At 68.5% G+C, this 114,664-nt stretch carries 96 protein-coding genes and 1 pseudogene (2 of these 97 only partly in view); 38 read left to right on the top strand and 59 right to left on the bottom strand.

Annotation, left to right across the window (positions count from 1 at the left end; translation table 11 throughout):
• Positions 1 to 35, top strand: partial view of a YggS family pyridoxal phosphate-dependent enzyme gene (locus ACFQWG_RS02005; RefSeq protein WP_380971637.1) — the final stretch only. Its footprint begins 679 nt before the window's first position; only the last 35 of its 714 coding nucleotides appear in the window; the start codon falls outside the window, past its left edge; its stop codon occupies positions 33 to 35.
• Positions 36 to 42: 7 nt separating this feature from the next.
• Here ACFQWG_RS02005 and ACFQWG_RS02000 read toward each other — a convergent pair whose 3' ends face one another.
• The 10 genes from ACFQWG_RS02000 to ACFQWG_RS01955 form a co-directional block, all read right to left on the bottom strand.
• Positions 43 to 1,092 carry a lipoate--protein ligase family protein gene (locus tag ACFQWG_RS02000; RefSeq protein ID WP_380971635.1) on the bottom strand — a complete coding sequence of 350 codons (1,050 nt, stop codon included), beginning with the start codon at positions 1,090 to 1,092 and terminating at the stop codon, positions 43 to 45.
• Positions 1,093 to 1,190: 98 nt separating this feature from the next.
• Complete coding sequence (locus ACFQWG_RS01995) at positions 1,191 to 2,198, bottom strand: LacI family DNA-binding transcriptional regulator (protein WP_380971633.1); 1,008 nt, start codon at positions 2,196 to 2,198, stop codon at positions 1,191 to 1,193.
• Positions 2,199 to 2,272: 74 nt separating this feature from the next.
• Positions 2,273 to 4,372, bottom strand: a complete 2,100-nt coding sequence (locus ACFQWG_RS01990; protein ID WP_380971631.1) for a glycoside hydrolase family 36 protein — start codon at positions 4,370 to 4,372, stop codon at positions 2,273 to 2,275.
• Between the two features lies 1 nt (position 4,373).
• A complete protein-coding gene (locus ACFQWG_RS01985; RefSeq protein WP_380971629.1) occupies positions 4,374 to 5,201 on the bottom strand; it encodes a carbohydrate ABC transporter permease in 828 nt (275 codons plus the stop codon).
• Positions 5,198 to 6,097 (bottom strand): carbohydrate ABC transporter permease, encoded by a 900-nt coding sequence (locus ACFQWG_RS01980; protein WP_380971627.1) that lies wholly within the window; start codon positions 6,095 to 6,097, stop codon positions 5,198 to 5,200. The genes ACFQWG_RS01985 and ACFQWG_RS01980 overlap by 4 nt, the downstream gene beginning before the upstream one ends.
• Positions 6,098 to 6,177: 80 nt before the next feature.
• The gene (locus ACFQWG_RS01975) at positions 6,178 to 7,092 is read right to left on the bottom strand and encodes an ABC transporter substrate-binding protein (RefSeq protein WP_380971625.1); all 915 of its coding nucleotides are present in this window, start codon (positions 7,090 to 7,092) and stop codon (positions 6,178 to 6,180) included.
• The gene (locus ACFQWG_RS01970) at positions 7,053 to 7,310 is read right to left on the bottom strand and encodes a hypothetical protein (protein ID WP_380971623.1); all 258 of its coding nucleotides are present in this window, start codon (positions 7,308 to 7,310) and stop codon (positions 7,053 to 7,055) included. The genes ACFQWG_RS01975 and ACFQWG_RS01970 overlap by 40 nt, the downstream gene beginning before the upstream one ends.
• Positions 7,311 to 7,560: 250 nt before the next feature.
• On the bottom strand, positions 7,561 to 9,810 hold the full coding sequence (locus ACFQWG_RS01965; protein ID WP_380971621.1) for an alpha-galactosidase: 2,250 nt from the start codon (positions 9,808 to 9,810) through the stop codon (positions 7,561 to 7,563).
• 514 nt (positions 9,811 to 10,324) lie between these two features.
• On the bottom strand, positions 10,325 to 12,004 hold the full coding sequence (gene cimA, locus ACFQWG_RS01960; protein ID WP_380971619.1) for a citramalate synthase: 1,680 nt from the start codon (positions 12,002 to 12,004) through the stop codon (positions 10,325 to 10,327).
• A 331-nt stretch (positions 12,005 to 12,335) separates the two neighbouring features.
• Complete coding sequence (locus tag ACFQWG_RS01955) at positions 12,336 to 13,373, bottom strand: LacI family DNA-binding transcriptional regulator (protein ID WP_380971617.1); 1,038 nt, start codon at positions 13,371 to 13,373, stop codon at positions 12,336 to 12,338.
• A 256-nt stretch (positions 13,374 to 13,629) separates the two neighbouring features.
• On the opposite strand from ACFQWG_RS01955, the gene ACFQWG_RS01950 reads away from it, so the two are divergent.
• The 3 genes from ACFQWG_RS01950 (at position 13,630) to ACFQWG_RS01940 (ending at position 17,088) form a co-directional block, all read left to right on the top strand.
• Positions 13,630 to 14,640 (top strand): Gfo/Idh/MocA family oxidoreductase, encoded by a 1,011-nt coding sequence (locus ACFQWG_RS01950; protein WP_380971615.1) that lies wholly within the window; start codon positions 13,630 to 13,632, stop codon positions 14,638 to 14,640.
• Positions 14,637 to 15,473 (top strand): TIM barrel protein, encoded by an 837-nt coding sequence (locus ACFQWG_RS01945; protein WP_380971613.1) that lies wholly within the window; start codon positions 14,637 to 14,639, stop codon positions 15,471 to 15,473. Before ACFQWG_RS01950 ends, ACFQWG_RS01945 begins: the two co-directional genes overlap by 4 nt.
• Before the next feature lie 130 nt (positions 15,474 to 15,603).
• Entirely contained in the window at positions 15,604 to 17,088 is a 1,485-nt protein-coding gene (locus tag ACFQWG_RS01940; protein WP_380971611.1) for a sugar porter family MFS transporter, read from the top strand.
• Between the two features lie 79 nt (positions 17,089 to 17,167).
• On the opposite strand, the gene ilvD is transcribed toward ACFQWG_RS01940, so the two are convergent.
• Entirely contained in the window at positions 17,168 to 19,045 is a 1,878-nt protein-coding gene (gene ilvD, locus ACFQWG_RS01935) for a dihydroxy-acid dehydratase (RefSeq protein WP_380971609.1), read from the bottom strand.
• 515 nt (positions 19,046 to 19,560) lie between these two features.
• On the opposite strand from ilvD, the gene ACFQWG_RS01930 reads away from it, so the two are divergent.
• From ACFQWG_RS01930 to ACFQWG_RS01895, 8 genes are all read left to right on the top strand, one after another.
• Positions 19,561 to 23,649, top strand: coding sequence for a glycoside hydrolase (locus tag ACFQWG_RS01930; RefSeq protein WP_380971607.1), 4,089 nt, complete (start codon positions 19,561 to 19,563; stop codon positions 23,647 to 23,649).
• A 188-nt stretch (positions 23,650 to 23,837) separates the two neighbouring features.
• On the top strand, positions 23,838 to 24,692 hold the full coding sequence (locus ACFQWG_RS01925) for a glycosyltransferase family 2 protein (protein WP_380971605.1): 855 nt from the start codon (positions 23,838 to 23,840) through the stop codon (positions 24,690 to 24,692).
• A 177-nt stretch (positions 24,693 to 24,869) separates the two neighbouring features.
• A complete protein-coding gene (locus tag ACFQWG_RS01920; protein ID WP_380971603.1) occupies positions 24,870 to 25,673 on the top strand; it encodes a class I fructose-bisphosphate aldolase in 804 nt (267 codons plus the stop codon).
• Positions 25,670 to 26,260 carry a glycerol-3-phosphate responsive antiterminator gene (locus ACFQWG_RS01915; protein ID WP_380971601.1) on the top strand — a complete coding sequence of 197 codons (591 nt, stop codon included), beginning with the start codon at positions 25,670 to 25,672 and terminating at the stop codon, positions 26,258 to 26,260. Before ACFQWG_RS01920 ends, ACFQWG_RS01915 begins: the two co-directional genes overlap by 4 nt.
• Positions 26,235 to 27,761, top strand: coding sequence for an FGGY-family carbohydrate kinase (locus ACFQWG_RS01910; protein ID WP_380971599.1), 1,527 nt, complete (start codon positions 26,235 to 26,237; stop codon positions 27,759 to 27,761). Before ACFQWG_RS01915 ends, ACFQWG_RS01910 begins: the two co-directional genes overlap by 26 nt.
• The gene (locus ACFQWG_RS01905) at positions 27,748 to 28,515 is read left to right on the top strand and encodes an SDR family NAD(P)-dependent oxidoreductase (RefSeq protein ID WP_380971597.1); all 768 of its coding nucleotides are present in this window, start codon (positions 27,748 to 27,750) and stop codon (positions 28,513 to 28,515) included. Before ACFQWG_RS01910 ends, ACFQWG_RS01905 begins: the two co-directional genes overlap by 14 nt.
• 5 nt (positions 28,516 to 28,520) lie before the next feature.
• Positions 28,521 to 29,522, top strand: a complete 1,002-nt coding sequence (locus tag ACFQWG_RS01900) for a 2-hydroxyacid dehydrogenase (protein ID WP_380976166.1) — start codon at positions 28,521 to 28,523, stop codon at positions 29,520 to 29,522.
• Between the two features lie 4 nt (positions 29,523 to 29,526).
• The gene (locus tag ACFQWG_RS01895; protein WP_380971595.1) at positions 29,527 to 30,777 is read left to right on the top strand and encodes a PTS transporter subunit IIC; all 1,251 of its coding nucleotides are present in this window, start codon (positions 29,527 to 29,529) and stop codon (positions 30,775 to 30,777) included.
• Positions 30,778 to 30,817: 40 nt separating this feature from the next.
• On the opposite strand, the gene ACFQWG_RS01890 is transcribed toward ACFQWG_RS01895, so the two are convergent.
• From ACFQWG_RS01890 to rfbD, 4 genes are all read right to left on the bottom strand, one after another.
• Entirely contained in the window at positions 30,818 to 32,728 is a 1,911-nt protein-coding gene (locus tag ACFQWG_RS01890) for an amino acid permease (RefSeq protein WP_380971594.1), read from the bottom strand.
• A gap of 49 nt (positions 32,729 to 32,777) precedes the next feature.
• Positions 32,778 to 33,959, bottom strand: a complete 1,182-nt coding sequence (locus ACFQWG_RS01885; RefSeq protein ID WP_380971592.1) for a cobalamin-independent methionine synthase II family protein — start codon at positions 33,957 to 33,959, stop codon at positions 32,778 to 32,780.
• Positions 33,960 to 34,113: 154 nt separating this feature from the next.
• A complete protein-coding gene (gene manA / locus ACFQWG_RS01880; RefSeq protein ID WP_380971590.1) occupies positions 34,114 to 35,358 on the bottom strand; it encodes a mannose-6-phosphate isomerase, class I in 1,245 nt (414 codons plus the stop codon).
• 9 nt (positions 35,359 to 35,367) lie between these two features.
• Positions 35,368 to 36,234, bottom strand: coding sequence for a dTDP-4-dehydrorhamnose reductase (gene rfbD / locus ACFQWG_RS01875; protein WP_380971589.1), 867 nt, complete (start codon positions 36,232 to 36,234; stop codon positions 35,368 to 35,370).
• Between the two features lie 148 nt (positions 36,235 to 36,382).
• Between rfbD and rfbC the strand changes: the two genes are divergently transcribed.
• The gene (rfbC, locus tag ACFQWG_RS01870) at positions 36,383 to 36,997 is read left to right on the top strand and encodes a dTDP-4-dehydrorhamnose 3,5-epimerase (RefSeq protein ID WP_291495297.1); all 615 of its coding nucleotides are present in this window, start codon (positions 36,383 to 36,385) and stop codon (positions 36,995 to 36,997) included.
• Between the two features lie 100 nt (positions 36,998 to 37,097).
• Here the strand turns inward: rfbC and ACFQWG_RS01865 are convergent, their stop codons facing one another.
• The 8 genes from ACFQWG_RS01865 to ACFQWG_RS01830 all read right to left on the bottom strand — a co-directional run bounded on the left by ACFQWG_RS01865 (position 37,098) and on the right by ACFQWG_RS01830 (position 45,270).
• The gene (locus ACFQWG_RS01865) at positions 37,098 to 37,757 is read right to left on the bottom strand and encodes an ABC transporter ATP-binding protein (protein WP_380971587.1); all 660 of its coding nucleotides are present in this window, start codon (positions 37,755 to 37,757) and stop codon (positions 37,098 to 37,100) included.
• Positions 37,758 to 37,771: 14 nt separating this feature from the next.
• Positions 37,772 to 39,370, bottom strand: a complete 1,599-nt coding sequence (locus ACFQWG_RS01860) for an ABC transporter permease (RefSeq protein WP_380971585.1) — start codon at positions 39,368 to 39,370, stop codon at positions 37,772 to 37,774.
• Between the two features lie 68 nt (positions 39,371 to 39,438).
• The gene (locus ACFQWG_RS01855; protein ID WP_380971583.1) at positions 39,439 to 40,389 is read right to left on the bottom strand and encodes an ROK family protein; all 951 of its coding nucleotides are present in this window, start codon (positions 40,387 to 40,389) and stop codon (positions 39,439 to 39,441) included.
• On the bottom strand, positions 40,386 to 41,087 hold the full coding sequence (locus tag ACFQWG_RS01850; protein WP_380971581.1) for an N-acetylmannosamine-6-phosphate 2-epimerase: 702 nt from the start codon (positions 41,085 to 41,087) through the stop codon (positions 40,386 to 40,388). Before ACFQWG_RS01850 ends, ACFQWG_RS01855 begins: the two co-directional genes overlap by 4 nt.
• On the bottom strand, positions 41,087 to 42,145 hold the full coding sequence (locus tag ACFQWG_RS01845) for a Gfo/Idh/MocA family protein (protein ID WP_380971579.1): 1,059 nt from the start codon (positions 42,143 to 42,145) through the stop codon (positions 41,087 to 41,089). Before ACFQWG_RS01845 ends, ACFQWG_RS01850 begins: the two co-directional genes overlap by 1 nt.
• A complete protein-coding gene (locus tag ACFQWG_RS01840; RefSeq protein WP_291495423.1) occupies positions 42,142 to 42,978 on the bottom strand; it encodes a carbohydrate ABC transporter permease in 837 nt (278 codons plus the stop codon). Before ACFQWG_RS01840 ends, ACFQWG_RS01845 begins: the two co-directional genes overlap by 4 nt.
• The gene (locus ACFQWG_RS01835; RefSeq protein WP_291495284.1) at positions 42,978 to 43,928 is read right to left on the bottom strand and encodes a carbohydrate ABC transporter permease; all 951 of its coding nucleotides are present in this window, start codon (positions 43,926 to 43,928) and stop codon (positions 42,978 to 42,980) included. Before ACFQWG_RS01835 ends, ACFQWG_RS01840 begins: the two co-directional genes overlap by 1 nt.
• A 4-nt stretch (positions 43,929 to 43,932) precedes the next feature.
• Positions 43,933 to 45,270 carry an ABC transporter substrate-binding protein gene (locus ACFQWG_RS01830; RefSeq protein ID WP_380971576.1) on the bottom strand — a complete coding sequence of 446 codons (1,338 nt, stop codon included), beginning with the start codon at positions 45,268 to 45,270 and terminating at the stop codon, positions 43,933 to 43,935.
• Between the two features lie 523 nt (positions 45,271 to 45,793).
• On the opposite strand from ACFQWG_RS01830, the gene ACFQWG_RS01825 reads away from it, so the two are divergent.
• The 6 genes from ACFQWG_RS01825 (at position 45,794) to ACFQWG_RS01800 (ending at position 50,680) form a co-directional block, all read left to right on the top strand.
• Positions 45,794 to 46,504, top strand: coding sequence for a GntR family transcriptional regulator (locus ACFQWG_RS01825; RefSeq protein ID WP_380971574.1), 711 nt, complete (start codon positions 45,794 to 45,796; stop codon positions 46,502 to 46,504).
• Between the two features lie 51 nt (positions 46,505 to 46,555).
• On the top strand, positions 46,556 to 47,500 hold the full coding sequence (locus tag ACFQWG_RS01820; protein ID WP_380971572.1) for a LysR family transcriptional regulator: 945 nt from the start codon (positions 46,556 to 46,558) through the stop codon (positions 47,498 to 47,500).
• A gap of 56 nt (positions 47,501 to 47,556) precedes the next feature.
• Positions 47,557 to 48,531: a DoxX family protein gene (locus ACFQWG_RS01815; protein ID WP_380971570.1), complete on the top strand. Its 975-nt coding sequence runs from the start codon at positions 47,557 to 47,559 to the stop codon at positions 48,529 to 48,531.
• 96 nt (positions 48,532 to 48,627) lie between these two features.
• On the top strand, positions 48,628 to 49,059 hold the full coding sequence (locus ACFQWG_RS01810) for a winged helix-turn-helix transcriptional regulator (protein ID WP_380971569.1): 432 nt from the start codon (positions 48,628 to 48,630) through the stop codon (positions 49,057 to 49,059).
• Positions 49,056 to 50,132 (top strand): LLM class flavin-dependent oxidoreductase, encoded by a 1,077-nt coding sequence (locus tag ACFQWG_RS01805; protein WP_380971567.1) that lies wholly within the window; start codon positions 49,056 to 49,058, stop codon positions 50,130 to 50,132. Before ACFQWG_RS01810 ends, ACFQWG_RS01805 begins: the two co-directional genes overlap by 4 nt.
• Positions 50,129 to 50,680, top strand: coding sequence for an NAD(P)H-dependent oxidoreductase (locus tag ACFQWG_RS01800; protein ID WP_380971565.1), 552 nt, complete (start codon positions 50,129 to 50,131; stop codon positions 50,678 to 50,680). Before ACFQWG_RS01805 ends, ACFQWG_RS01800 begins: the two co-directional genes overlap by 4 nt.
• A 17-nt stretch (positions 50,681 to 50,697) precedes the next feature.
• On the opposite strand, the pseudogene ACFQWG_RS01795 reads toward ACFQWG_RS01800, so the two are convergent.
• The 7 genes and pseudogenes from ACFQWG_RS01795 to ACFQWG_RS01765 all read right to left on the bottom strand — a co-directional run bounded on the left by ACFQWG_RS01795 (position 50,698) and on the right by ACFQWG_RS01765 (position 58,983).
• Positions 50,698 to 51,845: pseudogene (locus ACFQWG_RS01795) on the bottom strand (branched-chain amino acid aminotransferase).
• Between the two features lie 188 nt (positions 51,846 to 52,033).
• Complete coding sequence (locus ACFQWG_RS01790; RefSeq protein WP_380971563.1) at positions 52,034 to 52,453, bottom strand: hypothetical protein; 420 nt, start codon at positions 52,451 to 52,453, stop codon at positions 52,034 to 52,036.
• Positions 52,450 to 54,465 carry a urocanate hydratase gene (locus ACFQWG_RS01785; protein ID WP_380971561.1) on the bottom strand — a complete coding sequence of 672 codons (2,016 nt, stop codon included), beginning with the start codon at positions 54,463 to 54,465 and terminating at the stop codon, positions 52,450 to 52,452. Before ACFQWG_RS01785 ends, ACFQWG_RS01790 begins: the two co-directional genes overlap by 4 nt.
• Positions 54,466 to 54,477: 12 nt before the next feature.
• Entirely contained in the window at positions 54,478 to 55,692 is a 1,215-nt protein-coding gene (hutI, locus tag ACFQWG_RS01780) for an imidazolonepropionase (protein ID WP_380971559.1), read from the bottom strand.
• Positions 55,689 to 57,020 carry a formimidoylglutamate deiminase gene (locus ACFQWG_RS01775; protein WP_380971557.1) on the bottom strand — a complete coding sequence of 444 codons (1,332 nt, stop codon included), beginning with the start codon at positions 57,018 to 57,020 and terminating at the stop codon, positions 55,689 to 55,691. Before ACFQWG_RS01775 ends, hutI begins: the two co-directional genes overlap by 4 nt.
• Positions 57,017 to 58,294 carry an allantoate amidohydrolase gene (locus tag ACFQWG_RS01770; protein ID WP_380971555.1) on the bottom strand — a complete coding sequence of 426 codons (1,278 nt, stop codon included), beginning with the start codon at positions 58,292 to 58,294 and terminating at the stop codon, positions 57,017 to 57,019. Before ACFQWG_RS01770 ends, ACFQWG_RS01775 begins: the two co-directional genes overlap by 4 nt.
• Complete coding sequence (locus tag ACFQWG_RS01765; protein ID WP_380971553.1) at positions 58,294 to 58,983, bottom strand: IclR family transcriptional regulator; 690 nt, start codon at positions 58,981 to 58,983, stop codon at positions 58,294 to 58,296. Before ACFQWG_RS01765 ends, ACFQWG_RS01770 begins: the two co-directional genes overlap by 1 nt.
• A 469-nt stretch (positions 58,984 to 59,452) precedes the next feature.
• Between ACFQWG_RS01765 and ACFQWG_RS01760 the strand changes: the two genes are divergently transcribed.
• The 10 genes from ACFQWG_RS01760 (at position 59,453) to ACFQWG_RS01715 (ending at position 70,590) form a co-directional block, all read left to right on the top strand.
• Complete coding sequence (locus tag ACFQWG_RS01760) at positions 59,453 to 60,244, top strand: electron transfer flavoprotein subunit beta/FixA family protein (protein ID WP_380971551.1); 792 nt, start codon at positions 59,453 to 59,455, stop codon at positions 60,242 to 60,244.
• 9 nt (positions 60,245 to 60,253) lie between these two features.
• Positions 60,254 to 61,225, top strand: a complete 972-nt coding sequence (locus ACFQWG_RS01755) for an electron transfer flavoprotein subunit alpha/FixB family protein (RefSeq protein WP_380971550.1) — start codon at positions 60,254 to 60,256, stop codon at positions 61,223 to 61,225.
• An 80-nt stretch (positions 61,226 to 61,305) separates the two neighbouring features.
• Positions 61,306 to 62,211, top strand: coding sequence for an ABC transporter substrate-binding protein (locus ACFQWG_RS01750; protein WP_380971548.1), 906 nt, complete (start codon positions 61,306 to 61,308; stop codon positions 62,209 to 62,211).
• Positions 62,212 to 62,395: 184 nt separating this feature from the next.
• On the top strand, positions 62,396 to 63,259 hold the full coding sequence (locus ACFQWG_RS01745; protein WP_380971546.1) for an amino acid ABC transporter permease: 864 nt from the start codon (positions 62,396 to 62,398) through the stop codon (positions 63,257 to 63,259).
• A gap of 32 nt (positions 63,260 to 63,291) precedes the next feature.
• On the top strand, positions 63,292 to 64,047 hold the full coding sequence (locus ACFQWG_RS01740; protein ID WP_380976164.1) for an amino acid ABC transporter ATP-binding protein: 756 nt from the start codon (positions 63,292 to 63,294) through the stop codon (positions 64,045 to 64,047).
• A 103-nt stretch (positions 64,048 to 64,150) separates the two neighbouring features.
• The gene (locus tag ACFQWG_RS01735; protein WP_380971544.1) at positions 64,151 to 65,452 is read left to right on the top strand and encodes an NAD(P)/FAD-dependent oxidoreductase; all 1,302 of its coding nucleotides are present in this window, start codon (positions 64,151 to 64,153) and stop codon (positions 65,450 to 65,452) included.
• Positions 65,452 to 66,960 (top strand): aldehyde dehydrogenase family protein, encoded by a 1,509-nt coding sequence (locus ACFQWG_RS01730; protein WP_380971542.1) that lies wholly within the window; start codon positions 65,452 to 65,454, stop codon positions 66,958 to 66,960. The genes ACFQWG_RS01735 and ACFQWG_RS01730 overlap by 1 nt, the downstream gene beginning before the upstream one ends.
• Positions 66,947 to 67,573, top strand: a complete 627-nt coding sequence (locus tag ACFQWG_RS01725) for a UbiX family flavin prenyltransferase (RefSeq protein WP_380971540.1) — start codon at positions 66,947 to 66,949, stop codon at positions 67,571 to 67,573. The genes ACFQWG_RS01730 and ACFQWG_RS01725 overlap by 14 nt, the downstream gene beginning before the upstream one ends.
• A gap of 3 nt (positions 67,574 to 67,576) precedes the next feature.
• Positions 67,577 to 69,112 (top strand): histidine ammonia-lyase, encoded by a 1,536-nt coding sequence (hutH, locus tag ACFQWG_RS01720; RefSeq protein WP_380971538.1) that lies wholly within the window; start codon positions 67,577 to 67,579, stop codon positions 69,110 to 69,112.
• An 11-nt stretch (positions 69,113 to 69,123) separates the two neighbouring features.
• Complete coding sequence (locus ACFQWG_RS01715; protein ID WP_380971536.1) at positions 69,124 to 70,590, top strand: UbiD family decarboxylase; 1,467 nt, start codon at positions 69,124 to 69,126, stop codon at positions 70,588 to 70,590.
• 30 nt (positions 70,591 to 70,620) lie between these two features.
• Here ACFQWG_RS01715 and ACFQWG_RS01710 read toward each other — a convergent pair whose 3' ends face one another.
• From ACFQWG_RS01710 to ACFQWG_RS01665, 10 genes are all read right to left on the bottom strand, one after another.
• Positions 70,621 to 71,424, bottom strand: a complete 804-nt coding sequence (locus ACFQWG_RS01710; RefSeq protein WP_380971534.1) for a carbohydrate ABC transporter permease — start codon at positions 71,422 to 71,424, stop codon at positions 70,621 to 70,623.
• 46 nt (positions 71,425 to 71,470) lie between these two features.
• The gene (locus ACFQWG_RS01705) at positions 71,471 to 72,415 is read right to left on the bottom strand and encodes a carbohydrate ABC transporter permease (protein WP_380971532.1); all 945 of its coding nucleotides are present in this window, start codon (positions 72,413 to 72,415) and stop codon (positions 71,471 to 71,473) included.
• A gap of 63 nt (positions 72,416 to 72,478) precedes the next feature.
• Positions 72,479 to 73,723 (bottom strand): ABC transporter substrate-binding protein, encoded by a 1,245-nt coding sequence (locus tag ACFQWG_RS01700; RefSeq protein ID WP_380971530.1) that lies wholly within the window; start codon positions 73,721 to 73,723, stop codon positions 72,479 to 72,481.
• Between the two features lie 50 nt (positions 73,724 to 73,773).
• A complete protein-coding gene (locus ACFQWG_RS01695) occupies positions 73,774 to 75,300 on the bottom strand; it encodes an alpha-L-fucosidase (protein ID WP_380971528.1) in 1,527 nt (508 codons plus the stop codon).
• Positions 75,301 to 75,414: 114 nt separating this feature from the next.
• Positions 75,415 to 75,831 carry an RbsD/FucU family protein gene (locus tag ACFQWG_RS01690; protein ID WP_380971526.1) on the bottom strand — a complete coding sequence of 139 codons (417 nt, stop codon included), beginning with the start codon at positions 75,829 to 75,831 and terminating at the stop codon, positions 75,415 to 75,417.
• A gap of 49 nt (positions 75,832 to 75,880) precedes the next feature.
• Positions 75,881 to 76,837, bottom strand: coding sequence for a 1-phosphofructokinase family hexose kinase (locus tag ACFQWG_RS01685; RefSeq protein ID WP_380971524.1), 957 nt, complete (start codon positions 76,835 to 76,837; stop codon positions 75,881 to 75,883).
• Positions 76,838 to 76,839: 2 nt separating this feature from the next.
• Entirely contained in the window at positions 76,840 to 77,679 is an 840-nt protein-coding gene (locus ACFQWG_RS01680; RefSeq protein ID WP_380971522.1) for a class II fructose-bisphosphate aldolase, read from the bottom strand.
• 15 nt (positions 77,680 to 77,694) lie between these two features.
• Positions 77,695 to 78,747, bottom strand: coding sequence for an aldo/keto reductase (locus tag ACFQWG_RS01675; protein WP_380971520.1), 1,053 nt, complete (start codon positions 78,745 to 78,747; stop codon positions 77,695 to 77,697).
• Positions 78,740 to 79,834, bottom strand: coding sequence for a galactitol-1-phosphate 5-dehydrogenase (locus ACFQWG_RS01670; protein WP_380971519.1), 1,095 nt, complete (start codon positions 79,832 to 79,834; stop codon positions 78,740 to 78,742). Before ACFQWG_RS01670 ends, ACFQWG_RS01675 begins: the two co-directional genes overlap by 8 nt.
• Positions 79,831 to 81,342: a xylulokinase gene (locus tag ACFQWG_RS01665; RefSeq protein ID WP_380971517.1), complete on the bottom strand. Its 1,512-nt coding sequence runs from the start codon at positions 81,340 to 81,342 to the stop codon at positions 79,831 to 79,833. The genes ACFQWG_RS01670 and ACFQWG_RS01665 overlap by 4 nt, the downstream gene beginning before the upstream one ends.
• A gap of 688 nt (positions 81,343 to 82,030) precedes the next feature.
• Between ACFQWG_RS01665 and ACFQWG_RS01660 the strand changes: the two genes are divergently transcribed.
• Positions 82,031 to 83,065, top strand: a complete 1,035-nt coding sequence (locus tag ACFQWG_RS01660; RefSeq protein ID WP_380971515.1) for an ROK family protein — start codon at positions 82,031 to 82,033, stop codon at positions 83,063 to 83,065.
• A 131-nt stretch (positions 83,066 to 83,196) separates the two neighbouring features.
• On the opposite strand, the gene ACFQWG_RS01655 is transcribed toward ACFQWG_RS01660, so the two are convergent.
• From ACFQWG_RS01655 to ACFQWG_RS01615, 9 genes are all read right to left on the bottom strand, one after another.
• The gene (locus ACFQWG_RS01655) at positions 83,197 to 84,495 is read right to left on the bottom strand and encodes an MFS transporter (RefSeq protein WP_380971514.1); all 1,299 of its coding nucleotides are present in this window, start codon (positions 84,493 to 84,495) and stop codon (positions 83,197 to 83,199) included.
• 101 nt (positions 84,496 to 84,596) lie between these two features.
• A complete protein-coding gene (locus ACFQWG_RS01650; protein ID WP_380971512.1) occupies positions 84,597 to 86,741 on the bottom strand; it encodes an alpha-galactosidase in 2,145 nt (714 codons plus the stop codon).
• A 304-nt stretch (positions 86,742 to 87,045) separates the two neighbouring features.
• On the bottom strand, positions 87,046 to 88,074 hold the full coding sequence (locus ACFQWG_RS01645; RefSeq protein ID WP_380971510.1) for a LacI family DNA-binding transcriptional regulator: 1,029 nt from the start codon (positions 88,072 to 88,074) through the stop codon (positions 87,046 to 87,048).
• Between the two features lie 252 nt (positions 88,075 to 88,326).
• Positions 88,327 to 89,991, bottom strand: coding sequence for a DUF885 family protein (locus ACFQWG_RS01640; RefSeq protein ID WP_380971508.1), 1,665 nt, complete (start codon positions 89,989 to 89,991; stop codon positions 88,327 to 88,329).
• Positions 89,992 to 90,073: 82 nt separating this feature from the next.
• Entirely contained in the window at positions 90,074 to 91,006 is a 933-nt protein-coding gene (locus tag ACFQWG_RS01635; protein WP_380971506.1) for a hypothetical protein, read from the bottom strand.
• Entirely contained in the window at positions 91,003 to 91,635 is a 633-nt protein-coding gene (locus tag ACFQWG_RS01630) for a signal peptidase I (protein ID WP_380971505.1), read from the bottom strand. Before ACFQWG_RS01630 ends, ACFQWG_RS01635 begins: the two co-directional genes overlap by 4 nt.
• Before the next feature lie 11 nt (positions 91,636 to 91,646).
• The gene (locus ACFQWG_RS01625; RefSeq protein ID WP_380971503.1) at positions 91,647 to 92,204 is read right to left on the bottom strand and encodes a hypothetical protein; all 558 of its coding nucleotides are present in this window, start codon (positions 92,202 to 92,204) and stop codon (positions 91,647 to 91,649) included.
• Between the two features lie 466 nt (positions 92,205 to 92,670).
• Complete coding sequence (locus tag ACFQWG_RS01620) at positions 92,671 to 94,542, bottom strand: polysaccharide biosynthesis tyrosine autokinase (protein ID WP_380971501.1); 1,872 nt, start codon at positions 94,540 to 94,542, stop codon at positions 92,671 to 92,673.
• Positions 94,543 to 94,658: 116 nt separating this feature from the next.
• Complete coding sequence (locus ACFQWG_RS01615) at positions 94,659 to 95,729, bottom strand: 3-isopropylmalate dehydrogenase (protein WP_380971499.1); 1,071 nt, start codon at positions 95,727 to 95,729, stop codon at positions 94,659 to 94,661.
• A gap of 139 nt (positions 95,730 to 95,868) precedes the next feature.
• Between ACFQWG_RS01615 and ACFQWG_RS01610 the strand changes: the two genes are divergently transcribed.
• On the top strand, positions 95,869 to 96,489 hold the full coding sequence (locus ACFQWG_RS01610; RefSeq protein WP_380971497.1) for an arsenate reductase/protein-tyrosine-phosphatase family protein: 621 nt from the start codon (positions 95,869 to 95,871) through the stop codon (positions 96,487 to 96,489).
• A 150-nt stretch (positions 96,490 to 96,639) separates the two neighbouring features.
• Positions 96,640 to 97,662 (top strand): LacI family DNA-binding transcriptional regulator, encoded by a 1,023-nt coding sequence (locus ACFQWG_RS01605; protein ID WP_380971495.1) that lies wholly within the window; start codon positions 96,640 to 96,642, stop codon positions 97,660 to 97,662.
• Positions 97,663 to 97,709: 47 nt separating this feature from the next.
• Here the strand turns inward: ACFQWG_RS01605 and ACFQWG_RS01600 are convergent, their stop codons facing one another.
• The 5 genes from ACFQWG_RS01600 to ACFQWG_RS01580 form a co-directional block, all read right to left on the bottom strand.
• Positions 97,710 to 98,624 (bottom strand): ribokinase, encoded by a 915-nt coding sequence (locus tag ACFQWG_RS01600; RefSeq protein WP_380971494.1) that lies wholly within the window; start codon positions 98,622 to 98,624, stop codon positions 97,710 to 97,712.
• 79 nt (positions 98,625 to 98,703) lie between these two features.
• Positions 98,704 to 99,525 carry a carbohydrate ABC transporter permease gene (locus ACFQWG_RS01595; protein ID WP_291495250.1) on the bottom strand — a complete coding sequence of 274 codons (822 nt, stop codon included), beginning with the start codon at positions 99,523 to 99,525 and terminating at the stop codon, positions 98,704 to 98,706.
• A gap of 65 nt (positions 99,526 to 99,590) precedes the next feature.
• A complete protein-coding gene (locus tag ACFQWG_RS01590) occupies positions 99,591 to 100,544 on the bottom strand; it encodes a carbohydrate ABC transporter permease (RefSeq protein ID WP_291495248.1) in 954 nt (317 codons plus the stop codon).
• Entirely contained in the window at positions 100,526 to 101,854 is a 1,329-nt protein-coding gene (locus ACFQWG_RS01585) for an ABC transporter substrate-binding protein (RefSeq protein ID WP_380971492.1), read from the bottom strand. Before ACFQWG_RS01585 ends, ACFQWG_RS01590 begins: the two co-directional genes overlap by 19 nt.
• 66 nt (positions 101,855 to 101,920) lie before the next feature.
• Positions 101,921 to 102,877 carry a nucleoside hydrolase gene (locus ACFQWG_RS01580; RefSeq protein ID WP_380971490.1) on the bottom strand — a complete coding sequence of 319 codons (957 nt, stop codon included), beginning with the start codon at positions 102,875 to 102,877 and terminating at the stop codon, positions 101,921 to 101,923.
• A 311-nt stretch (positions 102,878 to 103,188) separates the two neighbouring features.
• Here ACFQWG_RS01580 and ACFQWG_RS01575 point away from each other — a divergent pair, with 311 nt between their 5' ends.
• Positions 103,189 to 104,397: a trans-sulfuration enzyme family protein gene (locus ACFQWG_RS01575; RefSeq protein ID WP_380971488.1), complete on the top strand. Its 1,209-nt coding sequence runs from the start codon at positions 103,189 to 103,191 to the stop codon at positions 104,395 to 104,397.
• Positions 104,398 to 104,525: 128 nt separating this feature from the next.
• Here the strand turns inward: ACFQWG_RS01575 and ACFQWG_RS01570 are convergent, their stop codons facing one another.
• A complete protein-coding gene (locus ACFQWG_RS01570) occupies positions 104,526 to 105,086 on the bottom strand; it encodes a hypothetical protein (protein ID WP_380971486.1) in 561 nt (186 codons plus the stop codon).
• A gap of 342 nt (positions 105,087 to 105,428) precedes the next feature.
• Here ACFQWG_RS01570 and ACFQWG_RS01565 point away from each other — a divergent pair, with 342 nt between their 5' ends.
• The 3 genes from ACFQWG_RS01565 to ACFQWG_RS01555 are packed head-to-tail and all read left to right on the top strand — an operon-like array spanning position 105,429 to position 106,880.
• The gene (locus tag ACFQWG_RS01565) at positions 105,429 to 105,953 is read left to right on the top strand and encodes a hypothetical protein (RefSeq protein ID WP_380971484.1); all 525 of its coding nucleotides are present in this window, start codon (positions 105,429 to 105,431) and stop codon (positions 105,951 to 105,953) included.
• 13 nt (positions 105,954 to 105,966) lie between these two features.
• Positions 105,967 to 106,407, top strand: coding sequence for a helix-turn-helix domain-containing protein (locus tag ACFQWG_RS01560; protein ID WP_380971482.1), 441 nt, complete (start codon positions 105,967 to 105,969; stop codon positions 106,405 to 106,407).
• A complete protein-coding gene (locus ACFQWG_RS01555; protein ID WP_380971480.1) occupies positions 106,407 to 106,880 on the top strand; it encodes a hypothetical protein in 474 nt (157 codons plus the stop codon). The genes ACFQWG_RS01560 and ACFQWG_RS01555 overlap by 1 nt, the downstream gene beginning before the upstream one ends.
• Before the next feature lie 422 nt (positions 106,881 to 107,302).
• On the opposite strand, the gene ACFQWG_RS01550 is transcribed toward ACFQWG_RS01555, so the two are convergent.
• The 4 genes from ACFQWG_RS01550 to ACFQWG_RS01535 all read right to left on the bottom strand — a co-directional run bounded on the left by ACFQWG_RS01550 (position 107,303) and on the right by ACFQWG_RS01535 (position 112,083).
• Positions 107,303 to 108,592: an MFS transporter gene (locus tag ACFQWG_RS01550; protein ID WP_380971478.1), complete on the bottom strand. Its 1,290-nt coding sequence runs from the start codon at positions 108,590 to 108,592 to the stop codon at positions 107,303 to 107,305.
• A 262-nt stretch (positions 108,593 to 108,854) separates the two neighbouring features.
• Positions 108,855 to 109,499 carry a class II aldolase/adducin family protein gene (locus ACFQWG_RS01545; RefSeq protein WP_380971476.1) on the bottom strand — a complete coding sequence of 215 codons (645 nt, stop codon included), beginning with the start codon at positions 109,497 to 109,499 and terminating at the stop codon, positions 108,855 to 108,857.
• 5 nt (positions 109,500 to 109,504) lie between these two features.
• Positions 109,505 to 110,557 carry a 2-hydroxyacid dehydrogenase gene (locus ACFQWG_RS01540; RefSeq protein WP_380971474.1) on the bottom strand — a complete coding sequence of 351 codons (1,053 nt, stop codon included), beginning with the start codon at positions 110,555 to 110,557 and terminating at the stop codon, positions 109,505 to 109,507.
• Positions 110,554 to 112,083 (bottom strand): FGGY family carbohydrate kinase, encoded by a 1,530-nt coding sequence (locus tag ACFQWG_RS01535; protein WP_380971472.1) that lies wholly within the window; start codon positions 112,081 to 112,083, stop codon positions 110,554 to 110,556. The genes ACFQWG_RS01540 and ACFQWG_RS01535 overlap by 4 nt, the downstream gene beginning before the upstream one ends.
• 364 nt (positions 112,084 to 112,447) lie before the next feature.
• On the opposite strand from ACFQWG_RS01535, the gene ACFQWG_RS01530 reads away from it, so the two are divergent.
• Positions 112,448 to 113,392 (top strand): sugar-binding transcriptional regulator, encoded by a 945-nt coding sequence (locus ACFQWG_RS01530; RefSeq protein ID WP_380971470.1) that lies wholly within the window; start codon positions 112,448 to 112,450, stop codon positions 113,390 to 113,392.
• 229 nt (positions 113,393 to 113,621) lie between these two features.
• Positions 113,622 to 114,664, top strand: partial view of a nucleotide sugar dehydrogenase gene (locus tag ACFQWG_RS01525; protein WP_380971468.1) — the 5' portion only. 190 nt of this gene lie beyond the right edge of the window; 1,043 of the gene's 1,233 nt are visible here — the first part of the coding sequence; it begins with the start codon at positions 113,622 to 113,624; its stop codon lies beyond the right edge, outside the window.

The following is a 114,664-nucleotide window of genomic DNA, read 5'->3' as shown; positions in this document are numbered from 1 at the left end:
CCGCCATCTTCGGACCGAGGCCGGCCATCGGGTGACGGCCGGTCAGGGCAGGCGGTGGACCCATTCGGACGTGGCGAACTTCGTCTCGCACCGCTCGCGGGCGACATCGAGGTCGCGCTCCGCGATCTGCCCGTCCGTGGCTCCGTGCTTCTGCTTGAAGTGGTCGTAGAAGACGTCGAGGATCGCCTCGCGCTCCAGGCCGGTCTGTGAACGCATCGGGTCGACGCGCCTGACGGCGGAGCGGGTGCCCTTGTCGCGCACCTTCTCCTTGCCGATGCGCAGGACCTCCATCATCTTCGCCGCATCGATGTCGTATGCCATCGTGACGTGATGGACCATGTAGCCGTTGGCCCAGCGCTTCTGCGCGGCCCCGCCGATCTTGCCCACCTCGGAGGCGATGTCGTTGAGCGGCACGTAACGGGCCCTGACGCCGACCTTCTCCAGGGCCTCCAGCACCCACTGGTCGAGGAAGGGATAGGACTGCTCGAAGCTCAGCCCGTCGACGAGCGCGGTGGGCACCACCAGCGAGTAGGTCACGCAGTTGCCGGGCTCCATGAACATGGCGCCGCCGCCGGTGACGCGGCGCGACACGGTGATGCCATAGCGGTCCACGCCCTCCTGGTTGATCTCATTGTCATAGGACTGGAAGGACCCGATGACCACCTGCGGGCCGTTCCACTCCCACAATCGCATGAAGGGCTTGCGCCGCCCGGCTGCGACCTCCTCCACCAGGGTCTCGTCCATCGCGACGTTCATCATCGGATCGACGACGGGACCATGGATGACATCGAAGTCGATGTCGTCCCAGCTCAGCGCCCGTCCAAGCGCCCTGCGCACCGCGATGCCGACGCCGTCGGGCGTGAGACCGAACAACGTGTCGGTGGGCAGGAGCGCGCTGCGGACGCGCTCGGCCACCTCCGCCGCCGTGATGTCGGCCGGCGCCCCGTCGACGGCCGCCCGCATACGGTCAAGGGCCTCGTCGGGCTCCAGGAAGAAGTCGCCCGCGATCCGCAGATCGCTCAGCGCTCCGTCGCGCTCCTCGACGTCGACGACGATCAGCTTGCCCCCAGGGACTTTGTACTCTCCATGCATGAGCTCATTGTCGCGCGCGCCCGCACGACGCGGCAGGTGGGGGACGCGCGGCGCACGTGGGACGGATCACGTCGACGAGGACGCTCAGGCCCCCTCTGTCAGCAGCCGCAACTCGACCTGACGTCGAGCGAAACCGGCAGGAGCTCGTGGCCGGGCTCTACCGGCCCCGACGCGGTGAGCCGCGCGATCGCGCGGCTCGCCGTCTGTTCGACCGGCTGGCGCACGGCCGTGAGCGGAGGACAGCTGTAGGTCGCGTCCATCGTCGAGTCGAAGGAGACGACGGCCACGTCCTCAGGGACTCTGATTCTCGCCTCGTAGAACGCGGCGAGCAGACCGATGGAGATCATGTCGCCCAGGCTGAACACCGCCCGAGGCATCGTCCCCTCGCGGACGATCCGCCTTCCCGCCTCGTATCCCCCTTCCCTGGTCCAGCTCACGACCAAAGGCGCGCGCGGGACCAGACCGGCTGCGAGCATCGCGTCGTTGTACCCGGAGAGCCGGTCATTCGGATGCGACTCTGCGGCCACGCCGTGAATCGGCAAGATGTCCGTGTATCCATGGTCCAGGAGATGCTGCGTCGCGAGCCTGCCCCCGGCGCGATAGTCGGGGCCGATGGTCGCGAAGCCCGGAAGCGGACGCTGACGGTCGATGAGGACGAGGGGCACGCCGAGGTTCTGGACGACGAGCTCGTCGTCGGACGTCGAGGTCGTGATCAGCATGACGCCGCCGACGCCCCGGTCCGCCATCTCCTCGAGCAGTCTCCGCTCGAGGGCGGGGTCCGTATGCGAGTTCGCCAGGATCACCGACTTCCCTTTGCCCAGAGCCTCCCCCTCGACCGCCTCGACGACCTGGGCATGGAACGTGTTCGTGATCTCGGGGACGATGAGCCCGAACGTGTCCGCCGTCCCCAGGGCGAGCGCCCGGGCGCTCGCGCTCGGCCGGTAGCCGAGGATCTCAATGGCGTTCTCGACTCTGCGCCGCGCAGCCTCCGAGACCGGACGCGGGCCGTTGTTCACGACGTAGCTGACGACAGCCGTGCTGACGCCTGCCAAGCGCGCGACCTCGTCGCGGGTGACCCTGCCCCGGCCCTTTCCGTTGCGTTCCATGACTCCCAGGCTCATCTCCGGTGTGGCTGGCGGAACCGGCTCGACCCACATCAGACCTGCCCAAGGCCGATCCTTCAGCAGATCCTGACCTCGACGGCGGTGGGAGTCTCAGCTGAAGGAGATCTCACCGTGAGGGTCGAACCGTCCAGCTCGAAATGCCAGCCTTCGCCACCGATGACCGTTGACACTTCGCGACGCGCCATTGCCAACGGTATCTCAATTGTCGCGTCGCCATCATCCGCCCGTCTCCAGATGTAGACGTACTCACACTCGGAGCACACCCGGCTGAACACGACAGTCGCATCGTCCCACTCCGGGAAGCCGAGGGGCCACCTCGGCCACGAATCGGCCAGACCCGCCCGGGTCCCCTTGTACGCGTCGACAGCCCTCCGCGCGACCTCGAGCTGGCGGTCATCGAACCGGTCGACGAAACCGGAGAGGTACATCCGCCCGGACGCGCCCGTGACCAACGTGAAGAGCATCTGCTCATCCGTCATCCAGGGCTGGATGTAGGCCCAGTTGCCGGCCTGCTCGGGGACCATGCTCATCGGCGCGCCGACGGCGATGGTCGGATAGGCCTTGAAATCCTGCTGGTCGGAGGTCGACTGGAGGTCGAAATGGCGCAGGGTCTCCGGATCCGCCCTCATCGCGCCGGACGAGCAGCATTCGAAGGTCACGTCGGGATGACGGCGGCGGAGGCCGTCGACGAAGGCGAGATAGCCCTCGCCGCTCTCCCGCAGGGCCTGCCCCAGGCTGAGGCCGTCGGCCTCATACCCCACCCCGGGCGTCGTGTTGTAGTCCAGCTTGAAGTAACGGACACCGTGGTCCTCGATCAGGCCATCGAAGACCTCCGACATCCGGCTGCGCACCGCGGGGTTGCGGAAGTCGAGGAAGTACCGTTCGTGCTCGCAGATCCGGACCCCGCCACGGCGCATGAAGTGGTCCTCGGGAAGCGTCTTGGCGGTCGCCGAACGCACGCCGACCGCTTCCGGTTCGAGCCACAGACCCGCAGCCATCCCACGCTCGCGGATCCTGGCGAGCACCTCGTCGATCCCGCCCGGGAACCGGGCCGTTGACGGCCGCCACTCCCCGACCGTCGCCCACCAGTCGGTGAACGTGTCGTCATACCAGCCGCAGTCGATGCAGAAGATCTCAGCGCCGATCGACGCCGCGGCATCGATGAGGGGAAGCAGGCGTTCGGTCGAGGGATCGCCGTTGAGAGTGTTCATGTAATCGTTGTATATGAGCGACTCACGGTCCCAGTGCGGAAGTGTCGACCGTCGGAGCCACCGACGATGGGCCGTCAGCTCCCGCATGGCGTCGTCGAAACCCGACGAGCCGAAGGCGATTCCCGCGTCCTTGGTCCGCGAGACCTCTCCGGGGGAGAGCGTGATCAATGCGCAGTTCTCGAGGTCCGTCGGCCCGAGGAGGACCACGGACAGCATCGTGGAGCCGTCCGTGTCATCGGCGATCTCCCAGTGCCATCCGGTGTTGGACTCCACCTGCCACATGACGCACGCCCCGGTGCTCTCGTCGACGAGTCCCCCCACGGGGAGCTTCGAGGACGTGCTCCAGGTGGACCGGCCGACCGCGCGGATGGCGCCCCTCCCAGGCTGGCCCTCGTTCTCCGAGCTGTGGAAGTCCACCACGCCGCTGGAGCGGCGGACCGGCCGCCTGAGCCATCGGTTCTCGCCCAGCTGCTCGGAGTACCCCTCGATCGAGCGCACCTGTCCGGGGTCTCCTCCCGGACCGGACCCGAAACCGAACGCAGCGCTCGAAGCCGCCGTGATCAGCAGCTCGCGGTCGCCCCGGTTCTCCAGCTCGGAGCGGACCTCCACGGCCCCGATCCCCTCCGAGCCGGAGAGCATCGTCCTCACCGTCAGTCCGACGTCATCAGCCCGCTGGGTCACCGTCAGGGTCTGCCCCTGTTCGCCGTCGGACAGGACGGGATCGCCGACGATCCGCAGCCGCTGCCCCAAACCGGAGTGCGTGAACCTCGTGTTGTTGCGGGCACGGCCGTGGGCGAGGTCGATGATCTCGACCAGTGGCTGTTCACCTCCCAGGTCGATCCACTCCCCCGATTGAGGCCGGGCGGCGGCCAGGCTCACCGGGGCCCGCGTCCCGACGCGGAGCCTCAGGTCCACGCCTCCGACGGTGTACTCCTCGAGTCTCATCTCATCCCTTGTCGGCACCGGCCAGCATTCCCTTCATGAAGTATTTCTGCAAGAACAAATAGGCGACCAGGATCGGCAGCAGGGACATCAGAGACCCCGCCACGGCCGCATTCACATCGGAGCCCTGCGTGCCGAAGAACGAGGCGATGGCAGGCGCGATCGTTCTCGTCTCCGCGCGGTTCATGATGTAGCTGGACAGGGCGAACTCGTTCCAGACATTGGTCGCGCACAGGATGACCACTGAGATCGTCACGGGCTGCATCATGGGAAGCACCACTCGCGTGAACGTCTGCCAGCGGCTCGCGCCATCGACGGTGGCCGCCTCCTCCATGCTGATCGGGATCGCCCTGAGGAAGTTCGTGTACAGGAAGATCGCCTGCGGGAGCTGGATGCAGATCATCACGATCGACAGTCCGTACCATGTGTTCAGCAGGCCCATCTTGGACAGCTGCGTGTACAGGGGGACCAGGATGCTCAGCGGCGGCACCATCATGACGGCCAGGATGAGGAACTCGACGACCTTGTTGACGCGGGTGGCGCGCCGGGCCAGCGGGTAGGAGGCCATGGCGGCCACCATCATCACGATGACAGTCGACACCACGGTCACGATCAGGGAGTTCCGGATCGCCAGGAGGATGGAGCCGTCCGTGATGGCTTTGCTGAAGTTGTCCCAGGTCAGTTCCGAGAACGGGAACAGGAAGACGGAGCTGAGATCGTTCTGCCGTTTGAACGACGTCGTCAACGCGAAATAGAACGGAAGCAGTTGGCAGATGGCGACCACGGCCAGGAAGACGACCCACAGCGCGCGGCTCTTTCCGGTGTCCTTCATTGAACTCTCTCCCTCGCCTTGTCGAAGGCCAGATTCGTGATGACCGTCATCACCGCGATGATCGCGAACAGAGTCGTGCCCATCGCGGCCGCATAGCCGGCCTGCTGGGAACCGAAGTATGTCCGGCCGATCAACGTCGAGATTGAGTTCGTCGAGTACCCCGGACCCCCGCCCGTCAGCACCGAGATGATGTCGAAGAGCTTCAACCCGCCGATCAGGTTGATCGTCACCGACGAGGTGAACGCGGGAATCAGCATGGGGACCGTCACCGACCGGAACTGGCGCCACGGGCCGGCGCCGTCCAGGCTCGATGCCTCATAGAGCTCCTGCGGCACCGACTGGAGCCCCGACAGGTAGATCAGCATGGAGATGCCCACGAACTGGAGGCTGTTGACGAACACGATGACGGCGATCGCCACCCACTCGTTGCTCAGCCACGCGACCGGTCCGTCTCCCCACAGGCCGACGACGTCGTTCGCGGCGCCGCCCTGGTAACGGAAGATCAGGTAGTACATGGTGCCCATGACCACCGGGGAGACGAGGACGGGCAGGTAGATGACGGAGCGGAGGAAGGCCCTGCCCTTGAAGGCCCTGTCCAACCCGATCGCCAGTGCCAGCCCCAAGACCTGCTGGATCAGGGTCGAGCCCACGCCGTAGATGAAGGTGTTCCTCAGCGCATCGACGAAGTTCGCGTCCGTGAGGAGCGCCTTGTAGTTCGCGAGTCCCACCGAGTTGCTGTTGTGTGAGAACCCGTTCCAGTTGGTCCCCGACAGTGCCACCCCGCGGATCACCGGATAGACGATGAACACCGCGAACAGGATGAGCGCCGGCAGGTAGTAGAGGTTGATCGAGGAACCTCTGAGAAGGTGACGCCGGTTGCCACGCCCTTCGTTCATTTCAACTCCCCTGGATGATGGCGGCGCGCGCCCGTTTCAGGCGCATGGCCCGGGCGCGCGCCGCCCGATCTCCGACGTGCTCAGTTGGACTGCCCGTACAGGCTCGTGAACTGGGATTCCATCTGGGCCAGCGCGCTTGCCGTGTCCGTCTGGCCGGAGATCACCCCGTCCGTCGTGGCCTTCATCGTGTCGAACATCCCGCTGGGGAGATAGGCACGGTCGAAGAACGGCAGCGTCGGCGTGGAGTTGTCCTCCATCCACTTGGTGTAGGAGTCTCCCAGCACTCCCAGATCCGTCGTGACGTCGGTCAGACCGGAGTAGGAACCGGCGGCGGCCGCCACGGCCGCCGCGTTGTCAGGCTCGGCCAGGAAGTCGACGAACTGGAGGGCGAGGTCCTTGTTCTCGGAGGTCTTCGAGACTCCGTACGCCTGGATCCCCTCGCCTCCGACCAGGTAGGGCTCTCCCTGCGTGTTCGGATACGGGATGAACCCGAGGTTCGCGTCGGCGTTGTATGTGAGCGCCGTGTTGAGGGTGTCGGGCTGCTCGAAGATGAAGGCCGACTGCCCCTCCGCGATGGAGCGGGCGACGTCGTCGGTCGAGGCGGACACGTAGTCGGCGTTGAACCATCCGTCGGCGCTCCACTGGGCGATCATGTCCAGCAGTTTGCTATATGTGTCCGATTGGAACGTGCCGTCCAGGAACCCCTGGAGTTCGTCGTCGCTGAACGCGCCGGAGGCCATGAAGTTGATGAGATTGCCCGCCAGCCCGTCCTTGCCGGAGTTCGCGATGACGGTCTTGCCCGCCGCCTTGATCTTCTCGCCGGCAGCGTTGAAGTCGTCCCACGTCTTGATGCCGTCCGGGTCGACCCCGGCTTCCTTGAGGACGTCGAAGTTCACCCCGATCCCCGCGACCGTGTACTGGAGCGGCACAGCGTAGATGTTGCCCTCGGCGTCCCTCATCGAGGCGTCCAGGCCCTTGTTGACATACTGGGCCACTCCCTGTCATTGAGGGGCTCGAGGAACTCCGAGTAGCGCATGACCGACCACCCGTGCGTGGCGAAGACATCGGGGATGTCCCCCGACGCCAGCCGCACCTTGATGGCGTCCTCATAGCCGGCCTGGTCGACGACCACGTCGACCGTCGCGCCGGTCTGCTGCTCGAAGTCCTTGACGATCTTGTCCATCGCGTCGTTCAGCGGCGATCCCGAAGTCATGTTGAAGTACACCTCGAGTGAGCCTCCCCCGCCCCCGGCGGAGCCTGACTCACCCGACTCGGTTCCTCCATTCGAGCATCCGGCGAGCGCGAGACACGCCGCCGTCGCCGCTCCTATCAGTGCAATCGTGACTCTGTTCCTCATGATCTGAACTCCTTTGTCCTTGAGATTGTCCATGGTGAAGCAGTGGTGGTTCCTTCCACCGGGCGGGCCGTCGGTCCTATGCGCGCCTGCGGCCCGTCGAACTCCTCTAGACCTCCTTCTCGATGGAAATCAGCAGAACCTGGTCCGGGTGCATCCGCGGGGTGTGGACGCCCGCGGACATCAGGGCTCGCCCGGTCATGGCGAGCCCTGGAGTCTCGTGGAGGCCGTCGAACCCTGCCATTCCGGTCGAGTCGACCTCGCGTCTGGCCGCGCCGAACCAGTCCGGCGCGATCAGCCCCGATGGCGCGGCGCCGACGAACACCGGCCGGATCCGATAGAGGACGTCCGGATCGAGACCGTCGAACCGCAACCGCCCTCGCGGCGAGACCTCGGACCGGTACCTGGTCACGAGCTCGAAGAGCCCCCGGTCACGCGAGTCCGACACGACCCCCTGGAGCCAGAGCGTGGGGTCGGGGGTGTCGCAGCGCACCAGCGTGCCATTGTGCAGGAGACCTCTCATCCGCTTGTAGAAGCCGATCCACTGCGTGAGCTGCGCCAGCTCCGACGGATCCGCCTCCGAGATGTCCCATTCGACGCCCATGTGGCCCCACACGGCGGTCGCCCCGCGCGTGCTCATCGGAGACCAGCGCCCGGTGGTATGGGAGACGGGCGAGGCGACGTGTGTGCCCATCAGCTCCGGGGGCACGATCTGTGCCAGCCACCTCATCATCTCCTGGCGCTCCACAGGATCGATGCAGTCCGACACCCAGACGCGATCGGTGTGCATGAGCGACTCGAGATCGATCCGACCGCCGCCGGAGGAACAGGACTCGATCTCCAGGGAGGGGCACTCGGCCCTGATCTCATCGAGCAGCCGGTAATAGGAGCGGGTCTGGCGGGACACCGCGGCCTGTCCGCCTCTGGTCAGGTCCCCGGCCTCGATCAGATCGCGGTTGTGATCCCATTTGATGTAGTCGACCCCGTTGTCGCGGACGACGTCGACGATGCTCCGACGGATCCACTCGAACGCCTCGGGAATGGCGATGTTGAGGACCTGCTGATGCCGCCAGGTGAGCGGGAGGTCCTCTTTCGAGGGCGTGCGGGACCCCATGATCCACTCGGGATGGCTCCGGGCGAGGTCGGAGTCCTCGCTGACCATCTCCGGCTCGAACCAGAGACCGAACTGCATCCCCAGGTCGTGGACGTGATCGGACAGCGGTCTGAGGCCGTGGGGCCAGACGAGATGGTCGGGCCTCCAGTCGCCGAGACCGGCCCGGTCGTCGCGTCGGCCCTCGAACCAACCGTCATCGAGCACATAGCGCTCGACGCCGATCTCCGCCGCGAGGTCGGCCAGACGGAGGAGTTCAGGCAGCTCGTGCTTGAAATAGACCGCCTCCCAGACGTTGAGGACGACCGGCCGTGGAGTCCTCGGATGCGAGGGCCGAGCTCGCATCCACCTGTGCACGACAGCCGCCGCGTCGTCCAGGCCGTCAGCGTAGAGCGCGTATGCGAAGGGCGTCGTGTAACTCGCACCGGGGGCCAGGAGCATCTCTCCCGGCAGAAGCAGTTCGGAGCCTCCGATGGCTTCCTCACCCGAGGGGAGCTTCTCCACCCACCTGCGGTGGTTCCCCGAGAAGGCCAGGTGGAAGCCCCAGATCTCACCCCGGCGGAAACCGAACCCCGCGGGACCGACCATGGTGAAGTCCGGCGCGTCGAATCCCGTTCGGCCGTGTCTCCCCTCCCTGAGATCGCATCCCATTGTCACGCGATGGCGGCGCGGATGGCGCTCCTTGCCCCAGCGGCCGCTCATGTCGAGGACCTCGTCTGCCTCGAGGGGGATCGGCAGCACGATGCCGAGTTCCTCGAGTTCATAGTCCTCGGCCGCGCTGGTGTTCGTCAGCCTTGCCGAGAACCGGGCCATTCCGTCGCACGGGATCTCGACGCGGATGCTCAGGCCGAGATCGGCCTCGCCGTCGCGGAGCAGGAACTCGACGGACCCGCCGTCGATCTCGAGGACGCCCGAGTCGCAGCGTCCGGCGTCGGAGTGCTCGACCGCCACCAGATCGAAACGCGGGGCCCACGAGCGTCCGCCTGAACGATGACCGGCGAGACCGGGGCGCCCCTTCCACCCGTCGCTCTCCAAGGGGATGAGACCCGTCGCCGACGGCCGGTCCGGCGCGTTCCCGTCCAAGGGCTCATGGGAGGCGCGGACCAGGGCGGCCAGCGAACCCGGCGTCTCCCCGGTGAGAGCGGCCCCCCAGTGGACGAGTCGCGGGATCCTGCCGGAGGCGCAATCGAGGACGAGGGAGAACCGGGCCGTCCGAATATGCACGATCGCAGGGGCAACAGCCGTCATCGGATCTCCTTCTTGCCTGTCGTCATCGACGACGACAGGCACATCGAGCGGGACGTCGGGCGACTCAGCGGTCTCCGCCGACCTCGGTCGTCGGGAGCCGGTCTCGTCGCTGGATCAATCAAAGCACATTCTACGCCCGTAGCATCATTTTCTAGATTTTGAGACCTAGTCGTTACATCTAGCCATTTTCAAGTCTCATCAGCAAAGTCTACGCGCGTTCCATTACTGGAGATGCCCCTCCGGCTCGACAGTCTGCCCGTCATCGCTGCGGTGACAGACGGGCGCGTCCGATGCCGCGCAGGACAGACTGGACGGCTCTGCGGCCGGCGGCGGCAGGCGGACGAACCCGACGGCCACGACGCCGCCGATGCCCTGGACGGAGCAGCTCCGTCGGCGCCCGGCGCTCTCCGGCGGTCCACCGCCTCAAGGGAGCAGAGTCCGCTCCGACAGGACCCAGGGACGTCCGAAGAGGCCCAGAGCCCGGACGAGGACTTCTCGGCGGCAGCGGAGGCCCTCAGAGCTCGATGAGGAGCGACCGCACGCCGGAGGCCGCCAGGCCCCACCAGTACCCGTCGAAGAGGGCCTCCCAGGACGCCTCGATGACGTCCGTCCCCACCCCGACCGTCGACCAGGTGCGGGTGCCGTCCGTCAGAGAGATCAGCACTCGGATCGTGGCGTCGGTCCCTGCGTGCTGCGGGTCGAGGATGCGCACCCGGAAGTCGGTCAGCCGGGTGGCCGACGCCTCGGGGTAATCCCGGGCGAGCGCCGCCCGCAGGGCGTTGTCGAGGGCGTTGACCGGGCCGTTCCCCTCGGCGGTGCGGATGTGGCGGTGACCGGTGTGGATCTTGACCGTGGCCTCGGACTCGGCGAGCACTCCCGTGCGGGCCTGGCCGCGCCCGGCACGGGCGTCCGCCCCGCCGGCGTCTCCCCCGCCCCGGGGCAGCGCCTGCTCCCCGGACGTCACCTTCCACGACTCGACCCGCGCGTAGCGCGGCAGCAGACCCAACTGGTCGCGCAGCAGCAGCTCGAAGGAGGCATCTGCCGCGTCATAGGTGTAGCCCTGCGCCTCGCGCTCCTTGACGACGCGCGCGACCTCCTGGGCGACACCGGGACGTCCGGCCAGGTCGACGCCGAGCTCGCGTGCCTTCAATTCGATGGAGGACCGCCCCGCCATCTCCGAGACGAGCATGCGCATCCCGTTGCCCACTGTTTCCGGGTCGATGTGCTGGTAGAGACCGGGGTCGACCCGGATCGCCGAGGCGTGCAGGCCCGCCTTGTGGGCGAACGCCGACGCACCGGTGTAGGGCTCGCGCGGAAAGGGCACGATGTTGGTGAGTTCGGACATACGACGCGACACCTCGCCCAGGTGGGCGAGGGAGCCCGCGGGAACGACCTCGTATCCCATCTTGACCTGCAGGTTCGCCAGGCATGTCAGTAGGTTGGCGTTTCCGGTCCGCTCCCCGTATCCGTTGATGGTGCCCTGGACATGCCGGGCGCCGGCCTCGACGGCCGCGAGCGCGTTGGCGACAGCGCATCCCGTGTCGTTATGCGTGTGGATGCCCATGGTGACGCGAGCGAACCCGGCCTCGTCCAGGGCGGTGCGCGCGCGGGCGATGGATCGGGCGATGGCGCCGGGGAGGTTCCCGCCGTTCGTGTCGCAGGGGATGACGGCGCCAGCCCCGGCACGAGCGGCGGCGAGCATGACGTCGATGCCGTAATCCGGGTCGGCCGCCAGTCCGTCGAAGAAGTGCTCGAGGTCCACCATGACCTCGGCGCCGCCGTTGGCCGGGTCGCTCAGCCACGCGACGGTGTCGGTGACCATGCGCAGGTTCTCCTCCCGCGTCGTGCGCAGGGCCCGCTCGACATGGCGGGGGTCGGACTTGGCGACCAGCGTGATGATCGGTGCTCCGGAGTCGCGCAGAGCCGCCACCTGCGGGTCGAATGCCGGATCGGCTCCCGGCCGGACGGTCGCCCCGAAAGCGGCGAGGCGGGCGTGGACGAGCGGATGGCGGGCCGCGGCCCGGAAGAACTCCGTGTCCTTGGGGATGGCGCCCGGCCAGCCCCCCTCGATGACGTCCACGCCCAGATCGTCGAGGATCCGCAGAGCGGCCAGCTTGTCGGCCACCGACAGGCTGATCCCCTCCTGCTGGGCCCCGTCGCGCAGGGTGGTGTCGTAGAGGACGACGTGTTCCATGCGGGACAGTGTGGCAGCGCGCCCCCGGCCCTGTGCCCGCCGCTCGGATCGTGGCACCCGTATCCGCGGCTGGCCTGCCGGGCGCATTCATCCCGCGTCACGTCGGTCCGTCACAGCGACCCACACGTGGCGTTCGCCCAGGGTGCCGTTGTGGTGCACCTGATCCTCTGAGCACGAGGAGATCCACAACGCGAGCGTCGACGTGGAGACCCGCCGTGAGCGGATCTGCGTTCTCCCCCAGCCCCGGGGTCCCAAAGCGCGTGGGCTCTGTGTGCGCCTTCGCCGACGGCGTGTGCCGATCTCACTCATCTCGAGTCGGTCGGCCCCTCCCTCAGCGGGGGGCCGGACCGGTGGTCGACCGCACGGTGAGGGAGGTCGGCAGTATCGTGCCACGAGGCGTGTTCGCCGGACCGGTGGCGGCGAGGCGTTGGAGGGCGCGTTCGACGGCGAATTGCGCCAGGCTCGTCGGATCCTGGCGCACCGACGTCATCGAGATCGGCGTGCGGGAGGCGATCTCCGAGTCGTCGAAACCGATGACGGACAGCTCGTCGGGCACCCGGATGCCGTGTCGTACCAGCACGTCGAGGAGCCCAAGGGCGCACCGGTCGTTGAAGGCGATGACGGCAGAGGGCAGCGCGCCCTCGCCGAGCAGCGCCGTGGCGGCCTCGGCGCCATCCTGCTCGGTCATTCCGCTGGTCCGGATGGTGACCTCGGTGTCGAGGCGGTGCGACTCGGCGGCGTCCTCGAAGGCGTGCTGGCGTTCCCTCCCGCCGGGTGAGATCGGCGCGGAGAGGTAGACGATGCGGCGGTGTCCCAGGGACGTGAGATGGTCGAGGGCGAGGCTCATCCCCTGGAAGTCATCTGAGACGACCCAGTCGACGTTCGGCGAGGAGCAGCGCCGCGCCACCGAGACCACCGGGATGCCGCTGCTGAGGCGCAGGATCTCGTCCTCGGAGAGGCGGGGCCCGAGCAGGACGAGGGCGCCGCACCGGTAGGAGACGAGGCTTCGGATCGCCGCCGCCTCGTCGCGGAAGTCCGAGACGGCGGACAGCACCAGGCGGTTCGGCAGGTCGGCGGTGGCGGCGTAGAGGCCGTCCAGCAGCTCGCCGTGGAACGGCTGGCGGGTCTGGAAGGCGACGCCGATGCTCGTCGATCGCGTCGATCGCAACGAACGGGCGCTCTCATTGCGGACGTATCCGAGACGGTCGGCCGTCTCGAGGACCTTCTGACGCGTCTCATCGCTCGCTCCGGGCGCGTCCCGGAAGACGATCGAGACAAGCGACTGCGAGACGCCGACCTCCCTCGCGATGTCGCGCATGGTCGGACGGCGCCCGGCGGCGTGCTCAGACGTCGTGTGGCGATTCAGCATCAGTCGCATCTCCTGTCGTCAGCGACGCCTCGCGTTCCTGGACGTCAGGCTAGCAAGACGCCGGGCCCCGTCGTCCCGGGGGCGTGGAGCGCCGGCCGCGGATGATCGCGGCGACGAATCCGTTGACACTCATCTCACTTTGTCCTTACAATGACTAGCACGAACTAATTGTTCGTTCTAGTCCCGAGTGGAGCAGCGACGCGCCCCGAAGGGACTCCGATCGCGGCGCCGCCGCGACTGACAAGGAGAGTCGGGAATGAAGAGAATCGCAGTCATCGGCACAGGGAGGATCGGGACGCACCACGCGCGGACCCTCGCCCGCGAGGTGCCCGGAGTGGATCTGACGGTGCTGGCCGATCCCGCCGCCCCGCAACTGGAGAGGCTCGCCGCCGAGATCGGCGTGGAACGCACGGTCCGCGACCCCACTCAGCTGGTCGACGACGACACCCTCGACGGCGTCGTCATCACGGCTCCGGCCAGACTCCACCCGGAGCTCATCGAGGCCTTCGCCGGCGCGGGCAAGTCGATCTTCACCGAGAAGCCGCTGGGCATCGACGTGGCCGACGCGAAGCGCGCCGCCACGGCGGCCGAGCGCGCCGGCATCGTCTTCCAGGTGGGATTCAACCGGCGCTTCGCCGAGTCCTGGGTCAGAGCCAAGGAGATGGTGGAGGCCGGATCGATCGGCGCCGTGCAGCGCATCCACTCGATCACACGGGACCCGGGCCCCTACGAGGGCGACCCGGCCCGCACAGCCCCCGGCACCGTCTTCAACGAGACACTGATCCACGACTTCGACACGATCTGCTGGCTCAACGCGGGCTCGGAGCCGGTCGACGTCTACGCGGTGGCCGACGCGCTGGTCCGTCCGGACTTCAGGGACCGGGGATTCCAGGACTCCGCGGTCGTCGTCATCCGCTTCGACAACGGCGCCATCGCCACCGCCGAGGCCTCCTTCTGCGCGATGTACGGCTATGACCTGCGCGGAGAGGTCTTCGGATCCGTAGGGATGGTGAGGATGGGGGATCCCACGAACACGGCGGCCCGGCTCTACGACGCCGCGGGCCTGCACGGCGACACCCGCGGAACCGACGAGTCCCGCTACCACGAGGCGTATCGCGCGGAGTTCGCCGCCTTCGCCCGGCGCATGGACGGAGAGACGGTCGACGCGCCCGGCGCCCTGGACGGACTGCGCGCCCAGTGGATCGCCGCGGCGTCGATCGTCTCGGCGGCCGAGGGCCGGCGGGTCGGCATCGACGAGGTCAAGTGAGCACCGGAGAGATCGGAGGAGAGGACATGGAGATGATGAGGGTCGAGAACACGCCGTTCACGCTGGCCGCGTGCGCGGAGATGCTCCACCAGGACCTGCCGTTCGTCGACCGGGTCGCGAGGATCGCCGAACGCGGCCTCCAGGTGGAGATGTGGGGCTGGACCGACAAGGACCTGCCGGCCCTGGCGCGCTCCGGCGCGGACATCGGGTCGATGACGGGCTACGTGTCGGGCACCCTGACCGACGACGAGGGGGTCTCCGCCTTCCTGGAGTCGGCGAAACGCTCGGTCGAGGCCGCGAAGACCATCGACTGCCCCCGGCTGAACTTCCACGGCACGGGACTCGGCGACGAGGGCCTTCCCGTCGAGCCTGTCGAGCACGTCACCGGCGAGATGTGGGCGAGGGCGACGCTCACCATCGAGAAGCTGGCCGAGATCGCGGCCGACGCCGATGTCGTCTTCAGCCTCGAGAACCTCAATCTCCCGGTGGATCATCCAGGAACGCCCTTCTCCCACCCGTCCGACACCAGGGCCCTCGTGGCAGCCGTGAACTCCCCGCACATCAGGATGAACCTGGACCTGTACCACGCCCAGATCGGCGACGGACGCCTCATCGACACCTGCCGGGAGTCTCTGCCGTGGATCGGGGAGATCCAGATCGCGGACGCGCCGGGACGATGCGAGCCGGGCACCGGAGAGATCAACTACCGCAACGTCGCCAAGGCCCTGAAGGCGATGGGCTACACGGGCGTCGTGGCCATGGAGGCCTTCGCCTCGGAAAGCTCCGAAGACGCCCTCGACGCCTTCATCGCGACGTTCTCCGACCTCGCCTGATCCGCGAGCGGGACCGAGGCGCCGGGGCCTTCGCCCCCGGCGCGACCCGCATCGCCTCCGGGCTGCGCCGCCCACAGGGACGACCCGCGCAGCCCCACCCTGTCAGTGCCGACATGAAGGGACCACACCCATGACAGAACACCTGCAGCCTGAGAGCTCCGGGACCACCGCGGGAACCAGGGCGGCGCCCGACGGAGACAAGCGCGGACGAGCGCCCGACGTCTCCACCACCGGGACGAGGATGAGGAAGAAGAGCATCCACGGCGTCGTCTTCGTCGCGACCCTGGGCGCCCTGGCCTTCGGGTTCGACACCGGCGTCATCTCCGGAGCGATCCCCTTCCTCCAGCTGCCCACGGACCAGGGCGGGCTCGCCCTTGACGCCGACCAGGTGGCCACGGTCACCTCCTCGCTGGTCCTGGGCGCCGCCTTCGGCGGACTCCTCTCGGGGAACATGGCGGACCGAACGGGGCGCAAGAGGACGCTGCTCGTCCTCTCCACGCTCTTCATCCTCGGCGCGCTGGGCACGTCGTTCGCGCCCACCGCGGGCGTGATGGTGGCTTTCCGCTTCGTCCTCGGCCTCGCCGTGGGCGGCGCCTCGGCGACGGTCCCGGTGTTCATCGGCGAACTCGCGCCCACCGAGATGCGCGGCACGCTGGTGGCGCGCAACGAGCTGACGATCGTCACCGGCCAGCTGCTCGCCTACACGACGAACGCGATCATCGCCAACGTCTTCCCGGGACACCCACACGCCTGGCGGTTCATGCTCGTGCTGTGCACCCTGCCGGCGCTCGGCCTGTTCATCGGGTCCTTCACCCTCACGGAGTCCCCGCGCTGGCTGGTGGCCAAGGGCCGCCGCGGCGAGGCGCGCGACGTCTTGTGGCAGCTCCGCCCGAGCGACGACGTCACGGGGGAGCTGGAGGAGCTCCAGGCGCACGTGGAGCGGACCAGCCGGGAGTCCACCACCCGGTTCCTCGACGATCTCAAGGTGCCGTGGATCCGCCGCATCACCCTCATCGGGATCGGGCTGGCGTTCCTGTCCCAGATGACCGGGGTGAACTCCGTGATGTACTACGCCCCGATGATCCTCATCGACACGGGCCTGGGGACCAGCGCCTCCCTGGTCGCGACGATCGGGAACGGGGTCGTCGCGGTCTGCTCCGTGGCCTTCGGATCGATCGTGCTGCTGCCCCGTTTCCGTCGCCGGCCGATGCTGCTCATCGGCCAGATCGGCGTGACCTGCGCGCTCGCGGCCATGGGCGCGGTGTTCTCCTTCCTCGCCGAGGGCCCGGTCCGCTCCTACCTGGTGCTCGCCTTCATGATGCTGTTCCTGTTCTTCATGCAGGGCTTCGTCGCCGTGATCTTCTGGCTGATGCTGGCCGAGATCTTCCCCCTGCGGATCCGAGGCAAGGCGATGGGTGCGGCGGTCTTCGCGAACTGGATGGCCAACTTCCTCGTGGCGCGCCTGTTCCCGCCCCTCGAGTCCGCCCTGGGCGGCGGCGTGTTCTTCATCTTCGCGGTGATCAACCTGGCGACGATCTTCTTCTACCTGAGGTTCATCCCGGAGACGAAGGGCCGCTCGCTCGAACAGCTCGAGGAGGACTTCGCCAAGGCCTGAGGACCCTCCTGCGCTTGGGCGGGCGCGGGAGACGGGTGAGGACCCGCCTCCCGCGCCGCGCCACGCGACGAGGGTGGCCTCAGTGCCTGCCCAGCACCCGCGAGACGTCGCGGGCGGCGCCCTTGGAGGCCGACAGCGCAGTCGCTGCGTAGAGCTGAAGGGCCGGGGAGACGACGCGCTCGCGCGACACCGGGGTCCAGGGGCGCTCGCGCGCCTCCTGGACCGCGCGACGGCGTTCGATCTCCTCCTCGGGGACGTCCAACTCCAGCCGCCCCTCGGTGACGTCGATGATGATGCGGTCGCCGTCTTCGACCAGGCCGATCAGCCCGCCGGCCGCCGCCTCGGGCGAGATGTGGCCCACGGAGACCCCTGAGGTGCCTCCCGAGAAACGGCCGTCCGTGATGAGCGCGCAGGCCTTGCCGAGTCCCCGTCCCTTGAGGAAGGACGTCGGATAGAGCATCTCCTGCATGCCGGGGCCGCCGGAGGGTCCCTCATAGCGGATGACGACGATGTGGCCTGGCTGGACGGTCTTGTCGAGGATCCGGTCAACGGCCTCCTCCTGGGACTCGCACACCAGCGCCGTCCCCTCGAAGTGGAAGAGTTCCGGATCGATGCCGGCGGCCTTGATGATCGCGCCCTCGGGGGCGAGGTTCCCGCTGAGCACAGTGAGGCCGCCGGACCTCGTGTAGGCGTGCTTGACATCGCGGATGCAGCCCGCCTCCGCGTCGAGGTCGAGGCTCGCCCACTGGTTGTCGGTGGAGAAGGCCCGCGTCGTCCGGACATTGCCTGGCGCGGCGTGCCAGAGCCGATCAGCCACCGCCGTGGCATGCCCCCCGCGGACGTCCCAATCCGCCAGCCACTCCCCCAGTGAGGGCGCGTGCACGGCGTGGACCGTGTGGCGCAGGAATCCGCCACGGTCCAGCTCGCCGAGGATGGCGGGGATGCCGCCGGCGCGGTGGACGTCCTCCATGTGGTAGTCGTTGTGGTTCGGGGCGACCTTCGCCAGGCAGGGCACGGTGCGCCCGAGCTCCGCGATGTCCTCGAGGTCGAAATCGACGCCTCCCTCGTGGGCGGCGGCCAGCAGGTGGAGGACGGTGTTGGAGGACCCGCCCATCGCCATGTCCATCGTCATCGCGTTCCAGAAGGCGTCCTTCGTGGCGATGGAACGAGGCAGAACGGAGTCGTCCTCGTCGTCGTAGTAGCGGCGGCACAGGTCGACGATCAACCGGCCGGCCTGCTCGAACAGGCCCTTGCGGGCCACCTGTGTGGCCAGCGTCGAGCCGTTGCCCGGCAGCGCCAGGCCCAGGGCCTCGGTCAGGGAGTTCATCGAGTTCGCCGTGAACATGCCGGAGCACGACCCACAGGTCGGGCACACGAGCCGCTCCATGCGGGTGAGCTCGTCGTCGGAGATGTTGTCGTTGGCCGTCGCGTTCATCACGGTGATGAGGTTGCCGCGGCCGGCCGTGGACGGGCCGACGATGTCCTCGGCGGGGATGTTCTTGCCGGCCTCCATGGGGCCGCCGGACACGAACACGACCGGGATGTTGAGCCGCATCGCGGCGATGAGCATGCCGGGAGTGATCTTGTCGCAGTTCGAGATGCACACCATGGCGTCCGCGCAATGGGCGTTGACCATGTACTCCACGGAGTCGGCGATGACCTCGCGGGATGGCAGCGAGTAGAGCATGCCGCCGTGGCCCATGGCGATGCCGTCGTCGACGGCGATCGTGTTGAACTCCTTGGCCACTCCCCCGGCGGCCCCGATGGAGTCGGCGACCAGCTTGCCGATGTCACGCAGGTGGACGTGACCGGGGACGAACTCCGTGAAGGAGTTGACGACGGCGATGATCGGCTTCCCGAAATCGTCGTCCCCCATCCCGGTCGCGCGCCAGAGAGCGCGCGCGCCGGCCATGTGACGCCCCTGTGTCGAGGTCGCCGAACGCAGCTGCCGACTCATTGGTGGTCCTCTCCCTCCACGCCGGGCGGTCCCGCACGCCCGAAGTGGGCCCAGCCTAGGCGGAGGCCGTTCCCTGCGCGGTCCGGGACCGCACCGCGGACGTAGGCGCGAGGTCCGGGTCCGCCGCCCTCGTGGGCCCACGGCATCGACGAGGGCGTTCCTGCCTGGATGGACGGATAGCCCTCATAGCCATCGGTCTTGCGCGCCGCCTCGCGAGAGGTGTTTGATTGGATCCAGTGGTGTTGTCGGCAGCGATGCCGGCCTGCGTGCGGTGCGACGGTGCGGCACGCGGGGTAGAGGAGATGCCCGGATGGTGCGGTGGTCCGCCCCCTGACGGGAGTTCCTTCTCCAGCATCACACGTGTGCCGCTCGCTGGCGTGCGCCTCCGATCCGTGCCGGTCCCGTCGCGATCCCCTCCTGTGAGTTCGCGGCATCGGTGGGCGGATTTGGTTGCGTAACCAGGCAGTGCGTCGAGACACCGGTTGAGAAGGGCCATCACCAAGGAAGGAACATTCATGGCAACTAGAACACGGATCGCCCGCGGGGGGCGCCGCACCGCTGCGGCGATCGCCACTGCGACCATTGCGCTGACAGGAGGGGTCCTGGTCGCGGGACCCCCGCTGATCGCCCAGGCCGCGGGGGATACGGCCGCGGCGGACACCACCATCGTCACCCCGAACCCGTGGTACGAGGTCTCCGAGTTCAAGGGATTCGGCACCAGCCTGGCGTGGCTGGCGAACGCGACCGGGTCGTACGGCGCGGACGGCAACCAGTATGGTAGAGCGCTGCGCGAGGAGTTCTACCAGAGTCTCTTCGGCTCGGACGGGCTCGATCTCAACATCGCTCGCTACAACATCGGCGGAGGCAACGCCTCCGACGTCGCCTACAGCTATCCGTTCATGCGCCAAGGCGCCAATGTTCCCGGATACTGGCGTGACGACGCCACCGGCACGGGCTATCTGGCCGGCACCGGCGCGACGACGAAACAGGCCGATCGGGCGGCCTTGCTGCAGGCGTTCGACCCTGCGGACGACGCCTCCTACGACTTCGACAAGGACGCGAGCCAGCAATGGTGGCTCGCCCGCGCCATGGAAGGGACGGACGGGTCACCCGATGTCGACGTGTGGGAGGCGTTCGCCAACTCCGCGCCCTACTTCATGACCGAGAGCGGCTACGCAACGGGGGGCATTGACGACGCCTCGGTGAGCAACCTCGATCCCCAGGCGACCGTGAAGTTCGCCCAGTACCTAGCGCACGTCATCTCGGGCCTGGAATCGCGCACAGGCGTCAACTTCGACACCGTGGAGCCGTTCAACGAGTCGGAGGCCAACTACTGGCCGACGCCAGGGACCACGGCGTCTGACTACGTGGGAACGGGCGATGCCAACGACGAGCTGATCTCCCGCTACACATCGGAACTCACCGGAAAAGACCTCAGTCTGACCCCCTATACCTCCGCCCTCAAGAAGCCCCAAGAGGGCATGCGCGTCTCCAACGCCACCCAGCAGCTGGCGCTCAAGGCGCTGGGAGAGGCTCTGGCGGGCAACGCCGACACGGTTGTCTCTGCAACCGACGCCTCCGTCGCCCAACAGCTGGTCGACTCGTACATGCAGTACGACCAAGCTGCCAAGGACGTCGTCGAACAGCTCAACGTCCACGGCTACGGGACCAACGGGCAGACGCATGTGCGCGACCTCGGTAAGAGCGAGGACAAGCCGGTGTCCATGTCGGAGGTGGACGGGGACTTCTCCGGTTCCTCGTTCAATCCCTTCCTCATCAGCAACGGGCTGGGATTCGCCAACAAGATCAACAACGACGTGTACAGCCTGGAGTCGAATGACTTCATCATGTGGCAAGCCGTCGAGGATCTCTACAACATGCAGCTCGACAGCGGGCAGAACCCCGCCGGCGAGAACCTCAACTGGGGCACCGTCTTCATCGACTTTGACTGCACGGTGACAGGCGCGGACGGAAAGCTCTACTCGAAGCGCCGCGTCGACGTCAACAACGGTTCCATGACAGGCATCCAGCCGTGCCACGTTCTGGCGAATTCGAAGTTCAACGCCGTTCGAAACTACACGCAGTTCATCCACTCGGGCGATTCGGTCATCGCCAACTCGTCGACGGCCGACAACTTCACCGCCCAATCGGCCGACGGCTCGACGCTGACCGTCGTGCACACCAACAACTCCACCAAACCTCAGACCGTCGTCGTGGACCTGTCGAAGTACGCCGACATCGCGGAGGGCGCCACCGCGACGCCGTACGTGACGACGGAGACGCCGAAAGACATCCAGGCCCAGGGCCTCGAGGCTGCCACGGTCGCCAACCTGCGCGCGACCGGGAACGTCAAGGGCGAGGCCGTCGAAGTCGATCGTGCCGCCAAGACGGCGACGATCACCGTGCCTGCCAAGTCCATCTCCTCTATCGTCGTCGACGGCGTCTCCGGTGTCGCCTCGGACGCAGCCGCCCTCGCCGACGGCGGCACGTACCAGCTCACCGACCATGCGGGTGTCAAGACGCTGTCCGACGTCGCCTCCGGCTCGAGCGCCGCGTCGATGACGGACCTGGCCGGGACGGCCGAGCAGGCCAGTCAGCAGCAATGGACCTTCCACGAGGTGCCCTCCGCCAACCGTCCGACGCTTAAGCGCTACGTCATCCAGGACCGCGCGAGTGGGAGATACCTGACGGCGGCGGGCGCCGCCAATGGGTCGTCCGTCGCTCTGACCGAGTATCCCGACCTCACTGCGGCCGCCCAGGATCCGACGGCTCTGTGGAATCTCAACACACGCGACGGTTCCACGTACACGCTGGTCAGCGGGCTGACCGCCCTGTCGTCCGACAATGCCTTGCTCTACCTCTCGGACAAGAGCGACAGCCAGGAATGGCGCTTCCGCTCAGTCGAGTCCACTGGCGTCGTCCTCCAACGGGTACAGACACCCCGCGGCACGACACCGAGCCTGCCCACGACCGTCGTCCCGACATACGGCTGGGGTCAGGGCGCCCCGATTCCGGTCGAATGGGACGCCGACGCCGTGGCTCAGGCGATCGTGCAGCCGGGCACCTACCAGATCCCCGGTCAGGCGACCGACGTGTTCGGCAACGCCGTGACGGCGGCGCTGGAACTCCACGTCGGAGACCTCACGATCGCCGATCCAGCGTCGGTGACCGTCGCGGCGGGCTCCACCCTTGAGCAGGTCCGCAACGCAGCCCCGACCCATGTCGGCGGCCGCCTCGGGACATCCGAGCCCATCCAGATTCCCGTCACCTGGGACTTCAGCGGTCTCACGGACTCCGACTTCTCCAACGCCGGCTCCGTTGCACGCCTCCCCGGCCAGGCCTCCGCCGGCGACGGGCGACAGCTCCCCACCAACCTGGCCGTCCTCGTCACCGCCGCCGGGGAACGCAACGTCGCCCCTGAGGCGAGCTCATTCACCCCTTCATATTCCGAAACGGGCACGTCCCGCGCCCGGGCAGACCTCACCAACGGCAACAGGTCGGACAAAGCGTGGACGACCTGGAGCAACTCGACCCGCCCAGGGCCCGAGACGGCTCTGTGGACGTTCTCGACGCCGCAGCAGATCACCCACATCACAACGTCCTACTATCGCGACGGGCGCGCCTCGTGGCCTGCAACCCTGCTCGTCGAGTACCAGTCGACGGACGGCGCCTGGCACACCTGCGGGAGCGAGGACCTGTCGGAGGCCGACGCATCGGCGCCGGTAGTCGACATCGCGTGCTCGGCGGATAGCGAGAAGAGAGCTGCCGCCTCACCCTCAGCGGCACCGGGGGAGGCCACTGCGGTGCGCCTGACCAACACGCTGCGGCCTGAAAAGACCTACATCTCCGTGTCAGAGATCGAGATCTTCGTCCCCGACCTGGCGAATCCCGCACCGGCGTCGACGGCTGATCTGGCCGATCTGCGCATTGGCGGGGCCTCGGTCGAAGGCTTCGATCCAGACGTCGACGAGTACACGTCACCGCTTCCGCCCGACGCCACCGGCTACCCCCTGGTGCAGGCAGTGCCCCTCGACCAGGCGGCCGACGTCGAGGTCGTCCAGGCTACCGGCCAATCGCCCGCGACGATCACCGTGACCTCGGCCGACGGCTCGGCCTCACGGACGTACGCCCTGTCATTCGAGGGCACACCGCTGGTCGGCATCGAGATCGCGGCGCCGCCGTCCCAGGTCAGTTACACGCAGGGTGAGGAGCTCGACCTTGACGGACTGGCGGTCCAGGGCATCCATGAGGATGGTTCCCGTCACGACATCGCCGAGCATGACCTCACGGTGTCGGGCTTCGCTCCGTCAGTTGTCGGCAAGCAGTGGGTGTCCGTCGGCTACGCCGGGTTCACGGCCCGGTTTCAGGTGATGGTGGCGGCGCCGACCGAGCCGGCGCCGTCGCAGAACCCGTCGTCGGGCGGGACAGACGCGCCCTCCTCCGGCGGCGTTGTGGCCTCGGCCGGCGGGAACGCCTCGACGGGCGGCCTCGCCGCCACGGGCTCCTCCGCCGGTCCTGCGATGGCCGTCGCGGGGTTCGCCGTGCTGCTGAGTCTGGCGTCCATTGGCACCCGGTCCCGGCGCCGCGGGGAGTCTGAGCGCTGATCTCGGCCGCTGAACTCCGGGCCGGGGTCGCGCACACCACGCTGTGCGGCCCCGGCCCTCCCTCCCGCTGACGAGGGCTCCCCACCCATCCGGACGGCATCACAGCATCCCCGACACGCCGACGGTCCGCGGGGCCCGCCGGGCGAAATGCCCGTATCGGACCGTCCTCTGGCGCTACCGTCGTCGTCATGCCGCGTCTCGGAGTCCTCGTCACCGCCTTCGACCAGGGCGGCATGATCCGCGAGGCCGTCGACTCCGTCCAGGCGCAGACCCTGCTCCCCGATCGAGTCCTGGTCGTCGACGACGGGAGCGCGGACCCGGGCTCCGTGCGCGTCCTCGACGCTCTCGCCGCGCGGTCGGGTGTCATCGTTGTGCACCAGCCCAACAGCGGCGTCTCGGCCGCGCGAAACCGGGGCCTGGCCGAGTGCGCCGACTGCCGGTACGTCACGGTCCTCGATGGAGACGACCGCTTGGCCCCGGAGTTCCTCGAGCGCACCGTCGCCTCCCTCGACGCCGATCCGGACGTGCTCGGAGCCTCGTCGTGGATGCGCATGTTCGGCACCGCCCACGCGCTCGTGGCTCCCCCGGGCGGTGACGCCACCGCCTTCCTCGCCCGCAACGCCTGCCCCGCGACCGTGACCCTGCGCCGCGACGCCTGGGCGGCGACGCCCGGCTACGACGAGCAGATGCGCTCGGGCTTCGAGGACTGGGACTTCTTCCTCACGCTCCTGGCCGACGGCGGCCGCATCGAGATCGTGCCCGAACCGCTCATCGAGTACCGGACCGCACCGGCCTCGTCGAATGTCACAAGCATGGGACGCCGTTCCGAGCTGTTCGGGCGCCTCGTCGACCGTCACTCGCGGCTCTACCGCGACCACGCCCGGGAGGCCCTCGTCGCCCTGGACGCCCTCTCGTCCGCGCACCTGCGCGAATGGGAGCTCGCCGCCCTCGACGCCCCGGGCCTCGCGCTCGATCGCGCGAGCTTCGGTGACGGCGGCATGGCGGCGGTGGTCAGGGTCGCCACCGCCCGCGCGCGCCGCTGACACCGCTCGCGCCGGGAGCGTTGACACCGGCCGGCCCGGTCGCTACTGTGATGTCCACAACAACAGACCTGTGAGCTAGCGCTTCGAACGCTCATTGCCCCCGGAAGGGAGCAATGGGCGTTTTTTCGTGTCCGGCTCGCGCGAACGCGGCAAGCCTCATGAGGAGAGGAAGAATCGATGTCGATTCCAGCGGTTTCCGAGCGGCGGATGCGCCGCCTCGTGGCGCCTGACGGACGCAGCTTCATGCTCGCCCTCGACGCCCACAGCTTCAGCGCCAGGGCGGTCAACGTCGACCGGTCGGTCGATGCCGTCCCCGAGATGGCGGGACTCGGCCTCGACGCCGTCCTGGTCCCCTCCGGCATCGCGTCCTCGCGGGCGCGCGAGCTGCGGGACGTGGCCCTCGTCCTGCGGTGCGACGCCTCCACCGACGTCTTCGACGCCTCGGTGCCCGGCACGCAGATCGTGAGTTCCGCCCTCGACGGCGTCCGAGTCGGCGCGGACGCCCTCGTGGTCATGACCTTCGCGGGGGCCGAGCGCGCTCCTGAATGCCAGTCCGCGGTCCAGGACCTGCGCCGGGAGTCCTCGGAGTACGGGATGCCGCTCATCGTGGAGTCCCTGCCCTACTCCTACGCCGGGACGGACGACCCCGGCTCGCTCCCGGAGAACGTCGCCGTCGCCGCGCGTCTCGCCGAGGAACTGGGAGCCGACCTCATCAAGACGAGGCTGTCCGGCACAGAGGCGGATGAGCGAATCCTCTCGTCGGTCCATGTCCCCGTCGTCGCCCTGGGAGGCCCCAGGACCGATCTCGTCGGCTACCTGGAGTACGTCTCCCGGTGCCTCGACCGCGGAGCCAGCGGAATCGCCGTGGGCCGCAACGTCGTCGACGACCCCGACCCCGTGGCCAAGGTCGCCGCCCTCGCCGCGCTGATCCACCGCGGTGCGGGAGTCGGAGACGCCCTCGCCATCTACAAGGACCGGTGAGCCCGGTGGGAACGCCGTCATGGCGGGTCATCCCGTCGGTGCGCGACCTGAGATCCCTGGACTCCGCCGTCGCCAGCCCGTCCGCCGACATCCTCCTCTCCAACGTCCATATCGGGAACCTCGCGGCGATCGCGCGCAAGGTGCATGACGCGGGGAAGCACGTCCTCGTCCAGTCCGACCTGATCGGCGGCTTCAAGGCCGACGCCGAGGGACTGCTCCTGCTGCGCAACCAATTCGACGTCGACGGGGTCTTCACCTCATCCCATTCGACGATCGCCCTGGCGAAGAAGTCGGGGATGAGGCGGTATTTCCGTGTGTCCCTGATGGACTCGCGCTCCGTGTGCACGGCAGTGGATGCGCTGAGGTCCTTCTCCGGCGACGGCGTCGAGCTGCTTCCCGCACCCGCCGCCATCGAGGTCGAGCCGCAGATCCGCCGGATCCTCGCAGACAAGGAGATCCTGGCCGGCGGATTCATCAACACGCCCGAACGGCTCGCTCAGGTGCGGGCCGCCGGGTTCGACGGAGCAACAACCAGCACCAACTCAATGTGGAGTGAGTCGAATGAAATACATCCTCGGAATCGATGACGGGGGCAGCGTCACCAAGGCCGCCCTGTACGCGATGGACGGCACGCTGATCGCGGCCCGTCCGGGCGACAACGTCCCGCTGCGGTCATCGGGGGGCGGCTGCACCGAGCGGGACATGGAGGCGCTGTGGTCCTCCAACGTCACGGCGATCCGGCGCGTCCTCTCGGCGGCAGGAGCGGAGGGACGCGACGTCGCCGCGGTCTCCGCGACCGGCCACGGCAACGGGCTCTACCTGGTGGACGCGAACGGCAGACCGACCTGCGACGCGATCATCTCAACCGACGAACGGGCCGAGGCCCTCATCGAGCGATGGGTCGCAGACCCGCGTTTCGCCCGTGACATCCTTCCCCGGACCGCCCAGTCGCTGTGGGCGGGCCAGCCGCCGGCGCTGCTCGCCTGGCTGAAGGCGCACCGGCCGGAGGCCCTCGTGAAGGCGCGATGGGCCCTGCTGGCATCCGGGTTCGTCCGAATGCGCCTGACGGGGCGGCCCACGGCCAATCTCTCCGACGCCTCCGGAACGAGCCTGTTCAATGTGCGGGAACGGCGCTATGACCCGGCGATCCTCGACTACTATGGCATCGGGGACTTGGAGGGCCTGCTGCCTCCGGTCGTCGGCTCGGCGGAGCAGGCGGGCACCGTCACCGAGGCCGCGGCCCGGGAGACCGGCCTGTCGGCCGGCACGCCCGTCGCGGGCGGCGTCTTCGACATCGCCTCCTCGGCGCTGGCCTCCGGCCTCGTGGAGAAGAACCGCCTGGCCATCGTCACGGGGACATGGTCGATCAACGAGTATGTCAGCAGCGCTCCGGTGATCGACCGGGACCTGTTCATGACCTCCATCTACCCGACTCCGGACTCCTGGCTGATCACCGAGGGCTCGCCGACCTCGGCCGGCGTCTTCGAATGGTTCATCAACAACATTCTCGACCCGGCGGCCCGCCTGGCCGGCGCGGCCGCTCCGGAGCGCCGGGACCTGTACGCCTCGGTCGATCGCCTCGTCTTCGACCCGGAGACGGAGGCGGGAAGGGTCCCGGTCTTCCTCCCCTTCGTGTTCGGGACATCGAAGTACCCCACCCTGAGGGGAATGCTCTCCGGCCTGGAGGCCTCCACCGCCCTCCCCCGCATCCTGCGCGCGGTGTACGAGGGCATCGCGTTCTCCCATCTCGACCACATCCGCCGCCTCGAACGCTTCCAGGAGCTCCCCGGCGAGGCCGTGTTCACAGGAGGGGTCGCCAACAGCCCCCAGTGGACGCAGATGTTCTCCGACGCCATGCAACGTCCGCTCCAGGTGGTCGAGGTCAAAGAGGCCGGGACTCTGGGGACGTCCATGGCGGCCGCCGCGATGATCGGGGAGTACTCGGGCATCGCGGAGGCGGCCAAGGAGATGTCCCCGGGATACGAGGAGTTCACACCGGACCCCTCCAAGGCCGCGCTCTACGCCGACAGGTACGGGGCGTGGAACGAAGCCCTTCAGAAGGAGGCCGGTCGCCATGCCGCCGAGTGAGCGAGGACGGTTCCTGGGCCGACGCGCCCTCGTGACCGGCGCCGCCACCGGCCTCGGACGCGAGATCTGCCGGCAGCTCCTCGACCAGGGCGCCTCGGTGGCGATGTCGCACCGCCCGGGCGGACACGTCGACGGGACGCAGGCGCTCGTGCGCGAGTTCGGTGCCGAGCGCGCCCTCGCTTACGGCGTCGACCTGGCGGACGCCACAGCGGTGCGCGAGTTCTTCGACAGCGCTCGATCGGATCTGGGAGGCATCGACCTCCTGGTCAACAACGCCGGCATCTGGCCGAGCGGGGGCTTCGCCGACATCCCCGTCGACGACTGGGACCGGACCTTCGCGGTGAACTGCCGGGCGCCGTTCCTGCTGTGCCAGCGGATGATCCGCCAGGAGAGGCCGGCGCTGACACGCAAGATCGTCAACATCACCTCCCAGGCGGCGTTCCACGGCTCGACCACCGGGCACGCCCACTACGCGGCATCGAAGGCGGCCCTGGTGACGATGACGGTGTCCCTGGCGCGCGAGACGGCCGGATGCGGCGTCACCGCGAACTGTGTCGCCCTCGGAATGATGGACAGCAACATGGTCCACGACTCGATCGCGACGAGGAAGGACTACTACCTGAGCCGGATCCCCCTCGGGCGCATCGCGACGCCCGAGGACATCACCCCGGTGGTGTTGTTCCTGCTCGGCCCCGACAGCGACTACATGACCGGGGCGACCATCGACGCCACCGGCGGAATGCTCATGAGGTGAGTGAGATGAAAATCCTGTGCATCGCGGACGACCTCATCCCGGAGGGCTATCTCGCGGAGGGGCTCGCCGCGACTCCCCCGTTGGCCGAGGCGGCCGAGATCCGGAGATGGCGTCACGACTCGATCGACGCCCTCCAGGCCGACAACCTCCGCATCGAGCAGGCAGGCCCGGAAGCCGTCGAGCCGCCCGCCGACATCTTCGAGGACATCGGGCGGTTCGACGCCGTCATCACGCAGTTCTGCCCGGTCCCGGCCTCGGTGATCGAGAGGGGGACGCGGCTCCGCGTCATCGGCGTCCTCCGAGGAGGCACGGAGAACGTCGACCGCGCGGCCGCGGCCGCCCACGGCATCCAGGTGATCAACACGCCGGGCCGCAACGCCGAGGCGGTCGCGGAGTTCACACTCGGGATGATCCTCTCCGAGACGCGCAACATCGCGCGCTCCGACGCCAACCTGCGCCGAGGATCCTGGGACCGCGACTTCCCGAACGGCTCCGCGGTCCCCGAGATCGAGGGCAAGACCGTGGGCATCGTCGGCCTCGGCCAGATCGGACGCAGGGTCGCGTCATTCGTCCGGGTGATGGGCGCGACCGTCGCTTACTTCGACCCGATGGTCCCCCAAGCGGACGGGTTCGACCGCTACACCGATCTGACGGAACTCGCCGCGGCATCCGACATCCTGTGCGTCCACGCCAGGCTGACGCCGCAGACCCATCGCCTCGTCTCCCGAGAGGTCCTGTCCGTCATGCGCCCGAAGGCCATCCTGGTCAACACCGCCCGGTCCGGCCTCGTCGACGAGGAGGCCCTCATCGAGGCGCTCCAGGGCGGACGCCTCGCAGGCGCCGCCATCGACACCTTCGACGTCGAGCCGCTGCCTCCCGACAGCCCGTTCCTCACGCTGAGGAACGTGACGCTCACCGCCCACCTGGCCGGATCGACCATCGACGCGTTCAAGAAGACGCCGCGCCTCCTCGCGCCCCGGGTCCTCGACGCCTTGAGGGGAGAGTGAACCCATGAGCGTCATCAATGCCGTCATCGGCCTGGGCGCACCCGTCTTCATGCCCATCCTGTTCCTCGTCATCGGCCTCGTCTTCGGCCTGGGCGTCGGCAAGGCGTTCAAGGCGGGCATGCTCGTCGGGGTCGGCTTCGTGGGCGTGAACCTCGTCATCGGGTTCCTCCTGGACTCCCTGAGCGGCGCCACGAAGCTCATGGTCGACCGACTGGGTCTCAACCTGACCGTCCTCGACGTCGGATGGGGCACGGCCTCGACCATCGGCTGGGGATCGCCGCTGGTGCCCGTCGTCGTGGTCGTCTTCCTCGCCCTCAACCTGCTTCTCCTGGTCCTCGGCATCACGAAGACGGTCGACATCGACATCTTCAACTACTGGATCTTCCTCCTGGTGGGAGCCGTCGCCTTCAGCGCCTCCGGGTCCTTCTGGGTGGGAGTCGGCGCCTGCGTGGCGGCCTTCGTCCTCGCGCTGGTCGTCGGGGACCTGATCGCGCCGTTCGTGCAGAAGCAGTACAACTTGAAGGGCGTCTCCTTTCCGCACTTCACCTGCCTGAACTTCGTTCCCATCGGCATCGCGGTCAACTGGGCCGTCGAGCGCACGCCCGGCCTGCGCAGGATCGATTTCAACCCCGAGTCGATCTCCAAGCGCTTCGGAGTGCTCGGCGAGCCGCTCGTCATCGGCCTGGTCCTCGGCGTCCTCATGGGATTCGGAGCGGGATACGGCCCGGGCGAGGCCGTCATCCTCGGCGTCGACGTCGCCGCGTCGATGTTCATCCTCCCCAAGATGATCGACATCCTCATCGAAGGCCTCACCACCGTTCGCGACGGCGCGGAGATCCGCCTCAAGAAGTGGTTCCCGAACCGGGAGTTCTACTTCGGCATGGACACCGCGCTGTTGATCGGCGAGCCCTCGGTGCTGGCCACCGGCGTCCTGCTCATCCCCATCGCGCTGCTCCTGGCGTTCGTCCTCCCGGGGAACAAGGTGCTGCCGTTCGTCGACCTTCCCTCGTTGATGTTCCTCATGGCGTTGGTGACGCCGTTCTGCAAACGGAACATGTTCCGGATGCTGATCACCGGCACCCTCGCCCTGATCCTCATCATGTACGCGGGCTCGGACATCGCGCCATGGTTCACGGGAGCGGCCGCGACCTCCGGGATCACGATCCCCGATGGCGCCAACGAGATCACGAACCTCGTCGGAGGGGCGACGACCCCCATCGGCTGGCTCATCATCCGGCTCGCCGCGTTGTTCTGAGGCCGTCGGCGACAATGGGAAGGGACCGGTCCCGCGGAGGTCAGAGCACCTCCACCGCGTGGACGATGCCGATGACCACGGCGATGGCGATCGTGGCGTATCCCGCGGACAGCAGCGCGAGCGGGGTGCGGACGGCCACGCCCGCGGCCGCCTCCGCCGGGCGATCCCCCTCGGAGAGGAGGTCCCACTCGCGCTCGACGGCGTCGGCGCGGCGCAGCGCGCGATGCGCCACCGCCACGCCCGGCACCGCGGCCAGGATGAGGCCCCACACCAGCGGAACCGGCATCGCCTCGGCGCTCCGGACGCCGCTGATCAGGGCGGCCGCCTCGCAGGCGACGGCGACGACGGCGAGCGCGATGAACACGCCGGCCACCCGCGTCGCGGTGCCGTGCGCTGGACGGGACCCGCCCCTCTCCGGCGCCGACGACCGCGGCGAGGCCGCGCCGCCGTCCGGGGACAGTGCCGCGAGCGGATTGCGCGCGTGCGCCTCCAGCCGCACCCGGGAATGGGAGTACGAGTACCCGAAGTAGATCGCGAGCCCCACCATCAGCCACACGATGAAACGCAGCCACGTCTCGACGGCCAGGTTCGTCGTCAGCCAGATGCACAGAACACCCGAGAGGATCGGCACCCACGGCGACCCGGGCACGCGGAACCCGCGCGGAAGGTCGGGATAGCGCCTGCGCAGCACGGGCACGGAGAAGCTCACCACGATGAAGGCGCTGAGCGTGCCGATGTTGATCATCTCCGAGAGCACGCCGACGTCGCCGACGGCCGCGATGACGGCGACGACGATGCCGCCGGCGACCTGGAGCCGGGCGGGCGTCCCGCGCGAGGAGGTGTGGGAAAGGCCCCGGGGCAGCAGGCCGTCGCGGCTCATCGCGAAGATCACGCGGGCCAGCCCCAGGAGGAGCACCATGATGACGGTGGTCAGGCCGATGAGGATGCCGATCGTGATGGCGGTGCCCGCCCAGTTCGCGCCGACCAGCTTGAAGGCGGTCGCCAGGCTGGGGTCTTCGGTGGCGGCGAGATCCCGGTACGACACCATCCCTGTGACGACGATGGTGACCGCGATGTAGAGGACCGACACGAGCGCGAGGCCCCCGAAGATGCCGCGGGGCAATGTCCTCTGGGGATCCCGGGCCTCCTCGGCGGTGGTGGCGACCACGTCGAAGCCGATGAAGGCGAAGAACACGAGGGCGGCGGCGCCGAACAGGCCGTAGACGCCGTAGCGCGTCGGCTCCGCGCCCGACAGCAGGCTCAGCAGGCTCTGAGTGAGGACGCCGCTGGCCGCCCCGTCGGTCGCGGGCTCGGCGGGCGGGAGGAAGGGGGAGTAGTTCGACACGTCGATGTAGGCGGCGCCGGCCACGATGATGAAGATCGTCACGGACACCTTGATGACGGTGAGCACGCTGTTGACGCGCGAGGTGAGCTTCGTGCCCAGGACCAGCAGCGTCGTGAAGAAGGCGACGATCACGACCGGAGGCCAGGCCACCGTCACGCCGCCCACCGCGAAGGTGGTGGGCAGATCGACATGGAGGAACTCGAAGACGCTGCTCAGGTAGATGCCCCAGTATCCGGAGATGACGGAGGCTGCCATCAGCATCTCGAGGATGAGGTCCCAGCCGATGATCCAGGCGACCAGTTCCCCGAGCGACAGGTAGGAGAACGTGTACGCCGATCCCGACACCGGGACCGAGGAGGAGAACTCCGCGTAGTTCATCACCGCGAGCCCGCAGATCACGGCCGCGATGACGAAGGAGAGGATGACCGAGGGGCCCGCGTACTCCGCCGCCGCCTGCGCGCCGACGGAGAAGATCCCGGCGCCCACCGCCACCGCCACGCCCATGACGGCGATGTCCCACACGCCGAGCTCGCGTTTGAGGGACCGGTCCTTGTCCTCGAAGTCCTCCTCGACCTGGTCGAAGCTCTTCTTGACGAGCAGGCTCACAGGCTCTCCTCAGCGTTCACGGGTGGTCGGTGCGGTGCGGATGGCGGTCTCAGCCCGCCAGCCGGGCGCCCTCGACCAGGGACTCGAGCTTCGCCCACGCGATGGAGGGGTGGATCCTCCCGCCCAGACCGCAGTCGGTGGAGGCGATGACCCTCTCGGCGCCCACGGCGTCCGTGAAGCGGCGGATGCGCTGGGCGACCAGCTCGGGGTGCTCGACGACGTTGGTCGAATGGGTGACCACGCCCGGGATGATGACCTTGTCCTCGGGCAGGTCGATCTCGTTCCAGATCGTCCATTCGTGCTCATGGCGGGCGTTGGCCGCCTCGAAGGAGTAGCCGCGGGCGCGGACCTGGAGGATCTTGTCGACGAAGTCCTTGAACGGGAGGTCCGTCGTGTGCGGCCCGTGCCATGAGCCCCAGCACACGTGCAGGCGCACCTGATCCTCCGGGATGCCCTCCAGGGCCCGGTTGATGGCGTCGATGCGGACCTGGATGTAGTCGCGGTAGTCCTCGAGGGCCGGCTCGGGGTTGATCTGGTCCCAGGCCTCGGCCAGCGAGGGATCGTCGATCTGGACGGTGAGGCCCGCGTCGGTGATGGCCTTGTACTCCTCGTGGAGGGCGTCGGCGCAGGCCTCGACGACCTCGACGTCGTTGGCGTAGTAGGCGTTCGAGATGCGCGCCGCGGACCCCGGCGACAGGGCGGCGAGGAATCCGTCCGAGACGTCCAGGCCGTTGGCCGCCAGTGCGGATGTCAGCCCGGCGATGTCGCGGGCCACGGCCTCCTGCCCGATGTAGGTCAGCGGGCCCGTGATCGTGGGGAAGGCCGTGGCCTTCGCTCGGGCCGTGTGGATGCCGGAGTCGGGGTCGGTGTAGGCGTCGTGGAAGCGCACCCAGTCGCGGCGCTGGGAGAACGGCGCGAGGCGCACGGCGCCCTCGGAGGCGGGCGGCGCCATCTCGAACCGGCCGTCGGTGGTCATCGACAGGCCCCCGAACCGCGAGAAGGAGTAGAACCACCATGCCCCGTAGTCCACGGACTCGGTCATGATGTGCCCGTACTCGCCGTCGTTGACGACGTTCAGGCCGAGGTCGCGCTGCCGGCGGACCACCTGGTCGACGGCGCGCTGGAGGACTCCCGCGAAGGCCTCATCGCCGATCTCCGCGCGGCGCGCGTTGGCGTCGAGCAGCTCGGGAGTGCGCGGCAGCGAGCCGACGTGTGTGGTGCGGATGGCCATCAGTCCTCCTCGGGGTGGCGCGAGTGGCGGCCTGCCCGATGTGCGCCCGGCCGTTGCAAAGGCCCACCCTATGCGGGTCGGGGACGCGGCGACGGACGGGTCCGTCCAGTGATCCCCCGCCCGGAGCCCGAGTCGGCGAGCGATGGGCCCCCGATCACGGGACGCCGCACTGGACGAGCCGGGCGGCCTCCGCCGGCCGATCCCCGTCGGACGACGCCTCGGCGCTCAGTTCCCGGTCGGAGGCCGGAACGAACACGGCCTGACCGCGCCCGACGGTGAGGGGATCCGGCGAGCCGTGGGCGCTCAGCCGCACCCGTCCGCCGAGCCCCATGACGATCCTCGGCCCCTCCCCCGGCACGACGACCCGGCCGTCGGCGGCGTCCAGCGTCGTGACCGACAGGTTGAACTCCTGGGCGGGCACGAGGAAGCGGTCGGTCGTCGCCGTCGGATGCTCGGGCGCGACGCGCACGGGCGGCAGGGCCGAGAACTCCGTGATCTCCACGAGCTGTGCGGCGTCGACGTACTTGTGGGTGAGGCCCGCGCGGATGACGTTGTCTGAGGCGGCCATGACCTCGATGCCGAGCCCCGACTGGTAGGAGTGGATCTGGCGGGGAGGGATGTAGACGACCTCCCCGGCTCGCAGCGACACGGGGTTCATGAGGAAGGCCACCAGGATCCCCGGGTCCCCCGGGTGGGTGACGGCGAGCTCCGACACCAGGCGGTCCGTGCGCTCCGAGGGCGACGTCCCCTCCGCCAAGCGCTGGGCGCACTGCTCGCAGAACCCGGCGACCGCCCGCGGCGTGGCCAGCGAGTCCTCGTCGAACAGCCAGGCCGCCAGCGAGCGCAGCCCCCCGCGCACCGTCGAGAGGTTGAGCCGGCGGCGCAGGGAGTCCGCCAGGGGCCCTTCGAGCCCGCGGAGCAGCTCACGGGCCTTGCGCGGCACGCGGAACCCGACCAACGCCTCGAAGTCCGTGAGCGCGAAGACCATCTCCGGCTTGTGGTTCATGTCCTTGTAGGTGCGCCGAGGGTCGGTGCGCGCGATGCCCAGGACGTCCTCGCGCAGGTAGCCCTCGCGCGCGATCTCCTTGGTCGGGTGGACCTGCAGGCTCAGGGCCTGCGCGGGTGCGATGAGCTTCATGAGGAACGGGAGCTGCGAGCCGAAGGAGTAGACGATGCCCGAGCCCAGCGCCGCCCGTGGGTCCTCCCGGATCCATCCGGCGAGCGTCTCCTCGTCCGCTGGGTCCGCGCCGGGCCGGTCCATCAGCGTCGGACCGTCGGGGTGCCCGCCGAACCAGACCTCGGAGAGCGGACGGCCGTCGGCCGGCTGGCCCAGGAACGCCGGGATGGAGCCGCGCGACCCCCAGTCGTCGGCCTTGCGCCAGCCGATGAGACGTTCCACGGGGCCCTCTCAGGCGGTCTCGCCGACGATGGCGGGGGCGGCGGCCTCCCACCTCTCGCGCCAGTCCCCGATGGGCGCCACGCCGATCGCTGCCAGCGCGTCGTGTCCCAGCACGGAGTAGGCGGGCCGGGGCGCCGGGCGTTTGAAGGCGGCGGCAGTGGTCCGCCCGACGGTGTCCTCGGGGTCGAGGCCCAGGGAGACGGCGATGGCGCGGGTGAACTCATACCAGGAGCACTGGCCCGAGGACGTCCCGTGGTAGGCGCCCGACGGGGCGTTCGCGGCCAGCAGGCGCAGGATGAGGTCGGTGAGGTCGACGGTCCAGGTCGGCTGGCCGACCTGGTCCGTGACGACGTCGACGTGCCCGCGCTCGCGCAGCAGGCGGCCCATGGTCTTCGGGAAGGGTGTGCCGTGCTCGCCGTAGAGCCAGGCGGTGCGCACGATCAGCCAGTCCGCGCCGCTTGAGCGCACGGCCCACTCGCCGGCCGCTTTGGTGCGCCCGTAGGCGCCCAGGGGTGCCAGCAGGTCGTTCTCGCCGTAGGGTTCGGCGCCGTCACCGGGGAAGACGTAGTCCGTGGAGATCTGGACGAGGCGGGCGCCCGACCGCGCGCAGGCGGCCGCCAGGTTCTGCGGGCCGACGGCGTTGAGCGTGAAGGCCATCGGCTCCCTCTCCTCGGCGGAGTCGACCTGGGTCCAGGCGGCGACGTTGATGACGACGTCGGAGGAACCGGGCTCCCCCAGCATGTCCATCACGGCCGCCGCGTCGGTGATGTCGAGCTCGTCCCGGTCGACGGCCACCACCTCGTGCCCCTGCGCCCGGGCCGCAGCCACCAAATCCTGTCCCAGCATTCCGGCCGCGCCGGTCACCGTCCACGTCATGGCTCCGATCCTAACCGCCCGCATCGGGCACAATGGGAGGGACAGGCGGTGCCGCCCCTTTCGGGACGCGGCGCCGCATCGGCTCGCGCGCCCGGTCTCCCTGGGCGCCTGCGCCGGGAATCGGACCCGAGGAAAGTGTGAGAGCGGCATGGAATGGCGCGAACTGTCCGTCAGCGGAGCCTTTGAGATCACCCCGAAGCAGTTGGGCGATCCCCGCGGCTACTTCATGGAGATGTTCAAGGAGGACCAGTTCCGCGAGCACGTGGGCCACTCCCTGGCCCTCAAGCAGGTGAACTGCTCGACCTCGGCCGCCGGCGTCATCCGCGGCATCCACTTCGCGGATGTCCCCCCCTCCCAGGCGAAGTACGTGATGTGCCCGAAGGGCGCGGTGCTGGACGTCGCAGTGGACATCCGCGTGGGGTCGCCGACGTTCGGCCGGTGGGACACGGTCCTGCTGGACGACGTGGACCGCCGCGCCATCTATCTGTCGGAGGGGCTCGGCCACGCGTTCTGCGCGCTCGAGGACGACTCGGTCGTCACGTACCTGTGCACCGCCCAGTATGCGCCCGCCCGCGAGCACGGCGTCAACCCCCTGGACCCGACGGTGGGCGTCGAGTGGCCGACCGAGGATCGCAGCGGCGCCCCGCTCCGTCAGCTGTTCTCCGAGAAGGACACGAAGGCGCCGAGCCTGCTGGAGGCCGAGCGGCAGGGACTGCTCCCCCGTCACGAGGACGTCCTCGCCTTCACGGGTTCCCTGGTCTGAGCACCGAGAGGCGTCAGCTCCCGACGAGGGCGGCCCCCGCGGGACGGACCTCTCGGGGTCCGCTCCGCGGGGGCGGTCGCGCGCCGGCCGGATCAGGCGCTCACGCCAGATGGCCCGAGGTGATGCGGATCTGGCGTTCGGCCCGCCCGGCGACGGAGGAGTCGTGGGTGACCATCACCAGGGTGAATCCGAGGCGCTCCCACTCCTTCTCGAGCAGCGCCATCACCTCGTCGCGCATCGCCTCGTCCAGGTTGCCGGTCGGCTCGTCCGCCAGGATGATCCTCGGCTGCTTGACCAGTGCCCGGGCGATGGCGACACGCTGCTGCTGGCCGCCGGAGAGCTCGCTGGGCAGATGGTCCTCGCGCCCGGACAGGCCGACGTCCCTCAAGGCGTCGATCGCCCGCTCCCGGCGTTCGCCCGCCTTCACGCCCAGGGGCACCAGGCCGGCCTCGACGTTCTGCGCGGCCGTCAGCGTGGACACCAGGTTGAATCCCTGGAAGACGATCCCCACGTCCGTGGCGCGGAAACGGGTGAGCGCGGACTCGGAGGCCGTCGTGATGTCCTTCCCGTCGACCGCGACCGTGCCGGAGGTCGGGCGGTCCAGGCCGCCGAGCATCTGGAGGAGGGTCGATTTCCCGCCGCCCGTGTTGCCCCTGACGGCCAGGAACTGGCCGTCAGGGATCTCCAGCGACACGTTGTCCAGTGCCGTGACGGTCCGCGAGGTGCGGTAGGTCTTGGTGACGTTCGTCAGCGTGTACATCGGTCCTCTCCCTTTCACTCCACGCTCCGCAGGGCCGCCGCGGGGCGGAGCCTGCTCACGGCGATCGCGCCGGCTCCTCCGGCGACCGCGCCTCCCAGCAGGCCTGCCCCCAGGGCGAGGCCGAGGGTCATCGCCGACGGCTCCAGCGTGAGCGTCGTCGAGGTTGCCGAGGCGTCCTGGTCCGCGGCCGCATCCGACGCGTCGCCGCCGGGGACTCCCTGGCCGGATCCGTCGGAGGTGGTGGGCGCCGTCTGGTCGGAGCCCCCGGGGGCCTGGGGGCCGCCTGTCTGCTGGGAGGAGCCCGGCATACCGCCCATCTGGAAGCCGCCGCTTCCCCCGGCGCTGCCCGTGAGCGTGATTCCGGCGGCGTTGACGCCGAGAATGGCCGCGACGCCCAGGGCCAGTCCGATCAGGCCCCCGATGAGGGTCTGGATGAGGGTCTCGGACACCACGTTGCCCAGGACCCTCCCGTTCGACCAGCCGATCGCCTTGAGCGTGCCGAGTTCGCGGGTGCGGCGCGTCACCGAGGAGATCGTGAACAGGCTGGTGAGCAGGAATGCGAGGACCAGGATCCCGACGGTCAGCCAGGTGCCGAACCCCGAGATCCAGGAGGCCGCGGAGGACAGGGAGCCGGTGACGGTGCTGGCCAGGTCCGACTGGGTGGACACCGTCTGGTCGGGCAGTGCGTCCTCGAGCGCCGAGGCCACGGAGTCCACGGTGTCGGCGCTGGCGGCCTTGACGTAGATGGTGGTCACAGCCCCGTCCTCATCGGCCAGCTGTTGGGCGAGGCTCAGGGGGACGTAGATGTCGGACGCGTCCTGGGAGGATTCCTCGGACAGGACGCCCACGACGGTGAACTCGGTCGCGTCGCTGCCCAGCGCGACCGTGTCGTCGACTGCGAGGTCGTTGTCGGAGGCATAGCCGGCCGAGATGACGGCCACGGCCTGGTCCGCGTCGTCGGCGCTCAGCAGGGATCCGTCCGACACGGTCATCCCGGTGGTGGGGCCGACCTCGGTGGCCGAGGGGTCCACCCCGAGGATCGTCGTCTGCCCGAAGGAGAACGAGCCGCCGCCGAAGCCGGGACCGCCCTGGCCGCCGGGCGCGCTGTCCTGGTCCGTTCCGCCGTCCCCGGTGGTGCCGTCAGCCGTGGAGCCGGAGTCCTCCTGCTGCTGGACCTGGCCCGAGAAGTCCATCTGGGTGAGGGCGAGCGTCCCGGTGGCGGCGGAGACGCCCTCGACGGAGGAGACGGTGTCCAGCACGCCGGAGTCCATGGTGGAGGTGCCCATCGCGACGCTCAGCCGCGTGGTCGACAGGCTCGTGGCGCCGTCGTCGCCGGTCTCCCCCGATCCCTCTCCGAAGTCGAACTGCTGGCGGCCACCGGACTGCCCGGCCTCACCGCTCTGCGCCTCCCCGAGATCTCCGACGGCGGCCGTGACGGTCAGATCCGTTCCGACACCGTAGACCGACTCCAGCACCGAGTTCTGCGCTTGGGCGATTCCTCGCGAGGCCGACGAGACCACGACCACGGCCGCGACCGCGAGGGCCATCCCGATGCTGATGATGAGCGTCTGCTTCCGTCGCCGGGTGATTCCCCGACGGATGTACTCCCACATGGTTCTCCTCGTGACTTGACGTGCCATGACATGCCGCGACGTGCCACGGGAGAAGCTATCGGCGCCGTCTATGCGCTTCGCGAGGACGGGCTGTGGACTGACTGTGAGACCCCGCGGCGGACCGCCCACAGGGCCGCCCCGATCACGCACGCGTCGGCTCCCAGCCGGGCAGAGTCCACCCGCACGGGCCTGTTCCGGTCCCCCATCGCCTCGGCCAGGGAGGCGCGCAGGGGCGCCAAGAGAAGCTCCCCGGCCTGCCCGACGCCGCCGCCGATGACGACGGAGTCCGCGTCGAGAAGGCTGACGGCCCCGGCCAGCGTCCTTCCGAGCACGGCGCCGCCCTCGTCGAAGACCCTGCGCGCCCGCTCGTCGCCCGACTCGGCGAGGCTCTGGACCTCCACGAGAGGACGCCCGGCTCCTGTGAGTCGGCGGTAGGCGGCCTCCAGCGCCGGTCCCGACGCCATCGCCTCGAGGTGTCCGGACGCGCCGCACGAGCAACGCGGCCCGCGCGGGTCCGCCAGGACGTGCCCGACGGAGGCGAAGGACCCCCGCGGCCCGGCCACCAGGTGGCCGCCGTGGACGAAGCCCGCGCCGATGCCGGTCCCGACCGCCACCACGAGGACGTCCTCCCCGTCGCGCCCGGCACCCAGCTCGGCCTCCCCCATGGCGGTGGCGTGGCCGTCGTTGAGGACCCGCACGGGCAGGCGCAGCCTCCGCCTGAGGTCCCCTGCGACATCGGTGCCCGCCCATCCGGGCAGGAGGTCCGTGGCCGAGGAGATGACGCCCCGGGGATCCACCGTCCCGGCGGTGCCGACCCCGCACACCGTGACGCTCGCGTCGGCCTCGGCCAGGGCGACATGGGCCGCTCCGGCCGCGGCGTCGACCACTGCGGCGGGCCCTCGGTCAGCCGGCGTGGCCGCCCGCGCGCGAGACAGGATCGCGCCCGTGCCGGTCTCGACCACAGCGGCGAGGATCTTGGTCCCGCCGATGTCGATTCCCAGCGCGACGCGACCGCTCATGCCGACTCCCCCTCCGGCAGGGCGAGCGCTTCGCAGAACCACCGCGTGATCGACAGGGGATGGGTGATCGCCGTCCCCACGCACACGGCCATGGCGCCGCGGTGGAGCGACTCGACGGCTTCCAGGGGCGTGCGTATCCGGCCCTCGACGACCACCGGCACGTCCGTCGCGGACGTGATCGCCTCGATCAGGTCCAGGTCCGGGCCGGGCGACGCCGGCCTCTCACCGGTGTAGCCGGCCAGCGCCGTGGAGAGCAGGTCGGCGCCGGCCTCCGCGGCGGCGACGGCGTCCGCGAGGGACCCGCAGTCCGCCATGACCGGCGTCCCGGCCTGCTCCCTGACCGCGGCGATCGTCTCCGCCAGATCGAGCCCGTCGGGACGCGGCCGGCGCGTCCCGTCCAGCGCGACGATGTCGGCGCCGGCTTGGGCGACGGCAAGGGCGTGCTTGAGCGTCGGGGTGATGAAGACCCCCTCGGCTCCGACCTTCCACAGGCCGATGACGGGGACGTCCACCACGGCCGTGGTCGCGCGGATGTCCTCGATCCCCTGGATCCTCACGGCGCTGGCTCCTCCCCTCACGACTGAGGCCGCGACCTGGGCCATCGTGCGCGGGTCTCTCATCGGCTCACCGGGATAGGCCTGGCAGGAGACGATGAGGCGCCCGCGCAGCGCCCTGTCCATGTCCTCCCCCAGCGCCATCAGTGCGTCCCGGCTTCTGCGGGAGCGGAGGGGGCGGACGCGACCTCGGCGACGTCGACCACGCGTCCCGTGCGCACCGCCTCCTCGATGGCCACGACGACCTTGACGGCCGAGGCGGCCTCCCGCATCGAGACGGGAGGAGCCTGGCGCGTCAGACAGGCCGACACGAAGGACTCGATCTCGACGGCGAGGGCGCCCTGGGCCATGCCGTAGAGGGGGGCGCCCGCGGTCATCGGCAGGGCGAATCCGCCGCTCGCCACCTCCATGCCGGCGTCGAAGGACGTCACGGCCACGACGCCGGCAGAGCCGACCAGCCGGAGCTGCGCGTCGAGTTCGGTGGGGTAGTCCCCGGGCAGATTCCACGCCGACTCCATCTGGACGACGGCTCCGCCCTCGAGCCGCAGCGTCGCCAGGACCGCCTGGGACTGGGAGCCGGTGCGTTCCAGCGCGCCGCTCGCCATGGCCTGGGCGGAGACGACCCTTTGCCCGGTGATCCACTGCAGTGCGTCGATGTCGTGGATGCCGAGGAAGAAGGCGACCGACGTCCGCCCGCCGGCGCGGTCGGCGACGGAGGTGAGGTTGTCGCGGCGCAGGTATCCGTGGGCGACCTCGCCGACGCCACCCGAGGCGACCAGCGCGCGGGCGCGGTGGTAGCGCGGTTCGAAGCGAAGCGTCTGACCGGGCATGACGACGCAGGAGGACGCCTCGGCGGCGAGGACGAGCGCGTCGGCCTCGGCCGGATCGGTGGCGATGGGCTTCTCGCACAGCAGGTCCACGCCCGCGCCGATCAGCCGAATCGCGTCGGCATGGTGGAGCTGGTCCGGCGTGCACAGGGACACGGCGTCGACCCCTCCGGCATCCAGGAGCTCCTCGACGGAGGAGAACCCGCGCGCCCCCGTGCGTTCCGCGATCTCGGCGACCGCCTCCGGCCGGGGGTCGACCACGGCCACGAGGTCGGCGCGGGCGCTGGCGGCGTAGACGTCGACGTGCTCCCGCCCGATGGCTCCGAGCCCGACGACGGCGACCCTGAGCGGGCCTGCGGATGTGGGGGTGTTCATTTGATGCCTCCATAGGAGAGTCCCCGCGCCATGTAGTCGCGGGCGAGGACGGCGAACAGGATGATCGGCAGCGTCCCGATGACGCCGGCCGCGGTGAGCGTCGACCAGTTGGTGCCGACGAAGGTGAAGAACGACGCCACGCGCACGGGCGCCGTCTGGTAGTCCCCTCCGGTGAGGACCAGGGCGTAGAGGTACTCGTTCCACGACTGGATGAGCGCGAGGATGAAGGTCGCGAACATGGATCCGACAAGGTTGGGGGCGATGCACTGCGCGAGGGTGCGCCACTCCCCCGCTCCGTCGACGAGGGCGGCCTCGCGCACGTCACGCGGGAAGGACTCGAGGAAGGAGCGCAGGATGAGGAACGCCAGGAGCACCGCGTAGTAGCTGTGCACGAGGGTGATGCCCACAGGTCCCCGCCCGATTCCCAGGGTGTTGAACACCCTGAACAGGGGGGTCAGTCCGAGGACTGGCGGGACGGTGGTGAGCAGCAGCACGAAGAGGGTGACGTGGCGGGCCGCGCGCGCCCCGGTGGGCAGGACCTGGGTGACCCAATAGGCCAGCGGGAGCCCGCAGACGATCCCGATGACGCTGGAGGCGACGGCGACGATCGCGCTGGCGGCCATCGCCTTGCCCATGTACCCGTCGTTCCAGGCGTCGAGGTAGTTGCCCCATTGCGGGGTGAAGAACCACACGGGGGTCTCGGAGAAGGCGTCGACGTCGGACTTCAGCGAGGTCGACACCAGCCACAGGATCGGCGCGAGGCACCAGGCGAGGAACACGTAGATGAGCGCGACGCGCGCGAGCCGGCCGGGCCGGGAGCCATGGGAGGACATCACGAGGCCTCCTTCCCCAGCCCGAGCATCCGGCGTGCGGCCGGGAAGATGACGACAACGAGTGCCACGGAGGTGAGCAGGGCCAGGGCGGTGGAGTACCCGATGTCGAAGACCTGGAACCCCGTGCGGTACACGTAGTTCGAGATGGCCATGGTCGACGTCCCCGGGCCGCCGCGGGTCATGGTCTGGATCAGGGCGAAGGTCTTCGCGGCGTCGATCGTTCTCAGCAGCATCGCGATCGCGATGACGGGCCTGAGCATCGGCAGCGTCATGTGGCGCAGCATCGTCCATCCCGCGGCCCCGTCGAGCGAGGCCGCCTCGAAGGGCGCGGGATCGAGCGACTCGAGTCCGGCGAGCACGATGATGATGACGTAGGGCGTGTTCTGCCAGATGTCGACGAGGATGACGGCGGGCAGGGCCGTGCGCGGGTCGGAGAGGAAGGCGTGGTCCCCGCCCAGGCCGAGGCCCGCGAGGATCCAGTTGAGCGTCCCGGAGGTGGGGTCCATGAGGAGACGCCAGGTGAGCGCGGCGACGACCGGGGTGAGGACCATCGGGATGAGCATGAGCGCGCGCACGATCCCCTTGCCGGGGAACCGGCGCCGCATGAGCAGGGCGATACCCACGCCGACCACCATCTCGACGGCCACCGCGGCCACGACATAGACGAGGGTGACGAGGATCGACTGGCGCAGGGTGGCGTCGGAGAAGGCGCGGACGTAGTTGTCCAGCCCGACGAACGTGTCCGCGGAACCGGTGACGTTCAGGCGCTCGCCGTGGACCGACATCCATACGCCGAGTCCCGCGATGACGAGGAGGAAGGGCGCGATGACCACGGCCGCGGGGATGAGCAGGGTGAGCCCCCGCGTCCGGGCGCGGCGCCGGTTCCGGGCGGGGCCCGTGGCCGGGTCGGCGACCCGGCCACGGGCGGCGCTCACGATTCGTGAGGACATCGCGTCAGCCGTTCGCCGAGATGTTCTGGGCGGCGGTGGACAGCGCGTCCTGGGCGGAGCTCTGTCCGGAGAGCACCTCGGACAAGGCCTGGCCGACGTTCTCGATGATGGTGTTCGCGTCGTCTCCGGTGGGCAGGTAGTCGACGTTCCCGGTTGTGAGCTGCGACATGACGGCGTCCTGGAAGGCGCCGTACTTCTCCTTGTAGGCGTCCCCGGTGAGGACGTCGGCGTTCGTGACGCCCACGGCCTCCACGGTGTCCACGGCGTTCTCCTGGACGGCCTGGGAGGTCGCCCAGGACATGAACTTCCACGCGGCGTTCTTGTGGGCGCTCTTCGCGTTCATGTACAGCGCGTGGACGTTGAGGGAGTTGTCCGTGTTGTCGCCCGGTGTCACGCCCTCCGCGTAGGGGATCGGGGCGTAGCCGACCTTGCCGGCCACGGTCGAGGAGGACGAGTCCTCGTTGTAGGGCCCGTTGGCCGTCGCGTCGATGGTCATCGCCACCTTGCCCTGCGTGAAGGCGATGCGGTTCTGCTCCCAGTCGAAGTTCCCGACGCCGGCCGGACCGTAGTCCGTCAGCAGGTCGGCCCAGTACTGAGTGGCCTCCACCGCGGCGTCGGAGTCGATGGCGAGGTTCCCGTCGGCGTCGTAGAAGCTGCCGCCGAAGCTGCGCAGGATGCCGGCCCACGGGTAGACGGCGTGGATGCCCGCCATGCCCCTCATGGAGATGCCGGCGACCTCGCCCCCGGACTTCTCGGAGATCGTCTTCGCGTCGGCCATGAGCTCGTCCGTCGTGGTGGGGGCGCCGTCGATGCCGTACTCCTCGAAGAGGTCGGTGCGGTACATCAGCCAGGTGGACTCGCCGTAGACGGGCAGCCCGAAGACCGCGTCGCCCTCGGTCATCGGGGTGAGATAGGGCTCGTAGAAGTCGTCGAGCGTGCCGAACTGGGTGTCGGAGGAGGCGTAGGAGCTGAGGTCCTCGACGTAGCCGGAGGAGAAGTAGCCCGGCCCGTAGGTGTTGTCGTTGAAGACGACGTCGTAGGTGCTGGAGCCTTGGGCGAACTCCTGGAGGATGCGCGAGGACTGATCGGCGTAGGGGACGGTCTCGAGGTTGACCGTGATGCCTGTCTGCTGTTCGAAGTCGGACAGCAGGGACTTGATGTTGTCGGTGTAGGAGATCTCCTCCATGAGCACCGTGATGGTGTCGCCGGACCCGGAGGATCCGCCCGACGACGAGGCGTCGTCGGACCCGGAGCCGCAGCCGGTGACGGCCAACGCGACGACGGCGCAGGAGGCGAGGGCACAGCCCGCGCGCGTCGTGCGCCTGCGGGGAATGGAATTCATGGCACGAACCTCTCTGATGGCTGGATAGGGATGGGAAGCGGTGTGTGACTGTGCGCAACGAAGGACTGCCGTCGGCGCCGTCGCCGCGGAGATCCCCCCAGGGAGGTTTTATCTCCCTAGGGTGATTGGCACCGTCAGGATACCTCTCCCCGCACTCCCGCGAGGGCAGATCGCAGCGAGACCCGATCCCGATCGGATCCCGCCCGACCGGCCGCCCGCCGGAAGCAAGCGACGCCGGGCCGACGAGCTTGACAGTCCGTCGACGATTTCCCTATGGGATCACTACTTCCCTAGGGTATCGACGTCATGATCATAAGGCGATCGCCATCACGCCACAATATTGCGGTCACATCTTGGTCAAGCTTGATCAAAGCTCTAGAAAGGTCCTCGAGATGCGACCGGGAGGCTGGCTTGCGCCTCTGTTCCATCTCCCGCGGCACGCCCTCTCAACCGCATTGAGGAACTACTCTTCACCCTAGAGAAGCAGTGGGACTCTGACGCATGACGACCGGGAGGATCTTCGGTGAAGAAGTACGACCTCATCGCGAAGGACCTGTCCGCGCTCATCGCGACGAAGAACCCGGGCGACCGCATCCCCAGCGAACAGGAGCTCGTCGCGCAGTACGCGGTCTCGGCGATGACGATCAGGCGGGCCCTCCAGGTGCTCCTGTCCGCAGGGCGTATCGAGGGCATCCCCGGCAAGGGCACGTTCGTGCGCACCCCCACCGTCATGCGCTCCCTGTCGTCGAACTCCTTCACCGAGGCCATGCGCGCAGCCGGCAAGACGGCGTCCAGCAGGCTCGTGAGCGCGTCGATCACCGCCGCCACGGACCGCGAGCGCGAGGCGCTGGGACTCGCCGAGGACGGCTACGTGATCCGCATCGAGCGCGTCCGGCTGGGCGACGACGTCCCCCTGTGCCACGAGATCGCCTCCCTGCCGGCCGAGAGGTTCCCCGGCCTGCTCGGCCAGGATCTGGAGGGCTCGCTCTACGCCCTCCTGCGCCAGCGGTACTCCACGGTGGTCGCCCGTTCCCGTTTCGAGGTGGAGGCCACGCTGCCCGGCGCCGAGGCCGCCGCGCACCTGTCGATCGCCCGGCAGACCCCCTGCCTGCGCACCCTCAACGACTCGTGGGACGAGGACGGCGCCCCGGTCGAGCACACGATCTCCTTGTACCGCGGGGACTCCTACCACCTCGTCCTCGAGAGCGGCCGCCAACCCGCGTCCGGCTCCTGACCCGGCCGCGCCCGCCGGCGCCCGGCCCGCACGCCGTGCCACCATGTCCCCATGGACACTCGATTGCTGGAGTACTTCGTCTCCGTCGCGACCGAGGAGGGCGTCCTCCGGGCCGCCGACGAGCTCTCGACCGCGCAGTCCACGGTGTCTTCCGGCATCCACCGACTCGAACGCGAGCTGGGAACCGCTCTGTTCGCCAAGGTCGGGCGCCGCCTCCAACTCACCGAGGCCGGGGAACAACTCCTGCCCACGGCCCGGCGAATCCTCGACGGGGTCTCTGCGATGGGCGCCTATGGGCTGGCGGAGGGACAGGGATTGAGGGGGAGGGTCCGGCTCGGCATCTTCCCCGGCATGGAGAGCGATTGCGGCTTGCCCGAAGCCCTGGCCGGATTCGCGGTCGACAACCCGGGGGTCGAGGTCCGCACCTACGCCCCCATGCGCGGCTCCACCGGAGCCGCGCAGGACGTCAGGCGCGGCCGCCTGGATGTCGCGTTCTGCGCGCTTCCCGACGATCTCCTCCATGTGGAGTCCATCGAACTGGCGGACTTCCCCTACCGCGCGTTCCTCCCCTCCGGGCACCGCCTGGCAGGCGTCAAGGCGGTGGACCTCCGCGACCTTTCGGCCGAGCGCTGGGTCGACGTGCTGCCGGGCTATGGCAACCGGAAGCAGCTGGACGCGTTCCTTCAGAATCAGGGCATCCCCCGGCGGGTGACCACGGAAGTCGCCACCCTCCCCTCCGTCGCGTCCTACGTCGCCGTCGGATTGGGCATCGCCGTCATCCCCGATGTCGTGGCGAGAGGCGGTTGCCTCGTCCGCGCTGTCGAACAGGACCTCCCCCCATGGACGGTGTCCCTGGTGGTCCGCGAGGGCGGGATGGAGCAGCCCCAGGTGCGCAGCCTGGTCGAGCGACTCACCTCCGGGCTCTGGAGGCCCCGGCTGGCGGGGGTCGATTCACCCCCGCCGAACACACCCTTCAGCTCCAGCGGATTGTTGTGACGTACCCCTCGCTTCTACCGTGTCATGAGCGAGCAATCGAGAGCGAGGAGAATCCCGTGTCAGACCGTGCCAATGAAGCCGAGCTCGTCGGGACACGCGAGCATATGAGACCCACGACGTTCCCCCACCTCGCGGTGACCGCCGGGTTGGGCGTCGTTTTCCTGGTCGCCCTGTACTCGATCGCCGGGGCCCATCAGATCCACGACTTCGGGGCGGTCTGGGCGCTCCTGCTGTCGGCGCTGGCGTTCCTCCTGTCCCTCCTGGTGACGCCCCGCAATTTCACCGTCGGGTTCCTCACCTCGCTGCTGCCGCTCCTCCTCGTCTGGCGCATCGCCGCCATGGCGGGCGGGAAGTCCGTGCCCGACGTGGATGGCGGCGTCGACTGGACGATCACCGGTCCGCGTCCCTGGGCCCTCATGGTCGTCTGCGGAGCCGTCACGATCCTCTACATCATCGAGTTCGCCCAGACCTGGCGCAACGACGTCTCCCACCGCGGTGCCGGCCGATGGTTGGCGAACCTCGTGTGGGGCGCGACGCTGATCCGGATCTGGTTCGGATTCAACGAGATCGGCCACGCGAGTGAGAAGATCTTCGCCGGCCACGACTCGTGGGCCTACATGGCGAACCAGGTGTTCGGTCCGATGGGGGACAAGGCCGTGGCGCCGTTCAGCCTGCTCGGGTCCGCTCCCGGCCTCTTCGTCGTGCTGGCCGGGATCATCGAGCTCGCATTCGGCCTGGGCATCGGATTCGGATTCATGACGCGGCTGGCCGGTGTCGGTGGGATCCTCTACCTCCTGATCGCCACGCTGTTCTACGGCGGCGAGTGGCTCAACGGCTATGGATGGGCCGGAGGCGGCTGGGAGTATCCGATGCTCCTCATCGTGTTCCTGACCTCCTTCGTTCTCACGGGCCCGGGCCCCTTCTCGATCGACCTCGATCTGAGGTCGAGGAACGCCCTGCCGTCGTGGATGCGTCCGCTGAGCATTCCGAAGAGCACGGACACGGCCTACTCGGGCACCGTGACCAGGTAGCGCACCGCAGACACCCGGCCGGTTCCCGGCCCCATCGCGCAAGGACGCAGCTGGACGCCTCGCACAGACTCAGTTCCTGTGAGATACTCACTTCTTGTGAGTTCAACATCGCGTCCGACCTCGTCCCCGCACGCCGGCCAGCCCGGCTCCCCCACCGCCTGCGACGCCTTCGTGGCGGCCATGGACATCGTGGGGCGGCGCTGGAACGGCCGCGTCGTCCAGGCGATGGGCGCCGGCTGCCGCGGATTCTCAGAGATCGCCCGATACGTCGAGGGGCTCTCCGACCAGGTCCTGGCCCGACGCCTGAGAGAGCTGGAGAGCGCCGGGCTGATCACTCGCGCCGTCCTCGACGGGCGCCCCCCGGCCGTGCGCTACGCGCTCACCGCGCAGGGGCGCGCCCTTCTGCCGATCCTCGACGCGCTCACCGAGTGGGGTCATCAGCTGCTCGACCAGAAGGACCGTTCTCCCTCCGCCGCCCCCGCCCCACTCGCTCACACACCGGCACGACGGACGGAGCAGCACAGATGATCGAGATCGGGATCCTCACCTTCGGCGAGGTCACCACGGACCCCGCCACCGGACGGGCGGCCGACCCCCACCGCCGTATCCTCGACACCCTGGAGCAGGCCCGCGTCGCCGACCAGGCCGGGCTGGACGTCTTCGGGATCGGCGAGCACCACCGCGGTGACTTCGTCGCCTCCTCGCCGCAGACGCTGCTCGCCGCCGCGGCCGCCGCGACGACGCGCATCCGGCTCACCAGCGCCGCCACTGTCCTCTCCAGCGATGACCCCGTACGGGTCTACGAGCAGTTCTCCACCCTCGACCACATCTCCGAGGGACGTGCCGAGATCATGGCTGGACGCGGCTCCTACACGGAGTCCTTCCCGCTGTTCGGGTACTCCCTCGACGATTACGAGGTCCTCTTCGAGGAAAAGCTGGACCTCCTGCTGCGCCTCCGCTCCGAGAACCCGATCACATGGTCAGGATCCACCCGCCCCCCGCTGGAGAACGCGGAGATCTCCCCGCGGGCCCTTCAGGACCCGCTGCCCGTGTGGCGGGCGGCGGGCGGCTCCCCGGCCTCGGCGGTGCGGGCCGGGCGATCCGGGATCCCGATGATCATCGGCTTCCTCATGGGCCCCCTGAGAGCGCACGAGGCGATGACGGCCTATTACCGCGCGGCCGCCGAGCAGGCGGGGATCCCGGCCCCCCTCCTGCGCGTGGGGGCCTCGGTCCATGGATTCGTCGGGCGCACCAGCCAGGAGGCGCGGGAGACGATGTACCCGTACTTCTCGCGCGGCATGCGCGAGAACAACCACCAGCGCGGCGTCGGCTTCGACATCCCCCACGCCACCTTCGACGCCCAGGCGGGGCCCGGCGGCATGCCCGTGGTCGGCTCCCCCCAGGAGGTCGTCGACAAGACAATGGCCTACCACCGGGTCTACGGGATCGACCGCATCCTCTTCCAGATGGGCTTTGGCGGGGTGCCCCAGCGCGATCACCTTGAAGCCATCGAGCTGCTGGCCACCGAGGTCGCCCCCGTGCTGCGCCGCGAGCTCGGCGGCGCCCCGGCGGCGCCCGGCCACGGGGGCGAGAACCGTTGAGCCCGACATCACTGCGGGTCGTCCTGCTCAACGGGTCGCCCTCTCAGGACTCGAAGTCGGCGGCGCTGGGTCAGGCCGTGGTCGACGACGTCTCCGAGCGCTGGCCGATCGTCCTCACCCGCGTCGACGTCTACCGGATCGGGACCGACCTCACGTCGGCGAGGACCCGCGACGAGGCCGGCGCCGGGGCCCTGCGTGCGCTGGAGGCGGTCGAGGCCGCCGACCTGCTGATCGTGGCGACCCCGGTGTTCCGCGGCTCCTATCCCGGGATCTTCAAGCACTTCGCCGACCTGCTCGACCAGTACGGCGTGGCCGGCACACCGACGCTGCTGACGGCCACGGGCGGGTCGGAGCGGCACTGTCTGGTCATCGACCACGAATTGCGCCCGCTCTTCGCCTTCCTCCAAGCCTTCGTGGCGCCTTCGGGCATCTACCTGTCCTCGGACGCCTTCGACGGCACGACGATCCTCGATCCCCATGCCCGCACGCGCATCCACGTGGCTGTCGACGACCTCGTCCCCCTCCTGGAGCGCCGGCTCCGGGCGTGAGGGAGAGGGCCAGCCGCTCAGCAGATCCGGTAGGTCCATCCATAGGGGTCCTCGACGCGGCCCATCTGGATGTCGACCAGGTCCTGGTAGGCCTTCGAGGTGACGGGCCCCACCGGGATCGTCACCTCGAAGCCGTCGCCGGCCAGGCGGCCGATGGGGGTGACCACGGCCGCGGTCCCGCAGGCGAAGATCTCGGAGACAGCGCCCGACTCGACGCCGGAGACGACCTCGGAGAGCGCGATCCGCTCCTCACGCACCTCCGTCCCCTGCTCGCGCAGCATCCGCAGCAGCGCCGACCTCGTCCCCCCTCCAGGATCACCCCGGTCAGGGACGGCGTGCGGACCGTGCCGTCGGCCATGACGATGAACATGTTCATGCCGCCGAGCTCCTCGAGGTACTTCTCCTCGTAGGTGTCCAGGAAGCAGACCTGGGAGAAACCGCGCCCGGCGGCCTCCTGCTGGGGCAGCAGGGAGGCGGCGTAGTTCCCGCCGGCCTTGGCGGAACCGGTCCCGCCGGGGCCCGCGCGGTGGTAGCCCTTGGCCACCCAGATGGACACGGGCTGGAAGCCGCCCGTGAAGTAGGGACCCGACGGGGAGCCGATGACGTAGTAGTCGATCTGGTGGGCCGGGTGAACGCCCAGGAACTGCTCGGAGGCGAACATGAAGGGCCGGAGGTACAGCGACGAGCCCTCCCTGCCCGGGACCCACCGCTCGTCGGCGCGCACGTAGTCGACCAGCGACGCGATGAAGTCCTCGCGCTCGACCTGGGGCAGGGCGAGCCGCTGCGCGGAGTGGTTGATGCGCGCCGCGTTGTACCCGGGTCGGAAGGTCCACACCGATCCGTCGGCATGGCGATAGGCCTTGATCCCCTCGAACACGGACTGCGAGTAGTGGAGGACGGCCGCGCCCGGCGTGAGCTCGAGCGGCCCGAAGGGGATGACCCCGCGGTCATGCCAGCCCTGGTCGGGCGTCCAGCGCATGTGCGCCATGTGGTCCGTGAAGTCCTTGCCGAAATCGAGGGCGTCCATGATGCGCCCGTGCTCGGCCTCGTCTGCGGGACGGGGGTTCGGGGTCAGAGGGAAACGTCCGGCTACGGCGTCGGCCCCCGGGATGACCTGATCGGCGAGCGTCTCAAGCGCGGTCGGGACATGTGTCTGGGGTGCCATGGGATTCCTCCTCGGTGAGCGGTGACGCACTCAGCGTAGCGAGGGGCAGGCGCCCCACGGCGCGGCGACCGTCATGTGGCCGGGGGCGGACGGGACTCTCGGAAGCCGGGTGGGGCCCCGACCCCCGTCAGGCGTCGGTCCGGCTCAGAGCGGCGTCGAGACCCCGCCTTGTTCGCACACGTCGGACCTCACGGGCACGCCCCTGCCCCGTCGCCCAGGGACAGGGACACCCCATGCGCGTGGACGTCCGTCTGGCAGGAGACGATCTCACCTACCGAAGCCTGGTCGAGAACCGACAGGTTGGCCCGAAGCACACAGGCCGGCAGGCGCCGCGTCGCCGCCCGGGCGCGACGGGGACCGCGGTCGCCCTCCCGCTCGCCGGCCAGCGTCAGAGCGGTGGCCGCGAGCGCCGAGAGGCCCGCAGTGCCCACCGAGCCGCGCAGGCGGACCCGGGGGGCTCGAGCCCGACGGGCCTCCTCCCGGCGGCGTCGCACCGCTTCCAGGCAGGCCGCCTCGATGTCGACGAGGACGTCGCGGTCGACGACCCCCAGAGAGGTCCGAGGGCCGAGGCGGCCGTCGACCACGACGGTGCCGACGCGCCCGCTCATCGGAAGCTCGCGTCCACTGCCCGGTCGACCAGGTCGTCATCGACGAGGGCGGGCTCTGTGATGTGGGCCTGGCCGGCGTACACGCCGTTGAAGTCGCGGACGACCTCCATGGCATGGGGGTTGCGGGCCCAGGAGCGCCGGGCGACCCCGCCCATGACGTCCCACAGCAGGGAGGAGCGGATGATCCCGTCGACGCGCTCGGATCCGTCAAGGACCAGGCCGAATCCGCCGTTGATCGCCCGCCCGATACCGACTCCCCCGCCGTTGTGCAGGGCGACGAGGCTCATGCCCCTCGCGGCGTTCCCGGCGAAGCACTGGACGGCCATGTCGGCCATGACATTGGATCCGTCCCGGATGTTCGCCGTCTCCCGGAAGGGGGAATCCGTGCCGGACACGTCATGGTGATCGCGTCCGATCATGACGGGGCCGACGAGACCGCGGCGGACCATGTCGTTGAACCTCAGGGCGATGCGCACGCGTCCCTCCATGTCCTGGTACAGGATCCGGGCCTTCGTCCCCACGACCAGATGGGCGTCCTCGGCGTTGCGGATCCAGTTCCAGTTGTCGCGGTCCTGGGAGCGCCGAGTCGGATCGATGCAGTCGAGGGCCGCGCGGTCCGTGGAGCGCAGGTCTTCCTCGCGTCCGGTCAGGCACACCCATCGGAAGGGGCCGTAGCCGTAGTCGAAGAGGTGGGGCCCCATGATGTCCTCGACGTAGGAGGGCAGGGTGAAGCCGTCCTTGTCGTCGAGCCCGTTGCGGGACAGCTCCGTGATGCCCGCGTCGAAGCATGCCTTGAGGAAGGAGTTGCCGTAGTCGAAGAAGTAGGTGCCCCTCTCGTGAAGGGTCGCGATGAGGTCGTAGTGGACGCGCAATCCAGCGTCGACGAGTTTGGCGAGCAGACTCGGATCCTCGGCCAGCAGCCGCGTCCTCTCCTCGAAGTCCACGCCCGCCGGGCAGTACCCGCCCGAGTGGGCCTCGTGGCAGGAGGTCTGGTCGGAGAGCAGGTCGATGCGGATCGAACGGTCGACGGCGACGCGCAGCAGATCGACGACGTTCCCGTGATACGCGATGGAGTGGGCCCTGCCGGCGTCCTGGGCCAGGCGCGCCCGACGGAACGCCTCCTCGGGGGCGTCCACCTGTTCGTCGACCCACCCCTGGTCCAGGCGCGTCCGGATCCGGCTCGCGTCGACCTCGGCGATGATGGAGACGCCGCCGGCCAGCGTCATGGCCTTGGGCTGGGCGCCGCTCATCCCTCCCAGTCCCGAGGAGACGAACAGCAGTCCGGCAAGCGTCGCGTCCTCGGCGACTCCGAGCGAGCGGCGCGCCGCGTTGAGGAGCGTGTTGTAGGTGCCGTGGACGATGCCCTGGGGGCCGATGTACATCCAGCCGCCGGCGGTCATCTGACCGTAGTTCGCCACGCCCATCTCCTCGGCGATCTCCCAGTCGTCGTGGTTGTCGAAGAGGCCGACCATCAGTCCGTTCGTGATGATGACCCGGGGGGCGTCGGGGCGTGAGGGGAAGAGGCCGACCGGATGCCCGGACTCGAGCACCAGCGTCTGTTCGCGCGTCATCAGCTGGAGATAGCGGGTGATCATGCGGTACTGGAGCCAGTCGTGGCACACGGACCCGGTCTCGCCATAGGTGACGAGCTCATAGGGATACAGGGCGACATCGGCGTCGAGGTTGTTGTCGATCATGACCTGGAAGGCGCGTCCCTCAAGGCAGGCGCCCTCATACTCGTCGACGGGTCGGCCCCGGAGCCGCCCGGCGGGACGGAACCGGTAGGCGTAGATCCGCCCGTAGGTCATGAGCTCGGTGAGGAACTCGGGGATAAGCGCTTCGTGGAGGGCGGGATCGACGTAGCGCAGCGCATTGCGCAGCGCCAGGGCCGTCTGGTCGCGCGTGAGGCGAAATCCCCGCGAGGGCGCGCGGCGCGCGTCCGGGTCGAACGCGGGGTACTCGGGCAGCTCAGCAATCGGGGCCACGCAGAAGGGTCCGTCGGTGGTGTGCATCCTATGTCTCCTTCAGTGCCATGTTCCGGAAGAGGATCCTCCGCCGGGAGTGTCTGCGACATCGAGGGCCGAGACCAGGGGGACCCCCGGCCGGTAGAAGATGTGCAGGTAGCTGGGCGCGTCGACGAGGGCGAGGTCGGCTGCGGCCCCGACCGTCAGGCGGCCGATGTCGTCGCGACGCAGGGAGCGCGCCGCCTCGACGGTGGCCCCCCGCAGCGCCTGCTCGGGTGTCATGCCCATGTGCCGCACAGCCAGGGCCATGGCCAGCGGCAGCGAGCTCGAGGCGTTGGTGCCGGGGTTGCAGTCGCTGGCCAGGGCCACGTGCACTCCCCGGTCGAGGAGCCGACGGGCATCCGGAAACGGCTGGCGCGTGGCGAACTCGACGAGGGGGAGGAGGGTGACCACGGGCCCGCCCTCGGGGGCGGCGTCGGCGAGCAGGTCGGCGTCGCTGTCGCGCAAGTGGGTCGCATGGTCGAGGCTCGCCGCGCCGAGTTCGACGGCGAGTTCCGCTCCGGGTCCCTCTCCGAGCTGGCAGCCGTGCACGCGGACCCCGAGACCGGCGTCCTTGGCGCGAGTGAGGACCAGCCGCGCCTCGTCCTCGCGCAGGGCGTGGGGCGAATGGGGCTCGCAGAAGACGTCGGCCCATCTCGCCAGCGGGGCGCAGACGCGCAGCATGTCCCCGGACACCAGTTCGATGTAGGCGTCGCGATGGCGACGGTACTCCACAGGGATGGCGTGTCCCCCGAGGAAGGTCGTCTCCGAGGTGAACGCTCCGGCGATTCTGAGCAGCCGGGTCTCGTTCGCCAGATCCAGTCCGTACCCGCTCTTGATCTCCACGGTGGTCGTGCCCTGGCGGCGCAGTTCCGCCATGGAGTGCCTCAGCCGGGTGCTCAGATGGGCGGTGGACGCGGCGCGGGTCGCCTCGACCGTCTCGAGGATGCCGCGGCCGTCGTAGGCGGCGCCGGCCATCCGCGCGACGAACTCCTGGGACCGGTCCCCGGCGAAAACCAGGTGGGTGTGGGCGTCTACCAAGCCGGGGATGACGGCGCGTCCGTCGACATCGAGGCGCCGGTCCGTGGCGGGGGCCCGCGTGGTCGGCCCGATCCAGGCGATGCGGCCGTCCTCGACGACGAGGGCCGCGTCGCGCAGGATCCCCAGATCGCCTCCGAAGCGCGCCGCGTCGTTGGTGGTGAGCTCCCCGATGCCGGTGATGGCGATGGTCCTCATCGGGTCCTCCTCAACTCGCGCCCGATCTCGTCAAGGTCGCGTCCGGGATCGACCGACACATGACGGCCGTCCTGCACGACCTCCCGGCCTGCGACCCACACGCGGTCGATGTCGGCAGCGGTGAGGAACAGCGGGATGCTCTCGAGGGGGACGCCGGCGAGGTGGGCGCCGGCCAGTCGCAGGGCGACGAGGTCGGCGGGCCTGCCTGGGGCGAGCGCGCCCGCCGGCGACCCGATGGAGGCGTGTCCTCGTTCTGTGAGCGCCCCCATGAGGCGTGCCACGGGGATCGCCTGCCGTACCCCGGTGCGCAGCCCCTCCCCGGCGACGACCCGCTGCGCCTCTGAGAAGGGGTCCGTCAGGATGTTCTCGTCGGAGCCGAGGCTGAGGCCGGTTCCCGCCTCGAGGAGGTCCCCCACTCGGGCCAGCCCGTCGCCGAGATCCGCCTCGGTGGAGGGGCACAGGCACACGGTGGCGCCCGCGGAGCCCAGCAGGCCCACATCCTCGTCGGTGAGGTGGGTCGCATGGACGGCGGTCGCGTTCGCCTCCCACACGCCGGCGTCCGCGAGGACGCGCACGGGGGTCGCTCCGCGGTGGCGCAGGCAGTCCTCGTTCTCACGCGGCTGCTCGGAGACGTGGACGTGCAAGGGACGCCCCCTCCGCCTTGCCCACTCGGCGACGTACGCGCAGGAAAGGGGATCGACCGCGCGCACCGAGTGGATGGCGGCGCCCACGCGGACGAGGGAGTGTCCGTCGAGCGAGGAGTCGAGCGCCTCGATCCGTTCGGCCCACCGTGCGGCCGTGCCGTCGGAGAACCGCCTCTGGGCGGACTCCACAGGCGCGTCGAAGCCGGAGGAGAGGTAGAGGGTGTCGAGGAGCGTCAGGCGGATCCCGACGTCTTCGGCTGCGTCGGCGAGCGCGCGCTCCATGGCGTGAGCGGGCTGGTACGGGGTCCCATCGGGCTGGTGATGGACGTAGTGGAACTCTCCGACAGCGGTGTAGCCGGCGCAGAGCATCTCGGCGAAGGCGGCCCGGGCGTAGACGCGATAGGTCTCCGGCGTCAGACGCGAGGCGATCCCGTACATCGTGTCCCGCCACGACCAGAACGCGCCTCCCGATCCGCCCAGGCCGCGCATCGTCCGGTGGAAGGTGTGCGAGTGGCAGTTCGCGGTCCCGGGCATCACGAGGGTGCTGTCCAGGCGTTCGTCGGCGGACGCGGCCTCGACACCGCACTCGATCCGGGCGATGACGTCGCCTCGGAGGGTGAGGCGCACGTCGTGCCGCATGCCGGTGTCCGTCCAGGCGAGGGGGCACCACAAGGAGACGTTCATCGGGCGCGCGTCCTCTCCTCCAGGGTCTCGACGAGGACGGCCGCGCCCGCGGTGCAGTCCGCGAGGGTGGCGTACTCCCGCGGAGTGTGGGAGAAGCCGGTGGCGTTGCGCACGAAGATCATGCCGCAGGGCACTCCGGCGTCCTGGAGGATGCCCGAGTCGTGTCCTGCGGCTGTGCCCTCGGCGGTGGCCGCGCCGAGGACTCGGGTCGAGGCCGCGCACAGACGCTCCCGGACGTCCTCGTCGAAGGACGTGGCGGGCGTGAGGGACTCGTTGAGCGGGGACCACTCGGCCAGGTCGGCGAGCGCGGCGTCCAGCGTCGCGGAGTCGCCGGCGCGCGCGTCGACCCATAGGCGCACGCGGGAGGGGATCACGTTGGTCGCCCCCGGTTCGATGCCGAGGCGCCCCACCGTGAGCCGCGCGCCGCGGGCGAGCGCGATCTCTCGGACGCGCAGAATGAGCGCGGCGGCAGCGACCAGGGCGTCGTCGCGGTCCCCCATCGGCGTGGTCCCGGCGTGGTTGGCCTCGCCGCCGATGTCGATGCGCCATCGCCCGTGGGGCCAGATGTGCGTGGCCACACCGACAGGGGCTCCCTTGTCGGCCAGGGCGCGTCCCTGCTCGACGTGGAGTTCGATGTGCGTGGCGATCGAGGCGAGGAGCTCCGGATCCGCCCCGTAGGCGGAGAGGTCCTGTCCGGCCTCCCGAAGGATCTCGCGGGCCTCTCGCCCCTCGGCATCCACGAGGCCGAGGGCGCGCTCCGCGTCGAGGACGCCGGTGAGGACCCGGGAGCCGACGCAGGCGATGCCGAAGCGGGCGCCCTCTTCGTCGGAGAAGTTCACGATGGCCAGAGGGCACGAGGGGGTGAGCCCGCGGCGTTGCAGGGAGGCGACGGCGGCCAGGGAGGAGATCACGCCGAGCGGGCCGTCGAAGGCTCCGCCGGAGGGGACGGAATCGAGATGGGATCCACAGGTCACGGCCGTGCGGGGTCCGTGGGGGCTGTCCCACCAGGCCCACTGGTTGCCTGCGCTGTCGGTGCCGACCCGCAGGCCGAGTGAACCGGCGCGGCGAGCGAACCAGTCGCGCAGGGCGAGGTCCTGGGCGGTCCAGGCGCTGCGCGTGTACCCGCGCGACGGGTCCTCTCCAGGCCCGCCGACGCCTTCGATCTCGGAGAACATCGCGCAGAGGTCGCCGGCGAGCGCGGGGTCGAGGGTCGTCTTCGGGGTTTGGCCCTGCCAGAAGCGTGGCACCGCTCCGGAGCCGCGGGGAGCGCCCATCACCGGGGCTCCCCGGAGACTGGGGCCGACGGGATCGGCAGGTCGGCCTCGAAACAGCAGGAGATCTGCACGCCCGCCTCCGCCAAGGCCGATCCGTAACGATCAGTTTTCTCGGCAGTCATCCGGTACCTGGGCACCACGAGGTTGAGGGCGGCGTTGACGGCGCCAGCACGTCGGATGGGAGCGGCGATCGCCGTGACGTCGTCTTCGACGCCTCCCTCAACCATCGTGAACTCGCCCAGCGGCACCTCCCCCAGCAGGACCTTGCCCACGGCGGACTCAGCCAGCGGGATCGTCCGGCCGACCCAATTGGCGTGGCGCACGGAGTGCGTCCCCTCGATGACATGGATGTAGAGGCCGAACTGCGCCGTTCCTTCGACGGCAAGATAGACGGACTCCCCGGTGCGGCTGACGATGTCGCGCATGTAGCGGGAGGCCACCCAGATGAGGTTGTCCTGGCTGAGGCTCGCCGCGCCCAGCTTCATGAGGAGGAAGCCGGGCCGATAGCCGCCCTCCCGGTCCCGGGCGACGTACTCGCTGGCCTCGAGCGCCTGGAGATGACGTTGCGCGGAGGAGATGGGGATCTCAGCGGCCCGGGCGCATTCGCTGAGCGACAGCCCCGGCGTGCGGCACACGAGCGTGAGGAGGTCGAGTGTGCGGTCGACCGGTCTGCGTGATCGTTGTTCCATGGCATGCCCCTACCTGTGCGATGTCAGTTCCGATAGTGCCGGGATGCTCGACCGGATCACGCGTCCACGGGTTCGCGCGACACGTCGGCGCTCTCCCAGACGCGGCTTCGGGCCGCCCGCCACCTTCCTCCCGGTTAATGGAAAGCTGATCCCATTCTATTATAAAGACCTGTCCGCATGGCGACCATCCGCGCGGCAGACGCAAGGGTCGCCCATGCCCCGTCGGCGGCCAGGCCGCCCAGCGATCAGCGATCGCCGCGAGCAGGCCCCATGGCCCGAAGGTGCAGACATCAAGCCTTGACCTTTCTATGGTGCTTCATCGACAGATAAAAGACCAAAGAGTGGACAGTCCTTTACATCATATGTGGGAACCTGCTTCCATTAAATGGAAGTCAGTCCGGTGATCAGCTGGTCCAACCGAACACAGTCATCCGGCCGACGGCCCGGACGAGCGGACAGGAGGAACGACATGGCACGAATCGTGGTCTGCGTCAAGTACGTGGCCGATCCGCCGGAGGAGGCAGTCGTCGGGCATGACCTCAGACTCGTTCGGGACGAGGGGAAGGGAAGAATGGGCGAACTCGACGACTACGCGGTCGAACGAGCGCTGGAGTTCTCCTCCCTGTCTGACGACCGCCGCGTCTGCGCGCTCACCATGGGTCCCTCGGGCGCCGAGGAGGCGCTGCGGCACGCGCTCGAGCTCGGCGCCGACGAAGCTGTCCTCATCACCGACCCGGCACTGGCGGGAAGCGATGTGCCCGCCACGGCGAAAGTCCTGGCACGGGCGGTGACCCACCTGGGAGACGTCGACGCGGTGTTCTGCGCGATGTCGTCGACGGACTCCGCCACGGGCCTGGTCCCGGAGATGCTGGCCGCCGAACTCGGATGGACCCCGCTCACGGATGCCGAGTCGGTCGTCGAGGACGGCGCGGAGGTGCGGATACGACGTAGCAGTGCCACCGGAAACGCCGAGTTCGCAGCCACGGGACCAACCGTCGTCTCCGTCACCGACCAGTCCGGAGAGGTTCACTATCCGTCTTTCAGGGATCTGAGGACCGCGCGCAGAACGCCGATCGCAACGCTCGCACTGGACGACCTCGGGCTCGACGAGTCGCAAGTGGGAACGAACGCCAGCCGGCTCCAGGTCCTCGACGTCCAACCGATACCGGCACGCGAGAGCGAGCGCCGGATCCTCGTGGACAAGGACGGCTCCGCAGCCGAGGAGCTCGCTCGTTACATCACCGAGATCACCAGGGATTAGGAGCAGGAGATGCCCAGAGCAATCGCAGTCGTCGACGCCACCTCCGGCCCCCCGGACCCTGGTGCTGTCGATCTGGTCCTGGCAGCCGGGGAACTCGGCGAGGTCACCGCCCTCGTCGTCGGCGCCCTGGCGTCGGGAGAGACCCACGACCTCGGGACACCGGACGTGCGCGTCCTGGACATGGCGGACGACGGCGCCGGCCTCGCCGACGCCGTCGTCGTGCAGTCGGTCGTCGACCTCGTCCACGCCCTCCGCCCATCGGCGGTCGCGCTCCCTGCCGGCCTCGAAGGAACCCGACTGGCGGCGCGGCTGGCGTCCCGGCTCGAAGCGGGCGCCGCCACCGACGTCTCGAGGCTCTGGTTCCACGACGGGAGGGTGCGTGCGTCGAAGTCCGTTCTCGGCTCGCGCTTCACCACCACTGTGGAGGCCCGGTGCCCCGTGCTCGTGTGCACGATGAGACCGCAGTCCCATCGCGTGTCCACGCCCTCGGACAGCGCATCGATCTCTCACTTGACGGGTTCCTCCTCCGCCGCCGGCCCCTGGCCGCGACTGATCTCATGGGCCCCCACGCCGCCGCAGGCCCGCCCGCCGCTGGGCACAGCGAGAACCGTCGTCGCTGCGGGCCGCGGCTTGGCCGGTCATGCGACCCTGGCCGAGGATCTCGCCGATGTCCTCGGTGCCGCAGTCGGAGCAACGCGGGCGCTCGTGGACGAGGGGGTCTATCCCCAGTCCCTCCAGATCGGTCAGACAGGCGCCACCGTCTCCCCGGACGTCTACATCGCCCTGGGGATCGCCGGAGCCGTCCAGCACATGTCTGGAGCAATGGGCGCCTCTCACATCGTCGCCATCAACAACGACCCGGAGGCCCCGATCCACGCCCTGGCCGACCTCAGCGTCGTGGGGGACGCCACGGTCGTGGTGCCCCGTCTGGTTGAGGCCCTCCGAAGCCGCCCGAGCCCAGACGGGACCGCTCTCCCCTGACCGACCACCGCTTCCTCTGACCACCACCACCGGGACACCCCGCACAGATCCGCCAGAAAGGCACTGCAATGCGCACCGACATGAAACGCCACCTCAGGACCGTGACCGCGGCCAGCCTCGTGCTCATGCTCCCCCTTCTCGCCTCGGGATGCTCATCGGGTTCCTCCGACGAGAGCTCGCCGGCCAGTGGGGCGTCTGCCGACCCGGCGACGGAGAGTCTCTTCGACGAGCTTCCTGAGGCGGTTCAGGAAAGCGGCACGCTGACCATCGCCACAGATGGCAACTACGCCCCCATCGCCTCGATGGACACCGATGGAACGACCCTGATCGGACTCGACATCGATCTGGCGGAGGCCCTCGGCACAGCCCTCGGCGTCACCGTGGACGTCCAGAACGCCTCCTTCGACGCGATCATCCCCGGAATCCAGGGCGACAAGTACGACGCCGGGATGTCGTGGATCAATGACACCGACGAGCGCCGTGAAGTCGTCGACTTCGTCGACTACAGCCGTGATGGAACGAGCCTCGTCGTCCTCTCGACGCTGGAGAATCCGCCCACCAGCCTCGACGAGCTGTGCGGCCTCACGGTCGCCGTGCAGAAGGGATCCCAGGGCGAGTCCGACGCCCAGAGCAAGGAGGCCGACTGCGAGACCGCGGGCAAGCCCGTCACGGTGAGCTCCTATCCCGACCAGGGCACGGCCAACGTCGCTCTGGAGGGAGGTCGCGCGCAGGTGACCATCATGGATGAGCCCACGGCCGTTGACCTCGTGGAGACAACCGACGGCAAGTTCGCCACGACCGGCGAGTCCTACGGCAAGGTGTACCACGGTGTGGCGGTGCTCAAGGACTCGGGCCTGGCGGAGCCGATCGCCAAAGCCTTCGACCAGATCATCGCCGACGGCACCTATGCGGAGATCTTCGAGAAGTGGGGACTCTCCGACGCGGAGATCCCCGCGCCTCTGATCAACGGGGAACCCATCAGCTGATGACACCGGGGAGGCTGTCCCCCCAACCGCCCTGACGGAGTCAGCCTCCCCGGTCCCGGTCGGCGACCGAGCAGTCCCACCAGGGAAACGAACCACGACCGCGCACTGAGAGTGGGAGATGGCGCCAATGCCACGGATAGGGCAGTCAGAAGACGCGGCTCAAGCCGCGAAGGTGGGGCGCGAGATGCGCTCTGGCCCTCCGTACCCCGAGATCCGTCAGCTTCAGCATCGAGGGCAGTGGCTCGCTCTGGTCGTCATCGCCGTCGTCCTCGTCCAGGTCGCCACGTCCATGACCACGAATGAGCGCTTCCACTGGGACATCGTGTTCAGCTGGTTCGTGTCGCCCAGGATCCTCAAGGGGCTGCTCAACACCTTGCAGCTCACCATTGTGTCGATGGTGGTGGGCATCGTCCTGGGAGTCGTCCTGGCCGTCATGCGCGGCTCAGCCAACAGAGTCCTCGGCGGAGTGGCCTGGGTCTACATCTGGTTGTTCCGAGGCACGCCCGTGTTCGTGCAGCTGCTTCTGTGGGGTTCCTTCTCCGCTCTCTATCCGACCATCGACGTCGGCCTGCCGTTCTTCCAACCGCTGGTGTCCGTCTCCGCGAACGACGTCATCACCCCCTATATGGCCGCCATTCTCGGGCTCGGCCTCAATGAGGCCGCCTACATGGCGGAAATCGTGCGAGGAGGGATCGCCGCCGTCGACTCCGGCCAGGAGGAGGCCGCGCGCGCCCTGGGGATGCCGCATCTGCTGGTGCTGCAGCGAATCATCCTGCCGCAGGCCCTGCGTGTCGTGGTACCGCCGACATCCAACGAGCTCATCGGCATGCTCAAGACCTCGTCCATGGTCTCGGTCCTGGCATACCCGGACCTGCTCTACTCCGCGCAGCTGATCTACACGGACAACTATCAAGTCATCCCGCTGCTCATCACCGCCTCCTTGTGGTACCTCCTGGTGAGCTCTCTGCTGAGCGTCGGCCAGTACGCCCTCGAAAGGAACCTCGCCCGTTCAGACCGCGACCGTCCCGAGAAGGGAGAGGACCAGTGAGCGCCCCTGTCATCGGACCGGCCAGCACTCCCATGGTTTCCATGAGGGGCATCACCAAGGCGTTCCACGGCAGACCCGTGCTGCGCGGCGTGGACCTCGACGTCGAACGCGGAACCGTGTGTTGCCTCCTCGGACGCTCCGGGGCCGGCAAGTCCACCCTGCTGCGCTGCATCAACGTCCTGGAGGACATCGACTCGGGCATGGTGGTCGTCGACGGGAGGCTCATCGGCCATCGCCTTGAGAAGGGATTCATGCGTCGGCTCCCGGAGAAGCAGCTCTCCGCCCAACGAGCCGAGCTCGGCATCGTGTTCCAGCGGTTCAACCTCTTCTCCCACATGACCGTCCTGGAGAACATCGTCGAGGCTCCCGTCCGGGTGCGTCACGAACCCCGCGTCGAGGCGGAAGAACATGCCCGCGAGCTCCTACGGAAGGTCGGCCTGTCCGGCCGCGAGAATTCCTACCCCTCCAAGCTCTCAGGCGGCCAGCAGCAACGTGTGGCCATCGCACGTGCCCTGGCCATGCGTCCGAAGGTCATGCTCTTCGACGAACCGACATCCGCCCTGGACCCGGAGCTCGTCGGCGAGGTCCTGGCCGTCATGCGGGACCTCGCGAAGACGGGGATGACCATGATCGTCGTGACGCACGAGGTCGGATTCGCGCGGGACGTGGCAGATCGTGTCGCGTTCATGGACGACGGCCGCATCGTCGAGTTCGGCCCGCCCGAACAGGTGATCGGCAACTCCCAGCACGAGAGCACACAGGTGTTCATGTCAAAGCTCAGGGCATGACGACCCCGCCGAGGACACCGCGCGAAGGCGGATCGCATGGGCGGCCCGTCCGCCCCGCCAGCACCGCGCCACGAACCGCAGTCGTCTGGGAAGGAGCAAGTCAATGACGTCCAGCACGAGCGCCGATCTCGTCATCATCGGGGCAGGGATCCTGGGGTGTGCAGTCGCGGCACGGGCCAGCGCCGTCGGGCTCTCCACGGTCGTCGTCGACAGGCTCGGGGCGGCCGGACGCGGATCCACCGGCTCCAGCGCCGGGATCGTCCGCGTCCACGCCGAGGACGTGCCCGGATCGATCATGGCAGACGAGTCGTTGCCTGCCTGGACCCACTGGCGCGAGTTCGCCGAGGTCCCCGGCGACCGCCCCGCGGCGCGGTTCGTCCAGTGCGGCACCCTGATCCTGGACGGCGACTCCCCTTTCGCCGCACGAGTCACCCAGGTGATGCGGAGCGCCCGCGTCGCCTATGACGTCCTTGATGCCGACCAGGTGCGCGGCGCATGGCCGGATCTGGACATCTCGCTGTTCGGCGGGCCCTTCGCCGCGGACGATCCCCGTTTCTGGGAGGCCGAGGGCCGGCCACTGCGCGCCAGCATCCACACCCCCTCGACGGGCTACGTCGGCGACCCCGCTCTGGCCGCACAGAACCTCCTGGATCAGGCGCAGGCCCGAGGTGCGCGATTCATGCGCGGACGCTCGGTCACCGGGATCCAACGCCACGGATCCGCGCTGTCGGCGGTGCTCCTCGACGATGGGACCAGGATTCCGACAGGGGCCGCGCTCGACGCGGCCGGCCCGGAGTCGATGGGGCTCCTGCACGCCATGGGAGCGGACGCGGACTTCACCGTACGGACCCGTCCCGTGCGTGAGGAGCTCCATCACATTCCCTTGGACCCAGACTCCTCGCTCGCCCGATCAGGCCTTCATCTCGTGGACTCGGACCTGGGGGCGAACTGGCGCACGGACGGCTCGGCCGTGCTTGCCGGGTCCAACGGCGCCGCGTGCGACCCTCTGGAGGTCCTCACGGATCCGAACGCCTTCTCTGTCGAACCGACACCGGCTGCATGGGAGCGTTCTGTCCTGCGAGTTGCCCGCCGCGTTCCCGGCATGGGAGTCCCCTCCCGCGTCCAAGGGCTGGCCGGGGTCTACGACGTCACCGACGACTGGATCCCCATCTACGACCGCACCGAGGTGGCCGGCCTCTTCGTCGCCCTGGGGACCAGCGGGAACCAGTTCAAGACGGCGCCCGTGGTCGCGGAGTTTCTCGTCGAGATGATCCGAAGGGGATTCGACGGCGTCGATCAGGACGCGAATCCCCTCCGCTACATCGCCCCGGGAACCGGACGGGCCATCGACACGTCCTTCTTCTCGAGGCGACGGACCCCGCACATCTCCGGAGGGAGAGGCTGATGACAGGCATTGAGGAGAGCGCGCTCAAGGAGTTCTGGGACGACGAGGCGCCTCGGAACTACATCGCAGGGACGTGGCGGGAGGCCGGGCGACGATACGACTCGGTCAACCCCTCGACCGGGTCCGTCTTCACGAGCGTCCCCGACTCGACCGCGCAGGAGGTCGACGAGGCCGTCTCCGTTGCTCAGGCGGCGGGACCGCAGTGGGCCTCATTGTCTGTCGGCCAGCGCGTCGAGACTCTGATGGGCCTCGCGCCCCTCCTGGAGGACTGGAGGGAGAGGCTGACTCTCCTGGAGTCGATCGACTCCGGGAACCCGTTGGGAGCCACACGCCGGGACAACGAGCTCGGAGCCCGCTACCTGCGCCAGTGGCCCGCCCAGGCACTGACACGGCAGGGGGCCTTCAGACAGCCCTACGCCGATGGCGTCTCGCTGACCACCCGGGTTCCCTACGGGGTCGTCGGCAAGATCATCGCCTACAACCATCCCACGCTGTTCCCCGTCGCCGGCATGATCTACCCTCTTCTCGCCGGCAACACCATGGTGATCAAGGCCTCCGAGCAGACGCCTGTGGCGACGCTCGCACTCGGTCGTGTCATCGGGGAGGCCCTTCCAGCAGGCGTCGTCAACATCGTCTCGGGTCGAGCAGAGGCAGGTGACGCTCTTGCCGTTTCTCCCCGTGTCAAGCGACTGGCTTTCACCGGTTCCGGGTCCACGGCCTTGCGCATCCAGTCGCGGCTCTCCGTCTCCGGCGTCGTCAAGCACTTCTCCGCGGAGCTTGGGGGCAAGAACGCCATCGTGGTCTTCGCTGATGCGGATCTCGACCGTGCCGTTGAGGCGATCGTCGCAGGCGCCAGCCTGACCATCTCCCAGGGGCAGTCCTGTCAATCGACGGCTCGAGTGATCGTTCAGGACCCGGTGGCCGCTCTCGTCGAGGAACGAGTGAGCGCTCGCCTGAGAGCCCTGAGGGTGGGGCCTGCCTACTCGGCGACCACCGACATGGGACCTCTGGTCTCCGCGACTCATCTCGGCAGGGTCCTCGGCCTGGTGGATGAGGCGGTCTCCATGGGCGCGCGAGTCGTCTGCGGCGGCGCGCGCCTGCGAGACAGCCTGGGCGACGGCTTCTACATGGAGCCCACGATGCTCGCCGACGTTCCGAGCGGGGCTCGGATCGCGACCGAGGAGGTCTTCGGACCCGTTCTCACGCTGGAGACCTTCTCCACAGAGAGTCAGGCCATCGCTCTGGCCAACCAGACCGATCTGGGACTGAGCGCCGCTGTATGGACGGACTCCGTCGAATGCGCGCTCCGCGTTTCCTTCGCTCTTCAGGCCGGCTACGTGTGGGTCAACGACGCGAACCGGCACTACTTCGGAAGCCCCTTCGGGGGCGTGAAGGGATCTGGAACGGGTCGAGAGGAGTCCCTGGAGGAGTTCGACTCATTCACGGAACTGCGCTCGGTCAACATCAGGGTCCCCGGGTTGAACGGAGCCGGACATGTCGGCATCTGAGCCCGCGCTCGAGGCCATGCGACCTCGGGTGGTTGTGGGGATCTCGGGCGCGTCCGGAGCCGAGATCGGCATCCGCCTGCTGGACGAGCTTCGTCTTCTCGGCGCCGAGACTCACCTGGTGGTCTCCAGGGCCGGGGGGATGACGGTGCGCCAAGAGACCGACATGAGCTTGCAGGCATTGAGAGGACATGCCGCCTTCTCCTATGCGCCCAGCGAGATCGGGGCGCGCATCGCCTCCGGTTCGTTCCGTACCGATGGCATGGTCATCGCCCCGTGCTCGGTCAGCACTCTGGCCAAAGTGGCGCAAGGGATCGACTCGACCCTGCTCACACGCGCTGCCCACGTCACGCTCAAAGAACGCCGACGCCTGGTCCTGTTGCTCAGGGAATCGCCACTGACCCTCGCCGACATCCGAAACATGGAGGTGGCGACGCTCATGGGGGCGGTCGTCGCCCTTCCCGTCCCTTCCTTCTATCTGCGCCCCGCTTCCCTTGGCCAAGCCATCGACGACATCGTCGCCCGGACGATCGAGCACCTCGGGCTCCCCGCCCCGGGCCTGCGTCAATGGCAGGGCCTGGACCGTTCCCATTCGCAGCAACGAACAGAGAGATGAACAATGCCAACCATCATTCTCGGCGGCAAAGAAGCAGAGATCGGCGTCGTGCAGCAGGCGCTCGACGGGCCCGTGCATGTGGAGCTGGCCGAGGGCGTCCTCGACCGGGTGGAGGCGGGATACCAGGTCATCACCCAGGCGATTGCCAGGGGGGAGACGATCTACGGCGTCAACACGGGGTTCGGCAAACTCGCCAACCGGCGGATCTCGCAGGAGCAGCTCCTCGAACTCCAACGGCGTCTCATCGCTTCGCACATGGTGGGCGTCGGCGAGCCGTTCGCCCCGCAGATCGTCCGCGCCGTTCTCGTCGTCAAGCTTCTCTGCCTCATCCAGGGTCGTTCCGGCGTCCGACCGCTCATCGTCAGAACGCTCGTCGACATGCTCAATGCGGATCTGCTCCCCATCGTCCCCTCCCAGGGCTCAGTGGGAGCATCGGGCGACCTCGCCCCGCTCGCGCATCTCGTCGGAGCGATGACCGGCATCGGGGACGTCCTCGTGGAAGGCGAGCGCGTCTCCGCCGCCGAAGGATTCGCCCGGTGCGGAGTCGAGTTGGTCGAGCTCGGCCCGAAGGAGGGCGTCGCCCTCATCAATGGGACGCAGGTATCGACAGCGCTCGGGATCTACGGGCTCATCCTCGTGGAACGCGTGTTGAACGCGGCGGTCGTCGCCGGAGCACTCACTCTGGAGGCAGCCGCCGGGCGCCAGGAGGCCCTCGACGCCCGGATCCAAGAGATCCGGCACCAGCGCGGCCAGATCCGGATCGCGGAGACGATGCGCAGGCTCGTCGCAGACTCGGAGGTCCTCGATGTCGAGTTCGAGGGACGCAGGCTCCAGGACCCTTACTCCCTTCGCTGCATGCCCCAGGTGATGGGCGCTTCGCTCGACCTCATGGGCTTCGCCGCCGACCTGCTCTCGCGCGAGCTGAACTCGGTATCCGACAATCCGCTGATGTTCCCGGAGGACGGCTCCATCCTCTCCGGAGGGAACTTCCACGGAGAGCCTGTCGCCTTCGCCGCCGACATCCTCGCCCTCGCGGTGTGCGAGATCGGTTCTCTCTCGGAGCGCCGCATCGCGCTGCTCATGGATGAGAGCATGAGCGGACTCCCGCCCTTCCTCATGAAGGGGGCGGGACTCAACTCCGGCTTCCTCATGACCCAGGTGACCGCGGCCGCCTTGGTCGCAGAGAACCGATCGAGGGCCTTCCCTGCCAGCGTCGACTCCATCCCCACTTCGGCCGGGCAGGAGGACCATGTGAGCATGGCCACCCATGGGGCGCGTCGACTGAAGGACATGGCCCGCAACGCGGCCGAGGTCGTGGCCATTGAACTGATCGCGGCATCGCAGGGCCTGGACCTGCGCAACGGAGGCCGCCCTGCTCCTGGGCTCGCCGGTGCCTACCGGATGGTGCGAGACAGATCCGCCTTCCTCACCGAGGACCGCGCACTCGCCCCGGAGATCGAGGCGGTGGCCTCTGACGTCCTTGCCGGCTCCTTCGAGCTGGTCGCCGAGATCGACATCGCCAGCGCCCTCGGACGATGAGCTGCCGCACCATGGACACCACCGCCAATGCCACCGGGACAGGCAGCGCCACCGGTCTGCGCGCCTACCTTCGCGCTCTCCGTGACCAGACCCGTGACCTTCTGGTCGTCGAGCGCGAGGTCGAAGCCGGTCAGGAAACATGCTCCATCGTCAAGGCGCTGGAGCCCCTGGGGGCTCCTGCGGTGCTCTTCACCGCCGTCAGAGGGAGCCGGTGGCCCGTCGTCATGGGGCTCTTCGGCACGCGACACCGCATCGCCGCGATGATCGGGACCGACGAGGGAACGGCCCTGGACCGCGTCCTCGCCCTGCAGGACGGGCCCCTCGCCGACGTCGAGGAGGTCGACGACGCCCCAGTGCAGCAGTGGCGCCGGACCGGGGACGAGGTCAGCCTCGCCGACCTGCCGATCGCGGTGCACTCCCGCGATGACGCTGCTCCGTATATCACGTCAGGGGTCATCGTCGCTCGCGATCCCCGCACCGGTCTCATCAACACGGGGATGTACCGGATGATGGTCCTCGATGAGCGGCATGTGACGGTCAACGCCGCACCCGACCACGATCTCGGCCGGATCCTCGCGAAGGCCCACCACGACGGGACAACGGTGCCGATAGCCATCGTCATCGGTCACCACCCCGCTTACTTGGTCGCGTCCCAGGTGAAAAACCCGGCCACCGTCGACTCCCACCGGATCGCCGCAACGCTGATGGGCGGGCCCCTGCGTGTTGCGCCTGCCTTGACGGTCGATCTTCCAGTCCCTGCCGATGCGGAGATCATCATCGAGGGGGTCATCGACCCGGACGCCATGTCGGAGGAAGGCCCCTTCGGGGAATTCTCGTACTACTACGGGGCAACGAACGCTCCGGTGTGCACCGTGCAGGCCGTGACGGCACGGACCGACGCCGTCTTTCTCGACCTTCACCCCACGCATCGTGAGCATCTGGGCCTGTGGCTCTTTCCCGGAAGGGAGGCCAGGTTCCTCCAGCGCGTGAGGGAGAGCTGCCCCGGCGTCCAACGGGTGAGGATCCCGTTCCACTCCGGGGGACTGACCGCGTTCATCAGCATCAGCAAGGAACATGAGGGAGATGGAAAACAGGCGATTCTGGCGGGATTGGCGGCAGACCATTTCCTCAAACAAATCGTCGTGGTCGACGACGATATCGACATCTTCGACGACCGCCGGGTCCTCTGGGCCGTGGCGGTGCGCTCGCAGGCGGATGCTGATCTGGTGACCCTGGAAGGGGCCAGGGGGATCAAGATGGACCCCTCAGCGACGGCGTTCACCGACCGGGGACGGCCCGACTATGTGAGCGCCAAGGCCGGCGTCGATGCCACCCGCAGGCTGCATCCTCGGTTCCCTGTCGCCGCCGACCTGCCCCACCCGGGTCTCGAAGACCTGGATGCCCTCGCCGCCTTCGAGGGGCGGGACCGGCGCGAGCTGGACGGGCGGTGGCGCCATCTCCTCGATTTCCGTGAGTGAGGATGATCGCCGTCCGACCTGAAGATCCGCTCAGCGCCCTCCGAAACCGGACGTCACGATCCCCTTCACCAGGTGCTTCTGGAGGGCGATGACCAGGAGGATCATCGGCAGCATCGAGATCACCGAGGCGGCCATCACCAGATGCCACTGGCTCCCCTGTTGGCCGAAGAACTGCTGCAGGCCCAGCGGGACCGTGCCGAGGGAGGACACATCGTTGACGACGATCAGCGGCCAGAGGAAGGCATTCCAGTAGCCGATGAACGTGAAGACCGAGACGACGGCGATCGTCGGCTTCGCCAATGGGAGCATCACCGAGAAGAACGTCCTCAGCACACCCGCTCCGTCGACCCTGGCCGCCTCGTCGAGCTCCATGGGAACCGTCAGGAAGAACTGGCGCAGCATGAACGCGCTGAAGGCGGAGAAGGCCGTCGGCAGGATGAGGGCCTGGTATGAGTCCACCCACCCGAACTGCTGCATCAGCACGTAGGAAGGGACGACGAGAACCTCTTGGGGGACCATCAGCGTGGCGAGGAACCCGGCGAAAACCAGCCCGCGGGACCTCCAGCGCAGACGGCTGAAGGAATAGCCGGCGAGGACTCCCACGGCCGCGTTGAGCACGGTTCCCAGAGCGGCGACGAGCAGGGAGTTCGCCAGGTACCGGCCGAACGGCGCGTAGTTGAAGGCCTCAGCATAGTTCTGCCAGCGCAGCCCGGAGCCGAAGATCGTGGGCGGTACCGAGAAGATCTCGTCCGGCTCCTTCAGCGAGGCCCCGACCATGTACACCAGGGGCACCAGGAAGAGCGCCGCGACAAGCCACAGTGCGATCTGGCTCACCGCATGCCGCAGCCCGGCCGACCGAGACGGACCAGGATTCGAGGAGTCACTCATAGTGCACCCACTTCTTCTCTCCCCAGAACTGGAGAATTGTGATCGCAAGGATGATGAGGAACAGCAGCCACGCCGCGGCCGCCGCTATCCCGAGGCGTTGGAACATGAAGCCCTGGCTGTAGATGAAGTACACCAATGTCGTCGTCGACGACCCTGGACCGCCCTTCGTGAGGATGAAGGGCTGGGTGAACACCTGGAACGACGTGATCAACGTCATCGTCGCCCCGTAGAAGACCGACGGCGTGATCAACGGTAGCTTGACCGAGAAGAACGTCCTCACGGGCCCCGCTCCGTCCAGCATCGCCGCTTCGACGACAGAATCGGGGACAGAGTCGAGCGCGGCCGAGAACACGAGCATGTTGTAACCGAATCCTTGCCACACGCTCATCATCACGATCGCGGCCATGGCCCATTTCGGATCGTTCAGGAAGTCCGGCGCGTGGGTGCCGAAGAGACCTTGAAATGCGCCGTCGATGAGCCCGTCCCTCTGATACAGGAGCCTCCAGACCACCGTGTTCGCCACGATAGGGGTCACCGTGGGGATGAAGAACACCACCCGGAAGAACTGTCTGTGCCGGACGCGCGGGCCGGACAGCCACGCCGCGATTCCCAAGGACACGACCAGGTTGAGCGCCAGATAGGAGACGACGAACTCGCAGGTGTTTCGGACCGCCGCCCGGAAGACCGGGTCACCGAAGAGCGTTCTGTAGTTCTCCAGCCCGTTCCAGCTTCGAGACCCGATCATCGGCCAGTTGAAGAGGCTCATGACAACCGTCATGACGATCGGCAGGACGACGAAGACGAGCAGGCCGACGGCTTGGGGTCCGGCAAAACCCGGGCCCCACAGTCGATCCCTCGACCGGGTCGCGCTCCCGCGGACGGCGTGCGACCGCCGCGAGGCGTTGTCATCGTGTCTCTTTGTCAGTGCATGCGTCATGCTGCGACCTACTTCCCATCATGGTGGGTGTGGCCGGCCCCAGCCGGCCACACCCACCACCGGCTACTTGAGTTGAGACGCGATCTCGGTGAAGGTGCTCTCCGGGTCGCTCGTCCCGTTGACCGCAGCGACGCCGTACTGGCCGAGGAGCTGATTGAACTGGTTCTGCAACGTGGAGCTGGGGAGCGGGATCGAGTCCTTCTGAGCCGCCTCCAAGGTCTCCTTCACATTGAGAACATCGGAGGCCTTCTCGTACCACGCCTCCTGTGCGTCCGTCCGCGCGGGGAAGGCCCTTCCTTCTGACGCAAGCTGTTCCAGCGCGCTCTCACCTGTCATGATCTCAATGGCGCGCATGGCCTTCTCGGGAGAATCGCACTTCTTCGAGATTCCGAAACCTGATCCCGACGAGTACGTCGTCCCGCCGCCCGTTCCCGACGGCAGGCTCGTCACCCCCATCGCGAAGTCGGTCTTGGAGGAGAGGTCCAGCACGGACCAGGGTCCGTTCACATGGCTGGCGATCCGGCCGGAGATGAACGCGTTGTCGTCTGCCGTTCCATCCGCTCCGTCTGCCGTGAGCGCTTCCCCGTTCTTGACCAGATCAGCGATCCAGGAGACCCCGCTGAGGAACGCATCGTTGGTGACATCGAACGTGCCGTCCTCGGAGACAGCCTGGCCCCCGTTGTAGGCGAGGACTTGAGACTCGAGGAAGGTGTCCTCGACCGTCGCGCCGAATGCGAGGTCGCCGGCCGCCTTCAGCTTCTCGGCCGCCGATTCGAACTCGTCGGCTGTCATCGTGGCACCGGGGTCCGGGACACCCGCCTCCTCGAACATGTCGCTGTTGTAGAAGAGGATCGCAGGTCCGGTGTCATAGGGAAGCGCATAGAGGTTGCCGTCGACCTTCATCGCGTCCAGTGCGACGGAGTCGAACCCGGAGAGATCATCCTCGTTCACGAGGTCGTCAAGGGGAACCAACGCGTCCTGATAGGTTCTCACCCTCGCGGACTGGATTGAGACGAGGCAAGGCGAGTCGTCCGACGTGATCAGCGTTCCCAGCTTCGTCCAGTAATCGTTCCACGGCGATCCCTGCAACGTCACCGTGGTGCCCGGATCCTGTGCGGGCACGAGGTCCGCAATCGCCTTCCAGGCATTCTGGTCATCGGTCGAGCTCACCCACATCGACCATGTCAGGCCCGTTGCCGATCCGCTCTCGCTCTGCGCCCCCGAGCCTGAGCCCGAGGAGCATCCGGCCATCGCCAGCGCTGCGATGCATGGCATTGACGCCGCGATGACGGCATTCCTGTGTTTCATGATGTCTGCTCCGATTCTGTTCGTTGTCGACATTGACAGTCCTGCTTCGACTATCCGTGCAGATAGTCCGACCTGCGTACTTCTTTTTTCTTGTCCCCCAGCACGATTCGGACGCTCACCCCGTGCTCCGTCGTCCGCGTCTCCGGGAGCACGACCGCGAGCTCCCCGTCGCTGATCTCGAACGGCGCCTCATCCGCCGTGTCGAAATCGCCCGCCCTTCCAGCGCCGAGGACGCCGACCCCCAGCACGTCCTCATCTGACAGCCCTGACGCCCTCCCGAGGCTCTTGATGCGCAGGACTCCGTCCGGCGGCCAGACGGTCGTCGTGGCATACAGATAGGACTGATCAGGAAGTTCCCGGCAGGTGAACCGGATGTCCTCGTGTGTCAGGCCCAACGCCGTCGAGTCGGTGAAGGATCCGCCCTGCACTCGTGTCGGCCCCTCGCCGAAGACCTTCCACGGCCGGGTGCCGTAGATCGCCTCGCCGTTGACGGCCAGCCAAGCTCCGAGCCCTTCGAGAATCCGTCGTTGTTCCCCCGGAATCGTGCCGTCGGCATTCGGACCGATGTTCAGCAGCAGGACTCCGTTCTTTGAGACGACGTCGACCAGTTCGTCGACGACGTCCTTCGGCGACTTGTAGTCCTGATCGGAGACACTCGACCACGAGTTCCGCGAGACCGAGGTGTCATTCTGCCAGACGTCCTCGCGGATCCCGGTCTGGGCGCCCCTCTCGACGTCGAACACGGCGGTTCCCTCGGCGAAGGCGTCGAACTTGTAGTTGATGACGACAGAACGCCCCCACTCGGCCGCGCGGTTGTAGTAATACGCGGCCAAGAGCTTCAGATAGGGCTTGAAGGCGGGCCGCTCGATCCACCAGTCGAACCACAGGACCTGTGGCCGATACCTGTCGATGATGTGGGTCGTGCGGATCAGCCAGTCTTCCAGGAACTCCTCGTTGGGATCCGTCTCCTCCCGCATCGCGGGACCGTAGAAGTCCACGTACCTCGGATCACGAACGTCTGAGTCGAACCGGTTCCCGCCTCCCATATAGAACCAGTGCTCCGCCCGGTGCGACGATGCCCCGACCGTCATGCCGCGCCTGCGGACCGCGTCTGCGAGGTCGCCGAAGATGTCGCGCCCCGGACCCATCGTGGTCGTCTTCCACTCGGTCCGCGGTTCGTCATAGAGGGCGAACCCATCGTGGTGTTCGGCAACAGGGACGACGAACTGGGCACCTGCCTGGTAGAACAGCCGGGCCCACTCGGGAGGATCGAAGTCCTTCATGGTGAAGTCCGGGATGAAGTCCTTGTAACCGAAGGCAGAAGGAGGCCCGTACGTCTCGACGTGGTGATTGAAGCTCGGCGTGCCCTGCCGGTACATGTTCCGCGCGTACCACTCGTTCCCGAATCCTGGAACCGAATAGACGCCCCAGTGGATGAAGATTCCCAGTTTCGCGTCGAGATACCACGTCGGCACACCGTATTCCCGCAGTGACTCCCACGTGGCCTCGAACGGGCCCTGGTCGATGACGGCACGGATATGCGCGAGCTCGTCATCATTTCTGGTCGTGCTGTTCATGGTCTGGCTGCTCCTGTCTGTTCCTTGGCCGGGCGGTCAAGCGAACCGATCTGTCTCTGCGAGTCGCTCCTCGCCGTCGATCGCACTCGCTATGCCGCGGCCTCGTTGATATCCCTAGTTCTCTCGGGTTCCGATTGTCAGCAGAAGGTTCGCGCACATTCGCTGATCGGCCGTGGCGATGACCAGAGCCACGTCGGGGGTGCGCACCTTGTCGTAGAACTCGAACCGCTCTCGAACGGTGATCGGCACCGCCTCGCCGAGGATCTCCTGGTATTCCCGGTGCGCCGGCACCTCTCCTTCCGGGCAGGCCATGACCTCCGCCGATTCGACGTTGATGGCATCCAGGAGCACCCTGAGGACCTGCGTGACGGTGAGCGTCCCGGGAGCCAGGTTGAGGTGGACGACCGCGCTCCTCGGATTCACGCCCGTGGAGTGGGGATAGTTCCCGTCCGCGATGAGCACCTTCGATCCGTGGCCCGCGCCTGCCAGAGCGGCGATCAGTTCCGGGTGGATCAAGGAATATCTGAGCATTCTTCTTTCTCCTCTTCGAGAAACGCTCGTGGCGTTCTTGTCGGCCGGGCTACCCGACCTCGTGGATGGCAGGACTCGCCTGACGGATCAGGTCCAAGTCCTCTTGACGGAAGGATCCCGTCGTGTCGGACATGGCCACAGCGCTGGAGACCCGCACGCCGGCCACAAGTGCGGCCACCGGGTCCCCACTGGACTGGTGCTCCACGGCAAAGGCTCCCACGAATGCGTCGCCGCATCCGACGGTGTTGGCGACCGGGACATCCGGAGCCTCGACCCACCAGGCCCTGCCGCCGAACGCTCCCACGGCGCCCTGGGGACCCAGAGAGACGACGACCATCCGAACCTGGTGCTTCTTCGCGACCTCGATGGCAGCTCGGGCCGCCGACGAAGGACAGCTCACCTCCTCTCCCACCAGATCACGGATCTCGTCGGTGTTCGGCTTCACGAAGTCCGGGCGTGCCTGCAGTCCATGAGACAGGCAGGCACTGGACGAGTCCAGAAAGGCCAGGGCCCCCGCGGCGTGGATCTCGCGGATCAGGTCCGCGTAGAAGCCCTCTGGACAGCCCCGGGGAGGTGAGCCGGACATGGCGACGATCGAACTGCGGGACGCCTGGTCGCGCACGACGGCCAGCAACGTCTCAAGATCCCCCGAGTCGACCGTCGGCCCCGGCTCCAGGATCTCTGTCGAATGGCCGCTCGCATCGATGATGTTGATGCAGCTGCGCGACTCTCCGGAGATCCGCACGAATGCCGGGGCGATCCCTTCTTGCTCGACGTTCTCCGCGATGAAGCTCCCCGCGTGTCCGGCGATGAAGCCTGTCGCGATGACATCGCAGCCGAGTCTCCTGGCGACGCGCGCCACGTTCAGGCCTTTCCCGCCTGCTGTGCTCTCCGCCCGGCGGGCCCGCATCACGGTGCGTGGGGTGAGAACGGAAACCTCAAGGCGGCGGTCGATCGCCGCGTTGAGCGTCACCGTCGTGATCGCGCCCCTTTCGCCTGCGTTCATCGTCAGGCCTTCCCTTCGCTCCCGATGATCGCGATCCGGGCCTTGACGCCCTCGGCGACGGCATGCCGCGCAGGAACGCCGAACTTCTTCGGGTCGATGGTGCCCGAATACTCCTGTAAGTGCTCCCGGACCGCCTTGGTGTAGGCGATGCGCAGCTCCGTCGCAAAGTTCACCTTGCAGACGCCGCGCTTCACGCACTGAGCCACCACTGCGTCGTCCAGACCGGAGGATCCGTGGAGGACCAGGGGGATGGACACGACCTCGCGGATCCGCGAGAGCAGGTCCACGTCGATGTGGGGGACGCCCTTGTAGATGCCGTGGGCGGTGCCGATGGCCACGGCGAGGGAGTCCGGATCCGTCTTCTCGACGAAGTCCACGGCCTGCTGGGGATCCGTGTAGGCCACCCCTTTTGAGCGGAGCTGGTCCTCCTTCCCACCGACGGTTCCGAGCTCGAGCTCCACGGGGAGCCCCATCGCGTGGCACATCTGCGTGACGCGCTGCGAGACCGCCACGTTGTCCTCGTAGGGATGCTGGGAGCCGTCGTACATCACGGAGGTGTATCCGGCCTGCACCGCGCGCGCAGCAAGGTCGAAGGAGTTGCCATGGTCGAGATGGAGGGCGACCCCGACGCTCGCGGTCGCGGCTTGGGCACGCGTCATCGCGAAGAACATCTCGACCCCCGCGTAGCCGAGAGTCCCCGGGGTCGTCTGCAGGATGACAGGCGAGCACAGCTCCTCGGCGGCGGCGATCACCGCCTGGACCATCTCCATGTTCTCAACGTTGAACGCGCCCACGGCGTAGCCGCCGGCCTGCGCGTCCGCGAGCATCTTCTTCGTCGTCATCAATGCCACGGTGGATCAGCCCTTCTTCTCGTCCGCGTAACCGTTCCAGCCCGGGATCGTCCCGTCGACGTCCCAGATGTCCAACCACGAGCCCGCTCCGGGCCACAGGAAGACCTGGCCCTTGATGAGGCGGCTGTTCCGCTCCACCGTCCTCATCTGTTCGAGTTCCTCGGGTGTGAGGGGGTCGCGGGTGACCGCCTCGAGGTTGGAGATGTAGTTCCGAGGCCTGACCGAGAATGGGATCGGCACCTGCCCTCGTTGGACCGCCCATTTCAGACAGATCACTGCCGGGTGGACCCCGTGGGCCTCGGCGATGCGTCGCAGGACCGGCATCTCGATGTCGGCGAAGTCCTCGTCCGTCCGGTCGCGTTCGGGCCGCGCGGGAGATCCGATCGGGGAGAATCCGACGGGCTGGATCTCGTGGTCGAGGCAGAACTGGAACAGCTCCCCCTGTTGGAACGTGGGGTGGAGTTCCATCTCGTTGATCGCCGGCTGGATCCGCGCATCGCGGATCACCAGGGAGAGCTTCGCAACGGTCATATTGGATGTCCCGATACGGCGCACCAGCCCTTCGTCGACGAGTTGCTCCATGGCGCGCCACGTCTCCATGAACTCTCCATGGGCATAGGGGCGGGACCGCGGGTCACGCGCATCGGGATCTGCGTATGGGGCGTGGTAGTTCGGGAAAGGCCAGTGCACGAGGTAGGCATCGAGATAGTCCAGTCGCAGGTCGGACAGCGTCTGCCGGACGGATGCGGCGACCGCCTCCGGAGCGTGGGCGTCGTTCCAGACCTTCGAGACGATGAAGAGCTCCTCGCGGGGTGCCGTCGTCCCGGCCTCCTCAGAGAGGACCTCCCCGATGAGGTTCTCGTTGCCGTAGCAGGAGGCGCAGTCGATGAGCCGGTATCCGGCCCGAATGGCTCCTCTCACCGCGGCTGCGATCTGCTCGCCGGGGACGTGATCGGACCCGAAGGTGCCCAGGCCGATGCCCGGCATCGCACCGCCGTCCCTGAGCCGACGCTGCGGAACGCTTGTCGGGTCGACCCTCGCGCCAGTGGTCTCAGTCATCGGATTCCTCTCCTGGGCGATTCTGGGCGCCGCCCTCTCCCTGAACGAACATGAGCTTCCCTTTGACGGCGCCGGGCGCCTCGTAGAGGCGGAAGGCATCCCCGACATCGGCCAGAGTGAAGGTGCGTTGGCCTTGGAGGAGTCGGGGGCTCCACCTCAGCTCCCCGTTGGCCAGGCACTCGACCGTGTCCGTCCATTCGCGCCCGGGGAACGGCGCCGAGTAGGACATCCACGAGGCTGTGAGCGTCACCTCTCTGCGATTGAGCAGTTCGAAGGTGCTCGCCGGGAACTCGAGGTCACGGTGGGAGTTGCCGATCAATGTGATGCGCCCGCTCTTGGCGACGAGGCGCATCGCTTGGATCTGGGTCGCGTTCTGGCCTGCGGTCTCGAAGATGTGGCTGAACCCGAAGCCCCGCGTGAGCTCTGCGGACCGCGCCTCGACGTCCTCCGTGCGGGAGTCGACTGCCGCGTCCGCCCCCAGTTCGAGGGCGAGAGCGAGGCGCTCGGGGACGATATCGAAGACGGTGACGCTCTTGGCGCCGAGGATCCGCGCCCACTGAGCGGCGAAGAGGCCGACGGTGCCGCCGCCGAGGATCGCCACGTGCTCTCCGGGACGGAAGCGACCGACGCGCAGCCCGTGCAGGGCGACTGTCGAAGGCTCGATCATCGCTGCGCGGACGAAATCCGTCTCCTCGCCGATCGGGACGAGGTTGCGCGCAGGAGCGGAGACGTACTCGGCGAGGGCGCCGTACCGACTCGACCCGATGAAGGCGTAGTCGGGACACATCGAGTAGCGCCCTCGTTGGCACATCTCGCAGGCCATGCAGGGGATCAGGGGAGCCACCGCCACTCGGTCGCCCACCTTGTGGCCTGTGACTCCGGATCCGACCTGGGCGACGACGCCCGAGAACTCGTGCCCGAGGACCATGGGGTAGAAGTGGGCGGCGTCGGAGAGGACCCGCGGAACGTCGGAGCCGCACACCCCAGTGGCACGCACGTCGATGAGGATCTCGCTTTCACCCGCCTTGGGGATGGGGAAGTCCTCGTATCTGACATCCCTGGGACCGTGGAGAACTGATGCCTTCATCGCGTTGTGCCTTCTTTGTCGGCGATCGGTGACGTCCTGTGCATGAGTGGCGCGAGGTCGTGATAGAGCTGCCGGAAGACCTGGAAGCCCTCGCGGTAGACGGAGGAGGTGCCGGGATCGGGCTCGTGGATGCGCTCGACCGCGGCGAGCATCTGGCGCGCGCCGTCGAATCCGCTGACGCTGCCCGTGCCGACGGCGGCGAGCACCGCCGCGCCCAGCGTCGAGGCCGCAGTCGGCGCGGCCACTTCGATGGGGCGCTCCATCACATCGGACTTGATCTGGGTCCACAGGCGCGACGAGGCGGCTCCGCCGACGCTGCGCATCGTCTGGACCTTCGCACCTGCCTGCTCGGCGATGATGATGTTGTCCAGAACCGAATAGGCCACGCCCTCCATGACCGCCCTCCACACGGCGCCGCGCGACGTGGAGAACCCCAGGCCGAAGAGCACTCCCCGTGCCTTCGGGTCCCAGATCGGCCCCCGTTCACCGGAGAGGTAAGGCAGGAACCACAATCCCTCCGCGCCCGAAGGGACGGCCTCCGCCTCCTGGTCGATCTGCCGGTAGGTCAGCGCACCCGCGGCGAAGGTCTCGGCAGCCCATCGCAGACTCGCGCCTCCCGCGATGGTGCCCCCCTGGAGGAGCCAGCGTCCGGGGACGACATGGCGGGAGAGGATCAGCCTCGGATCACGGACGGGGCGGTCGGTGACGACGGACATGCCGCCCGCCTGTCCTCCTTGCTCCTGCGTCTGGCCAGGATCGACCACGCCCGCGCCCAGGGAGGCGCAGGCGGCGTCCAGGCCTCCAGCCACGACTGGCGTCCCCTCGGCGAGTCCGGTGGCCCGAGCACCGGAGGCGCCGACGACCCCGACCACCTCATGGCAGGCGCTGACGGGGGGAAGGAGCCCGAGGTCGAGGCCGAGCGCATCGGCGAGTCCGGGGTCGTAGGCGCCGGCGAGCGTGTCGAAGGCGTGGATCCCGTAGGACTGGCTCGAGTCCTGCGTCCATTCCCCCGTCAGGCGCTGGACGATGAATGAGTTCGATTGCAGGACGTGGGTGGTGCGCGCATAGACGCTGGGCCGGTGCTCGCGGAACCACATGATCTTCGGTGTCGTGTACGAGGGGGAGAACCTGTTCCCTGAGGTCTTGAGGAAGACGTCCTCGCCGAGTTCGCCGACGGTCCTGTCGCAGATGTCCTGGGCGCGGGTGTCCATCCAGATCGGCGTGTTCGCCAGCACACGCCCCTCGTCGTCCATCATGACCGCGGACCATGACTGGCCGGAGACGCCCACGCCCGCCACCGCGTGGGCGCCGATGGCCGAGACGACGGCGCCGGTCGCCTCGGCGGCGGCGTCCCACCACTGTTCAGGATCCTGTTCCACTCGGCCAGGACCGGGGACCAGAAGCGGGTACTCACGGCTCTCTTCGGCAATCAGCTCGCCCGACGTCGTGAAGGCGGCGACCTTGCACGCCGAGGTCCCGATGTCGATACCGATGACCGTCCGCTCCACTGTTGATCCTCTCGCGCCTCGTCGCGCCGGGTGTGTCCTCTACCGGAAGAGCAAAACGTTTCCTCCTCCAGAGCGAAACGATACTACTTTGCTGTCCGCTGGTCAATGCCCTCGTGTGCGAGATCCGACCCGGGTCGCGCCATCTGGTCGCGATTTCGTGACGTTGCAGGATGTCTGCGCTGATGAATGAGGAGTCGGCGAGCGGGCGGACGGCACGGGTCGGGGGCCCGCTCGTCGCTGGGGCGAGCCGTTCAAAGACGACATCGTCGCCCCGGCGACGACCGGCCGTTTCGCCCACCGCTCCGGCGTCCCCGCCAAGGAGGTCGGCAGCAACTGGACTCGAATGCCGAAGAGCGGGCTCGTCCGGACTCGACGGAGGAAAAGGGGACCCAGCGTCGGAGGCGCAGACGGTTCTGAGCGCGCGAGCGCCTCATCGCCATCGCGGCGTTGCTCGCCGCGCGCATGCTCGCCCCGCGGCTCTGGCGCAGAGCGCGGAGCAGCATCCGGCCCGCGGTCCTCGGTCCTCACGCTCCCGTCCGGATCGCCGACAGTCGCCGCCACGCGCCTGCGGCCAGACGGAACGTAAGCTGGGAGAGTGTCTGGGAATCGTTCGAACGCTGCGCACCTACTGCGCCGTATCATCTCCCGCGGCGCGGCCACACGCAGTGAACTCGGAACGGACTTGGGGATGAGTGCCGCCACTGTCACTCGGATCATCACCCCGTTGATGCAGCAGGGCGTCCTCGTCCAGACCGACAGATTGGCGAAGAATCGCGAGCAGAGGGGAAAGCCGGCCTACCTCCTTGACGTCGTCGGCTCCCATGCGGAGTTCGCCGGGTTCAAAGTCACCGGGGACCACGTCTTCGGCGTCCTCACAGATCTTTCCGGCTTGTCGATCGGTCAGATCGATACCCCCATCGTCCATCGATCGCCCGACGCCGTTGCCGACACGATTGCGGACATGGTCGGCGTTCTGCGCCGGGAGCATCCGGTGTCGGGTGTCGGGGTGAGCATCGGAGGCCAAGTCAGCCCCGAGGGAGTCGTGCTCCGTTCCGGCATTCTCTCGTGGACGAACGTGGACCTCAGACAGCTCGTCGAAGCCCGTCTGCCGGCACCGGTGACTGTCAGCAACGATGTCGGCGCCTTCGCACAGGCGGAGTCCTGGTGGGGTCAGGCCCGCAGATACCATTCGTTCGTCCTCGTGACGATGGGCGCCGGGCTCGGGTGCCGTATCGTGGTCGACGGCGTGGTCCAGGAGGGCGCACACGGATGGGCTGGTTCGATCGGGCACGTGCCGATCGCCGCCACGGGACCCGTCTGCGAGATGGGGCATGTTGGCTGCTTGCGCGCTTTCGCGTCGACGGAGGGGATCCTGTCCTCTCTGCGCCTCCGCACCGGCTCAGAGAGCACGTTCCCAGAGTTCCTCAGACAGGCAGCGCTCGGGGCCTCCCCCCAGGTCGACATCGCACGTGACGCCGCGAGGGCAGTGGGGCGTGTTGTCGGCATCGTTGCGGCGATCGTGGACCCGGATGCCGTTATCGTCTCCGGCGAGGGCGTCGGCGTGGTCGAGATCGAGCGCAGGGCGTTCGACGAGGAGGTCGCGCGATCGCGGCATTGGATGAGCGGGACGGAGACCGTGCACGTGCAGGAGATCGACTTCTACGCCTGGGCGCGAGGAGCCGCTGCCGTCGCCGTCGACGAGTGGACCCGCAGGCTTGAGTGAGCTCGTCCCCTGGCAACAGTGCGAGCCGACAGGAAGGGCCTGCCGTTCCGCGTCAAGCACATGAACGTGCATCGGACGCGGAACGACAGGCCACCGGCTCTACGGCTGCCGGTACAGCCGCGACGCTGCTCTCACGCGGTGAGTGAGGACTCCCGCGAGTGAGCACCGCCATCGATCGCTGACGCCAGTTCGTCCTTCTTGACATACTCGCCGGTCCGGAACGACGTCAGCGCGCAGACCAGTCCGATCGCCATCAGGATCACCTGGCTCCATGCGGTCAGACGGGGGGAGAACGCGAGCAGCGTCGGAGTGACGGACACGGCCGCCGCAGCGAGGAACCGCGCGATCGCGATGATGGATCCCTGCGCGGTGGAACGCAGCAGTGTTGGGAACGTCTCCTGCGTCCAGACCTTCATCATCGCCTCGAAGGCCAGCCCGTTGAACACGAAGATGAGGATCATCTGACTCACCAGCGGCACGGTCGTCGCCCCGAAGAGCGCGGGCAGCAGCCAAGAGACCACACCCGTGACCGCTCCGACGGCGAAGACCGTCATGCGGAATCGCGTGTCCACCGTCTTCATGAAGACGTAGGTCAGCACGATGCCGAAGACCGAGCACCCCGTGAAGATGGCAGAGGCGGTGGACACGTCCAGGCCTCCCAGGTTCACCAGCATGTAGGTGCCGAACTGACCGTCCGTGTTCACGGTGATGTTCGTCAGCGCGTAGAAGAAGAGCAGGGCGAGGAAGGGACGCAGGTACGGCTTGCGGAGCAGGTGGCCTAGGCCCTCATGACCGCTGGCAGGGCCTTCCCCGCGCATCTCGTCCGAACGCGCGGCCTCCCATTCGCGGGACTCGGGGATGGTGAAGCGCAGGATGAACACGATGAGAGCGGCGAGCCCGACGTGACCGAACAGGATCTGGCCGCCAGTTCGGCCCATGTCTCCGAAGATGGTGCCGAAGACACCGGAGAGGATGATGCCGACGGTCCAGAGGATCTGTGAGAAGCTCACGAGCTTTCCGCGTTGGTCCTCTTCCGCCGACTCCGCGATCGTCGCGATCGAGACGGGCAAGTCGGCCCCCGTGCCCAATCCCATCAGCCCGATGCCGATGGCCAGGACCGTGAACGTGCTCCCGATGACGGTGAGCAACGATCCCAGGGCGATGACGACCATCGTCACCATGAAGACGCGTTTGCGTCCGTAGCGATCGCCGAGGCGGCCTCCGACAATGGCTCCCACGGCGATGAACAGCGTCAGCGTGGACGCCAGTCCACCGAGTTTCGCGGTGGACAGGCCGAAGACCTGCGTGTAGATGGTCAGCGCGGTCCCGGAGGACACGATAGCCACGGCGTCGATATAAGACGCCATTCCCGAGACGAAAGCGACCCACCACGGGTTGGGTCGCTTCGCCGTTCCTGCCTGTGATGACATGTCATATCTCCCTTGATCTGAATCTCTATCTCTGCGCGATGGTTGGCTGCTGGGCGTTCCACGCTGCGCTGGCGCGGTGCGTCCGTCCGCGTTCCGCGACCTCACTCAGCTCGGCACTCGATGAGCACTCCTTGTTGAGGGTTGAGACGTGGAACCGGGAGTCCGAAATGATCCAGGACGGCGCCGGGCAGGCTCACCTGCCCAGAGGACCACCACTGGGGCCAGGTCCGTGCCACCCGGCCCTGGGGGGCGTGTGCCGGCGCGAGCGGGGTGATGCGATAGGTGCGGTCCGCGTCGAGTCCTGGGAGACGGATCCGCCCAAACCCCTCGGCCTGAGGCGTCTGCAGGCTCGTGAGGGCGTAGACCGCATGGTCTCGATCCTCATTGACAATGCCCCGCAGATGCACGCCCGGTCCACGGCCGTGGACCGTCACGCCGTGATGGAACAGATCGCGCCGTGACTTGTGGAGCCCGACCCACTCGCGCAGTTGTCGAAGGTCATCGTCCCCGAGCCTCGTGAGGTCCGATTCGATCCCGAGGTGATAGAACATCGCGACGACCGCCCGGAACTGCAACGTCGACTCGCGCCCCGTCGAGTGCGCCACCGCCGACCCGATATGTGCTCCCATCACTTCGGGAGGCAGTAACAGGTCCGTGCCGTCGTGGATGCGTTCACGCTCGACGGGATCGAGACAGTCAGAGGTCCACACCCTCTGGACGTGCTCGAGGATTCCGAGATCCAGACGTCCGCCGCCGGAAGCGCACGACTCGATCTCAAGTCCCGGATGTGCCGAGGCAAGCGCTGAGATCAGCCCGTAGACGGCCTCGACCTGTCGATGGTAGGCGGCAGTGCCGCTCGCCTGGCTACCGGCTTCGACGAGGTCCCGGTTGAAGTCCCACTTGATGTAGTCGATCTCATAGGCATCCAGCAGCGCCTCCAATTGCGCGTGGATGTCGTCCCACGCCTCAGGGATGGTGAGGTCCAGGGCCTGCTGGTGGCGCATCGGGCGGGGAAGCCGTCCACCGGCTGCCAGGATCCACTCCGGGTGGCGTCGTGCCAGCTCAGAGTCGAGGTTGACCATCTCGGGCTCGACCCAGATCCCGAACTGCATGCCGCACGCGTGCACGACGTCGATGAGGGGCTGCAGGCCGTCGGGCCATACGTCATCGGAGACCGTCCAGTCGCCTAGGCCGCTCGAGTCTCCCCGCCGGCTAGAAAACCATCCGTCGTCCAGGACGAAACGCTCCACTCCCACCGATGCCGCGCAGCTTGCCAGTTCGGTCAGCCTCTCGGGTGTCTGGTCGAAGTAGACCGCCTCCCAGCTGTTCAAAGTCACCGGCCTGGCGGATCCGGGGTGGGAGGCCAAGGCGCGGACGTGTTCATGGAAACGATGGGAGGCCTGGTCCAGCCCGTCCCCGCACGATCCCAGGACCACCGGGGTCGAGTACTCCTCCCCCGGTCGCAGCCGGATCTCCCCGGGATAGAGCAGTTCGCCGGCACGGACGTACTGCTGACCGATCGAGTTCAAGACCACTTCGGTCCGGGTGTTCCCCGACCACGCAACGTGGACCAAATGGGCGCGCCCATGCCTCCAGTCGGTCGCCGGCTCGCACACGCCGTGCACCGCCGATGCCCGCAATCCCCGTGAGACGCGCGTCTCCTGGCCGTGGATCCCCGCGGTCAGGTGATGCCGCTGGTTCGTGCGTTCCCGCAGCCATCGTCCCGTCTGGTCGAACACCTCGGACTCGTCGGCGGGCAGGGGAAGCGTGATGGTGAGCGCCTCAAGGTCGAATGGCGTATCGCCCCTGTTGATGAGCCGAGCACGCGCCGAGAGGAGTCCGGATGCCTCGAGTCCCAGTTCCACCCGGACCGCCAGTCCCGCCGTGGCGTCCTCGCCCTCGAACATCAAATGGTCGGCGTCATTCTCGAGTGAGGTCAGCACGAAACCCGTGCTGAAGTCTGAGCCCTCGCGGGATCCCACGACACCGGGCTCGTCGAACCACTCGTCCGAGGCCTCCCCGAGGATCGGGATCGTCGCATCCAGCTGGCCGCTGCCGATCATGTCGACCGCGTCCCTCGTACCGAGGAGTTCCTGGGCGGCTTCCTCACCCAGGGTCGGCAGTGCCCGACCCCAGTAGACCACTCGAGGCAGGCGCGAGGATCCCGCGGCGACGAGCACTGTGACGCCTCCCGCCGTGAGCTGAAGGAGGCTGCTCGGTCGTACCGGCTCCATCGCCATCACCATCTTCCAATTATTTTCTTGCAGTAAGAAAATCTTAGAAGGGTATCGGTGTTTACGCAAGGAGCTGACAAAGAGGCGCGAGAGGATCCCCCGCCCCCGGTCGTCGCGGAAGTCCCGATAGACCGAGCGGGAGATCGACCGCTTCGAGGACCGCAAGGCGAAAGCGTCGACCTTGGTGCCGGTCGCCCGTCGACTCCGGGCTCGTCGCGACCTGTCGACCCATGAGGCCCCGACCTACGACATCATCGCCGGGGACGAGCAGGCCGAAGACGCTCGCCTCGCGGGGACCACTGCGAGCGCGGCGGCGTCACCGCACGGATCGGACAGCCAGAGGCGGGGCCCCGACCGATGCGCCGCGCATCATCGAGCATTGGAGCACACGGTGGGCCACCTGACCGTCCTGCGCGTGTTCCATCCGGGCCAGCAGAAGCTCGGCGGCGGCGTGAGCGATCTCAGGCACTGGCTGGACGACGATGTCGAGGCCCGGCGGCAATGCTCGCGCGAAATCGACATTGTCGAACCCGACCATCGAGAGGTCGCCGGGAAGCTCCAACTGAAGCTCCCGTATCGCGATGGCGGCTCCGACCGTCAGCTCCGAGTTCGTCGCAAAGATGCTGGTCGGACGATCGGTCCGCGTCAGAAGCCCATGAGCAGCCTGGCGCGCCTGCTCGACGCTCAGCGCGGTGTGAACGACATTGGCATCCGGAACGTCGGCACCCACCTCCGAGAACGCGGACAACACGCCCGCTGCGCGTTGACTCGTCGATGACAGGCCTTGCGGACCCGCGAGAATCCCGATCGAACGGTGTCCGTGGGCCAACAGAAGACGTCCGACATCCAAGCCGGCGCGCTCATTGTCCACAGTCACCGAGTCAACGTCATCAGAGGGAGTCCTGTCGAGGACGACGACGGGAGGATGGCCATTCGAGGCACTCTGGAGCGCAACAGGCAACCGGCCTGCCGCTGTGGGAACGACGACAAGGCCGTCGACCATCTTGCTCAAGAGAAATTCCACGGCGTCGTCCATGCTCTCTTCGCTCTCGCCGAAAGATCCGACGATGACCCCATAACCCGCATGCATCAGGTCCAGAGAGACCCCAGAGATGATCTGGGCATGGAAGGTGTTGGTCAAATCTGGGAGCAGCACGCCCACCGTCTTCGACTTCTGCGTGCGCAAGGACTGCGCGAAGCTGTTGACCCTGTAGTCCAATTCCGACGCCGCCCGCTTGATCGCCTCAGCGTTGTCTGGACGAACGTTTCCGCCGTTGAAGTACTTGGAGATCGTCGACAACGACAGCCCAGTCATCTTCTGGATGTCCTTGTAGGTCGCGGCCACGATTCATCCCTTCATATGAGAGTGAACGCGACCGCCTCCCCGCAGAGGCCTCGACGGGGGCCGCATCACCTCCGCTGAGTCTACAGGCGAGTTCCCCGCCGCCATGCTCACCGCGAGCCCCGCATACCGAGGACGCTCAACCGAACAGGGTCTCAGCGCCGGTTCACGATGATCTCGCGCCCGGCACGCACCGAAACCCCATCTCACTGACACATGCCCCGGGAAGAACCCGCAGGAACTCTCTCCCCCGACCTACCATCTCACTTTGTCCAGCACGGAGACATCCCCCAGGACCTCGTAGCGCTGCAGGGCGATCGGCACGTTGCCCTCCCGCCAGAGACGGTCGTGGAAGGCGCGCAGGCTGAACCCGGGTTCCCGAGCGGCGTCCGCCAGGAATCCGAGGATCTGCGTCTTGCCGACCTGGTAGGTCATGCCCTGGCCCGGGGTCTTCGCGAAGAAGGTCGCCTCCCAACGCGCAGTCGCCCGATCCATGGGCACCCGTTCCGCGAGCTCATGGGCGGCCTCGTCGATGGAGAGCCTGCCCAGGGCCAGCCCGATGTCGACGCCGACGCGCAGGGCGCGCAGCCGCAGGAAGGCGTGGACGGTCTCCGCGGAGCCGGAGGCGCCCTCGAACAGACCCGCGCGGGCGAGCATCTCCTCGTTATAGAAGGCGACGCCCTCGTTCGCCCCCGAGTCGTAGTAGTGGCGTCGGACAGGGTCGGGGTTGACGGCCGAGAGGGCGAGCTGCTGGGAGTGAGCGCCCTCGTGGATCAGGCCGGTCATGGGGTCGCGGGCGATCGCGTCGTCGAAGAAGCCGAGACCGGCGGGTTCTCGCGCCGGATCGGGCTGGTACGACACGGCGGGGACCTCGGCGCGCTGCCAGTTGATGTCGTCCGTGACTCCCAGCCACTGCAGGGGGCGGATGTGGTCGGGCATCGGCGCCAGCCAGTAGTGCCGCAGGGTCTCGGGCTGGGAGAGCAGGTCCCGTCCCTCGTAGAAGGAACGCAGCTGCGCCTCCTGGTCCCTCTGACGCGCGAGGGTCCAGGCGATGTCCGGCAGCGGACCGCGGCCGGGCCCCCGCCCGGAGTCGGCCCGGTGCCCGCGCGACTCGATGACGCTGAAGGCCTCGGCGCGCGCCAGCTCGCGCGCACCGACGTCCAGCAGCTCTTCTGGCGCAGCGGGGATGAGCGCGACCTGGGACAGGAAGGCCCGGAAGGCGGCGCGCCCGATCGGTGCCCACGGAGTCGCGCCAATGTCGCCGTGCAGCCAGCGGGAGAACCCCTCCAGCGCGTCCGCAGCGTCGCGGCCCGCGACGGCCAGGTCCTCGCGCTGGGGCCGGGGAACGAGCTGCGCCAGAGCCCGGACGCTCGCGCGCAGCGCCTCTCCGGCCCCCGCACCGGAGGCCTCCTCCAGGGTGCGCGCGGTCAGCGCCGCCTGTTCGGCGTGGGCATGCCCCGACAGGTTCTCCATCCCCTGGGCCAGCACATCCCGCACGCGTCCCAGCGCCGCGATGACCGTGCCGGCGCGCACCTGGTCAAAGGGACCCTGCGAGCGCAGAAGGTCGAAGTAGATCCCGATGGACTGGTCGACGTAGAAGCTCGGGTCATGGCGCCATCCGGCCACCACGTCCAGCTCGAAGCGCGCGCGGGCCAGCGCCGACCCGATCAGCGCGTGGTCGACCACCCAGGCGCGCACCTGGGGATCCCCCGTGTCCGGATCGGGGCGCTCCATCGACTCCCATCGCGCCTCGAAGCCGGCGAGGTCCGCGCGATAGCCGTCGACGTCGCGCGGGCTCCACCGGGGCCGCCACCCGGTCGGCCGGAGGAGACGGGGGATGTCGTCGTCGGTCTGTGGCTGCTCGGCGGCCCGCCACTCCCAGTACTCGCGTGCCAGAGCCTGCACGGCGTCAGCGTTCATGAGAGTCCTCCTCGCAGCGTTCGGGATTAGGCGAACCCCGAGGTCAACGGTACGCCGCCCACGCCACGGAACCCGGAGGGCGTCACCACTGGGTGACGCAGGCGGAGAAGGTGTAGACGCCCCGTCCCTGAAGGGCGGTCTGCCACCCCGAGGTGACGGTATGCGCGCGTGAGGAGCCGTCCAGACGGATCCTGTTCGAGGTCGCGCCGTCCAGGGTCATCTGCTCTCCTCCGCTGGGATCCGGAACGACGGAGAAGTACCGCGCGTCGACGCCTCTGAGCTCCCGGAAGGCGGAGACCAGCTCGGCGGGGTCCACCGTGGTGGACCAGCCGTAGTAGAACGGGTAGTCCGCGGTGTCCGCGGTTCCGGTGACGGTGACGGTCCGGCACATGGCCGGGTTCCCGCCGAGCGTGTCGGAGCGCAGATCTCCGAGGGCCACCTGCCAGGTCCCCTGGTCCGTCACGGCTGCCGGCGTGCCCATGCCGGCATAGCACAGCGACAGGGAGGCGGTCTCGCCGGCGGCCAGCGGCTGATAGGAGGTGATCTGGAGGCGGTGGTCATCCAGGTCGGTGACGGCCCCGTCCCAGTAGGTGGGCCGCGTCCCGTAGAAGGGCGCGCCCGAGTAGTCGACAACCACCCGCCAGGGCCCCGCCCCGCCTCCGGTGGACCGCACGGTGACCTCGGCGCACATCCGCCTGCCGCGGTTGGTCTGCCCGTTGAGGGAGTCCGCGACGCCCACGGGGCCGGACGAGGTCCAGTCCTTCCACGTGACCGGTGTCGTGAACGCCGTGCCGTCACCGGCGACGAGGACGCCGCTGTCTCTTCCGCCCGGGTCGGGCGCGGGGCCTTGGGACCAGCTCCCAGAGCTCACACCGGCGGAGACCGCCACCTGGGAGCTCCATGTCGCCCATGCCACGCTGCCGGCCCCGACCAGGATGAGGACGGCGAGGAGGACGCCCATGGCCCTCCTCGCCGTCCGGGGCATCGCCCTCCGGCCGGATTCCCCGTCGGTCATGTCGCGATCTCCTGCGGGATCCGCTCAGGGGTCCCGACCGAGGCACGGGCAGGGGCTCTCCCGCCGTCGCGCCGGCCGACGTCGGCCGGCGCCTCGGCGCGATGCCGGGCCCGGGCACTCCGGGCGGGGCGCGGGCGGCCGGGGACGCGCACGAACACGATCAGCGCGATGAGAGCGGCGATCAGGGGGTACCTCACCGACGGCCTGACCAGACTCGTCAACACCCACCCGGCGCCCGGGATCCGCCAGCGGGGCGTCCAGGCCGTGCCGCTGAGCTGGTAGATGGGCGCGTCTGCGGAGGCGTTGGCATCTCCCTTGAGACGCAGGAAGGCCGTGTCGCCGTCCTGCTGGATCTCGACGATGCGATGCGACACCGGCAGGTCGCCCGCATCGGGACGGGCGGAGACGACGTCTCCGACCCGCAGCTGCGAGACGGGGACACGCACGTCGACGAGGAGGTCGCCCGTGGAGATTGCGGGCTCCATGGACCCGGAGACCACCACGAGAGGACTGATCCAGCCCAGGTGCGCACCCGCGCTGATCGCGATCGCGATCAGTCCGACCGCGGTGACGGCGCCCGCTCCGATCCTCCAGAGCCGGCGTGCGGCCCCGGCGATGGCGGTCCTCATCGCGGGAACGCTCAGTTGCCGGCGGCCGCGGAGTCCGCGATCGGGGTGCCGGTGAACTCCAGCGTCACGGCGTTGGCGTCCGCGGCCTGGTTCTGCAACGCGTCGTCCCAGTCTCCCGCGGTGATGGTGAGGGTGACGGTGTCCTCCTGCCCCTGCGCCATCGTGGTCGGCGTGCCGGCGAGCGCGATCGCCGTCCCGCTGTCGGTGTCCACCAGAGGACCCGTCGCGGTGGTGTTCTCGGTGATGGACAGCCCGACGCTGGAGGCGTTCCTGAGGTCGAGATCCACCGAGCGTTGTTCGCCCGGAACCATGTTGGCGAAGACGGATGACGGGACGGCGATGGCGACCGTGCCGTCGTCGGCGTCGGCGAAGTCCGCGGTTCCGCTGACCCTGCCCTGCAGGGAGACGGAGGCGGAGGAGGCATCGGCGGAGAACCACGCGTCGTTGGTGAATCCGGCTGAGGTGGCGGCGATGGCGATCCCGACGACGGCCACGAGCAGGGCTCCCAGGCGGACGGTGTCGGAGGTGCGATGGGCGTTGTCACGATGTGCGGCGGCGGACGTGGACATACGGGCCTTCTCTTTCAATTTCTTCAATGGGGACAACGGCCTCCCGTCATCGGGGAAGCAGGAGCCGGCGTCCGCCAGGGCCGATCTCCTCACCTGCGTGGGGTTCCCGAACCGGCCGGGCGACGCCGGACGTGCAGTACCCAACCACGTCCGCGCTGTCCCCGCAGGCCGGAACCCCTCTCCGACATCGTGTGTTCCTTGACACGTCCATGCGTCACATCGCCCGTAACCTGCGCGAAGGCACACGTGTCCGCATGTTCATTCAGATGTCTGAATACCTCGCTGGGCCTTTAGTCCCGATCTCCATGCGTAAGTCAACGATGTCAAGTGTGAGAGACAACTCAGTCATCCGCATATCCGCATGCTCCCAATTGTGGGAGACAGCCCGCTCTGACGGACCCCAAAAACGTGTCGGGCGGCACTCGGAGAGGACCGAGCGCCGCCCGGGCGACCTGGAACGACTGTCTCACTCCTCGCGGGAGGCGTGCAGCGGGGGGAAGCGGACCTTGCCGCGACGATCCACAGAGATGGGCTCGGTCCCCACCGCGCGCGCAGCCCCGCTTGAGGCGACCGGCGCTCCGGCACTGCGGGGGGCCTGGGCCTGCCCGACCGCGATGGTGTCCCACGAAGCCGGAGCCGATGTCTCGACGGGAGGCGGCGGGGCCGCCACGGGCATGATCGACACGCGCCCCGGGACAGCCGCCGGTGCCGGACCCGCCGACGGCGCGGCGCCACCCGCCGTTGCCCGGCGGGCTCCGCGGACCGCCGCCGAGCCTCTCCGGCGCACGCGCTCACGCGGGCTGGCGTCGGCCTGGGGCCGGGCGGGCGCGCCCTCCGCGAGGGTCACCGGAGCCGGAGCCGCCGTCTCACCGGCGATCGCGCCCTCAATCGGAATCTCCCCCGAGAAGGGGCGCGCACCGGTGCCGCGAGCGCCTCCCGTTCCCGCGGCTCCCTTCTCGGCCGCCTCGTAGGCGTACTCGGACCGGTAGTAGCCGTATCCGTACTCCGAGTCCCCGTACTTCAGCTTCGACAGCTTCGAGGAGGACGCCCGGTTGAGCACGACGCCGGCGACCTGCCCGCCCGCCTGGTCGAGGGACGCCAGCGCGTGGTCGAGTTGCTCCGCGGTGGTCTTGCCCGATCCGACGATCATGACGACGGCATCGGAGAACTTCGACAACACCGCGGCATCGGTGACGGGCAGCACCGGCGGCGCGTCGATGATGACGATCCTGTCCCGCGACAGGTAGGTCATGAGCTCCGCCATCCGGTTGGACCCGAGCAGCTCCGAAGGGTTGGGCGGGATGTCGCCGGCTGTGAGCACGGACAACCCCTCGATCCGGGTGGGCCGCACGACCTGGTCCAGGCTGGCCGCGCCCACCAGCAGCTGCGTGAGCCCGAGCTTCTCCGCGATCCCGAAGACCTTGCGGGCGGTGGGGCGGCGCAGATCGGCATCGACCAGCACGACCTCCTGCCCGGCCAGCGCCGAGACCTTCGCCAGCTGCGCCGCGATGGAGGACTTCCCGTCCCCCTGCATGGGCGAGGTGACCACGAGGATGCGCGCCTCGTGATCCACATTGGCATAGCGCAGGTTGGTGCGCAGCTTGCGCAGCGACTCCTCGGCCCGGAAGTCCCCGGAGGAGTCCTCGGTGCGCGCCACCGTGGACGAGTTGGGGATGACGCCCAGGATCGGGATCTCGAAGCGTTCGGAGATGTCGTCGGCCGTGCGGATCCTGGTGTCGAAGCGGTCGCGGGCGAAGGCCAGGAGGTATCCGAGCAGCAGTCCCGCCAGGACGCCCGCCGCCAGGTACTTGGCGGTCGAGGGCGCGACGGTGACGGCGGACAGGTCGGCGGGTGCCATCATGACGACCTCGACCGGGGAGGACTCGCCCTCCAGCGCCTTCACCTGGACGGCGGCCTGCGCGACGACGGCGTCGGCGATCTGGCGCGCCTGATCGGCGGTCGAGGCGGTGGCGGTGACGTTGATGGTCAGGGAGTTCGTCGCGTTGGACGCGGTGAGCGCGGAGGCCAGCTCCGTGGGGCTCTCCTTCAGTCCGAGCTGGTCGATGACGGCCTGCGCGACAGTCTGGGAGGTGAAGACGGGGACGAAGGCCTTGACCTTCTGCGTGGCCAGCTGTGAGGCGTTGTAGTAGGCGTTCGCGTTCGCCGACGTGCCGTCCGACTCGGGCACGGACACCCGGACGTAGGCCGTTGAGTTCGCCGTGTAGGACTGGGGGGTGACCCACAGCAGTGCGATGGCGGAGGCCAGCCCGAGCAGCATGCACACAGCGATCGCCACGAAGCGTCGCCGGGTCAGCGTGATCAGGTCCTGAAACGTCATGTGTCAGTGTCCGTCCGGTTACCGGCGATTCGAGCCGCATGGATGGGGGCGATGACGCCGATGATATCTCCCCTCGACATGCTGACCAAAGAACCGGTCCGCCTCCCGGGCAGGTGTCAGCCGAGCCGCTGGGCGATCGCGTCCCCGATCGCGGCGGTGGAGCGCCTGAGCACAGACGTCCCCGCGTCCGTCCCGTCTCCGGCGGCGCGCTCCGCCATGTCCTGGGAGATCGCGTCCTGCACCCGCCTGGCCTCCCGCGCGTACCCCAGGTGGTCGAGCATGAGCGCCACCGAGGCGATTGTGGCGGTGGGGTCCGCCAGGCCTCTCCCGGCGATGTCGGGGGCCGAGCCGTGGACGGGCTCGAACATCGAGGGGTAGGCGCCTTCGGGGTTGATGTTCCCGGAGGCCGCCAGGCCGATCCCCCCGGTGATCGCGCCGGCCTCGTCGGTGAGGATGTCGCCGAAGAGGTTGTCGGTGACGATGACGTCGAAGCGACCCGGATCGGTGACCATGTAGATCGTGGCGGCGTCGACGTGGCTGTAGTCGACGCGCACCTGCGGGTACTCCTGGGCGATGCGGTCCACGGTCCGCTTCCACAGGCCACCGGCGTTGACCAGGACGTTCGTCTTGTGCACGAGGGTGAGATGGTGGGCGGGCCGGGCGGCGGCCTTCGCGAAGGCGTAGCGCACGACGCGTTCGACGCCGAACGCCGTGTTGACGGACACCTCGGTGGCGATCTCGTGTGGAGTGCCCTCGCGCACGGTCCCGCCGTTGCCGGCGTAGAGGCCCTCGGTGCCCTCGCGCACGACGACGAAATCGATGGCGCCGGGGGCGGCGAGCGGGGTGGGGACCCCCGGGTAGAGCAGGGAGGGACGCAGGTTGACGTACTGGTCCAGTTCGAAGCGAAGGCGCAGCAGCAGCCCGCGTTCGAGCACGCCGGAGGGCACGGACGGGTCGCCCACCGCGCCCAGCAGGATCGCGTCGAAGGTCTTCAGGCTCTCCAGATCCGCATCGGTCAGGGTCTCCCCCGTCCGATGCCAGCGCGCCGCCCCCAGGTCGAACGAGGTCGTGGCGACCGTGACCTCCGAGCCGGCCAGCGCCGCGGAGAGGACCTTGAGGCCCTCGGGCACGACCTCCTGCCCGATGCCGTCGCCAGGGATCACTGCCAGGTTGAGCGTCTGCGTCATGGGGACATTGTGAGCGGCCTCGGCGGCGAGCCGCCGCCGGCGTCCGTCATGCGAATCCGGGTGCCGGGCCCTCACCGGACGGCCGCGAGCGACCGGAGGGAGAATGGGGGACATCGGCACCGAGGGAAGGGAGGCCCCGATGGGGTCACAAGCGCCCGCATGGCTGCGGCTCACCTCCGGGGGAACCGCACCCGACGGAGACGAGGACGACGCCCCCGCACCGCGGACGGCCCCCCGCGTGCTGTTCGTGTGCACGGGCAACATCTGCCGATCGGCCTTCGCCGCCGCCTCCCTCAGGCACCTTCTCGGGACCGGCTCGCTCGTCCAGGTCTCCTCTGCGGGGATCATGGCCCTGGCCGGACACCCGATGGACGGCCTCATGGCCGCCGAGGCCAGACGCCTGGGCATCGAGGACACCTCCCACACCGCCCGCCAGCTCACCGGCCGCCGCCTCAAGGAGGCCACCCTGGTCCTGGTCTTCGGCCCGGAGCACGCCGAGTGGATCACCTCCAACCATCCGGAGCACCTCGGAAAGGTCGCGGGACTCGGCCAGGTCGCCTCCGCCCTCGACGCGGCGCCCCGGCACGCCCTTCTCCCCCTGTCGGACCTCCCCGGGCTCGCCGGCGGCCATCGCGCCCCCGGCGACCGGGACTGGATCCCCGACCCCTATCGCCGAGGCCCCGCGGCCGCCCGCGCCGCCGCAGAACGCATCGCGGCCTGCACCGCGCTGCTGGCGGTCCAAGTGGATTGGAGCCGTTGAAGGCTCGCGGGGTCGTACCGCCGGATCCGGCGACGCGACCGGCATCTCCTCTAGGATGTTCGACAGAGGCCGTGCCGGATGTCCCTGCTGTCGGGGCGCATGCGCCGGCCTCCGCCTCAAACCGTTGGCGATGCTGGGGAAGGCGGTGCCATGCCGGCGACACGCGCGGACGTCGCCCGCCTCGCGGGGGTCTCGCCGGCGTTGGTCAGCTACGTCCTCAACAACGGCCCGCGAAAGGTCTCCCCCGAGGCGCGAGCGCGCATCGAACGGGCGATCGAGACCCTCGGCTATCGGCCCAATGCGGTGGCGCAGGCGCTGAGGGGGCTCAACACGCGATTGATCGGGCTGCTGACCCCCGCCCCGACCAACGCCTACTTCGCTGAGCTCGCGGAGTGCATCGAACGCCGGGTCTTCGACTCGGGGAACCTGCTTCTCATCGGGATGACCAACGAGGACCCATCCCGGGAGCTCCGCTATGTCAACGCCTTCGTGGACCGCCGCGTCGATGGGCTTCTGGTGATCTCCAGCCGCGTCCAGCCGATGATCGCGCGCGCGGCCGAGGGCGTGCCGGCTGTCGCCGTGGACAGGGCCTCGGCGGCGCCGGGGTTCTCCAGTGTCTGCATCAACTCGGTCCACGGGGCCCAGATGTGCGTGGAGCACCTCCAGGGACACGGGCTCCGCAGGATCGCGTGCGTCGCGGGCCCCCGCGACCTGCTCTCCAGCGAGGACAGGATCCGGGGATGGCGCCGTCAGCAGGACCGTCTGGGCCTGCCCGCCTCGGAGGACCTCGTCGCCAATGCTCCGTTCACCGAGGAAGGCGGGTACGCCGCCCTGCGGGAGCTCATCGATCTCGGCCCCTTCGCGGACGCCCTCCGGGCGGGCCAGCCCCTGGGCCTCTTCGTCAGCTCGGACGTCCAGGCCATCGGGGTCCTCCGGGCATGTTCGGAGCTGGGGATCCGCGTGCCGGAGGACATCGCGATCACCTCCTTCGACGGGACACGCCTCGGAGCGAGCCTGGTCCCGCCCCTGACCTCGTTCCGGCAGCCACTGGAGACCATCGCGGCAATGGCCGTCGAGGAGCTCCAGCGGCGGGTGGCCTCTGCCGACCTCGAGCCACGCGACCTCACCGTCGAGGGGAACCTGCGCATCGGACGCAGCTGCGGGTGCGCCTGAGAACTCCTCCCCAGGCGCACCCGCAGCCGCGGCACCGCAGATCCGGTTCACCCCAGAGGGCCGACCTCCGCCAGGTCGCCGGCCCGCGGATAGGAACGCTGGGCCCCCTCGCGCTGGACCGCGAAGCTGCCCGCCCGCACCCCCAGGCTCACGGCTTCACGCAGGGTCGCGCTCTCGGCGATCGCCGACGAGAACGCTCCGACGAAGGCGTCACCCGCTCCCGTGGTGTCGACGACGGGCACGTCGATGGCGGGCATATGCCCGCTCGTGCCCGCGGCATCGGCCCAGAACGCGCCCTGGCCGCCGACGGTGATCACGCCGCCGCGAAGGGCCAGGCCGGCGACCTGCTGGACCGCCCGGCTCGGTGAGGCGCCCACCAGAGTCCGATCGCCCAGGAGCTCGCCCGCCTCGACCTCGTTGACGATGAGGTAGTCGACCTGCGCGAGGACGTCGCGCGAGAGCGCGGTGAAGGGCGCGGCGTTGAAGATGACCCGGGCATCCAGGCCATGGGCGACGCGGATCGCCTCGATGACGGTGGGGACGGGGATCTCCGCCTGGAGGACGACCACCGTGTCGGCGGTGCATCGTCGTCGGAGCACGCGCGCGACCCGCTCCGAGGGGAGTCTCCCGTTCGCTCCGGGATCGACGGTGATCGAATTCTCTCCCGTCTCGGAGACCACGACGACCGCCAGTCCCGTGCCGACCCCGCCCAGGAGTTCGACGTCGCGCACATCGACCCCCGAGGCCTGCATGGCCCGCAGGATGGTGCGCCCGTCCTCGTCGTCGCCGACGCAGCCCACGAAAGCGGTCGCCGTGCCCAGCCGGGCGGAGGCGACCGCCTGATTGGCTCCCTTTCCGCCGACGTGGTGGGAACGATCGAGGGCCAGCACAGTCTCCCCTGCTTGCGGGAGCTCCCCGACCCTGAGCCGAAGGTCCAGGTTCGCAGACCCGACAACCACCACACCGCGCACTGTCTGACTCCGATCGTCTCGTTCTCGTCTCCGGTCAGCGGATCGTGTCCGCGACGGCCCGGAGTTGGTGTCACTTCTCCCCACTGGACGATGCCCCCGATGCGAAGAACCGTTGGAGGATGAGCATCATCATCGCCGGGACCAGGGACAGCAGGATCGCGCCGGCGAAGTTCTGGCCGTAGTCGACCCCGTGCTCGCCGAAGGTGTTCGCCAGGGCGACGGGGGCCACCTGCATGTCGGTCTTGGACACCAGCAGGAGCGGCCACAGGTAGGAGGACCACTGCCCGAGGAAGATGAGGAGGGAGGTGTTGATCAACGCCGGGACGCTGATGGGAGCGTAGATCCCCAGCAGGATCCTCGGCTCCGACGCTCCGTCGAGCATCGCGGCCTCGCGATAGGACTTGGGGATGCCCAGGAAGAACTGCCGGAGGTTGAAGATCGCCAGGCCGTTCCCGATGCCGGGGAGGATCAGCCCCAGGTAGGTGTTGGCGAGCCCCCATTGCGTGAACAGGTCGGACAGCGGGATGGCGACGGCCTCGAAGGGGACCATGAACCCCACGATGACGAAGGCGAACGCGATGCCCCGTCCCCGGAACTCCAGGACGGCGAGCGCGTAGGCGGCCATGAGCGACATGACGAGGCCGATGGCCACGGAGGCCAGGCATACGATCGCCGAGTTGACCAGGCTGCGCCCGAATCCTCTCCCGAGCAGGAGGCTGGAGTAATTGTCCCAGCTGAAGCTCTCTGGGAACAGGGAGTGCCACGACAGCGGGCTGAGCGAGGACAGGATCTGCGCGGAGGGCCGGAAGGAGCCCAGCAGCATCCACAGGGCCGGCAGGATGAACACCGCGCACAGCACGACGGCCGCGAGCAGGAGGAGCGCCGTCCTCACGGGCGATGTCCGCCGGCCGGAACGGCTGACGGGAGCGGGTCCCGCTTTCTTGAGTGGGTTGGTTGTCATTTCTTGTCACGCTCGTTGAGAAGTGCGAACTGCAGCCCGACGAAGAACAGCATGATCATCATGAGGATGACGACCTCGGCGGCTCCCAGGTTGCGGCTCCCATAGCCGTACGTCGTCCGGTAGGCGTCGAACATCAGCAACGTCGTGCTGTTCTGCGGCCCGCCGTTGGTGAGCATCTGGACGGGGACAAACAGGACGAAGTTCGCGACGGTGTCCGCCACCAGGACGAAGAGCAGCTGGCGTTTGAGCAGCGGCAGCGTGAGGGAGAAGAAGGTCCGCAGCGGTCCCGCGCGGTCGATGCTCGCCGCCTCGTAGTACTCCCGGGGGATGTCCTCCAGGCCGGCGATGAGGAAGATCATCCAGTACCCCACGCCGATCCAGGTCGCGACCAGCATGATCGAGGCCAGCGCTTGGGACGCCGAGGTGAAGAACGGCTGAGGCTGCCCTCCCAGCGCCTTGAGGATCGCGTTGACCGGCCCGTCCTGGCGCAGGCCCGCCCCCCAGGCGATCGAGGAGCCCACGATGGGGATCGTGGCGGGCACGAACAGCAGCGTCCGCCATGCCCCGCGCGCGGGGATCCTCCTGGTCATGAGCACCGCGAGGACCAGGGAGATGAAGACCTGGAGCGGGTTGATGATGAGGTTGAAGACGATCGTGCGGACCAGGGTCGCGACGAAGTCGGGGTTGGAGAAGAGCTTCCCGTAATTCGACAGCCCCGCGAACGTCGGTTCCGCCAGGCCCCCGGGCAGGGCCTTGAACAGGCTGGACCACGCCGCGTCGATGCCGGGCGCCACACGCATGACGAGGATCGCGATGACGGCGGGGGCGAGGAAGACGGCTGCCCACACCGCCTCGCGCCGGCTGCGCCGCCGGGGGCGGGCGGTGACTGCCCTCCCGCCCCCGGCAGGCGTCATGCCCGAGACCTTCGAGGTCACTTGTAGACCGCCCATGCGGAGTCCAGCTGGGTGGCGGCGTTGTCGAGCGCGGACTTCGGATCCGTGCCGTTGCGGACGTCGGCGAACGCCCGGTTGAGGACCTCTTCGAACTCGACGTAGCCGATGGTGCTGGGCCTGGGCACGGCCGTGTTGGCGAGTTCGTAGTCGATGATGTTCTTCGCGTCTTTCCCGGCTTCGGTCGCGAACACGTCTCGCGCGAAGTACGTGTCGCGTCCCTCCTGCGTGGCCGGCAGTTCGGGGGACGGCCTGTAGACCGAGTACTGGCCGCCGTCGGTGGAGGACATCCAGTCCATGAAGATCGCGGAGGCCTCCTTCTGGTCGGAGTAGGGGCTCATCCCCAGGGACCACGAGCCGGTCGGCGTGACGGCGTCCTTGCCCTCGAAGGTCGGGTTGGCGGCGACCCCCCAGTTGAACGGGACGTCGGCGAGGGAGTCGATCAGCCACGTCCCCTGCTCGATGTAGGCGGTGTTGCCGGCGATGAACTCGTCCTGCATCTCCTCCTCGCCGCGCGGCGCGATGCCGTCGTCGAAGATGGACTTGTACCAATCGAGCGCCTGGACCCACGCGTCGCTGGTGACGTCCCCGGTCAGTCCGTCATCCCCGGTGACTCCGGTGCTGCCGCCCATCTCCATGAGGAGCGGCTGGATCTGGTAGTAGCGGTCAAACTGCCCGAACATGAAGCCCCATTTGGCTCCGCCGTCCTTCTGGACCTTGGCGGCGTCGCTCGACAGCTGCTCCCAGGTGATGCGCTGGGCTGGGTCGGCCGAAGGCGCTTCGACGCCCGCGGCGTCCAGGAGGTCCTTGTTGTAGAAGAGCAGCTGGGAGGAGGTCGCGATCGGGACGGCCCAGAGCTTGCCGTCGTAGCTGCTGGCGTCCTTCGAGGTCGTGTCCCAGGTCTCCGAGCTCGCCTCGAAGGGGCCTGTGAGGTCCTCGAGGTAGCCTCTGGAGGCCAGGGAGGCGATGCGCGGTTGGTCGGCCCAGTAGACGTCGACGGAGCCGTTCTTCTGGCTCACGCGGGAGTCGACGACGGAGTTCAGATCGGAGAAGGGGACGGTCTCCCATTCGAGGGTGATCGAGGGGTGGTCCTTCTCGAAGGCGTCGACGACGTCCTGCATCCCGTCGGAGTCCAGGGACAGGATCGAGAGGACCTGGATCGTCGCGGTGGGGTCGGAGGTGGGGATCGACCAGTCGGACGAGGACGACTCGGCGTCGGACTGTCCTCCTCCGCTCGAGCAACCGGTGAGCGCCAGTCCGAGGGCTGCCACTGCAGCCACCGGCGTGGCATGTCGTGCGAGGCGATACATGGTGATGATGCTCCTTACTTGTGCGTCGTTGCCCAAGGGCAGGGTGGTCTCCGCAGGTGCCTGCGGCTAACGGATCGACTGGATCCGCGAGATGAAGTGGGCTCGGAAGGCCTCGGCGTCGACGTCAGTGGCGATTCGGCAGTTCGGTTCGGGAGGCGTGCTCGAGTCCAGGAGATCGGCGACGGCGATTCCGCGCGTCCGTTCCGATCCGGTGGCGAAGGCCACGTGGGCGGGCGCCCACTGGAGCAGCTCGGGGTGGGTGACGGCGGCGACGGCCAGCGGGTCGTGCATCGCGCAGGAGTCGCGGTCGACCTCGGAACCGGGGTGCGCCTCGGCCTGGTGGGCGATCCACGCGCGCGTGTGCTGGCCGGCGAACCGGGCGAACGGCGAGTCCGAGTCCTCCAGCGCCTGGGCGTCCGCCGTCGACAGGCGCACGCGCAGCGTGACGTCCAGGCCGACGAAGCGCAGGGGGACGCCCGAGCCGACGACGATCTGCGCGGCCTCGGGGTCGACCCAGATGTTGAACTCCCCGGGCATGTCGCGCCGGTTCGTCTGCCCCAGGAACACTCCGCCCATGACGACGACTTCGCGGACGAGCTCGGCGATGCCGGGATCCAGGCGCAGTGCCAGCGCGATGTTGGTGAGCGGCCCCACTGCGACGATCGTGATCTGGTGGGGGTTGTCCCGGATGAGCCGGACCAGTGCGGCCGCAGCCGGCTCGGGCGTCGTGCCGCGGAAGTCGGGGTCGGCGACGTCCGGTGTGGGAGGACGGGGCCGGGCCTTGGGGCGCAGCAGCGGGAGCTCGGCGCCCCGGTGGACGGGGATGCCCTGCCGGTCGAGCCTGCGCAGCAGCTCGCCGGTGAGGATCGTGGCCGTGTCCACGTCCGTGTTCCCGTTCACCGTGGTGACGGCGATCAGGTCGATGTCGGGGTCTGCGACGGCGAGCGCCAGGGCGAAGCCGTCGTCGATGTCGGACCCTGGCGCCCCCATTGCCAGGTCCGTGTCCAGCACAAGTGCGACCATTCGTGAACCTCCTCGTTCAACACGTGTTGTTGACGGAGTATGACACGTGTTGATTCGCGCTGTCAACGTTCTCCGCGCCGCCTCTGTCGCCATCGACGAGGGCGTCCCCGCGTGCGCGGCCTCCGACGTCATGGCCGGCACGCGACGCACGCTCCCAAGTCATGGCCCACCGGCCGCTTCCGCTCAGAATTCGCAGAAACGCACAGCCAGCCATGACTTGGGAGCCCGCGGAGCCGGCCGCGCCGCGTCACGAAGGCACACGATGCGAACAGCCGGCCTGCCGCGTGACGGCCCCCCGTAGGCTCGCCCGCATGAGCCTTCACCCCGACCGCCACGATCCGGCGACGCTCGGCGAGTCCTCCCGTGCGGTCCATGCCGGCAACATCGCCTCCACCGCGGGCGATCCCATCCGCACGCCGATCGTCATGGCGAACTCGTACGCGCTCCCGGAGGACCCGACCACGATCAGCTGGTCGGGGACGGACACACCTCTCTACACCCGCAACTCGGGTACCAACCAACTGGGCCTCCAGCGCAAGCTCGCGTCACTGGAGCACGCCGAGGACGCGGTCGTCTTGGCCTCGGGCGTCGCGGCGCTGCACGCTCTGTTCTTCACGACTCTGAGCTCCGGCGACCATGTCGTGGCCACCGACATCGGCTATGTCGCGCTGCGCCGGCTGTTGGAGGAGCTCCTCCCCCGCAAGTACGGCGTGACGGCCACGTTCGTCGACACATCGGACCCATCGGCCGTCGAGGCGGCGATCAGGCCCGAGACCCGTCTCATCCACACGGAGGCCATCGCTAACCCGACGACGCGCGTCGCCGACATCGCCGCGCTGGCGCAGGTCGCGCACCGGCACGGGGCGCTGCTCAGCGTCGACTCGACCTTCACGCCTCCGGGCTGGTACCGCCCGCTCGAGGACGGCGCCGACCTCGTCGTCCACTCGCTGACGAAGTACATCAACGGGCATGGAGACGCCCTGGGCGGGGCCGTGCTGGGACGTGCGGAGCTGATCGCGCCGGTGCGCGCGGACGCGATGGTCGACGTCGGCGGGATCATCAGCCCCTTCAACGCCTGGCTCATCATGCGGGGCTCGGTCACCCTCCCCCTGCGCCTGCGCCAGCACGCCGCGAACGCGCAGGCGCTGGCGGAGCGCCTGGAATCGGACCCGCGCGTGGCGCTGGTCCACTACCCCGGCCTCGCCTCGCACCCCCAGTACGAAGCGGCCACGCGCCAGTTCCCGGCCGGCGCCGGCGCCGTGATCGCCTTCAGCGTCCAGGGCGGACCGGAGGTGCAGAACCGGTTCGTCTCGAATCTTCGCCTCATCACCTCGGCCGTGTCACTGGGCCACGACGAGTCGCTCATCGCGCAGGTCTCCCCCGACGAGCCCCACGTCGTCAACTTCCCGCGCGTTTTCCAGGACAACGGCCTGCTGCGCCTCTCCGTCGGCATCGAGGACACCGACGACCTGCTCGCCGACGTCGGCGCCGCCCTCGACCAGACGTTCCCGGGGGCCTGACCGGTCGCCGCGCCGGAGGAGGGCCGCTCCTCGGAAGGTCTCGACTGGTGACCGCGGTGCCATAGGCTCGTCGTCTGAAGAGCAGGCCCATGTCGCTGGACGCCGTCGCATGCCCGAGCACGTCTCGCTCAGCATCCGGGGTTGAGTGCCACCTTGATGAAGCCGGCAGTCTGGTAGAGGTACTGGTAGGCCCACTTCGCCAGGTTCAGGCCGGTGGAACGGCCAACGACCTGGACGCTGCTGGGAATACAGCGATCGAAGACCACCCGGGTGCGGGACACGTGCGGCGTCACCGTGATGACGATGGCGCGGGACCAGCCGCGGGCCGCCATCTCTGAACGCAGCCACCGGGCTTCGCCACGTGTGGTGAAGGGGTCCGGGCGGGCGCACTCGACGGGGTTGGGCTCGTCGGCGGCGCACAGGCTCTCGGCGTCCGGGTCTGGCGTCGAGATCATCAGCGCGCCCGCTGTTCCCTCCGCGAGGAGCTGTTGCGCCCAGTCGAGGCGCCACTGGTCAGGCGGGCCGATGACGAACACGACGTCGGCGGGCTCGGGGCTGCTGACCGGTGGGAACACGTAGAGCGGCAACCCGGCGGCGACGACCGCCGCTATCGATGCGAGCCCCGCGAGAATCCCGCGCCACAGGCGCCGTTTCCGACGCTGCGCCGGAGACCGGCGGCTCGCGCTCACGTCGCTCCCCTCTCCAACGACGTCTTTCCTGACGAGGACGCCCGCGCCGTACCACGACGGCTGCGGCCGCCCGCCGTCCCGCAAGCCGCGGAGTCCATCAGCTGTCGGGTCTCGCACCGCGCGGCCCGGCCGATTTGGGTGTCGCAGACAAAGCGCTGGGCTCGGGGGAGATGCCGTAGGAAATGCGTGCTAGGTGGTCGTCTTCGGCGAGGCGGGACAACGGAGGTCGCGCGATCCTGCGAGACGCGGTCCGGTCGGCCGTCACCATGCCCCGCCACGACGCAGCGAGCTCACCCGGTTTCCTCAGGTCCAGTCGCCTATGGCCGATGAGACCATCGCCTTATGGGAAGCAAGGGTGCAGGCAGGCGATCAGTGTGCGCGCGGCGACGCGCAACCTCGGCGTCCGTCCATCTTGGGAGGTTCCAGGATGTCGATGTCAGCCGTGAGATCACCGAGGTCGCCCGCGTGGCGGTGGAGCAGACGGGCCTGCGAGGGATCGCAGCCTTGCAGGCCGAGGCGAGCCTGATTGGTGCGTCCCGAGCTCAACTTCGATCGTTCGCCAGGGGCATGCTCCCCGAGGGACGGACCGGAGCATTCGAGCCGGCCGCCTCTCAACCTGACATGTGGGAGCTGCGCGTCCAAGACGCCAGGCTCGGCGCCTTCCGTTTCTACCACGGAGAACCGGAGTGCGGGGATCCCGATGTGGCGGTGATGCTCTTCCACCAGAAGTCGACGGATGGCCTTTCGGCCGACGAGATCGCACAGGCTCAGGATCGGGCGATGGCCCAGGCACAGCGGCGGTACGAGCGGGGCAGACCATGCCGTTGGGGTCATGTGGATCACTGCTCTTCATGCCTGAATCAATGATAGGTTCAAGGCTATGAGCTACAGGGAGCAGCTGAACTCACGCTCGATGGAAGAACTGATCGACCACGCAGAAAAGCTGGCCGAGGCAGACAACGATCTGCGATGGGCGTTGATTCAGGCCCGTAAGCGCGCAGGACTCAGCCAACGTGAGATGGCAGAGATCATGGGGGTCTCTCAACCCACCATTGCCGGCATTGAGAGCCAGGATAACGACCCTCGGCTGTCAACACTTCGCAGATACGCCCTCGCGGTGGGCGCACAGGTCCAGCATGCGGTCACGACGCGCGACGGGCTCATCGTCTCATCCACGTGGGCGGGAGGATCGACCGCTCGGATCGCCCATTGGAAGCCGACCTCGCCAGCGGTCGGTCCTGCGGCAGCCGGTACAGAGGGAGACACCGAAGCGGCGCGCCACGCCCGTCCGACCCGCTCCAGCTACGCTCTGGCAGCCTGATGAGCGCCGTTCTGGACTCGTTCGAGGCAGTGGCGCGCGCGATGACGGCGTCGGAGGATGTGCTGTTCGGCGTCGACCTTCAGGCTGAGACAGTCGGAAACCAGAAGGCCGACGGCTCACAGGTGACGTGTTCCTTGACGGGCTACTACTTCGTGAAGCCGGAGATCACCTCCTTCCGTCTGGCCATCGAAGTGACCTCCGACGCGCTGACCTCCGCCTCGATCGACGTTGCCACGAACTACGCCATCCCCAGCGACGCCGTATTCGCCAAGGAGCCCTTCTTCGAGTTCGCCAACTCGGTGGCAGCGCCTCACCTCCGGTCCTACGCCCAGCAGATCCTCGACGGGCTACTCACTCAGATGCGATTACCCTCCCAGCTCCTGCCCCCGATCTCGCTGTATGGCGAAGGAGTATTCCGGCCGGGAAGCGCTCCGGATCAGATCAACGCTGACCACTACGGCCAGACGCCATGAGCTGAACGAGCCCATGTTGGTCCAGCCGTGCTGAGCGGACCAAGCCATGGATCCGTCGAGACCGCCGCGGTGAGGACCGCGGTCGACTTGTGGGTCTCGAAGTCGACGAGCGTATGGTCGCCGACGGCGCGCAGCCTCGTCTCGGCCACCATAGTGATCTCGCGTTTGCCGATGCGGTCGGTCTCGCCGAAGCGATCGCCGCTCCCCACGGCACACCAACAGATCGCCGATATCTTCGTCACGCGGAACGACGCAGTCGCGACGGCGCGCGCCCTTGTCGTTTCCTCTCCCCCGCCATCGACGATGGCGTCGCGGTCGCGCTGCCCCGGGGACCACCGCGATCGGCCCGACCGCGCTTTAGGCGCGGTCGGGCCGATGCGCGAGGGCGACTCGGGGCGCCCGGAGGAGAGCCGACAACGGGCTCAGGCCGCCTCCGCCTCCTCGCCGGTGTCCCGGACCTCGACCGCCGGGCTTCTCAGCACGAGAGTGAGCAGCAGGGACACGATGTAGAGACCCGCGATGATCCAGTTGACACCGACCATCCCCAGCGGGGCGATGAAGAGACTGACAATCGCCGGACCGATGAAGTTCGACAGGCCGGCCCCCAGGTTGAGCACGGAGACGGCCAACGCCTTCCTCTCCGGCGCCAGGGCCGGCATGATCGCGCTGAGCGGGACGTAGGCGGACAGGCACAGCCCGTACAGGATGGACACCAGTAGCACCAACGGATAGTTGGCGCCCACCCACTGGGGGACGTAGTACATGGCGGCGACGGTGACGAAGCACCCGAGCCCGCCGATCCAAGCGACCACGTTGACCCGGCCCAGCTTGTCCCCGAGGTAGCCGAAGAACAGGTTGCCCAGCACATTGGCAAAGAGCATCGTCGCCCAGATCGACTGCCACTTCGTGGCGGAGAAACCGACGTTCTGCGTCATATAGACGGTCATGTACACGCCGAAGGCGTACAGGGAGGTCGTGTTGATCACCCGGACGAGGCCGCCGATGCCGACCTTCGGGCGTTCGGCCATCAGCTTGAAGCTCTCCAGCGCGCTGGAGACGGCGGAGCCGACGCTGACGCGCGTGCCCGTCTTCGCCTCGTGGAGCAGGGCGAAGGCGATGATGCCGCCGGCGCCGACGAAGATCAGGGACAGCCACAGAGTGCCGAGCATGCCCACCACGGGGATCCCGAAGCCGGCCAGGTAGCCGCTGATCACGCCGAAGCCGACGGTGTCGCAGAACCAGAACCAGCCCACGGCCTTGCCCATTGACCGCCGGGGCGTCTGCAGCGTCACCCACACCAGGAAGCCGTAGGCGAAGAACGGGTAGCCGACGCCCCGGATCCCGTAGCTGACGAGCATCCACGGGTAGTTGTGAGCGCCCACGCCCAGTCCCAGGAAGACGACGTGGAACGCCACCCAGATGATGAACCCGATCATCATGACGCGCTTGCATCCCCAGGCGTCGGAGAGTGCGCCGGCCAGCCATGAGGACACGGCGACCACGGCCCCGTAGACGCTGAACAGGGTGGCGACCTGCCCGACGGTGAAGCCGGTCGAGGTGAGGTAGGGGGAGAGGAATCCCTGCTCCAGTCCGTCGCCGACCATGAAGAGGGCGACAGCCAGGAATCCCCATTTCAGGACGGGTTCGATACCCTGTCTCTGCAGAAGGCTCGGGTGCTCCTCGACAGGCGGCGACGATACATTTGCCGACATGGTGTGGACCTTTCGTGCGTGTTCGATGGATCGTGGATTGACTCTGGGACCGTGGAGCGGGCACAGCGGAGCCCGCGGCGTGGCCGTGTCATGGCGTGGTGGCGGGATGGCGTCGTCGCCCCGGGAACGCGGCGTCGCGTCCGGTCGCTTCGTTGGTGGCGGACGACGTCGGGCCGTTCCGGTGTCGTGATGGGTGGGGGCGCGGGCCTCTCCGTCCCCCCGGGGAGGGTCCGCGGCCTCGCCGGCCGCGGACCGTGCGGTGTCAGGCTCGCGGTGTCTTCCGGTAGGAGGTCATCGCCTCGACCGCGGCCTGGATCTGGTCCTCGGAGAGGATCTTCTCCTGACGTCCGGTGGACATCGCCCTCAGCTCGATCTCGCAGATGTACTCCAGGTAGGGCAGCAGCGAGGCGGCGGCCTCCAGGCTCGCCCCCGTCGTGATCGCGCCATGGTTCGCCATGAGGGCTGCGTGGCGGTCCTTGAGCGCATCCGTGACGTTGCGGGCCAGGTCCAGCGAGCCGAAGGGCGCGTAGGGCGCGACGCGGACCGGGCCGCCGAACATGGCCGAGTAGTAGTGCGAGGTGGGAACCGTGTCGACCACGAGGCCCATGGCCGTGGAGGCGGGAGCGTGGTTGTGCGTGATCCCCCGGGCGTCGGTCGAACGGTAGACGCTGAGATGCAGGGGCATCTCGGAGGAGGGCTTGTACTCGCCCTCGATGATGGTCCCGTCCATGTCGATGACGCACACATCCTCGGGGCGCATCTCCTCATAGGGCACCGCCGAGGGTGAGATCACCACCATGTCGCCGTCGCGTGCGGAGACGTTGCCGGCTGTGCCGACGACCAGTCCGGCCTTCTGCATGGCCAGGCAGGTCTCGACCACTGTCCGGCGCTGTTCTTCGAGAAGCATTGCGTTCACCTTTCGTTCGTGGCGTGTGAGAGGACCTCGGGGTTGGCGCAGTGGAGAGGAGCGCCCCCTCCGAGGAAGGCGGCGATGTCCGCGGCGCCGATGCGTGCGGCCCGTTCGGCCGCCTGTCGGGAGGCGCCGCCGAGGTGGGGCGTCATCGTGACGTTCTCGCAGGCCCGGATCGGCGCGTCGGCGGGGAGCGGCTCCGCGTCGAAGCAGTCGAAGGCGGCGGCGAAGAGGTGCCCCGAGTCCAGCGCCTCGACGACGGCGCCGTAGTCGACCAGTTGCCCGCGCGCGCAGTTGACCAGGATGGCGCCCTCGGGCATGGCCGCGATGGCTGCGCGGTCGATGAGGTGGCGGTTGTCCGCGTTCGCGCGCGCATGGAGCGTGAGGATGTGGGAGGAGGTCACGACCTTCTCCAGGGAGTCGACGAACACCACCCCCTCCGGGAGGGTCTCCGGCTTCGCCCAGGGGTCGAAGACGAGGACGCGGGCTCCCATCGCCGCGAGGATGCGGGCGACCCGCGAGCCCACCGCTCCGTACCCGACAACACCGGCGGTCGAGCCCGAGATCTCGATGCCGACGCGGTCGTAGCGATAGGCATCCGAGGGCCACTGGCCCCGGCGGATCTCGCGATCGCGATGGCAGATCTGGCGTGCGGCGTCCATGATCATGCCGACGGTGTGCTCGGCGGTGGCCACGGCGTTGCGCCCGGGGGTGAATGAGACGACCACCCCGTGGCGGGTCGCGGCGTCGATGTCGACGTTGACGGGTCCGCCCCGGCAGATGGTGACCATGGCCAGACCGGGGCAGGCTGAGAGGACTTTCTCGGAGATGGGCCAGGTGTGGCTGAAGCAGACGTCGCATCCCTGGAGCGCCGCGATCAGCTGGTCCTCGTTGCCGTGGGCCTCGTGGACGCCGGCGTAGTCGTGGAACGGAGTCTCGGGCCAGTCGGTGGCGATCGTCCTCGACGGGGTGCCCGGGAGCGCCTCCTCGAGTGCATCGGCGAGGACCTTCGGCGTGAGGAACTCGTCTGCGGCGAGCAGTACCTGGTGCATCATTTTCCTTCCCTGTGGTCGGCCCGGTCGCGGAGCATCCGCAACCCTGGCCATGTCGGTCTCTGCGCATCCCGGATGGAGACGAACGCGGCATATATGTCCTGGTAGGCGGCGTGCTCGTCGGGATCCGGCTCGAAGGCCTGCCTCTCCTGCTGGAGCATCTCGATGGCCGCGGGCTCATCTGGCGCAAGCCCTGCGGCGACGAGGGCCTCGGTCGCGGCCCCGCGCGCGCCTGCCTCGGAGGCCTCGGAGCGAAGGACGCGTCTGCCTGTGACGTTCGCCAGGATCTCGCAGAGGATGTCGGAGTGGAAGGCTCCTCCGGAGACGACGACGTCCCCGTCCTGTCCGAGGAGCTGCTGGCACTCGTGGAGGGCGAAGGCGACGCCCTCGTAGGCGGCCCTGATGAGCTGGCCCGGGACGGTCTCGATGCTCATTCCCAGCCACGAGGACGAGGCGTTCATGTCGAGGAACGGGGCTCTCTCCCCTCCCGGCGCGCCGTAGGGCAGGAAGAGGACGCCCCCGGAGCCCGCCGGGTGCTGGCGGGCCAGGGCATCGACCTCGTTCCAGGGCCGCTCGCCCAGGCCGAGGACGCTCCTGGCCCAGTCGAGGTTCGGGGCGCCGGTCATCGGCGCGAGGAACTCCAGGACCTGACGCCCGCGCCCGGTCGCCACGACCATCGAGAGGTCGGTCGCGCGATCCCCGGCGCTGGGGCGGAGCACGCCGACGACGTCCGTGGTGCCCACGATCGTCCACCCCTGCCCGTCTGCGACGGCGCCCAGGCCGACGCCGCACGCGGAGACGTCGATCATTCCGGTCGCGACGGGGATCCCCGGGGGCAGGCCGGTGGCCGCGGCGGCCTCCGCGGTGACGGTCCCGCCGGACCGGTCCGCATGGTGGATGGGAGCGAGGAGGCCCAGGCACTCCTCCTCGCCGAGCACGTGGGCCAGTTCTTCGGAGTACCCGGAGAGGCCGACGATATCGAGAAGCGTGCGCGAGGCGTCCGTGTAGTCGGTGGCGTACTCGCCGGTCAGGCACAGGCGGATCCAGTCCTTGCAGGCCAGCTGGTGCGCGGCCCGGGCCGTGACGTCGGGGCTGGTGCGACGCAGTTCGGCCCACAGGGCGGGGAACAGGCCCGGAAAGACGGTTGTGCCGGTGGTCCGGCGGATCGCCTCGGCCTCGGGTCCGGATACCCAGCCAGAGACCACGCCGGCCGCCCTGGAGTCCAGCCAGGTCGCGGCGGGCCCCACCGGGGTCCCCTCGTGATCGACCATCCAGGCCCCGTCGCCCTGCGCGGTCACGCCGACGCCGGCGATCACGGCGCCCTCGAGGGCGGAGGTCACCGATCGCAGGCAGGATGCAACGGCCTGCCAGACCGCTTCCATGTCCTGTTCGGCGTGGCCTCCCCTGCCATAGCAGACCGGCACTCCGTGGCTGGCCGAGGCCAGGGTCGTGCCGTCGAGTCCGAAGGCGATGGCCTTCACCGCTGTCGTTCCGCCGTCGATGCCGATCACGACCGTCTGTTCCCGCATGGACTCCTCCTTGAGCGTTCCCTGCCTCCGACGTTCCGGGTTGACATTAGGCTCGGCTCCGCTCCACGACCTCGTTGCGGAGTCTTCCGCGCACACAAGTGCGAGATGATTCATCCGTGACCGCGACCTGACTGAGAAGGAGTAGAATTCGGCTCCGCGTTGTCCGGACCGTGGCAGCGGCGCTCGGACGCGCGATGACCGCCCATCGGCAGGCCGTTTCCTCCCGCCCTCGGCGCAACGGCGTGCGCCCGCCCGTGACATTCGTTCACGCTGGGAGGGTCTCCGCCCGCCCACCTTTAACATTTCGAGTGAGCGCCGGACCGAGCGCAACGGGGATCGAGTCCAGAGCCGGACGAAGGAAGCAATGATGGAGGACAGCCATGACGACGCCGTTCGACGTGTGGCGGAGCTGTACTACTTCGACGGGTTGACCGAGACGGCGATCGGAGACCGGCTGGGGTGCACGCGCTGGAGCGTGGGGCGTCTGCTGGAGGAGGCGCGCCGACGTCATCTGGTGACGGTCACCATCAACGACCCCCTGGCACGCCGCCACGACCTCGAATCGGAGCTGTGCTCGCGTTTCGCCTTGCGAGCGGCGATGGTGGTGCCCACCCAGCCGGCCACGGGCGCGACGTTGGAACTGGTCATCCGCTCGGCCGTCGCCTACCTCACCGGACTGCGTCCCCGGCCCCGCTCCCTCGGCATCGGGTGGGGACGCACCATGGCGATGCTCGCTCGCTGCATCCCTTGGAACTGGTCATGCGGCATCGACGTCTACCAGCTCAACGGGGGTATTGCGCGTTCTCCCCGCGATCTGGTCTCGACGGCCGTCGGCGAGCTGGCCCGCCGGACCCGTGGCACTCCGCACTGGGTCCCCGCTCCGACCATCGTGGCGAACGGGTGGGCATGGGACACCGTCATGCACGAGCCGATCGTGTCCACGACGCTGAGGGACGCGCGCACGGCCGAAGTCACGGTGTACTCCCCGGGCTCGGTGGGCGACGACTCCCTCATGGTGAGGCTCGGGTACCTGAGCGCCCGGGAGATCCCGAACCTCCTCGACTCGGGCGCCTCTGCCGACGTGCTCTCCCATCTCGTCACCGCCGACGGCACAGCCGCCTCCGACGACCTGGAGGCTCGCACCGTCTCCTTCCCGATATCCGGCCTCACGGCCGGGCAGACCGTCATCGCGGTCGGATGCGGTCCGAGGAAGGCGAGCGCCTTCCGCTCGGTCCTGTCGGGACGGCTGGCATCGGTTGCCGTGCTGGACTCGGAGACGGCTCTGAAGGTTCTCGGAGGGAAAGGCTAACGGAGTTGGGGGTTCCCCCGCCGACAGGACGCCGAGCCTCATTCCGCCCGCGCCTCGACCCGAGTGTCTCTCGCGGCACAGGGACTTCACAATCACATTCCGATGACCGATGACCACCCGAACGGATGCCACATATGATCGTTCCGGAACACCCGCTTCGTCCTCATCCGGCGGCCAGGTGACAGTGTGGAGGCCGGCTGGACGAGCGGCAGAGTAGAGGAGCACACGCATGGCCCGGAGAGTTCGTATCGCGGTGGCGGGAACGGGATATGTCGGACTGTCGTTGGCGGTGCTGCTCTCCCGGCACAACCATGTGCAGGCCGTCGATGTCATGGCCGAGAAAGTCGATCTCATCAACCGGAAGCAGTCGCCGATCGCCGATGCCGAGATCCAGGATTTCCTGGCGAACCATGACTTGGATCTCCTGGCGACTGTTGACGGAGCCGCGGCCTACGGCGACGCGGAGTTCGTCATCGTGGCCACGCCGACCAACTACGATCCGCACAAGAACTTCTTCGACACCTCGTATGTCGAGCAAGTCATCGACCTGGTCCTTTCAGTCAATCCCGAAGCGGTCGTAGTCATCAAGTCGACGGTGCCGGTCGGCTACACGGAGGTTCTCACCGATCGCTACCCGCAGGGCCGGTTTCTGTTCGCCCCCGAGTTCCTCCGCGAGGGCCACGCGCTCCACGACGACCTGCACCCCTCCCACATTATTGTCGGCATTCCGGCGAACTCCGCATTCACCACAGAACTCGCTATTGCCGCCGCGCGGTTTATCGGCCTTCTATCTGAAGCCGCGGAGGACGAGAACGTCCCGGCCCTGACCATGCGCAGCACCGAGGCTGAGGCCGTCAAGCTCTTCGCCAATACCTACTTGGCACTGCGCGTGGCCTATTTTAACGAGCTCGACACCTACGCCAGCGTGCGCGGTCTTGACACCTCGAAGATCATCCAGGGCGTCGGCCTAGACCCCCGCATCGGATCCCACTACAACAACCCGTCGTTCGGATACGGCGGGTACTGCCTTCCAAAGGATGCAAAGCAGTTGCTAGCGAACTACGAGGACGTGCCTCAGAATCTTATCGGGGCCACCGTCGAGGCGAATAGGACTCGCAAAGAGTACATCGCCGATCAAGTCATCAGTCACGTCATGGACGTGGCTTCCCACGGCGTCAGCAACCCCACCGTAGGCATCTACCGTCTCACCATGAAGTCAGGCTCCGACAACTTCCGCCAGTCTTCCATCCAAGGCATTATGAAGCGGGTGAA

Source organism: Schaalia naturae (assembly GCF_042665795.1).
Taxonomy (GTDB): domain Bacteria; phylum Actinomycetota; class Actinomycetes; order Actinomycetales; family Actinomycetaceae; genus Pauljensenia; species Pauljensenia naturae.
The sequence above is the reverse complement of the archived record's forward strand: the minus strand, read 5'-3'. Positions and strand labels throughout refer to the sequence as shown.

Bases quoted from the DNA above. Each gene is read 5' to 3' on its own strand.
- ACFQWG_RS01995 (WP_380971633.1), bottom strand. From the start codon at position 2,198: ATGGAACGCAACGGAAAGGGCCGGGGCAGGGTCACCCGCGACGAGGTC.
- ACFQWG_RS01940 (WP_380971611.1), top strand. From the start codon at position 15,604: ATGACAGAACACCTGCAGCCTGAGAGCTCCGGGACCACCGCGGGAACC.
- ACFQWG_RS01575 (WP_380971488.1), top strand. From the start codon at position 103,189: ATGAGCCTTCACCCCGACCGCCACGATCCGGCGACGCTCGGCGAGTCC.
- rfbD (WP_380971589.1), bottom strand. From the start codon at position 36,234: ATGACGTGGACGGTGACCGGCGCGGCCGGAATGCTGGGACAGGATTTG.
- ACFQWG_RS01620 (WP_380971501.1), bottom strand. From the start codon at position 94,542: ATGACGTTTCAGGACCTGATCACGCTGACCCGGCGACGCTTCGTGGCG.
- ACFQWG_RS01700 (WP_380971530.1), bottom strand. From the start codon at position 73,723: ATGAAACACAGGAATGCCGTCATCGCGGCGTCAATGCCATGCATCGCA.
- hutI (WP_380971559.1), bottom strand. From the start codon at position 55,692: ATGAGGACCATCGCCATCACCGGCATCGGGGAGCTCACCACCAACGAC.
- ACFQWG_RS01955 (WP_380971617.1), bottom strand. From the start codon at position 13,373: ATGCTGAATCGCCACACGACGTCTGAGCACGCCGCCGGGCGCCGTCCG.
- ACFQWG_RS01980 (WP_380971627.1), bottom strand. From the start codon at position 6,097: ATGAACGAAGGGCGTGGCAACCGGCGTCACCTTCTCAGAGGTTCCTCG.
- ACFQWG_RS01725 (WP_380971540.1), top strand. From the start codon at position 66,947: ATGTCGGCATCTGAGCCCGCGCTCGAGGCCATGCGACCTCGGGTGGTT.
- ACFQWG_RS01670 (WP_380971519.1), bottom strand. From the start codon at position 79,834: ATGAAGGCATCAGTTCTCCACGGTCCCAGGGATGTCAGATACGAGGAC.
- ACFQWG_RS01840 (WP_291495423.1), bottom strand. From the start codon at position 42,978: ATGTCCTCCCATGGCTCCCGGCCCGGCCGGCTCGCGCGCGTCGCGCTC.
- ACFQWG_RS01785 (WP_380971561.1), bottom strand. From the start codon at position 54,465: ATGCACACCACCGACGGACCCTTCTGCGTGGCCCCGATTGCTGAGCTG.
- ACFQWG_RS01765 (WP_380971553.1), bottom strand. From the start codon at position 58,983: ATGGAACAACGATCACGCAGACCGGTCGACCGCACACTCGACCTCCTC.
- ACFQWG_RS01750 (WP_380971548.1), top strand. From the start codon at position 61,306: ATGAAACGCCACCTCAGGACCGTGACCGCGGCCAGCCTCGTGCTCATG.
- ACFQWG_RS01965 (WP_380971621.1), bottom strand. From the start codon at position 9,810: ATGACGGCTGTTGCCCCTGCGATCGTGCATATTCGGACGGCCCGGTTC.
- ACFQWG_RS01535 (WP_380971472.1), bottom strand. From the start codon at position 112,083: ATGCGGGAACAGACGGTCGTGATCGGCATCGACGGCGGAACGACAGCG.
- ACFQWG_RS01855 (WP_380971583.1), bottom strand. From the start codon at position 40,389: ATGAGCGGTCGCGTCGCGCTGGGAATCGACATCGGCGGGACCAAGATC.
- ACFQWG_RS01730 (WP_380971542.1), top strand. From the start codon at position 65,452: ATGACAGGCATTGAGGAGAGCGCGCTCAAGGAGTTCTGGGACGACGAG.
- ACFQWG_RS01605 (WP_380971495.1), top strand. From the start codon at position 96,640: ATGCCGGCGACACGCGCGGACGTCGCCCGCCTCGCGGGGGTCTCGCCG.
- ACFQWG_RS01735 (WP_380971544.1), top strand. From the start codon at position 64,151: ATGACGTCCAGCACGAGCGCCGATCTCGTCATCATCGGGGCAGGGATC.
- ACFQWG_RS01690 (WP_380971526.1), bottom strand. From the start codon at position 75,831: ATGCTCAGATATTCCTTGATCCACCCGGAACTGATCGCCGCTCTGGCA.
- ACFQWG_RS01850 (WP_380971581.1), bottom strand. From the start codon at position 41,087: ATGGCGCTGGGGGAGGACATGGACAGGGCGCTGCGCGGGCGCCTCATC.
- ACFQWG_RS01740 (WP_380976164.1), top strand. From the start codon at position 63,292: ATGGTTTCCATGAGGGGCATCACCAAGGCGTTCCACGGCAGACCCGTG.
- ACFQWG_RS01705 (WP_380971532.1), bottom strand. From the start codon at position 72,415: ATGACGCATGCACTGACAAAGAGACACGATGACAACGCCTCGCGGCGG.
- ACFQWG_RS01615 (WP_380971499.1), bottom strand. From the start codon at position 95,729: ATGACGCAGACGCTCAACCTGGCAGTGATCCCTGGCGACGGCATCGGG.
- ACFQWG_RS01550 (WP_380971478.1), bottom strand. From the start codon at position 108,592: ATGTCGGCAAATGTATCGTCGCCGCCTGTCGAGGAGCACCCGAGCCTT.
- ACFQWG_RS02000 (WP_380971635.1), bottom strand. From the start codon at position 1,092: ATGCATGGAGAGTACAAAGTCCCTGGGGGCAAGCTGATCGTCGTCGAC.
- ACFQWG_RS01910 (WP_380971599.1), top strand. From the start codon at position 26,235: ATGAAATACATCCTCGGAATCGATGACGGGGGCAGCGTCACCAAGGCC.
- ACFQWG_RS01555 (WP_380971480.1), top strand. From the start codon at position 106,407: ATGAGCGCCGTTCTGGACTCGTTCGAGGCAGTGGCGCGCGCGATGACG.
- ACFQWG_RS01920 (WP_380971603.1), top strand. From the start codon at position 24,870: ATGTCGATTCCAGCGGTTTCCGAGCGGCGGATGCGCCGCCTCGTGGCG.
- ACFQWG_RS01900 (WP_380976166.1), top strand. From the start codon at position 28,521: ATGAAAATCCTGTGCATCGCGGACGACCTCATCCCGGAGGGCTATCTC.
- ACFQWG_RS01865 (WP_380971587.1), bottom strand. From the start codon at position 37,757: ATGTACACGCTGACGAACGTCACCAAGACCTACCGCACCTCGCGGACC.
- ACFQWG_RS01760 (WP_380971551.1), top strand. From the start codon at position 59,453: ATGGCACGAATCGTGGTCTGCGTCAAGTACGTGGCCGATCCGCCGGAG.
- ACFQWG_RS01540 (WP_380971474.1), bottom strand. From the start codon at position 110,557: ATGATGCACCAGGTACTGCTCGCCGCAGACGAGTTCCTCACGCCGAAG.
- ACFQWG_RS01885 (WP_380971592.1), bottom strand. From the start codon at position 33,959: ATGGCCATCCGCACCACACACGTCGGCTCGCTGCCGCGCACTCCCGAG.
- ACFQWG_RS01580 (WP_380971490.1), bottom strand. From the start codon at position 102,877: ATGGTCGCACTTGTGCTGGACACGGACCTGGCAATGGGGGCGCCAGGG.
- ACFQWG_RS01930 (WP_380971607.1), top strand. From the start codon at position 19,561: ATGGCAACTAGAACACGGATCGCCCGCGGGGGGCGCCGCACCGCTGCG.
- cimA (WP_380971619.1), bottom strand. From the start codon at position 12,004: ATGGAACACGTCGTCCTCTACGACACCACCCTGCGCGACGGGGCCCAG.
- ACFQWG_RS01530 (WP_380971470.1), top strand. From the start codon at position 112,448: ATGATGGAGGACAGCCATGACGACGCCGTTCGACGTGTGGCGGAGCTG.
- ACFQWG_RS01565 (WP_380971484.1), top strand. From the start codon at position 105,429: ATGGGAAGCAAGGGTGCAGGCAGGCGATCAGTGTGCGCGCGGCGACGC.
- ACFQWG_RS01655 (WP_380971514.1), bottom strand. From the start codon at position 84,495: ATGTCATCACAGGCAGGAACGGCGAAGCGACCCAACCCGTGGTGGGTC.
- ACFQWG_RS01790 (WP_380971563.1), bottom strand. From the start codon at position 52,453: ATGAGCGGGCGCGTCGGCACCGTCGTGGTCGACGGCCGCCTCGGCCCT.
- ACFQWG_RS01820 (WP_380971572.1), top strand. From the start codon at position 46,556: ATGGACACTCGATTGCTGGAGTACTTCGTCTCCGTCGCGACCGAGGAG.
- ACFQWG_RS01775 (WP_380971557.1), bottom strand. From the start codon at position 57,020: ATGAACGTCTCCTTGTGGTGCCCCCTCGCCTGGACGGACACCGGCATG.
- ACFQWG_RS01745 (WP_380971546.1), top strand. From the start codon at position 62,396: ATGCGCTCTGGCCCTCCGTACCCCGAGATCCGTCAGCTTCAGCATCGA.
- ACFQWG_RS01860 (WP_380971585.1), bottom strand. From the start codon at position 39,370: ATGTGGGAGTACATCCGTCGGGGAATCACCCGGCGACGGAAGCAGACG.
- ACFQWG_RS01895 (WP_380971595.1), top strand. From the start codon at position 29,527: ATGAGCGTCATCAATGCCGTCATCGGCCTGGGCGCACCCGTCTTCATG.
- ACFQWG_RS01630 (WP_380971505.1), bottom strand. From the start codon at position 91,635: ATGAGGACCGCCATCGCCGGGGCCGCACGCCGGCTCTGGAGGATCGGA.
- ACFQWG_RS01660 (WP_380971515.1), top strand. From the start codon at position 82,031: ATGAGTGCCGCCACTGTCACTCGGATCATCACCCCGTTGATGCAGCAG.
- ilvD (WP_380971609.1), bottom strand. From the start codon at position 19,045: ATGAGTCGGCAGCTGCGTTCGGCGACCTCGACACAGGGGCGTCACATG.
- ACFQWG_RS01625 (WP_380971503.1), bottom strand. From the start codon at position 92,204: ATGTCCACGTCCGCCGCCGCACATCGTGACAACGCCCATCGCACCTCC.
- ACFQWG_RS01805 (WP_380971567.1), top strand. From the start codon at position 49,056: ATGATCGAGATCGGGATCCTCACCTTCGGCGAGGTCACCACGGACCCC.
- ACFQWG_RS01610 (WP_380971497.1), top strand. From the start codon at position 95,869: ATGGGGTCACAAGCGCCCGCATGGCTGCGGCTCACCTCCGGGGGAACC.
- ACFQWG_RS01640 (WP_380971508.1), bottom strand. From the start codon at position 89,991: ATGAACGCTGACGCCGTGCAGGCTCTGGCACGCGAGTACTGGGAGTGG.
- ACFQWG_RS01755 (WP_380971550.1), top strand. From the start codon at position 60,254: ATGCCCAGAGCAATCGCAGTCGTCGACGCCACCTCCGGCCCCCCGGAC.
- ACFQWG_RS01675 (WP_380971520.1), bottom strand. From the start codon at position 78,747: ATGACTGAGACCACTGGCGCGAGGGTCGACCCGACAAGCGTTCCGCAG.
- ACFQWG_RS01970 (WP_380971623.1), bottom strand. From the start codon at position 7,310: ATGACTTCGGGATCGCCGCTGAACGACGCGATGGACAAGATCGTCAAG.
- ACFQWG_RS01695 (WP_380971528.1), bottom strand. From the start codon at position 75,300: ATGAACAGCACGACCAGAAATGATGACGAGCTCGCGCATATCCGTGCC.
- rfbC (WP_291495297.1), top strand. From the start codon at position 36,383: ATGGAATGGCGCGAACTGTCCGTCAGCGGAGCCTTTGAGATCACCCCG.
- ACFQWG_RS01905 (WP_380971597.1), top strand. From the start codon at position 27,748: ATGCCGCCGAGTGAGCGAGGACGGTTCCTGGGCCGACGCGCCCTCGTG.
- ACFQWG_RS01560 (WP_380971482.1), top strand. From the start codon at position 105,967: ATGAGCTACAGGGAGCAGCTGAACTCACGCTCGATGGAAGAACTGATC.
- ACFQWG_RS01685 (WP_380971524.1), bottom strand. From the start codon at position 76,837: ATGAACGCAGGCGAAAGGGGCGCGATCACGACGGTGACGCTCAACGCG.
- ACFQWG_RS01985 (WP_380971629.1), bottom strand. From the start codon at position 5,201: ATGAAGGACACCGGAAAGAGCCGCGCGCTGTGGGTCGTCTTCCTGGCC.
- ACFQWG_RS01585 (WP_380971492.1), bottom strand. From the start codon at position 101,854: ATGTATCGCCTCGCACGACATGCCACGCCGGTGGCTGCAGTGGCAGCC.
- ACFQWG_RS01680 (WP_380971522.1), bottom strand. From the start codon at position 77,679: ATGACGACGAAGAAGATGCTCGCGGACGCGCAGGCCGGCGGCTACGCC.
- ACFQWG_RS01990 (WP_380971631.1), bottom strand. From the start codon at position 4,372: ATGAGACTCGAGGAGTACACCGTCGGAGGCGTGGACCTGAGGCTCCGC.
- ACFQWG_RS01950 (WP_380971615.1), top strand. From the start codon at position 13,630: ATGAAGAGAATCGCAGTCATCGGCACAGGGAGGATCGGGACGCACCAC.
- ACFQWG_RS01545 (WP_380971476.1), bottom strand. From the start codon at position 109,499: ATGCTTCTCGAAGAACAGCGCCGGACAGTGGTCGAGACCTGCCTGGCC.
- ACFQWG_RS01845 (WP_380971579.1), bottom strand. From the start codon at position 42,145: ATGAACACCCCCACATCCGCAGGCCCGCTCAGGGTCGCCGTCGTCGGG.
- ACFQWG_RS01770 (WP_380971555.1), bottom strand. From the start codon at position 58,294: ATGGGCGCTCCCCGCGGCTCCGGAGCGGTGCCACGCTTCTGGCAGGGC.
- ACFQWG_RS01835 (WP_291495284.1), bottom strand. From the start codon at position 43,928: ATGTCCTCACGAATCGTGAGCGCCGCCCGTGGCCGGGTCGCCGACCCG.
- ACFQWG_RS01830 (WP_380971576.1), bottom strand. From the start codon at position 45,270: ATGAATTCCATTCCCCGCAGGCGCACGACGCGCGCGGGCTGTGCCCTC.
- hutH (WP_380971538.1), top strand. From the start codon at position 67,577: ATGCCAACCATCATTCTCGGCGGCAAAGAAGCAGAGATCGGCGTCGTG.
- ACFQWG_RS01650 (WP_380971512.1), bottom strand. From the start codon at position 86,741: ATGGTGATGGCGATGGAGCCGGTACGACCGAGCAGCCTCCTTCAGCTC.
- ACFQWG_RS01635 (WP_380971506.1), bottom strand. From the start codon at position 91,006: ATGACCGACGGGGAATCCGGCCGGAGGGCGATGCCCCGGACGGCGAGG.
- ACFQWG_RS01590 (WP_291495248.1), bottom strand. From the start codon at position 100,544: ATGGGCGGTCTACAAGTGACCTCGAAGGTCTCGGGCATGACGCCTGCC.
- ACFQWG_RS01715 (WP_380971536.1), top strand. From the start codon at position 69,124: ATGGACACCACCGCCAATGCCACCGGGACAGGCAGCGCCACCGGTCTG.
- ACFQWG_RS01925 (WP_380971605.1), top strand. From the start codon at position 23,838: ATGCCGCGTCTCGGAGTCCTCGTCACCGCCTTCGACCAGGGCGGCATG.